This is a genomic window from Lactobacillus kullabergensis (assembly GCF_000967195.1).
Taxonomy (GTDB): domain Bacteria; phylum Bacillota; class Bacilli; order Lactobacillales; family Lactobacillaceae; genus Lactobacillus; species Lactobacillus kullabergensis.
This window is the reverse complement of record NZ_KQ033870.1, coordinates 1-107658: the sequence shown is the minus strand read 5'-3', so window position 1 is coordinate 107658 and position 107658 is coordinate 1. Positions and strand designations below refer to the sequence as shown.

The window sequence follows — 107658 nt, the reverse complement described above, 5'->3', positions numbered from 1 at the left end:
CCTTTTGCAAGTCTTTTTTATCATTTTTTCTGTTAAAACCAAAAAGCCTTAACTATCTGGCACTTTTAAGAAAAAGTAAAACCTCTTAATATTTCATTCGCATTACCCTTGGTATTCTTTTGTGAGAGTTTTAAATGGTTAAAAGCACCACTTTTCAATGTCATAATAAAACAAAGTATTTTCAGACGAATTACAAACGTTATCTAAATTTAATCTTTTCGTATTCCCCAAATTAATTTTAAAGTCTTATAATACTACTATATTTTAAGGAGAAAAGAATTATTTTGAAGCATAAATTTATTACAATTGTGGCTTCCCTAGTTATTGCTGCCTCACCTTTAGTTACTGCAACCAGTCAGGTTAGTGCAGCAACTGCCACTAATAATAAGCAGACTGAAATGTACAATTTTGTTAGAGATACTTTTAAAAAGCACAATGTTCGTGGCATAGTCACAGTAGTACAAAACGGGGTTCCACAAACAATCAGCTACGGTTATGCCTGGTATGGCAAAAGAATTGGTAATGGCAGCAGCAAAATTGTTTATCCCACCGCTTCACTGCAAAAAGTAATTACTGGTGCAATGATAGTTCAACTAATTAATGAAACCAAGGGCACCAAAGACGAATTTACTCAATACACCAAAATATCTCGCTGGTACCCTAACCTCAAGAATGCCGATAATATTACTGTAGGAAATCTGCTGACCCATACTTCTGGAATTATGGCTACTAAAACAGAAATAGACAGAGGCTATAATTATTCAGAAGACAATGCTATTAACTGGGTGGTTAATAATATCAATGCCTCAGCATCTGACATAATAGGTAATTATCACTACAATAATAGTAACTATATTTTACTCACCGGTATCATTAGGCAAGTTACAGGCAAGTCTTACGAAGATAACTTGCAAACCCGCATTATTGATAAGCTAAATTTGAAAAATACTTATCTTTACCAAAACATCCCTAAGAAAATGACTGATCCAATTTCATACTATTCAAATGGGAGTAAGAACTATCAAAAAGCAACTTATCTCAAAAAAAGCTTGGTTTCACAAATTCCTGGTGCTGGCAATCTTTTTACTACCACAGCAGAATATTACAAGATTCAGGTGGGCTTAACAGACGGCACAGTTTTAAATAAAGATGATTTCTATTATTTGACTCACCTAAAAAGCAAAGTAGTTAACTATTCAGGTGGAATGTACCTATACAATAATGATAATATTAGAAACGCCTATGGCAGCTTTAAGGGACAGCATTTTGGCACCTGGGTGCAGCTAACTGCTGATAATCAAAATGGAATTGTTATGTTTTTAAATCAAACTAACGATAATGAAAATGATCAAAAAGATGTAGGATACGAAATCCTGAAACGTATCAAACCTAATACTTTTGTAGAGCGCTAGGTTTTTATCAAAAAATTAGCTAAAGTGATTTCCTACTTACATATCAAAAGGACTAATAAATCAGCATTTATCAACGTGATTTGTTGGTCCTTTGTTTTGTAATAATCCTTTTAATATTTAAAAATATTACTTTCTTTGCTAACTCAAAAAGTCTAAGAAGTTCAACTCTTAGACTTTTTCTTATTCATCAAATAGTAGCTCATACATTTTTGTACTCAATGGCTTTTCTAGCAGCAAGTTCATCCCTACCGCAGCTTTTTTCTTTGGCCCCAGTAATTCTTCCTTGACCGTATCCTTTTGAATATCTACCTGTCCTAAATAGTAAAATTGCTTGCCAATCGCATCGCTCTTCTTAACAAAAAGCAACAGCTTCATCTGCGGAGTATTAAGCAGTCTCTGAACTTCATCTGATTCTAGATGACGGGGCGATCTCGTATACCAGCGCAAACAGCGACCGTCTTCTAGCGTATTATGGTACAAAGCATTGCGCTTTTTAGTCGAATCTTTTTGATAAGTAATAAAAATAGGCGTTTCGTTTTCGTCTACACGATAGCCATACATAGGTGCGGAAACATCTTTGGGCCAGTTTAACAACCGACAAACATCTTTACGATCATATTGCTGGTAAAGGGTAAATTGTTTGTGATTGTCATAGTCTTGATTAAGTGCCAAACCCGTTTTAATCACATCTCTAAATAATTTCCTAAAAGTTTCATTTTGGTTAAGAGATTGTGCCAATATTGGTGCTAATGAATAATCAAACAAATCAATTTTGACTATAAGAGGTTGACCGCCATACTGGTCTTTTTTCGTTGTCTTGCCTTGTTTGATGTCAAAAAAGTTCAAAGAAAGAATATCTTCTACTGAAGTCAGGACCTTTTCATTAACGTAAGCACCATAATCATGCAAGACTTGCTCAAATTCTTCTTGACTAACCTGGTCTTTTTCTAAAAGCAGCTGCAATAGTATTAGTTCATGTGGTCTTTTCCCATTTAATAATTCCTTGGTAACAAAAGACAAAACGCCATCTTCATAATCACTTAGCTTCACAGGTTCACCCATTTTAATCAAGAAGTCGCCATAATGTTTAAGACTATGGTTATTCGCAAAAACCATAGGTGAGGTTGAACCATAACGATAAAAATCAAATAACAGAGGCGGACGTCCTATTTTTTGCGCTAGTTCTTGATAAGACTCACGTAATTCTTTGATGCTGTCCAATTTAATCTTATCAAGTGAAGCCAAAATTTGGGCAGAAGCAATTTGACTGAAGTTAATTGTTGAAACATCAATAAAGCTGGGAAGCATGCTTTCCTCGCGAGCCTTATCTTGCGAACGACTATCATCTTGATTTAAAGCAATCGGAATTAAATAATTATTTTTGTAGTTACCAATAAAGTCAATGACAGTCACATAATCTTTACCAGGATATTTACGCAAACCGCGTCCCAACTGCTGGATAAACACAATGCTGGACTGCGTATTGCGCAACATAATAATCTGATTTAAAGCTGGAATATCAATACCTTCATTAAAAAGATCAACGGTAATAATGTAATCAATTTTACCCTGTTCCAGCTGGTTGACAACTTGCAGTCTTCTTTTTTCACTATCTTCATTAGTTAAAGCAACTGCTGGATGCTTACGTTCTGAAAAAGCCTGCGCTAATTTACGCGCTTCTTCTTGGCGACTGCAAAAAACCAGCCCTTTGGCTTGTGAACCGCAGTAGCCATAGTAATCCAACTGTTTTAAAACATAATCAACACGCTCTGGCGCAAGCAGTCTGCGCAAGTTAGTAGTTTCGTCAATCGTTGCACCATCTACTTCATAGTCCTCAACGCCAACATAATGAAAAGGTGCAAGCATCTTTTCTTCCAGTGCTTCACGCAAACGGATCTCATAGGCTAAATTATAATCAAATAAGCGGTAAACATCCTGATCATCCATTCTTTCCGGCGTAGCAGTCATCCCCAGCCAAAATTGTGGCTTAAACTTGGCAAAAATACGCTGATAACTTGGTGCAGCCGCCCGATGAGCCTCATCAATCAAAATATAATCGAAAGTTGTCGTCTTCAAGCTTGCAAGTACATCTGGCTGACTTAAAGTTTGCACGGTCGCAAAAATATATTTGCGTTCAAGCTGGTGCTTATGTCCGGTTAACAGACCGTAATCAGATGACTTGCCACCAATCACTTGGTGAAAACTTTTTAAGGCTTTTTTGGCAATTTGCTCGCGGTGGACAACATAAAGAAACTTCTGGGGTTTAAAATCTTTGACTGCAAATGCTCCCAAATATGTTTTGCCTGTCCCTGTCGCCGAAACTACCAGGCCACGTTTTTGCCCGCTATCAATTAGTCCCTTTAATTCATGCAAAGCCTCTTCTTGCATCTTATTTGGCACAATTTCAGCTTTTTCATTTAACTGAAACTGAGATTGCGACTGTGGTTTTACCCAATTTTGTTCATATTCTGCTATCCAACTTTCAGATAAGGGCATACTGTTTCTTTTTAATTCATGTAACTGCTGGGCAATCTGCACAGTTAATGTAGCATTATTCTTTGAGCTAATCTTCAAAGCCCACTCACAGTTGCTGAGCAAAGCTACCCGGGTAAAATTAGCGCTGCCGATAACTAAAGTCTGCCAATCTTCGTGTTCAAAAAGATAGCCTTTAGCATGAAAACCGTTTTTAGAGGTGATTTTAACGCTTAAATTGGGAATTTTTAACAATTCACGGAAAACTTTAGGGTTGTTAAATCCTAAGTAGTCACCTGTAATTAAAGTACCCGTAATATTTCTTTTAGCCAAATCAGCCATGACTACTTTAAACGGAACAAGCATATCTTGAGTAATAAAAGCCACTGCCCAGGTAAAACTTTGGCAGCTAAGAAGCTCTTGACGCAGCGTCAGCCAGATATTCTCCTGTTTGTTATTTTGCAACAGTTTTGGTCCTAATAATTCATGTCCTGGATAGCTGGGATCATACAAACCGTTAAGAATGGCATCCTGCAAAGGCTCATTCATTCAACATCACCTCAAAGTTATTTTACACAAAAGAAAAAGAAACCCAACCCTTTGGATCTCTTTTTATTACTATTTATAAATCTATTTCCAATAAAATTGGGCAGTGATCGGCGCGCTCCCCAGTATCCATCATCTCGGAACGCTTGACCTTATCAGCAATTCTATTGCTTGTCAGCCAATAATCAATTCTCCAGCCTGAATTATTAGCCTTAGCAGTCCTTACACGTTGAGCCCACCAAGAATAAACTCCCTCAACGTTGCCATTTATTTTTCTAAAGGTATCGGTGAAGCCGGCCTTAAGCATTTTAGTAAAATCTGCTCGCTCTTCATCTGTAAAACCGGCAGAATGATGGTTTGTATCCGGATGTTTCAGGTCAATTTCATGGTGGGCACAATTATAATCTCCACTAGCTAATACCGGTTTTTCCTGATCCAACTTTTGCAAATACGCGATATATTTTTCATCCCATACTTGCCGTTCACTCAAGCGCTTTAGACCATTACCTGAGTTTGGCGTATAAACTTGGGTCACAAAATACTCAGGAAACTCCAAAGTAATAATTCTGCCTTCATGATCCATTGGCTCTGGTGCACCAATCACAGGATAAGTTACTTTAGGCTTAAGTTCTTTTTTGTATAAAAACATAGTACCAGCATAACCTTTACGGGCCGGTTCTTCTGATGAGCGCCATACTATATTATATTCTGGACACTCTTGAGCTAATATTGCCAAATGTTTTTTGGTAGGTCCTGTCGAGCGCAACTTTGTTTCTTGAATTGCGACAATATCTGCATTTTGAGCATGTATTTTTTCTAAAACCTGGCGTGTTGCCACTGCACGCGAGGAAGTTCCGGTTAAAGCTGCATTTAGTGAGTCGATATTCCACGAAATTAAGATCATTTTCTTCTCCTTATTATTCATTTTCTTCATTATATAGTTTTTTCACTGGGACTCAAAACTTCTATTATTTTTTTCAGTATTATTTTTTTAGCGGTATTAGGTATTCTTATTAAATTTGCTGTTATATTTTTCACTACCTCAGTAAAAAATAATTGTAATTTTTTTGTTTTGCTATAATCCCTTTTGCAGCATAAATGTAAGCGATTACTGATATAGCAGTATTTTTTAAAAAATAATTTTTTCACATTTTTATATTTTTCAATCACGTTAAGCAAGTGTATAATAGCACAAGAGACAACAATAATAATCTTTGGAGGTTAGATTTTATGACTAAAATTTATGCTTACGCCATTCGTAAAGATGAAGAACCTTATGTTCATGAATGGAAAGAGGCTCACAAGGATGTTGATGTTGATTTCACTGATCAACTTCTCACCCCTGAAACGGCTGAATTAGCTAAAGGTGCTGATGGTGTTGTAACTTACCAGCAACTGGATTACAAGGCTGATACTATTGAAGCCTTAGACAAATTAGGCATTCACAACTGGTCCATTCGTAACGTCGGTATTGACAATATTGACTTAAAAAAGGCTAAGGAATTAGGCTTTAAGATCACTAATGTTCCGGTATATTCACCAGATGCCATTGCCGAGCACGCTGCTATCCAAGCTGCTAGAGTTTTGCGTCAAGACAAGGTTATGGACGAAAAAGTTGCTAAGCATGATCTGCGCTGGGCACCTACAATTGGCCGTGAAGTGCGTGACCAAACTGTTGGTGTTGTAGGTACTGGCCATATTGGTCAAGTATTCATGAGAATCATGGAAGGCTTTGGCGCTAAGGTTATTGCCTACGATATCTTCAAGAACCCAGAATTAGAAAAGAAGGGTTACTACGTTGATGACTTAGATGAACTTTACGCTAAGTCTGACGTTATTTCACTTCATGTTCCTGATACTCCAGAAAATGTTCATATGATTAACGATGATTCGATCAAGAAGATGAAGGATGGCGTCGTTATTGTCAACGTTTCCCGTGGACCACTAGTTGACACAGATGCAGTTGCTCGTGGTCTTGACTCAGGTAAAGTCTTTGGCTTCGTGATGGACACTTATGAAAATGAAGTTGGTATTTTCAATAGCGACTTCAGTAATAAGGACTTTCCTGACAAGCGTTTAGCTGACTTGATTGCACGGCCAAATGTTTTGGTAACCCCACACACAGCCTTTTACACTACCCATGCTGTGCGTAACATGGTTATCAAGGCTTTTGACAACAACTTGAAGCTAATTAAGGGTGAAAAAGCTGATACTCCAGTTGATTTGGACAAAGAGTTTTAATCTCTAAACTTATTTTCCCTTCTTAAATACACTTTATTGTCAAAAAAGACATCAGATAAAATTATCTGGTGTCTTTTTAATTGATTATTTTAATTAGCAGAAACGTTTACCGCCTGAATTAGCGCGTTTCTAAAGCCTTCCTCTTCCAGTTTAGTTACGCCCCTAATTGTCGAACCGCCTGGCGTAGTAACTTCATCTTTTAGCTCCTCGGGCAATTTTTTACTAGCGAGTGCCAACTTACTGGTACCTAAAAGCATCTGGTTAATTATCTGGTATGATTCAGCTCGGTTAACTCCATTCTGTACTGCGGCATCACTGAGAGCTTCAACCATTAAATCAACGTACGCAGGCGTGCAACCAGCTACAGTACCATAAATGCCCAGCAAATTTTCAGGTACAACGTAAACTGCTCCCATTTGGGTAAAAATGTTTTTCACAGTAGTAATTACTGCCGGCTTTTCATCAGGTATAAAGCTGGCAACTGTAATACCTGCACCGATTTGTACCGGTGTATTGGGCACTATTTTGGCAAAAGAAGTTTCTGCTGGCAGCTTTTGATTAATTTGAATCAGATCGCCACCGCCAGTTGACAGAATAATGCCGTGATATTTTTGCCCTAAATTTTTGATGATTGTTTCAGTGGCAGATCCGCCTACTGCTACTATAACTGCTTGACAAGCATTAAAGTCCTCATAATTATTAATCAAACTTAAATGAAATTCAGCTGCCATTTTTTGGGCAGTGTGGTGGTGTCCACCATTAAAGACATAAAGGTCCTCACTGGGATTTTGAGCATTTAACAAGCCCTTAATAATTGCAGAACCAATCTTACCAGCTCCAATAAATCCAATTTTCATCAACAATCACCTTTTAAAAATCTGTTTGATCTGGATCATTTGCTACTTGGGCTGCTCCATGCAAACCATCAAGTTTTGCCATATCAGCCGCAGTAATAGTAAAGTCAAAGACCTGCAAATTAGCTTCAAGGCGCTCGCGATGAACTGATTTTGGTAGTGGAACAAAACCATGTTGCAATGACCAGCGTAATAAAACTTGTGCCGGACTTTTATCATAATGTTGCGCAATAGAAACTACCGTATCATTGGCAAACAAACCACCTCTACCCAGTGGCGAATATGCCTCGCTTAGAATACCAAGTTCTTTATTATAAGCCGTTACGTCTTCTTCCATATCACTAGGGTTGAGATAAATTTGATTAACAGCAGGACGGATCTTAGCGGTTTTTAGAAGCTCATCCAGATGTTTACGTCTAAAGTTGGAAACGCCAATTGCGCGAATTTTTCCTGCTTGAACTGCCTCTTCCATTGCCTGCCAACTTTCCGCATTCAATTCAGCCCAGTGTTCACGCACCGGGGCCGGATTAGGCCAATGGATTAAGTACAAATCAAGATAATCCAAATCCAGTTTAGTTAAACTTTCATCAATTGCTGCTTTAGTTTTCTGGTAACCGTGATGATCATTCCACAACTTAGTCGTCACAAATAAGTCACGCCTGTTCACTCCACTTTGTTTAATGCCCCGGCCAATGCTTTCCTCATTGCCGTAGGCAGCAGCAGTATCAATTAAGCGATAACCGAGACTCAGCGCATCCTCAACGGTTTTTTGAGCAACTTCACCATCAGGAGTTTGCCAAGTTCCCAGTCCGATAACTGGGATTTTGACGCCATTATTTAATTCATAAGTGTCATTTAAAGATTGAATTTTGCTAGTCATAATTTTTCACCTCTCACCACTATTATACCGAACTGAGCTATACTTCTACAGCAAAAAATAGCAATTATTGCGGCTGTTTTTGAAAGTCACTTTTTAGTAAAGTTACAAATTGCGGATAAGTAGTTACTTCATACAGCGGATGCAGATTCATCTTATTCTTGCGCCTGCGATGGTTATACCAAATACTGTCAAAACCATAGTTTTCTGCTCCTAATATGTCTGACTGCAGTCCGTCACCAAAAAAGACAGTATCTGCTGGACCAATATTAGTATGAGCAAAAAAGTAATCAAAAATACGGGTATCAGGCTTAGAAAAACCAGCTTCTTCAGATGTCACAATTAAGGAAAAATAATCCTTAATCCCCGCTAATTCCAAGCGATGCCTTTGCATGAAGGTCTCACCGTTGCTTAAAACCGTTAAGCAATAATTTTGTTTACGGGCATACCGCAAAGTATCAACAACTCCCGGCAGCAACTTGTACGACTCACCAAAATAAGAACGATATTCATTCATTATTGCTAAGCCATCAACTGCAATACCCAAATTTTCTTTAATAAAATTGGTAAAAGCCATTCTACTCAGCTGCTCATAATTGATCTTGCCTTGTTCCAGCTTACGCCACAGTCCTTGATTATATGCATGGTAATCACGTTGCATCTCATCAGTCAACTGCCAGTGATGTGCTTTAAAGAGACTATGCAAAGCAAAACTTTCCGTGGCAGCAAAGTCAATCAAAGTATCATCAACATCAAAAATTATTTGTTTATAACGCAAGCAATTTCTTCCTCTCCAAATATTCCTAAGAATATAATGCGTATTCACTAAAAATAGTGTGGAGATTCATTATAACAATATTTCACTGATAAAGGACATAATTAACTATTTTTAAATTTTGCTTACATTGCTACTGCTATTTCACAAAATAAGATATAATATCCTTTAATTTAAGCAAAAGGGGTGATTGGGCATGTTTACATTATTAGTGATTTTGTTTCTCATTTGGCTTTTGGTCAAAATGGGAATTGGGATTGTCAAAATCCTATTTTTCCTTTTAGCTTGTGCTCTTGCTTTCTTTTTCTTAATTCACTTATTCATTCCTGCAATTATTTTTCTGGGCTTAATCTTCCTTTTCTTCGTAGCAGTCAGGCATTAGTTTTACTTTAAAAAAATTAAAGATATATTCAAGCATAATAAGTATTAGATTCAACTTATTGTGCTTTTTTCTTGCTTTGAATTCTATATATTTTTTTATTAGTCCCAATAACCTACTCGGACATCAAGTTAAGACTTTTGTTCGTGTTTGGATGCAATCTTTGCTCTAGAAAATACAAGATATTGTGGTATAGTTCTAATTGTAGCCATAGATGATGTGTCTGTGGAACAATTTATCAATTTTAAGGAGTAACTTTGAACATGAAAAATACGAGCATAACCTTAGATCAGGGTTACATTGATCAAGTGAAACAAAATGTCACTCCCCATTGGGGAGAGCTTGGCTGGGTTACTTATAAAAGGACCTATGCCAGATGGCTTCCTGAAAAAAATCGTTCCGAAAATTGGGACGAAACGGTTAAACGCGTAATCGAGGGCAACATTAATTTGGATCCCCGTCTCAAAGATTCTCCTGCAACAGAAGTAGTTGATGAACTAACAAACGAGGCTAAGGATTTATTTAAACTGGTTTACGGTTTAGGTGCAACACCTTCTGGAAGAAACCTGTGGGTTTCTGGTACAGACTACCAAAAGCGCAATGGTGACTCTCTGAATAATTGCTGGTTCATTGCTATTCGGCCGCAAAAATATGGTGACAGTCATATAGTGCCAGATTATTTAGGCCAAGAACAAGAAGCCGTTTCAATGCCCTTTTCATTTCTTTTTGACCAATTAATGAAAGGCGGCGGCGTTGGCTTTTCTGTTGTGAAAGACAATATTAAAAAGATTCCTGCAGTTGATACTAAAATCGACTTGGCAGTCGTGATTGACAAAAAGAGTGCTTCATACGCAGATTCAGTTAAGTTGGGTGCGACTGACAAAGCTGAATGGGCTAAGCAAAATGAAGATAAGTCAGATTATATTTATTACAACTTGCCTGATACCCGCGAGGGCTGGATTTTAGCAAACGCTCGTCTAATTGATATGCACTTTAATCAAACCAATTCTGAAAATAAGACCAAACTGGTACTCGATATCAGCAGAATTCGTCCTTACGGAGCTAAAATTCACGGTTTTGGCGGCACTGCTTCTGGACCAATGCCATTGGTGGAAATGCTTTTTGATATTAACAACATCATTAATAACCGTGTTAACAGCAACTTAACCTCTGTTGATTGTACTGATATCTGCAATTTGATTGGTAAAACTGTTGTTGCCGGCAATGTCAGAAGGTCAGCAGAGCTCGCTTTAGGTACGAATACTGACCAAGACTTTATCACGATGAAACAAGATAAAGATAAACTCTACCACCACCGCTGGGCCTCAAATAACAGTGTAGCTATTGACTCTAACTTTAATGAATACGAACCAATCGCAAACGGTATCAGGGAAAACGGTGAACCCGGAATAGTTAACCTTGACTTATCTCGTAATTATGGCCGGATTATTGACGGCTATCAAAAAGATATTGATGGTGACGTTGAAGGTACTAACCCTTGCGGAGAAATTTCCTTGGGTAATGGTGAACCATGCAACCTGTTTGAAGTATTTCCATATATTGCAGAACAAGAAAATTGGGATCTGAAAGACGTTTTCAGATTAGCAACTCGTTTCGCTAAGCGGGTAACCTTCAGTGACTATGACTGGGAAATTTCCCGTAACATCATTTATAAGAACCGGAGAATTGGTGTTTCCATGTCAGGTATCCAAGACTGGCTGTTAAATGACTTGGGTCACCGCGTTGTTACCGGCTTTGAAGACAGTATTGATGAAGAAACTGGTGCAAAAATCAAGAAACCAATTTACGATCCTCAAGGAATTAAAATGGTTACTGAAGCTTACCAAGCCGTCATCGATGCTGATAAAGAATACAGTAAGACTTTGAATTGTAATGAATCAATCAAGCACACAACTGTTAAGCCTTCAGGTACTGTTGCCAAACTGGCTGGAGCTTCTGAGGGAATGCACTTCCACTATGCCGGTTACCTCATTCAAAGAATCAGATTCCAAGCTTCTGATCCGCTGCTCAAAGCACTTGACGCTTGCGGTTACTATTCAGAACCAGATATATACTCACCAAACACGACTTGTGTTGAATTTCCATTACGTGCTGCTCACGCTGATAGTAAAAACTTCGCTTCAGCTGGCACAGTTTCAATTGAAGAACAGTTTGCAACGCAAGCATTCCTGCAAACTTACTGGTCAGATAATGCAGTTAGTTGTACTGTTACTTTCCAAAGCGATGAAGGTGACAAGATTACTTCACTCTTTAAGCAATACCGTCATGTAATTAAGTCAACTTCACTGTTGCCATACTATGGCGGCTCACTCAAGCAAGCGCCAAAAGAGCCGATCGATAAAGAAAAATACGAAGAAAGAAAAGCCCAGATTACCGATGATGTCGCTCAAGTCTTTGCTGAGCAAAATGATGATCAAAAAGACTTGGAGTTAGTTGACCAAACTGACTGTGAATCCGGTGCATGTCCTGTTAAATAATTTAAGTAGGCGAATTTATAATTATGAAAAAAAGCAAGCTGCCAATAATTGCTAGTGTTGCAACCATTTTTGCCTTTACTTTATCCGGTTGCCAGAACAATCAGACCCAGCAAAAACCTAAAGCAAATAATAATATTTCTGTTAGCTATGTTTTAGCTACGAAAAAAGATACAGAAAAAAAGACAGTTAAAGTACCTAAAAAGTCTACTGTTATGACTGGTCTAAAAAAGGCCTGGAAAGTAGAAAGCAATAAAGGGTTCATTACTGCAATTGATGGTAAAAAGCAAAATGCCAAAAAGAAAATATACTGGACTTACACCGTTAACGGAAAATACGCTACCAAAGGTGCTAACCAGCAAAAAGTCGCAAGTAACGATAAAGTAAAATTCACTTTAGCAAAAATGAAATAAAAAAGTCCGTGCAAGCGACTAAGTACGAAATATTTTAGTGCTTGCACAAAAAATTTATAGATTGGGAGTTTTTATATGAAAAAAAGCAAATTATCTGTTTTAACCGGAATTGCCACTATTTTTACCTTTACGTTTGCAGGTCTTGAAACAACCCAAAACGTCCAACAAGTTGATGCCAGCAGCAAGATTAAAGTCACTTATACTCTGAAAGTACACAACAAGACTTACAAAAAGAAGACTGTTAAATTGCCGAAGCACTCAACAGTAATGCGCGGTTTAAAGAAATGCTGGAAAGTAAAGAGTACGAATGGTTTTATTACTTCTATTGCTGGTAAGAGCCAAAAACCAAGTAAAAAAATCTATTGGACCTACAGAATTAATGGTAAGTTCGCCCAAAAAGGCGCAGCAATCCAAAAATTGGCAAACAAAGACAAGGTTAAATTTACTTTAGCAAAAACTAGCTTCTAAAGTTTGCTATGGTACGTAATTCAACCAAGAAATTAGCATTATTAGCCATTTTAACTGCCATGTGCGTGGCACTAAGAATTTTTAAGATTATACCTGTACCTAATGTCCAGCCAGTGACTGATATCTTAATGATTGTGACTTTAAATATTGGTTTTGGTTTTGGCTTTGCCTTAGCTCTTTTAACCATGGTCGTCTCCAACATTTACTTAGGCTTTGGCATCTGGACTGTATCACAGGTTTTAGCTTACGGCGGTTGCGTTTTAACCGTTGCTTTGCTAGGTAAATTTACACCGCTTAAAAAGCACTTTACTTTACAATTAATTCTCGCCGTTTTTCTTGGCTGGGAATATGGCTGCTTTGTCGACTTCGGTATGTCTATTTTTGGTGGTTTTAACGCCTTTTTAGCATATTGGGCCGGCAGTCTAGTCTTTGACACTTATCATGCAATTGGTGATTTAGTATTTTATCCCATTTTATACAAACCACTAAACATTGCTCTAGATCATTATAAACGGAGGCTGTTATGACAATTAAAATTTATACCAAGGTCGGCGATCAAGGTTTCACTAAACAGGTTACCGGTAAAATGGTTCCTAAATATGATTTGCAAATTGTCGCCGTTGGTGATATTGATGAGCTTGATTCATATCTCGGAGTTGTAATTGCCAACTTGTCTGCCAAATGTCAAAAATTGCATGATCCTTTACAAGATCTGCAACGTGACCTATATGAGCTTGAAAGTGACATTGTTGTCAAAAGGCATGAAGAAATTACGACAGAAAAAGTAGAAAATCTGGAAAAACAAATTGATGACCTCAATAAACAAATTCCTAAAACAACCCATTTCATTCTACCTGGCGGTTCGGTTACTGCAACTCATTTACATTATGCACGTACAGTTGCCAGACGAGCAGAACGGTCAATGGCTAAGTTGAACGCTGAGGAGCAAAAACTTGCTCCTGCTTGTTTAAAATATATCAATCGCCTGTCAGATTATCTTTTTATCTTAGCGCGCTACGCCAACGTCTTAGATGGTGTGCCAGAGGTCAAAAGTAAAATCAAATAATTTTACTCATATTAAAAAAGCGGAGTAGTTTCAAATTAAGAAACTACTCCGTTTTTAGTTTATTTAAAATTAATACTTTACTGCCACCACAGTTTGATCAATCCCTGTGTACCCAGGTCGCCTAAATGCTTTTCATCAACCAAAGTCTCATATAACTTTTTAGCTTCTTCAGTAGCAGGTAATTCAATTTTCATTTCTTTAGCTGTCTCTAAAGCAATGCGTAAATCTTTCAAAAAATGTTTACTGAAAAAGCCTGGGGTATAGTCACCTTTTAAAACTCTCGGACCGTAATTACTTAGACTCCAGTTAGCAGCACTACCCGCACCGACGGTTTTGAGAACTGCTTCTAGGTCAAGGCCGGCTTTTTTAGCATAAACAAGCATTTCTGTCATACCAGTCATCGTCCCTGCAATCATAATTTGGTTTGCCATTTTGGTATTCTGACCCGCACCAGCTGGTCCAAAAAAGTGAACTTGCTTGCCGAAATCCTTAAAAACAGGTTCCAAGTTTTGATAAGCAGATTCATCTCCACCTACCATGATGGTTAAAGTGCCATTTTTAGCGCCCAGGTCACCACCGGAAACAGGAGCATCCAGTACTTTAGCGCCCTGCTTTTCACCTGCAGCAAATATTTTTTGTGCTAAAGCTGGTTTTGAAGTTGTCATATCAACCAGGTTTTTACCTTTGACATCCGCCTGCAAAATGCCGTTATCGCCGAAATAAACCTGTTCAACATCTTTTGGAAAACCTACAATTGTAAAAATCGTGTCTGCATGTTCAACAACAGCTTTAGGATTCTCACACCAAGTGGCACCCTGAGCAACTAAATTATCCGTCTTGCTTTTTGTCCGGTTATAAACCCATAACTGATGATCAGCCTTTAACAAATTAAGACAAATTGCATTGCCCATTACGCCAGTGCCAATAAAACCTATTTTCATCATCAACATCTCCCTTATAAAAACGTTTTCTTGACAACTTAATCATACCACTAACTTATCTTTAATAAGTTAGTTTTTATTTATTTAGATTTTCACTAATAAATATTTTGGCATGGGTACCATATTCTGGCATCCCCAGCAATATAAAATTTTTAACTGACCATTTGCACTTAGATAAATATTCTGACTTATGCTTAACTAGTACATTTTTAAATAAAAAATTTTAGTTTGCTATTTGACTTAACCTTAACATTAAGTACTACAATTTTGATAATTATAAAATTTTATGTTGCAGGTATGTTGCAGGTGAGATCAATTCACACAATTGCTGGCTCACTATCATAGTAAAATATTTTATAATTATTAATAAAGATTGAATAAATTAGTGCAGGAGGCACTTTAAATGAACAAACACGAAGATTTTTTACTAAACCACATTGCCGGACCCAAAGATTTGAAAAAATTAAGTATTTCCGAAATGGAACAGTTAGCCCAGGAAATCAGAACATTAATCTTAGAAAAAGATGCAGTTGAAGGAGGGCATCTAGGTCCCGACTTAGGAATTGTAGAGGCCACAATTGCCTACCATTATGTCTTTAATGCTCCCGAAGACAAAATTATTTGGGACGTTTCGCACCAAACATATCCCCATAAAATGTTAACAGGACGGGCACAGGCCTGGCTTGATCCCGACCACTATGAAGACGTTACTCCATATTCTAATCCGGACGAAAGTCCTTATGATTATTACTCAATCGGTCACACTTCAACTTCTATTGCCCTAGCCACAGGCATGGCTAAGGCGCGTGACTTAATGGGCAAACATGAAAACATCATGGCTTTGATCGGTGACGGTTCCATGACTGGCGGACTCGCCTTTGAAGGTTTAAACAATGCCGCAATTGAAAAACATAACTTGGTAGTTGTAGTTAATGATAATCAATGGTCAATTGATGAAAATATTGGCGGCTTAGTGATTGCTCTAAAGAAATTACGTGATTCAAACGGTCAGACAGCAGAAAATCCCTTTACAGCTATGGGCTTTGATTACCGCTATGTTGCAGACGGTAATAACCTTGCTGATATGATTGCCGCTTTTAAGGCAGTTAAAGACGTTGACCACCCAATTTTATTACACATTAATACGCTTAAAGGCAAGGGCTATGAGCCTGCAATCAATGATGAAGAAGCTCACCACTGGGTATCACCGTTTAATTTACAAAATGATCAACCACTTGCTCCAGAAAGTCAGGAACCTACCCCTAATTCAGTGGCGCTTGACGTGATTAAAGATGAGATTAAAGCAGGAAAGAATGTCATGGCGATAGATGCGGCTATTCCGGGTGTCTTTGACCTGGAAGCGTTCAAAAAAGAATTTCCCGATCATTACACGGACGTGGGCATTGCTGAACAAGAGTCAGTTGCTTTTGCTACTGGTTTTGCTAAAGAAGGTGGTATTCCAGTTCTAATGGAAAATTCTACTTTCCTACAACGTGCTTTTGACCAACTTTCTCACGATACGGCTGCCAATGACCTGCCTGTCGTAATGTTAGTTGCGGGAGGACGAATTTCTAATCAATCTAAGACACACTTGGGCATCTTTGACCAAGTAATGATTTCTAATTTACCTAATTGGATTTACTTAGCTCCTACTACGCTAGAAGAAGAAAAAGCAATGATTAAGTGGGCAATTAGCCAAAGAAAACACCCCGTTGCTATTAAAATGCCGGCTAATGTGCCAGACTCAGACGAACAAATAGTAGCGACTGATTATTCAGAAATTAAGTATCAAGTTAAACCAGGTAAAGATGTGGCAGTTTTGGCACTAGGAGATTTTTATCAATTAGGTAAAGACGTGGCAACTAAATTAGGAGCTACCCTAGTTAATCCACTCTCTGCCAATATTTTGGACAAACAAGCACTGAACCAGTTAGCAGCTAATCACCTGTTAATTGTTACTCTTGAAGATAACTCTCTAGATGGTGGTTTTGGTCAAAAAGTGGCATCCTACCTTGGTAAAACCAAAGTTAAAGTACTTAATTACGGTCAAAACCGCGTTTATACTGACCAAACTCCAGTTAAAGAAATTTACCAGCAAAATCATTTAACTATTGAGCAAATTGTGGCGGATGTGCAACAGAATTTATAAACTGCAAACTATGGCTACAGTAGGGGCTGATTAATAATGACCAGAAAGCGTAAGGCCATTCTTTTTAGTATATTAATAATAGTCATACTGCTATCAAGCATTTACTTTTTAAAAAATAATTACCAAAAAGAAAATGGTGCCAGCATTCGCATCGATACGCCAACACTTTTTGTACATGGCTGGGGCAGCAGTTACCACGCTGAAGAAAGCATGGTCGCTTATGCCCAAAAACAGCATGCTACTAATTCTGTTATTCGTGCCGATGTTAGCTCTAATGGTAAAGTCACCTTAATAGGGACAATAAAAAAGCGGGCCAAAAACCCGGTAGTTGAAGTCAACCTCCAAAATAATAAGAGCATTTTTGCTGGAACAAATAATCAAATTGCTGCCATGAACAAAAGCAGCAATTATATTAAAGACGTAATTAATGCACTGCAAAAAAGGTATCGTTTTAATTGCATCAATTTAGTAGGACATTCAATGGGTAATTTACAAATTGCCTATTACTTGCGCAATAATGCCACTAATTCGCACATGCCTAACCTAAATAAACAGGTTTCAATTGCCGGCCATTATAACGGTTATATTGGAGAACAAGGGGCACCAAATAAAACTGTCTTAAATCGCGCTGGCAAACCGCAAAAAATGAGTGCAGGTTACCGCGAACTTCTAAGTTTGAGAAAAAAATTTCCTCAAAATACTGACGTCTTGAATATCTATGGTGATATGGGGTCTGGCAGTGATGGTGACGTTACCGTTAACTCTGCCCGTTCTTACCGTTACTTAGTCAGTAAACGCGCCCGTTCATATCAGGAAAAAGAAATTAGAGGTTCTCGCGCTCAACACAGTAAACTACACGAAAATACTAAGGTTGACCGTTTATTAGTTAACTTTCTCTGGTAATTAGCTTATTGTATTTTACCTTGGTCGTATAAACTAATCTTATTTTTCAAACGAACAATAGTAGCCTGAATGTTCTGATCTTGCTTTTCTAACCTATGCAATTCTTTGACTAAAATTTGCCGTCTGGGTTTCTTAGTATCACTGCCCTGCTGCATCAATTTAGTATATTCCAGCAAATCATTAACTGGAATTTTAACTTGACGCATGCACTTAATAAAACTAATCCAGGTAAGATCTTTTTCCTCATAGTTTCTAACTCCGTGCTCTTTTTTGACTTCAGGTATCAGACCCATTTTTTCATAATACCTGAGTGTTACAGGGGTTAATTCTACCTTTTCTGCTACTTCTGATATTTTCATTATTGTTCCTCTTTCTGATAGACCTAAACTTAGATCTAAGTTTAAGCATTAGCTAAAAAAATATTGAGTTAAACACAGCGATTGTTCTTGCTTGTTTTATCTAATATTGATTGAAAAGTAACCTATAGTTAATAGTTATAGACGCTTTTTATCTTTCGATTTTACCGATTAGTTAAAATTTTAGTCATACTACTTTTTTATGTAAAATACTTTTTAAACATGATCTAGTATAACTTGTTTGCATTAAAGGGACTTTTTAGAGGCAAAAACAATTTAGCAAGGAGAAGATAATATGGAACTAAGAGTTTTAAATTACTTTGTAGCCGTGGCCCAAGAAGGCAATATGACCCGTGCTGCCAGAAAGCTGCTTATCTCCCAGCCAGCTTTATCAAGGCAAATTGCTGAACTGGAAGCTGAACTTGGCATTAAATTGTTTAGCCGTAAGTCGCGGCATTTAGCTTTAACTCCAGCAGGTCATTATTTACTTGAACAGGCACAGGAAATTTTAGATTTAACTGCTAAAACGAAAAGAAACTTGACAAAAGCTTCTTTTATTAGTGGCGATTTAACCATCGCTGCGGGAGAAAGCCTCGGGATGCAGCGGGTCATGAATGTGGTCAGCGCAATTATTAAAGAGCATCCTTCTGTTAAAATTCACTTATTAAGTGGGGACTACAGTTATGCCGAACGCAAGTTAGACAACGGGACGGTTGACTTTGCAGTCATTATCGGGAACATTCCTTTAGCTAATTACGCCTCTTTAACTTTACCCGAAAGAGATACTTGGGGAATTTTAATGCCTGCTAATGATCCTTTAGCGCAAAAAGCAGTGATCAAACCAAGAGATTTACAAGGACGCTCTTTATTAAATTCACAGCAAGCGCAAAAAATGCACCTTTTTCAAAACTGGCTAGGAAATTATTATGATTCAGTCAATTTTATTGGCAGTTATAATTTAAACTTCAATGGCACTTTGATGGTTAAGAATCATGCCGCATTAATGCTTACTTTAGATAAATTAGCTGATACTTCGAAAAATTCGGGCATTACGTTTAGAAAATTGCAGCCAGAGCTGCAGCAAGCTATCAGGGTAGTTTGGAAACACGGTGTTAATTTATCACCAGTCGCAGAATTATTTTTAAAATTATTGCAGGAATCAATTTTTGAAAAATAAAATTTTATGCGAAAAACTGATTACAGTTAATCAATAAAAAGTATTATACAATGGCCTAATCAACATAGGACAATTATGACTCAAATTGACGAGAAAATTGATGTTTTAGATTGGATTTATTGATTTATATACATATCGCTGGGATTATCAGACCCTATTTGAAGAAGTGATGGAGCTCTCTGCATGATTTAGTCGAGGCAGTAAAAGTTAATTATGTGTATCGCTGTTTCAGCAATGCTTGCCTGATAATTAGGAAAAGTAGTCAAAAATATTACAGAAAAAACATTATAGGAAATTGATTTAGAACCATTTAGCAGCACTAGTTACACTTCACCTGTTATAGACTCTCATACTCCAAAAGATCATCACCTCACTCATCAATTAAAAAAGAAAATTATTTTTGATGAAATTTCGAGGTTTTATTATTACACTAAATCACTTACACAAAAGCTGAAATAATAATATACAGTAAGTCAAACAAAAGGATTATTCCTACAGAATTTTAGGAATAATCCTAGTTTTAAATTTATATAATTAGTCATAATTTTCCATTCCGAAATATAATTCTATTTTGAATTATATTTCAGTGGATAACGATTTTTTCGTTGAAGATAATTCATTAATTTTATCTGAAACAGAGCAAAAGTATTTATACTTTTTTTGATAATGCTTAATAAATTTAAGTTTTGGTTTTACTTTTTGCTCATTATTTTCATGTATACAAATCTCTTCATGCAATGCTAATAATCCAATAATTGCTGCTCCCGTTACAGCTTCAATAGAATTTTTAAATCTAATTACTGTGGTATTAAAAACATTCGCCACTATATTTGCCCAAACATCACTTTTTGAGCCACCGCCTAATAGAATTAAATTATCTAATTTTTGTTCCTTATTATTATATATTAAATACAAAGATTTTAATGTAAATATCACTCCTTCTAATACTGCCAAATTCAAGTCAAATCTATTATCATTTATACTTAAATTGTAAAACGTACCGGTAAGATTAGGATTTTTATATAAGTACTTTTCTCCTGAAAGATAAGGCAAAAACAAGATTTCGTTATTTATGATTTTTTCACTAGAAAATTTTTGCTCATTATTATAATTGGTTGCTTGTAAAACATCATTTACCCACCAGTCAAATGATCTTCCGCCTGTTGAAAGAGATGTTTGCGCTAAAATATATTTTTTATCTAAGTACCTAAATAGAATATTTTTACCAGATAAAGAAAGATGCTTATTTTCCGTTAAGACTACTCCAGAAGTTCCTAAAGACAAAACCAGTTTTGTTTTTTCAAAATACTTAGTAGCAAGTACAGTAGCAGCATTATCTCCAGTTCCGGTAAAAACTGGTATTGTTTCTTTAATAGACAATTGTTGACAGATATTGCCTTTTAAAAGTCCAACTTGTTCAGTGGATTTTTGAATATTAGGTAATATTCCAATATCTATCCCAAAGTACTCACATATTTTTTTTGACCATTTGCCTTTTTCTAAATCCATTAAACAAGATACAGAAGCATCACAAAAGTCTGTAGCAATTTTATCAGTCAGAAATGTGTTTATATAATCCTTGCACATACAAATCTTTTTTAAACGTTTAAAATTATTTGGTTCATTTTCTTTAAGCCATATTAAGTTAGCTAGTGGACTTCCTGTTGAAATAATATTTGCATTATACTTAAAGTCCAGTTTTTTCCCCAAAGCAACTTTTAAATCAGTAATAATATTTTTTGTTCTTTTATCATTCCACATTATTGCTTTTCGTATTGGTGCATTTTTTTCATTTAAAAATACGAGTGTATGCATCTGCGCTGTGGGGCAAATTCCTTTGATACTTTTAGAAAATGGCATTTTGAAAATTTTTAAAAGTTCAGTACATATAATATCAGTCCATACGGCAGGATTAATTTCTGTCCAGTCTTTATTCAAAGTATCATATTTATATTTAACGGCATTAGAATAATAATTTTTAAGTTCTCTATCAACTACAGAAAATTTTATAGAAGATGTTCCTATGTCAATCCCTAACAATAGTTTTTGATTATCGATGTTGCTCACCTCCTGACCAAAATAATTACTAAATATTTATCCAATAATTAGTTAAAAACTGGTTTTCGATCAGCTATCGAAAACCAGAAAATTAATTTTAGTCAATATTATCCATAATATCTTCTACAGTCTTTGCCACACTATTTATCCCTCTTTGAGATAAAGTTTTTAAATCAAAAGCATTATGATCATTTTCATATGCTTTACCAAACGTTGAAATGAATTTTTTCCTTATATCCGCACCGTAATTCACCTTGATTAGATTATATTCTTTTGCATGCCTTACATCGTCAAAAGGTATACCTGAACCACCATGTAGTACTAATGGTACTTTTGATATTCGTGAAATCTCTTTTAATAAAGGAAAATCTATATTTGGCTTTTCTTTTAATCCATGGACATTCCCAATGGAAACTGCTAAAAGATCACACTGAGTTTTAGACACAAACTCAGCGACATCATCTGGATTTGTTTTACCCTCATTTTCACTCAATGCTTGTGCTTCTTCTTTACCACGAATTGCCCCTAGTTCTGCCTCAACTGGTATATTAAAATAATGGCAGTATTCACTAATCCGCTGAACTTCTGAAATATTTTCAGATAAGGGCAGCTGTGACATATCTATCATCACAGAAGTAAACCCTGCATCAATACAATTCTTTACGTCCTCGAAAGATTTGCCATGATCCAAGTGCAAAGAAATAGGGACATCAACATCCAACTTTTCCATTGCAAAATCAACCATTTCCTTAATAATTTTAGGATTCGAAAGCTCTAAGTTATTTGATGAGATCTGAACATATCCTCCTTTTCCGGTTGATTGAAGGCCTTTTACTATGCCATATGTCATCTCAAAATTAGTAGTATTAAATGCAGGTAATACTATTTTCTTATCTTGTGCATATTTCATTAACGTGTAACCATTAACTATTTTCAATGAGGTATCCTCCTTATTATTTACTTTAATCCGTTAAAAAGATCTTTAAGCAATTCTTCTTTATTGCAATCTTTTGCAAGAACACTTGAAACTCCGGTACCATCAGCGCCCAATTTTATAATTCTGGACACATCAGAACCACAAGTTATTCCTGCTCCTTCCATAATTAGAATATTAGGATTTACTTTCTTTATTTCTTTCATAGTTTCATGTACATATTTGTCGTCACTAGTTTGGCCAGTTCCAATCAATTGATTAGGCTCACATAATATGATGTCAGGATTAGCGTGAGCAATTACTCTGGCTTCTTCAGCAGTATCAACACAAACAATAGAAACAATTTCCAAGTCCCTAGCTTTATTTATAGCGGCAATTATTTCTTTAAAAGTTAATTGTGCTTCCATATGATTAATAAAAGTTGCTTGAACGCCTATTTCCTTTAACGATTCTAAAAGAGGCCTTCCCATACCTTTCCCTAGACCTAATCCATCGGCACTTTGAGAAGTGACTATTACATTTTTGGTGTTATTAATTATATTTAGCAGTTCTGTTGGTGGAGCAGCAAAGAAGATAGTTGATTCAATTTTTTCTGCAAGCTTATCAGTAATCCGCGCTAAGTCCAGTAAATCCTGCCCAATGAGATATGATTTAGGGCTTACTGAAAAAAATGGTGTTTTTATTTTGGGTTTCAAGTCAAATCCTTCCTTCTTTTTTTCAAATAGTTAATTCATTTGTTCTTCGATTTTTTGACTACATGTCTTTAGTGCATTGAAAAAAATATCATTTTTATTCTTTTCAACATCATGAATATTTCTTCCAATTAAATCTAAACGCTTTTTAAAAGGGGCTAAATTAGTAAATCCATATAAATACTCACACTCAACAATTTTTCCATCTGCATTTGTAACCACAATTAACATGACTTTTCTTAATTTATTGACTTTTTCGACAGCAATAGCCATGAATCCTTCTGTTTTTTGAAACTTTTTTTTAATTAACGAGATTCTTTTATTAACTTTTTTAAAATATATTAAAGAAGAAAGTGAATTTACAAACCAAAGAATAATGAAAAAAAGTAATGTGATTAATGGATTATTCATAACTTAACTCCTTATCATTCACTTATAGTCCGAAAGAAAATACGTATCCGATTAATACTGCCAAAGGACCTGTTAGAAGTTTGCTGAATAAAAATGCAGGTACTCCAGCTTCAATTGTTTTAGAATCTGCTTCCATTAAAGTAAGACCAACAGGTACAAAGTCAGCTCCGACCTGTGCATTCACAGCGTATAGTGCAGGAAGCGCAAAGCTTGGTGGAATAGCACCTTTTGCAATCTCATTTCCTACTAATACACTCATTACTTGAGCCAAAATAGCTCCAGGAACAATTAAAGGTGACAGAAATGGAATACTGCAAATCAACGCTAGTAATAATAATCCCCATAAATTTCCAGCCAGAGGAGTTAAAACATTAGCAATTATTTTGGCAAAGCCGGTATAGTTGATGATTCCTATTAGCAAAGAAACAAACAGCATAAAGGGAATAATGTTCTTTATTAAGTTATCCACTGTTTCTCTTGCCGCAGAATATATTACGTTGATTGCGTTACCCACGCCCACGCCAATTTTATTAACAGCTTCCATTACTGGATTTTGTTTTTTCTTTCCTAATTCTGAACTTTCAAATTTTTTCCTGGCTTCTTTAGTAATGCTTTTTTCTGGGGCTGCCTTTTCTTTATTTTCGGCTATATTCTTGTCACTATTCTCAGCGGTACTATCTTCTGAAGTAGATTCAATATTATCAACTTTTACTCCAGAAACAAAAATATCTTCTTTGATATATTGTGCTAAAGGACCTGAAGGTCCACCTCGTTTAACATTAATTGTGGGAATACCTAATTTTGGATAAGTACCGCAACGAGCAACCCCAGCACAATCAATTACTACACAGAAAGCAACAGATGTGTCAACAGGGTTCGTAAACTGATCTATGACTTCGGCATCAGTCATTTCACCAATTTTTTCAGCAACGGGATGAATGCCACCAGTAGTAACGCTTAGAACATATTTCTTTTCCCCGTGTGGAGAAAGCACTAATGGGCCGCCCCATCCGCCTTCACCATGCGATACTTTGACAGATTTATTCATTAAAATAACCTCCTAACTATAAATGTTTAGCTATGCTTGTCGCCTATGTTTGAGAAAAATTGTTAATTTTTCTGTTACGATTCCTCTTACAAGAATTATTACAAATGCGCTTAGCAAGTATCTAACAGCTAAATCGCTTTTATTCGCAACTTTGCCAAAACCTGCTGATATACCGAGCCAAACGAAGAGCTCTGAAGAATTAGCATGTGGAAATAAACCAGTGATTGGGTGTAACATTGAAACTGTGGCATCATAAAAGCCAGGCTTATAATCTTCTTCCAAAAACTTTCCTACTGTATAACACATGGGATTGGCAAAGAAAAAACAAGCTAAAAATGGCAGTATTGTGTAGCGCATAATTGTAAATTTGGTGAGCTTTTTCATAAAGTTCATGACACGTTGCTCACCAACAAATTGAATAACTGCGTTTACTGCTAAAATCATAACTGCAACTAAGGGAATAACACCTGTAATAAAGCTAACAAATTGGTCTGCAGCAGCTTGGAATAAACCTGTGAAGTGCTCTGCAAAAGATGACAAATAATTCATATACAATCTCCTTTCTATATATAATTTCTATCTAGTTTGAGCAGAACGTTTATATATGTTAATATACGTCTATAGACGGCCATCTACAAGATGTATGATATAATGAAACGCTTTCAGTTGTCAACAGCATTTTTTAATTTGTTTATTTAAACCATAAAAGAAAAACATTCTTTTATTTTCTTAGGTTAAAGTAAATCATCTTTTAATGATTTTATTTTTGCCGAAAAATACTGGCTTAATTCTATTAAAAAATACTGGTAATTTGTATATAATAAAAGGAGAACGAATATGAAAACTTTTTCGACTAAAATAATTGATATTGGTACCGAAGCACCAGATATGTTTAAGGCTGGTTTTTTTATTCTTTTTGGAGAAGAAGTGCCTGCTGAATTAAAGGACTATTGCTACATTATAAAAATTAATCCTATTGCCAGTGAAATAGTTCCTGGTAAAACTTTGGTTTTAGGTCATCAAAAAACTATCATTACATCAGTTGGAGTCGATGCTGCAGCAAATTTAAAAAATTTAGGACATGTCACTATTAAGTTTGATGGCTCTACCACAGCGGAATTACCTGGTACAATATATGTTAAAAAGATTAATGATTTTCATTTGTCTATAGGAGATAGCATAGAAATCATTTAATTAAAGGAGTTTATTATGTTAGAACGAGATTCGCCAACACCACTATATGAACAAGTTGAAGCGCTTATTAAGAAGAATATTCTCAATAAAACTTGGCCCAAAGGCAAAAAAATTCCTACTGAAACAGAACTTATGAAAAAGTTTGGTGTTAGTAGAGGAACTTTAAAACGTGCAATTTCTAATTTGCAAAAAAATGGTTATCTTGTTCAAAGGCAAGGATTGGGAACTTTCGTTCAAGCTGATATTGAAATTCCTTTGGAAAGAGGACTATACTCTTTTGCTGAGTACTTTCAAGCCCACCACATTGACTATTCTAATAAAATTTTATCAGCCAAAATACCGAAAAAAACAAGCAAAGATATAGCCGATAAGTTGGGAATTACTATTACTGATAAGTATCTCTGTTTACGTAGACTGCGTGAGGTTGAGGGAGAAAATATTATGCTGATTGAAAATAATATTAATATAGCCAATGCTCCCCATATTGAAACAGCGGATTTTTCTAAAGAAAGTCTGTTCTCTATAATTGAACGATATTCAAAAGAAACAGTCGAATACAGTGAAACCAAGTATTCTGCTGTAGGGGCGAATTCTGAAGTCTCAAGTTATTTCAACATTAAAAAAGGTGCTCCAATACTCTACCAAGAGCAGCTAGTCCACTTAAGTAACAATAGCATTATTGAGTTTGCTAGAGTATGGATAAAATCTAATCATTTTACACTAAAAACTATACTTCATAGGAAATAAAATAGTTTTTCAATATGTATATTGCTAGAGTTTAATAATTAGTTTAAGTATCAGGTTACTGAATTGCCTGATACTTTTTTAATATCTTTGAATGAATACAGTCTGTCTCAGTTCTCTTCCACAAAAAAAGATAGAGACGCAAAGAATCTCTATCTACTTATGCTAAATAATAAATTTATTATTCCAGTCACAGAATAGGAATATCATATTTTTAACTGCCGGTACTTTGGTATTTTTGTAAAAATACCCGCCATAACTGATAAATTATGACAAAAAAGAATACACAGGCGCCAGGAATTAATAGCAACCATATCCACCCATGTTTAACTGCAATTTTTTCTTGTGGAATTGAAGCAACCCAGCCGATTGGCAAGATAAAAGTCATAATTATCCTTAAAACCGACGAATAGATCGCTAACGGATATTTACTCATGTCAAAAAAGTCAAATGTTGTTTCTGCCAAGTTGGCTAAACCATTAGAAAGTAGTGCAACTATATTACCTAATACGGCCAATCCCAAAAAGATGAGCGAAGTAAAAAGTGAGATAAAAATAAACATGACCGTGATATACCACGGATTATGCAACTGCATATCCACAATTATCAACAACAAAAGCGCAACAATTAAATCGCCCCACGCATCTTCATCGACTCGTTCATTAACAAGCTGAAATAAAGGATTGACGGGTTTAATTAAGATTGTATCTAAGCGCCCGTCATGAATATAATCAGAAATGTTGAGTGCATTGATAAAAAAGCAGCGAAAAATAGCAAAAGCTAAAGTTGCCAAGGCATAAGTTAAAAGCAGCTGTGCAAAACTATAGCCTTTAATGCGGGGCACAATATTAAAAATAAATCTTAAAGCGAGGATATTAAGCAAGTTTTGAATGATCATCCCTGCTAGCGCAAAATAAAAGTCCAGGTCATAAACAGCAAGTGATTTTAAATTTACTTTTAAATAAGTGGCTAACAATTTTAAATATCTCATTATTACCCTCCTTGAATCACAGTTGAAACAACGGAGCGCTTAAACAAGAATTTAAAAAGCACGTTGAACAGGATAATGTAGAAAAGCTGGATCAAAACTACTTGAATAAATAAACTCCACGATGGCTTTTGTGCCAGCATTCCTACTGCACCAAATGAATACTGAAATGGTAAAAAAGATGCCAGCTTTTTAATTATTGCAGGATAAAAATTGGCAGGAAACATGTTGCCGGCTAATACCAGCAGTATTGCTTCTTTAAAAGTGGAGATGCCCCAAATACTATAGGTATAAAAAGAAAATGTTCCTAGGAGTAGCTCCAGTTCAAAATACAATAAATACGCCAAAGTGGTTGTTACTAAGACCATGAAAATTGTGCTCACTGCAATTTGAAAATGCAGAATCCATAAACAAACTAATAAATCCACTGTACCAATCACTGTAAATTTTACAACTGAATAGCCAATGCTTTCCCACAGTAGCTGCGTTGCAAATGCTACAGGTTTTAACAGGTCAAGTGCAATATCACCAGAACGAACTTTATCATTCACATCGTAGCTGGTTTTAGGAAAAAGCACGGTCAAAAGCTGCATTAATACCAAATAACTAATTGTTTGTTTAAATTCACCGTTTGGCTTGCCAGTTAGAACAGCTTGCCACAAAAAATACTGTACGGTAAGCGAAATTAAAGATGAAAACAGCCAGAAAATCAAAGCATATTTTGAAGCTAGACCTTTTTTTATTCCTATTTTAATGAGCATTAGCCTATATTTCATTGCTGCACCTCCTGCTGTTTGAGGTGCGCCAATAAATATGCCAATTTATTGCTCTTAACTTCAATATTGGCAACTGGGATGCGGGCAGTAATTGTACTTAACACTTCTTTCAGATTTTCTTGCTTAATGCCTGCAATCTGGTATGAACCGTTTTTAAGCTGCATCATGTTGGGCCATTGCTTAATTAAATCAGCACTTAATTTATCTGCACTGGTAAACGTGACCGTTGTGGGCACATCTAATTCTGCTAGTTGTAGACTACTTTGATCTAATACCAACTGACCTTTATTCAAAATTAAAATGCGTGAGCATACTTTGGCTACTTCATCGAGATCGTGCGAAGTGAAAATGATCGTTTTGTCAGTTAATTGTTGTAAAAATTGCGTGATGCTATTTTTAGTCAGAACGTCAAGTCCAATTGTGGGTTCATCTAAAATAAGCAGTTCAGGATCGTGAATAAGAGCTGCAATAAATTCAGCCTTCATCCTTTGACCCAAACTAAGGGTACGCACCGGTTGCGTTAAAAACTCGGTAGCCTGCAACATCCGCGCTAACTTTGTTACCCGTTTGGTAAAAATATCCTCCGGTACTTGATATATTTCACGGTTGAGTTTGAAGGTGTCTATTGCGGGCAAGTCCCAGCGTAATTGGCTTCTTTGCCCGAATACTACTCCTATTTTAGCCGCATTTTTTTGTCTGTTATTAAGCGGATCTCTACCAAAAGTCTTGATACTGCCGCCATCAGGCTGCAAAATACCTAAAATCATTTTGATCAAAGTCGACTTACCGGAACCATTTAACCCCACTAAGCCAACATGATCTCCTTGATGAATCTCTAGAGAAACATTTTTTACTGCGTCAAAAATGCGATATTCTTTGTGAAACAGCTTAGCTGCTTTCACCTTACGATACCGTTTCGCCAGGTTCTTGGTTTCAATTATCATTAATTATTCCCCAATACTTAATTCAGAGTGCAGATTTCTTCCCCAATATAGAAACCAACACTCACCTTGAACCGGCGTTTCCAAATCATAGCGCCATTATAGCGCTTAATTCTTATTTTTCCAAACTCTTGCAGTTACTTTGAAAATAAAGCCAAGATAAAAATGGCCACAATTACCAAGATATCTGCAAATTTCATCTTTTCTTTAAGGAAAATATCGCCAAAGATGACGCTGTACAAAGAGGTCATATTTAAAAAGATCCAGGCAATGCTTGAGTTGGGTGAAGACGTTGCCAAAGTATAAGTTACTTGCGCTAAAAGAGTCAAAACCGCCCGAGAACCATAAATTAGATAAACCTTACCTTTGAGATTTTCAGCGCTGATCTTGAGAGTCCTGTTTTTATAAATAAAAGTAATTAAGGTAATTAAACAACGCACATAAATTGTCATGATAGTAAAAAAGACCAGATCAATCGGTTTGATAAGGCCTTTGGTTAATAACGGCGAAAGTGCAGCTTGAATAATCAATAAGGGCGCAATTACGGCAAAAGTCGTCAACAGGTTTTTCAAATTTAAATTATTGTGGCGCTGCTCGAAAACAATATAAATAACCACGATTACAGTGGAAATAATAGAAACTAAATATGAAGATTTGCTAAAGTAACCCATAGTCAGCAAAATGGCCCAAGGAATAAAAAGATCGGTTACCTTGCTCAAAAGCACAGACTGCATAATTGAAACTTTTTTGAACACATAACTGTAGCCATAAGCGACGACCTGAGCCAAAAAAGCATATAAAAGGACTTTAATAAGATAGTTATTGGTTATCCTAGGACTGGGAAAACTGTGCAGGACGTAAATTAGAAAGAAAGTTACTAAAACCGAACTACAAATATTATTTAAAAAGTTCACATCGATTGAACTTTGTTTCCGATACCCCATTTGATAACGGTCAATAACTGATATTATTCCCCTGGAAAATGAAGAAATAGTGGCAAAAATAATCAACCAAATATTACTGATAATCATGGTTCCTCCGAATGACAAATTTTGTTTAAAACTATTACTAATATTTTGGTCTTTGCAGCCACAATTAAAAAGTCAGAGAAATAGTTATTACCAGTAACTAGACATTGTTCAGTTACTAAAATCCAGCCATTGGACATACAAAGTTTAAATGTATTCAAATGATGTTCACTTAAGACTAATCATAAAAAACACATTATTTGGTTTGAATAGTATTTTATTATACACCAAGTTTAAAATTCAAAAAAGACTAGGATTTTTCCGTCCTAGTCTTTTTTAGATCACTTATGCTTTACTATATGCCAGCCCTCGTTTTAATCTCTGCCAAAAGCTGGTATCTTCAGTTTGCAAAATTACGCCTTGATAGATTTTACTAATATATACTGTCATGCCAATAATACTTACTATTAAAATCGCCAGCGACAGAATAACTTCCATATTACCCACATGACCGTTAATTATACGAATTGGCATCATAAATGAGGAAAAGAATGGCACATAGGATAATACTTGCGGCAGAATTTGTTCGGGGTTGGAAATAAAGGCAAGCGACAGGAAAAAGGCAATAAGGGAAATCATCGTAGTGCCTTGAGCGGCTTTTGAAGAATCTTCTGGCTTAGCCACTAAAGCTCCTGAAAAGGCTGCTAATATTGTATAAATAATTACACCAAGAATAAGGAAAATGAGATTGACATTTACCAAATTACCCAGAATTTTATTTATTACTACCTGGTTGTCATGCATAAATGAAGCCGTAATTTTTGCATGTAAAGCCCAGCGGTAAGTTGCCCAGCCGCCAACAATATAGATTAAAAGTTGCGTAATAATTACACCAAAAATACCCAGTATTTTGCCTAAGAAATATTTTGCCGCAGTTGTACTGGAGAAAATGATTTCCATAATCTTCGTACCCTTTTCAGAAGCTATTTCTTGAGCTGTAATGCTACTGTAGGAAAGCAAAACCATGTAAACGACCATAATCACTATAATTAATGACACCATTTTAGCCAGTTTATCGCCCAGCTGCTTTTTCTGGAGGATCTCACTATACTGCGGTTGCTGTTGTAAGGCCTTAAGCTGATGTGGTGCTAATTGCGCCTTTTGCAAATTCAGTTGACTCTGCAAGACTTGTAAATAGCTTTTTACTTTGGGCTTTAGTTCATCATCAATAGATGATATTCCATGATAAATGGCCTTAACCTGGTTTTTTTGCGTTTCAAATACCAAGTAGCCATCAACTTTTTCTTTTTTGACAGCCTTTTTAGCAGATTCAGCGGTTTTAATTTTAGAATCAACATATTTACCATTGTTTTTAATAAAGTTTTGGCGAACTTGCTCATTGGAACTGATAACTGCAATCTGGCTGTCTGGATCAGAACTAGCACCGATAGCTCCTCCTAAAGCACTACATCCAATTATGAAAAACGGTCCCAAAATCAAAAGCAGAAAAGACCAAGATTTAACTTGATGCCAATAAGTTTGCAGCGTTACGGTCCATAATTTATTCATGTTGTTCACCAGCTTCCATTCTAAATATTTCGTCAAGCGTTGGTGGTTGTTGCCGGAACTCTTCAACATATTCGCCATTTGTCAATGCGTCAAAAACTTCCGGACCGCTGTTTTCATCATCAATTCGTAAAAGATATTGACCATGCGCTTTCTTTTCCACTTTTTTAACGTGAGGGAGCTGCTGCAATTCTGCAAGCGACTTAGTAGTTTTGCAGTAAATTTCTGTTTTACCAAATGAGTCACGAACAGCGTCAACTGTACCACTTAAAACAACTTGTCCCTTTTTCAACATGATCAAGCTATCGCAGATTTCTTCAACGTTTGACATATCGTGACTGGAAAAGATAATTGCTGCATTATTCTTTTTAGCATCTAAAACTGCGTTTTTAAGCAAATCTGCATTTACCGGATCCAAACCACTAAAGGGCTCATCCAAAATAATTAACTGAGGCTGATGAATTAAAGTACAAATTAACTGCACTTTCTGCTGATTACCCTTCGAAAGTGTTTTTATTTTGTCACTTTTCTTACCCTGCACATCAAAGCGTTTCAGCCAGTCATCAATTTGCGGTTTTATCTCTTTTGCGGGCCGGCTTTTTAGCTCCGCCAAATAAACAATTTGCTGCTCAATAGTCATTTTGGGTAGTAAACTGCGTTCTTCCGGCAAATAGCCTATCGTATCAAAAGTTTTTTCAGTAATAGGCTGATCTTTCCAGGTGATTTTTCCGTTGTAATGAAGAAAATTTAAAATACTGTGAAAAGTGGTGGTTTTCCCTGCACCATTTTGACCAATCAAACCCATGATTTCACCAGGCTGAATGGTAAAGTTAACGTCTTTAAGAGCCTGAAATTCACCAAAACGCTTACTTAAATGCTCTACTTTTAGCATAGCTCCCTCCTTTATTCTAGTAATAACATAAGTTGATTTTAATATATGCATTCATGTAAAAGCAATACTTTTTTAATTTAATCAGACTTAAGGCAATAATATTTACACTACTACTTTCATTCATTTTTTATTGGGTTTTAGTCCAAAGTAAAAGACTAATAAATTATGTTAACGAAGCATTAATTTATTAGCCTTTTAAAGTTTATGATCAAATATTTTTAGTGGAAGTTTGTAATTGCCTGTGCAATAGGTACTGAGCCATTGGCAATATCAAATTCCTTTTGGTGTAATTTTCCCGTTAAAATAATGTTAGCAACTGTTCGGGCCACATCTTGACGAGTAATTGTCATATCTGCAATAGAATCAGTAAAATGATTTGCCACTTTGATCTTTCCCGTTCCCTTTTGATTAGTCAGTGCTACTGGCCGCAAAATTGTATAGTCGAGTGAACTGTGCAATAACCACTGATCAGCATAATATTTTGCCGCATAGTAATAATTTTGCGGTCCTGCTGCTGGTGTATTATCCGACCAAAAGCTGCGATCGTCAGATTTAATTGCACTAATCATGATAAAACGGTGAACGCCAGTTTCTTTTGCCGCATTAATTGCTTTGACCGCTCCATCAAGGTCAATCATCATCGTTGCATCAGCACCGGTTTTACCACCTGATCCGGCCGCAAACACTACTGTATCGACCGTCTGCATGGCTTTTGCCAATTGCCCTTGCGGTCCTGCTAGATCAATAAATGCGGTAGTAATTCCCTTTTCTTGATAGGCTTTTTCCTGCTCATGGGAACGCAAACCGGCAATGACCTGGCAAGTCGTACTTTCTTGTAAGCATTTTACCAATAATTGCCCAATCTGTCCGTGAGCACCAATTATCAGAACTTTCATTTTCAATCACTCCAACTTTGATAGTCTCATTATATATTTTAGCCGGAAAAAATTATTTAAACACAAAAACTGATACGACTTAAAAAAATCGTATCAGTTATGCTTTTACTATTTATCTTCGTTAAACAAAAATGTACCACGAGTATCAATTACTTTACGATACCAGTAAAAAGAATCTTTAGGAATTAATTGACCTGAACCATTGCCATAGTCATCGTAATCTACAAATATAAATCCATATCGCTTACTCATTTCTGCTGTTCCAGCACTAATAATGTCAAAAGGTGCCCAAGAGCAGTAAGCAAATATTTCTGCACCATCATTAATTGCTTTCAACAAGGCAATTAAATGTTCATTAGTATAATCTATTCGATAAGAATCATGCACTTTTTTATCTTTCGTCAAAACGTCATTATAACCAAAGCCATTTTCACCAATCATCATTGGCAAATGATATCTATCCCAATAAGCTGAAATATGTTCATATAATCCATTAGGGTTAATACCCCATCCCCACTCGTTGGCTTTAATATATGGATTCTTTTCAACTTCTGCAGGTTCCATTGAGTCTTTAGTTGCATCAACTGTATTTGTATAATAATAACTAACACAGAGAAAGTCAGCAGTATTATCTTTAATTACTTCCAAGTCTCCTTCTTTTATCTGAAGATCAATATTATTATCTTTAAAATAATTTAAAATAAACTGCGGATATTCTCCGCGAATTGGCACATCACCAAAGTAATACTGCAAGCGATTTCTCTTGAACGCCAATAAACTGTCTTGCGGTGAAGGAGTCATCGGATCCACCAATGAATCTGCTAGCATTACACCCATTTTCAAGCTATTATCAAGCTCATGTGCATATTTAGTTACCATAGCCGAAGCTACAAATTCATGGTGAACTGCTTGATATTTAGCTTCTTGATAATTATCAACCTTGTCCATCAATATTCCTAATGAAGCAAACGCTTCAAAATGAATCAGATTAATTTGGTTAATGACTATCCAGTGCTTTACTTGCTTATGATACCTATCAAGTATAACTTTGCTATAATTTACAAACAATTTGATTAATTTACGGTTATACCAGCCTCCATATTTTTGTACTAAATTCAACGGCAATTCATAATGATTAATTGTAACAATTGGCTCAATACCCTTTTTCAGCATGTAATCAAACAAATTATCATAGAATTGGAGCCCTTTTTCGTTTGGACTATCTTCATCCCCATTAGGGAAGATTCTTGTCCATGCAATCGAAAGGCGTAAAGTCTGACAATGCATTTTGGCTAGTTCATCAATATATTCTTGATAGCGTTCATAAAAATGAACTCCTTGCCGTTTAGGATAATAGTAATCACCCTCAATATATTTCTTTAAGGTTTCTGAATCCATATCATTAAAATGTAAGTCTGTTTTTGGGACATTCGGTAAATAAGGCTGTATGTCAGCGGTACTCAGTCCCTTACCATCCTGTTCGAAAGCTCCTTCCGCTTGATTAGCAGCTATTGCTCCACCAAACTTAAATGAGTCTGGAAAAGTTTTATTCATTACTATCTTCCTTTCGTGATAAAAATATTTGTAATAATTCAATTAACTTCTCATCACAATTAATCTCACTTGAAATAGTCATTAATGTATCTTGGGCATGTGCAAATAATGGGGAGTATTTGTAATCTACGCCGCTAGCTTCACTTTGAATAATATGTGTTTGTGAATTATGTGCCTCCGTTATTTCCTTGTGTGCTAATTCCATATTTTTACTTGCCTTTGTAAAATCAGCCTTTTTCGCACATTCAAAAGCTTCGTCTGCATAATTTCTGGCATTACCAGCAGACATAATTATCTTCATTGATACTGAAATTAATTCTTGAGATTTATCTTCCATTCTTCCACCTAACTTTCTTGATGGCTTTCTTCCTCTACCAATTGGTGATCATAAACCTTAAAAAATGGATACCAGGTTGCTAAATAAACTATAAACAAAACAACATACCAAATTACAGCTCTAAGATCTTCTGTAATTATCACTGATGAAAAAGGTGCAGGTATTTGCCCAATCTGAATCATTTTAGAAGGAATATTTAGCCAATGCAATCTCATTACAATCCAAATAATTATTGGTCCAGTAATAGCATTAATCCATGTTGGTATCATTAATATTGGCGTCATGACGACAGGGGTCGAGAACATAATTGGTTCATTAATGTTAAAAATTGAGGGAATAATACAGATTCTGCCAATAGATTTTAAACGAGTTGACTTAGCAAACAGCATCAATACATTTAAGGCTAATGTAGCACCTAATCCCCCCATAGTGATTAAAGCACTAGTATACATTACTTCACTAGTAGATATATTTGTCGCTGGCTTTCCTGCAGCAACAGCGGCTATATTAGCAGTAATCCCAGCCATAAATATTGGTGTTGAAACAGCATTAAATGACCATGCAGAAATTCCCAAAGTATACAAGAATGTTGGTATTAAGCTTAATAATAAAAATCCTGGTAACGTTTGACCAAAGCTCTGCAAGGGACTGAATATTAAATTAATCAACTTAAAAGGATCAATATAATAAACAAAAACAATAACACTAAATAATATGACATTCATCAAAATTGGAATAATAGTATTGATCCACCCCACTACAAAGTCAGGTACACTTGAATTTTCTAATAAATGTAACTTACTCCACAAATGGAATATTAAAGCAACGATTAGACCCGTTAACATACCTACAAATAGGCCTGTTGCACCAAAGCGACTAAATTCAACACTAAAAATGCCCTTAGAGGTAATTTTAGGACTGATTGCAATTAAGAAGACAGTTATAGCTGTTAATCCAGCCGTTTGTAAATATTGTGGATGATTTAGTTTTTCCATCGCTTCACTGGCAATTAGATATGAAATTAATATACCTAACATACCAAAAGTAAAATTAGAAATATTACTTAAATCTGGTAAGGCAGGAATATAAGAACGAAAAACGTTATAAAGAAAAATCAAAGATCCCGCTAAGATAAAAGGAATAATTTTTTGCATTGAATCTGCAATGGTTGCAACCCAAGGCTTATTTACAAATTTTTTCATTGAAGGGGCAGCTTTGTTAGAAAGCCAGTCAATAATATTGTTCATAATTGATAATTTCTCCTATTTCTTAAACAACGTTTTCTGAATAAATTCAATTAAGCCTCGTCCATCAATCATTCCGTAAATTTTTTCAGGAATGACTTCTACTGGAACTTGGTACGGTTGGGCTTCTTTTCTAAAAGTTTCTAACTTTTGAGAATAATGCGGCCCAATCAGCAATCCATCAATAGAAGATAAAAATGATGAAACTTCTGTTTCACTTCGTGCTTCTATCTGATAATTTATACCTAATTTCTTAGCTGCTTTACGTGCACTGGTAGCTAAAAAGCCACTGGACATTCCCATACCACAGACCAATAAAATTCTTTTTGACTCGGACATGTAAATTTCTCCTCTATAAGTAATATGATTATCCAACAAGTTTTATTATCATAGTACTTAAATATTTTTTCTTCTTATTTTTTTCCAGCAAAGAGGAAATTACTAATTTCCTAAGTCACAGAAAAAATAGAGTTGACATGATAATTTTTTAATATAAGAATATAAGTTATTGGAGTTTAAAATCAGTTAAGGGAGGTTAAACATGCAGGATAAGTTAAGCGATCTTATTAAAGTTCTTTTAGATTCAGAATCTGCGGTTACCAGTAAAGATTTGGCAAATGAATTACAGGTTTCAGATCGCACAATAAGAAACTATATTCAAGAAATCAATGGCTTAAATGATAATAATATTATTTCCGCCAATGGTTCCGGCTATTATATTTCTGATAGATTAGCTATTACAGAGCTGTTACGCGTTAGTTTGAAAGTTGGATCACATATACCACAAAATAATGAAGAAAGATTTACTTATATAGTTCAAAAATTACTGCGAAATAATTCTTTGGACACATTTAACCTGGCAAATGAACTTTACATTTCATACTCTACATTGAAAAGATCACTTAATTATATTAATAAAAGATTAGATCAGTGGAATGTTAAAATTATCTCTGCTCATGATCAACTATATTTGTCTGGAAAAGAAAGCAATAAAAGGAAACTGTTCAGCTACTTAATCTATCGAGAAAATACTGGAAATCTATTAAATAGCAACTATTTAGAAAAATATTTTGGTAAAGAAACCTCTTCTAAGTTACAATCAATGGTCGATAAAGTGATCAAAAAGTATGAATTACAAGTTAATGAGTTTTCATACAATAATTTGTTATTACACTTATTGGTTCTTATCTCAAGATTGTCTATGGGCAAAACTATTAATCATTCCGTTGCTACTGACAACGCTGAAATTGGGCCATATACTATTGAATTAGCAAAAGCAATTAAAAAGAGCTTCTCAACCGATCTGACCTCTCCAGAAATTAGAGAAATTGATATTTTATTTAAAACCAATACAAATTTGTATTCAAAAATTCAGAGTAAAAATATTTCCAATAAAACTTTAATGAAAAATATTAATATAATTACCAAAAAGGTAAAAAACATGTATTTAGTTGATCTTAGTTCTATTAAATTTGTTCAACCTTTTGCGATTTATTTATATAATCTACTTTATCGTTTAAGACATAATTTTGTTCACTATAATCCTATAAAAACAAATATCAGCAATAATTTCCCTTTAATTTATGACATTGCAACTTATGTTGCATTCTTAATTGATAAACTTTGGGAAGTCAAAGTTCCTGAAGATGAAATCAGTTTTATTGCTCTTCCTATTGGTGCAGAAATTGAACGTCAAAAGCATAATCCGGAAAAGTTAAGGACTGTACTCATAGTTCCCAGCTATTTGATGTTCAGAGAACAAATACATGATTTTTTTAGGCGTAATTTTACCAAGGATATTACAATTGTGAAGGAAACTGATAAGATTGATAATAAAGATGATTTTGAATCTTATGATCTCATTTTCTTTATCATGCTCCCAGACATTAAAAGTAACATAAACCCCAAGTGCGTCTTTCTTAGTCCATTTGATCTAAATAAACAAAAATTAAAAATTCAAACTGCTATTGATAAAGCTACCTTAAACAGAAAAAAAGAAATGTTTAAGTCTAAAGCTTTATCTTTTTTTTCAAAAGATTTGTTTTGGAATGTCAGCGAAAAAATGGCAAAAGAAGAATTAATCAAAAAAATATATCATAAAATGAAATTGTTGGGCATCGTCAATAAAACATTTTATGATGAAATCCTGCAAAGAGAATCAATGGGCCCTACGGCATTCAATAATGTAGCTATAATTCATCCCATGAATTATGATTCTTTTCAAACTAAGGTAGCAGTTGTTTTATCTAAAGGAGGAATAAAATGGGATAACAAAATTGTAAATATGGTTTTCATGATTTCAATCTCAAAACAGTACAAGGATGATTTTCGCAATATATATGAAAATTTAATAGATTTTCTTTCTAATAAGAATACGTTCGCCCAAGTTCTTAATGCCCAAAGTATTGATGAGTTTTACAAAGATCTATTATTATAAAATATAAAATCAATCAAAAAAGTGCTCCTGATAATTAGATTATATGTCTAACTATTTAGGAGCACTTTAATTATGGAAATTTAGTTACTTTTAAAGTCTTTAATTATAAATCAGCTAAATTCTTCTTCTTGGGTGCATCTTTAGGACTATCAGCATCGTTTTCCTTATAACCAAAGAAGTAGGTCAAAGCAAAAGCAGCAACAATAGTCACAATGGAAGCAATCCAGAAGTTCAGCAGGTTATTTGGATTGCCTTGTCCGGCCTTAGGAACAAAGGATGGAAAGCCAATCAGGCTGCCAGTAAAGCCATACATATCAACTTTAAGCAGACCGTTGACCAGACCACCAATGGCAGCACCAAGACTTGAAGTCATAAATACACGACCGTACTTTAAGTTAACACCGTACATTGCCGGCTCAGTAATACCGACAGCGGCGGAAATAGCTGCACTAAGGGAGAGGCCCTTTAGGTCAGGATTGTGCTTAGTCTTAAACCAAACTGCAAGAGCGCCGGCACCTTGTGCAATCATCGTTACTGAAACAATACCGTTTAAAATACTATGTCCCGTTGCAGCAATATCATTGGCAATAATTGGCACTACTGCCCAGTGCAGTCCGAAGATAACGAGTATCTGGTAAAGACCACCGATGATTAAGCCGGAAAGTGCAGTGTTGACAGTTAAGAGCCATTGCAATACTTTGGCAATTCCCGTAGAAATAAACGAAATTACGGGCCCTACAATAATTAAGACTGTCATCCCTACCAAAAAGATTTCTACTAGTGGAGTAAAAATTTGTCTTAATGTAACTGGCATCCATTTTTTAATCCACGGTTCAATTTTAGCAGCCATCCAAGCCGCAAAAATCATTGGGAAAATTGAATAAGTATATTGTGGAATATGAATTGGAATACCGAAGAAGTTGGCATTAATACCAACGCCAGCTAAGTAGTAACTGAATTTGCCGCTGGCATAAATTTTTACTAAATCAGGGTAAATCAGAAAACCGCCAATAATAGAAACAACTACTGGATTAGAGCCTAATCTTTGAGCAGCAGTAAAGCCAACAATTAAAGGCAAGAAGTAAAACGATGCATCCCCCATCGCATTAATAATAGTGTAAGTTGGAGAAGCCGTAGACATGTGGCAAAAGTTAGTCAAGATGTTAAGAATACCTTTTAACATACCACTGGCGGCCAGCAAACCAATTACAGGCATCATAGAGCCGGTAATTACGCCTATTAACTGGAAGAAGCCATTTTTAATCTTGCCACCAAGAGATTGGTCAGCCTCTGGAACTGGAGCAGCTGGTGTAGTCTCCCCTTGTCCGGCATATTCAGGCCCGAGCAGCTTAATTAGTTCATCATAAACATCTTCTACTGTTTGACCAATAACTATTTGGTATTGGTTATTAGCACGAGTAACGTCTATTACTCCTTTAATGTTGTTAACTTCATCATCATTCGGAATACTATTATCGTTTAAAGTAAACCGCAGACGAGTAAAACAGTGCATAACGTTTTTAACATTATCAGCGCCACCAACAGCCTTAACAATTTCACGCGCTGTAGTTTGGTATTTATTTTCTTTTTTGTTAGCTGCAACTGGTGCTGCTTTAGCTTGTTTCAATGTGATAGTGGCTGCAATTTCACCAGCAGCTTTAGTGCCCAGAGCAAGATCGATACCAGCTAAAACATCAGCGGTATTAGTAATTGCCAAGATGACGGTATCATCTTTTTGAGCATCTTTAATCGCTTGCAGATCCATTGTCCCCAATTGCTGGCCTGCTTTTACCTCAGATCCCGCTGCTACTTGCCAGTCAAATGGTTTGCCATCAAGTTCAACGGTATCTATACCCAGGTGAATCATCAATTCCACACCCTCTGCTGTTTGCAAGCCGAGTGCGTGTTTAGTTTCAGCAACCATTACCACCTTACCCGTTACTGGTGAAACTATTTCTCCTGCGCTGGGTTTAACGGCAAAACCTTCACCTAGCTTCTTCTGAGAAAAAACCGGATCATTAACATTCTCCAGGTTAATGACCTCACCGGCAACAGGTGCCAGTATTTTAATCGTACTACTCATATTTAGCCTCCAGAAAATTACAACATAAAAGGTCAGTCACATATACTGATAACGCTTTCCTTAAAATTATAGTTCTTGTATAGACAGGTGTCAATAAATTGCTTATTATGTTGTTGTATTAAATATTTTTTTATTTTTTATTGGTCTAGACAGGTAAAAAATAAACGTAAGGTGGTATGATTACTGTTAAAAGGTGGATAACTAATAATGAGAGCTAAATATTTACAAATAGCAGCGGATCTAACAAATAAAATAAAGCACAAACAATATGTTGTCGGTGATTTTTTACCGAGTGAGCCTGCTCTGTCGGAGCTTTATAACGTTTCACGTGAAACAATTAGAAAAGCTTTAAACGAACTCTTAGATGCCGGTATAATTCAAAAAATAAAAGGAAAGGGCTCAGTAGTTATTAACGCAGCTCGAATTGCCTTTCCGATTTCTAATATCGAATCTTTTGATGAACTGAACAAGCAAAAGCAAATGAATGCTGCAACTAAAATATTGGAATTAAAAGATGCACAGATGCCTTTTATAATCCGTAAGCATTTATCCTTAACAGAAACTGCCGCAACCTATGTAGCCCGTTTAAGATCAATCAATCATGAGCCAATAGTGGTTGACGAAGATTATATTTTAAAAAAATATGTACCTGACATATCACTTGAACAGGCTAAAAGTTCCTTATACCACTATTTTGAACATGATTTAGGAATTGAAATCGATTATGCAAGTAAAACTATTACCGTAGAACCGGCAAGTAAAGATGTAATGGAGCAGTTGCATCTTACCGATACTAACTTAGTGGTAGTAGTCCGTAGTTTAACTTATTTAAAGGATACTTCTTTTTTTCAGTACACTATTTCTCAACACCGACCTGATAAATTCAAATTTGTAGACTTTGCACATAGAAAAGCTAAAAATGGAGGACTTATATTATGAGTTTGGCAGATAAAGTGATTTATCAAATTTATCCTAAATCTTTTTACGACAGTGACGGTGATGGTATCGGGGACTTAAGGGGAATTATCGCAAAAATCCCTTACTTAAAGAAACTAAATATCGATATGATCTGGTTTAATCCGTTTTTTGTATCTCCTCAAAACGATAATGGCTATGACATCGCAAATTATTACAAAATTGATCCATTATTTGGTACAATGGCCGATTTCGAAGAGTTAGTCGCAACGCTGGCTCAAAATCACATTGGTGTAATGCTCGATATGGTGTTAAATCATTGTTCCACTGATCACATTTGGTTCAAAAAAGCTTTGGCCGGAGACGAATACTATCAAAGATTTTTCTACATCAGAGAGCCTAAAGCAGATGGCAGCTTACCTAACAATTGGACATCTAAGTTTGGCGGACCAGCCTGGGCCCCATTTGGCAAGACCGGCAAGTATTACCTTCATTTATATGACAAAACTCAAGCTGATCTCGACTGGCATAATCCTGCAGTGAGAAAAGAATTATTTAAGGTTGTTAATTTTTGGCGTGACAAAGGAGTTAAAGGTTTTCGCTTTGACGTGATTAATGTTATTGGTAAAGACGAAAAACTCACTGATGCGCCTAAAAATACTGCCAGCAAATTAATGTATACAGATCAGCCGATAGTGCATCAATACCTAAAAGAATTAAATCAAAAAACGTTTGGTCAGGAGCCAGATGCGATTACTGTGGGAGAAATGTCCTCAACAACTGTTGCCAATTCCGTTGCTTACACTAGAAAAGATAATCACGAATTATCAATGGTTTTCACATTTCATCATCTAAAAGTTGATTATCAAAATGGTCAGAAATGGACCAAAATACCTTTTGACTTTTCCTCTTTAAAAAGTGCTCTTAATAAATGGCAGATTGGAATGAGTCAAGGTGGTGGCTGGAATGCTCTGTTTTGGAATAATCATGATCAGCCATGGGCGCTGAGTCGTTTTGGCGATCCTATTCATTTTCGGGAAAAATCAGCTGAAATGCTGGCTACCGCAATGCACTTATTACGCGGTACCCCTTATATTTATCAGGGCGAAGAAATTGGCATGATCAATCCTAATTACCAAAAAATCACGGATTATGTCGATGTCGAAACACTCAATGCTTATGATGAACTTAAAAAGGAGGGCTTAAGTGACGCCAAAGCTCTGGCAATTATTCAGGCAAAGTCGCGCGATAATAGCAGAACGCCAATGCATTGGGATAACACAGTTAACGCAGGCTTTACTACTGGAACTCCGTGGCTAAAGCCAAAAGATCAAGAACAAATTAACGTTGCGGCTGAACTTGATCATGGGGAAATTTTCCCATATTATCAAAAGCTGATTTACTTAAGAAAACATTACCCCATTATTGCTAAGGGAAGCTACGAACCCATTGACTTGGACCACCCACAAGTTTTTGCTTATTGCAGACTTTACCAAGGACAAACCTTACTAGTAATTAACAATTTTTATGGACAAAAAGTGATGTACGGTTTACCCACTTCTTATAAAGGGCAAAAAGCACAAACTCTAATTAGCAACTACGATAAAAATTTACAAGAAGTGCCTAAAACTTTAGCTTTACAACCATATGAAGCACTGGCTTTATTAATATAGTTTAATGCAAAAAAAGACTGACCTGTCAGCCTTTCTTTTTATATTTTCTGTACTAGTTAAAGTCAAATTCGAAATCTTGAATAAACTTGATAAACTGATAAACAACTCTTTTTTCATTATTTTTCTGCGTAATGGCTACTAAATCGACTTGTGGCTCCCAATCAAGCGGAACATAAACAGAATATTCATTCAAATGAGGATAAAGGCAATACAGTCCGAAAGCAATGCCCTGTTCAGCTTTAATTAAAATATTAAGAGCAGATAAGTCATTAACATATGTAATATGCATTTGATTATTTATATGCATTACTTTATTTTGTAAATTAATTAGATCCTCTGCTGCCCAGTTGTTATCAAGAAAAAGCATTTTTTCATTTTGAAAGTCCTCTAATTCAAGTTTATTCTTCTGACATAAAGGATTTTTTTTAGGAACAATTGCTTTAAATGATTCAGTCTCGATATGGTAACTTTTTATATTATTCAAATCTGCTGCATCCCGTCCCGTAGTGATAATAACATCTATTTCTCCCGATAAGACTTGTTGCTTCAATTCGTTGTGATTCAAACTAATAATTGAAAACTTAGCTTGGGGATACATTTGCTGAAAATTTTTAATCCAGATTGGAATGTACATATCATTAAAAGGTGTATATGAGTAGCCTATTATTATTTTATAATTATCAGCCAAGTCTTTCTTTTGGATATCTTGTACAGCTGAATAATAGTTATTAATTATAGGCCTGATTTTTTTGTAAAAGGCTTTGCCGTCTTGAGTAACATTTACATAACGTTTATTACGATTAAATAGTTTTACACCAATTTCATTTTCAATTGCTTTAATATCATGAGAAACCGTCGGTTGAGTCACATGAAGTGCTTTTGCTGTTCTAGTATAATTGCGAGTTTCAACTAAATTAATAAAAGTTTCTAATTTTTTTATATCCATTTTTTCTTATAAATAATTTCTATTATTAATAACTGATATTGATTTCACTTATAAGTATAAATAAAATATACTAATTCCGAAAGCGATAACAATAAAATTTAATATTTTAGAGGTAAAACTATGAGTCAATATAGCGCAGAAGAAAAAGGCTTTCACGGCATAATTAAAGCTGTGATTGACGTTGATGAAAATGAAAACAAAATTAAGCAGATTTGGGCTGAAAATGTTACGCCGAATACTGTAGGTGCAGCGGGAATTCAAAATTGGTTGGAAAAAGCCAACAAAGAAAACTCTGTTGAAGTTGATGCCATTTCAGGTGCCTCAATTTCAACTGGTGCTTTAAGAAAGGCTGCTATCAAGGCTGCTAATGAAGCAGGAATAAAGACAAAAACTAATGTAGATGCTGTATCAGGCGCCTCGCAACCTGATTCTCACACAAAAGAAAACGGTATTCCCGAGATTGCAAATTATCCGTTACTTAAAGAAACAGTTACCGATTATGATGTAGACGAATATGACGGTGAATATGATTTAATTGTTGTTGGCTCTGGTGGTGCCGGTTTAGCCGCTGCTGCTACTGCCGCAGAAAATCACGCTTCTGTGATGGTAATTGAAAAACAAGGCATTGCTGGCGGTACAACTAACTATTCCGGAGGCGTCATTCAAGCAGCAGGTACGAAATTACAAAAAGAAACTACTAAATATCAAAATGATTCTCCTGAAAATCATGAGCAAGAATATTTAAAAGCAGGTGAAGGTCGTGTTTACCAAGACTTAGTACATGATTTTACCCAAAACTCTCCGAAAAATATTGAGTGGCTGGCCAATATGGGCATTAAATGGACGAATGTCTATGGCCACTCTGAGATTCCTTATGCTAAAGACCATTTTGCGGATCGAATTCATGTTTATGAAAATGGCGGTGCCAGTGGCAACGGTATTATTTTAACCCAACATCTCCTCAAATATGCTTTAAAACAAGGAGCAGAAATTACTTATAATACTGCTGTAATAGGATTAATTACGGCTGGAGACGGCACTGAGCGCAAGGTGATCGGTGTTGTTAGTGAAGGAAGAGACCATCAGCTTAAATATCTAAAAGCAAGACGCGGCGTCATTTTAGCAACAGCCTCGATTGACCAAAATGTAGCATTAGCTAAGGACTTGAGTCCTCAACATTATGAAGACGTTAAAGCTCATCATTGCTGGTCTGTCTTAACAGATCAAGGTGACGGCATTGTGATGGGCATGGCAATTGGCGCAGCCGTTACCGGCTTTGGCGGAACAATTGATTTTGATGCCAGAACTGGCAATGGTACTGATGACCGTGTTCCTACAATCCCTTCAATTTTTGTTAATGGCAATGGCTTAAGATTTGTTAACGAAGATGCAACTTATGCTTATGAATTCCGGGCAATTTTCAACGAGGAAAAGCAACTAGACAAACCAACTTATCAGATTTTTGGTGCAGATTCTATTAATGAAAAAACTAGTCCATGGAACCCAGAATCATTAGAGAGCGACGTCAAAAGCGGTTTAGTAGTCAAAGCCGATTCACTCGAAGAATTAGCAGACAAAATTAATGTTCCTAAAGCAAACCTGGTTAACAGCGTTAATACTTGGAATAAAAATACCGCTAATGGCGCAGATCCCGAATACAACAGAACAAATGGTGTAAGACCATTTTCCGGACCTTACTACGCATACCGCAACACGCCAGGCAATTTAGGCGCTTTAGGTGGACTAAAGATTAATAAGAAATGCAACGTACTTGATGTTTATAATCAACCTATTACGGGTTTGTACGCAGCAGGACTCAATGCTGGCGGCTGGCTTGGTTCATACTACCCTGGTTCTGGGACAGCCATCGGTGGCATCGTTCATCAAGGCCGGCGTGCAGCAAAGTCAGTTTTAGGTTTAGAATAAAGGATTTTAAAAAATGCTAACAACACAAATTAACAATTTTAAATGGCAAGCTGATTTCGATGTTATAGTTATTGGTTTTGGAGGAGCAGGCGCTACTGCCGCAAGGTTTGCTGCTGACAATAATTGCAAAGTACTTTTAACAGATGTTGCACCAGTTGGCCACGAAGGTGGTAATACTCGTTATTGTGGACAAATGATTGCAGGTACAAAAAGCAAATCTTCTTATCAAAAATACTATTCCAAAATGACAGCACCCTTTGATCTTAATCAAAAAATCATAGATACTTTTGTTGATGGCGTAGCTGATATGCCTAATTACTTAAAAAAATACCTTCATGTTGAACCTTTCAGCTTTTTAGCACATCCAGACAGACCAGCAGTTCAATCGGTCAAAGGAGATTTCCCTGATTATCCTGACTATCCGGGAGCTTCCGACTATGACTTATACACTGTACATGATGGGCAGCAAATTGAAGACGGAGTTTTGTGGAAAGTTCTCAGAAATGAGGTCATGAAACGCCTTGATCATATTACCATTTGGTATGAATCTCCGGCTATTTACTTAGTGCAAGACTCAACCGGCAAAGTCATAGGAGCAGTAATCAACAGACATGGACAAGAAGTATACGTCCACGCCAAAAAAGGTGTTGTTTTCACAGCCGGCGGCTTTGAAAACGATCCTGAACGAATTCAGGATTACCTAGGCGTTCCTAAAATGGTGCCAATGGGTACTCTATATAATAAGGGGGATTCTATCAATTTAAGTATTGAAGCTGGTGCCGATCAGTGGCATACCAGTGTTTACAATGGCGGTGGCTTATATCACGGTTTGACTTATGCAGTTGCAAATGGCCAGCGCGGCATTTTATCATACACTTGGCCTGAACTATACACAGGCAGCATTTTTGTTGTAGGTAATGATGGCACACGTTACTTTGCAGAAGACCAGCATTCTAAAGCCGGCTATTTGTTTATTCATGGCTTTGGCAGACACCCATATCTGACTACACAATCTTGGATTATTTTTGACCAAAAGCAAAAAGCCAAATTGGAACAAATACAGGATAGTGCATTACAATCTGCTTTAAATAAAGCAATTGCAGCCTCCTCTGCTAGTGAACTTGCCGCAAAACTTAATTTTGATTCAACCATTTTTACTAACACAGTTAAGGACTTTAACGAACTTGCTAAATTAGGCAAGGATTATTCATTTAGCAGAAATGGCCAAACAATGACCCCACTTGCTGATGGACAAATATACGCAATTAAGTTGCAACCTGCAGCTTTAAACACTCAGGGTGGTCCACGCAGAAACGAAAAGGCTGAAGTTTTAAAGCCAGATGGTTCGGCAATCAAGGGCTTATATAGTGCTGGCGAAGCCGGTAGTATAACCACTAATCAATATCAAGCTGGTCAAGATGTTGCAGAGTTGTTGATATTTGGCAAAATTGCTGGAGAAAATGTCGCCCAAGAACCAGTAGAAAAAGCGGATAGTGTTGCTCCACTCGACCCTAAAATTCTAGCTAGTGATGAACAAACAGAAAATTACCAACTTGGTGCCAATCAGTTTCTGGGTAAAAGTGATCAAGGCATGGGAAATGAATTCGTAGTCAAAGTAACCATGGATAAAAATAACCAAAATATCCAAGATATCAATGTAATCAAACAAAGTGAAACTAAGGAAATTGGTCAAAAAATCATTAAACCTTTGCTTCACAACATTATTGAATCTAATTCAACCAATGTTGATGCGGTTTCTGGTGCTTCGCTGACTTCGAAAGCTGTTAAAAGCGCTGTAAATGATGCATTAACAAAAATCAAATAATATAATTTCTTTATAAATTCTAAAAATCAAAATAACCACTTTTACTTCAATTAAAAGTAAAGTGGTTATTTTGATATTAGCTAGCAAGCATAAGCACTTTACAACTACGGCCATTACCCTCTTTAAATGATTGTATGAAGTTTATTCATCTAGTAATTTAAATAGTCTGCTTCTAAGCTTACTTGTTTGGACTGACCATGAATAATGTCTTTGATATTTTTCTCTGCATAATCAAAGCGTGAATGATCGAAAAATTCATAGCCATTTTTTTGAAAATTACCAGGGTGATATTTACCTACCAAATTTCCATAATTTCTTTAACTTCCTCTGGGTCTGGGTTAAGAACTCCATCTGATACGCTTTCAACATCTTTTTTAATTGGGTCCTAACCTTCTAGATGACTAGCCACAATAACTCCTCTTAGCTCAAAATACATAGCTTTATCAGACACATAAACGCCCTGAATAATTTGTTTTTCATTGTTAATATCAAGTTTATATTCTTTGGACTGTAACATATTTAATAGATCGCCAGCTCTTTAATTTAAATAGATTGCAAAAGCATTAAGCACTCTTGCTGACTAGTTTTCAGATGATTTAGCTACATTAATATCCCCAAATTTATCCTTCAATTGCTGACATACATTATTTGTTTTTTTAATTTTCTTCATTTAGCCAGTAAATTCGACCATCATCCGTTCTCTTTAAAAGATGATTTTCAATTAAATCTCGCCTTCTGGTAACATAATCAGCCACATAACGCATTAAAATTAAATTTACTTCCTGCTCAGAATATTTTTTTGCTGGTTCAAATTTAGTTGCCAAATATTGTAAAATCAACAGCCGGTTTTTAGCCTTACCAGGCCAAACTTTAACAACTCCATCATTATCAATATAACGCATTAATAATTCTTTATTCTCCATTTTTTCCATTCAAATTAATTATTCTATCAAACAACGACTTTTCAGTTTCAGAAATTTTATGAGCAACTTCAATTACTGCCAAATTAGGCTTTTTTAATAACGTTTTATGAATTGCAAGTGACAGTTCCGGATCGAGGGCACTAGTAGCTTCATCAGCGAGCAATACTGGCCGTTCAGAGAGAAAAGCACGTGCAATTTCAATTCTTTGGATTTGTCCTCCGGATAAATTTGCCCCCTTTTCACCAACCTGATAATCCCAGCCTTTTTCATCCACGAGTTCAGTTAGTCCCGCCGATTCAACTGCTTTAGCCAAACTTTCTGGAGAAGCCTTCCGCCCCAGTAAAATATTAAACTTAATTGTATCATCAAAGATAAACGGCTTTTGGTTAACGTAACTGAAATTATCGTGAGCTTTGGTCCAGTTGCCAGTGACATCTTCACCATCAATATAAACATGACCTTCACTAGGTTTAATTTTACCTAACATTAAATTTAACAACGTAGTCTTTCCCCAACCACTAGGTGCCATGAGCAAGATTTTTTCATTAGGTGCTACGGTAAGATTAAGATGAGTGAAAATCTCTCTGCCACCTTGACTGTATGTTGCATCTTCAACTTTCAAACCAGTAAATTGACCAGTTTTCGCACTTTTAGTACTGTCAGCTGAAAAAGACAGAGCCTGCTCTACTTTATCCCACATCGGCTTAGTAGACTTGATTGCATTCAATTGTTCAAAAATATTAACTATCGGGTTAATAAATTCATTAGACAGTTGCACTATCATAATTAAAGTACCAACACCAATTTGACCTTGCAGCATTAAGATGGCACCTACTAGAAACGGCAGTATAAAGCTAAAAATATCTGCAAAAGCCATAATGACCTCTCCTGCTGCAGCTTGTGTGAAGTTTAAGTTCTTTAATGCTTCTTCCATTCTTTTGGCACTATTAACCACTTTACTAATAGTCGAACTTTGGGCATCGTATAAGCCCACAGTCTGCGCTCCGTTTAACCCGTCATTCACACTCTGAGTGTATGCGATGTTATTTGTCTCCCAAACTTTTGCTTTTGCTTGAATTGTTTTGGTAAAAGCCCTTTGCACTAGTCCAGGAATTAAAGTAGTTACCATAAAAATTAAAGTTAAAATCCAGGAATTGATTAAACCAACTACTACTGATAGCAAAAAAGATACTAATTCTGCAATGATCATTAATTCATTTGTAGTCTTAGACGTCTCAATCTGTTTAAGATCGTTCGTCATCAGACTTAAACCATCCTTTTGTGAGTCACTGCGTTGTTCAATCAGGTAGCTCATCGTTTTGTCTTTAAGATAAACATTGACATCCTGAATAATAGCGTACTTGATATAACGGTACACAAAATTAGACAACATAATAATTAAGATTGTTGCGGCACCAATGCCAGCAATTCTAATTAAATTGCCGCTATCGCCTTGACGATATTGCGCTGCATTTAACATGATCTTAGTGACATATGCAATTACCACATTGCCAAATGCCATTACTATTGCTAAAAGTGTGTAGGCAACGAGTTTCCATTTAGGTGCAAATTTTAATGAAGATTGCATTTTTCTACTCCTTCTTTATTATTAAAATGGTTAAGATATTTTTTAAAACATATTAAAGCATGAATTATTTTTCTGGCTTTTTTTTCTCATATATGAGAAAAAAGTGCATAATATCTTAAAAAGGACAAAATAGCATGCAGTCAGGAATTGAATTTAAACAATTAAGGAAAAAACAGCATATTACGCTTAAAGAAGCAGCTAAAGGCATTTGTTCCATTCAAATGCTTTCTCGCTGGGAAAATGATCAGGGCCATATGGATTTTAACCGGGTGTTAAAACTGTGCGAAAGAATTAGTTTATCGGCAACTGAATATATTGCGCTTGCTAAACTCGACCCGCAGGATCATATTGCGCTTATTTTAGAAGAATCTTGGAATAACCACGACAAAAACTATTTGAAAAAACTGGCTCAAGCGGCATTAAATAAATACGAGTCAAGTCAAGATCCTTTTGACCTCGATTATGCAGCAATAGCCTACAGTTTGTATTATAAAACTTCACAACACAACATCTTTCCTATAGCCCAGCAAAACGAATTAAACCATCAGTTAAGTAAAATAACTGTTTGGGGCCATGAATTTCTTTCACTGTTTGCCAATGTTATACCTATTATTAGTCCTAGAATTATTTACCAAATCTCTGTTCAGGTTATCAGCAATATTTCTTTTATTAAAAAGGCAGGAGAAGGTACATTTCATTTTGGTATAGCAGCTCTATTTGAAGCTGTAATTGGTTTAATTACAAATAGTCAGTTTAAATTTGCAGATAAACTGCTAACACGAATAAACCAGATTGACTTACCAGATAACGAAATGTTGTTAATTGTTGGGCGCAAATTTTTAAATGCAATTCTTACATTTCACAATACTGCCAATGATGAAGCAGCTGTCTCAATCATTCATTTTTTAACTAATATGGACATGCAAACTACGGCTGCTTATTTTCTGCAAATATTAAATCAGGTTAAAGCTTTAAACTAATCATAAAATTTATTAAATAAGTCTTCGATATCAATTCTTTCAACTGCGTATTGAATATCAGCTCTAACTAAGCTGGCTATAAGTTGCGTCAGCTTATCCTGCTCAATTTTTTCTAGAGGAACTAATATCAGGTTATTAGGCAAAGTTTCGTAATCATAATTAGCTAGCAACTTAGTCGTTTCAGGGGTAGACTGCATCTTTAAATACCGTTTATTTTGCTTTTTATTGTCTAGATCTTCAATAATGTGTCCTTTACCCATAAACAAGACCCTGTCAGCATATTGCTGCAAGTTAGACAAAAGGTGTGAAGCCATAATGATTAACTTGTTTTCATCCTTTAGTTTAAGAAGCATCTGTGAAATTAAAGCTACGTTCTGTGGATCAAGTCCATTCATTACTTCATCTAACAACATTACAGGAGAATCAGCTGCTACTACCATTGCAAAACAAAGTCGCTGTTTCATCCCTAAAGAATAAGTCTGTACTTTCTTATCCACGTAATTTTCCATTTGCAAGTCAGTAATTATTTGCTCAACGGGCTTTTCAGAATTGTGCCAAAGATCAGCGTATAAATTAAGATGATCCCGTCCAGTCATAAAGGGAAACAGGTCGCTTTGTTCAGGAAACGAGCAGATTTCCTGGTGTAATTTAATCGTGTCTTTTTGTGTTTGATAACGTGTATTTTCATATTCAACAAACCCTTTTTGCGGCGTCAGATTATGCAAAATAACGTTGATCAAGGTCGACTTACCAGTACCATTAGGCGCTACGAGACCAACGATCTCGCCCTGCTTAAATTCCAAGTTAACATCGTCTAAAACAACGTTTTTTCCAAATGCCAATGTGACATCTTTTATTTTTAACATTTTAATCACCTCGTCTAACTAAAGGGATGCTTTTAATTTGCGTGAACAAAAACAGTAAAATTTCAATGACAAGTGCCAGACAAATGAGTGGCCCTAAGCCAGCAGTAAAGCCCCATCCGGGTGCATCCATCAAATAAGCCAAGTTGCCGGTAATACTGTCACCGATAGAAAAGTAAGTCATAGGCCATTTTTCCAAAAACGGGTAAACAAAGCCCATGCCCAACGAGAAGTAAAGCATCTTCGCACTGATAGCAAACAGACTGCTAAGCATGCCGGCAACATATTCGTTACGCAAAACGATTGACAGCAGAATTGTTAACCTGATAAAGATAAACGAAATAATGATTGCAAAAATGATAAACTGCAAATAATACATACCTAGTGTTTCAGTCCTAAAGGTTGCTTTGAAGTTTATTTTGCCTAAATAATCAACAGTATTTAGTCTTAATGATCCCAAACCATATCTAGGTGTTATACAAAGAAGAGCAATTATCCCAGCTACTACAAAGTCAAGCAAAACCCCTACTTCAACAACTCCAGTTTTCAACCATAAAATAGTGCGTTTACTTAAAGGAATATTTTCCAAGACCGTATAATATTTCCTGTCATTAGTCACAATGTCCGCAGCAAAGAAACAAACTATCACTACCATTATTAAGACTGCCCAGCCAGAAAGTGAGTTTTGAATTACTTGTAATGTTGTGCGCTCTTCCAAAATGTTTTTATTCAGCCCTGTTTGCTTATCCTTTTTACCGGCTAGAAGTGCGTTATACAAGTGATACGTCCGTTGATAGCCAAAATGACCATCCTGCTTAAAATTATCATTTTGATTATACGCAGCTGGATACAAAAAGTTTTGGTTACCTTCCACAAAGATTAACTCGTCAATATATTGATAACGAGCACTGGCGTATTTAGCATAAGCATCCCAGTCTTTTTTCTTTATAGCGCGCAATATTTTTTTATCATAAGATAAGACCTGTGGGTAAGTACTGACAGCGTCCACTGCCCCTTTGCTAGGAATAGAATAATAACCTGGCTTCTTGGAATAAGCAATCTCTTGCATAGCCACTTTCAGAAAGGCTGTATCATCAATATATTCCTTTTTAATAGGCTTGGCATCGACTTGTTCAATTACCTGACGGTTAGGCACACTGACCAGACTAAAATATAAAGACATAATCACAGTAGCAATAAACAATCCAATATTTTTGGGATTAACCAAAAAAGCCTTCAACTGAAAGAGGAAATAACGCCATTTCATCGTGCAATACCTCCTTTATTAACCAAGTGTCTGAACCAGATGATCAAAATAAATGACCAAACTAATAGGATACAGCCGCTGGTGACTATGTTTAGCCCTGCAAATCCTGTTTTACTTGCCACAGTACCATTAAGCACATCATTAACATTTAAATATGCAGATGGCAGCCAAGCAATAAATTTAAGCATTTTGGCAGGCAAATACGTTAATACATATAGAGCAATACCAATAAAGGTAGTGAGATATACATTTTTTGTTATCTGGTTAAGAAGTAAAGTTAAACTGGTCACAAATACTACCAATACTGCGGTATAAAGTAAAAAGAGCAAACAATCCAACCAGACTGGGATTGCTATTATTTTATTAAAGTAAAAAACGTTAGGGTAATTTAAACTGCGAAAGCCATTTCGTAAGCCGGCAAAAAGATATGCACCAACTAGTCCAATAAGTAAAGGACCCAAGGCTAAAGCCAAATTGATCATGGTTTTGCCTTTAACCTCATCTTCTACACGATAAGGGATATTGCGCAAAACCGTATCATGATCCAACTTAACCATCCACACATCATTAGAAATAAGCAAAATATAAAAGAAAATAAAAATAGCCACAAAATTGAGAATATAGATTAAATAAGTTGCTGATGCCTTTGAATTCATAACTGCAGGTATATGATGACGATAAAGATATTTATAGGTAACTAATCTTTGATGCAATTGATACTTGGGTGGAACATTCAATGTGCTGGCTCCCAGATAATTATTGCGGTAGCCGTCTAACATGGTTTGAAATAACGTGATCGATCCGTCTAAATAAGTTTGGGGATCACTTAAAACTTCCCCATTTTGCAAACTGAAAATACAACCTTCTTGGGCATTTAAATTGTCATAAGTCTCTTTATATTCTTGTTTGCGTAATAAACTGCTGTCAAAATAACTGATATTAACCTCAAGAGAATCATAGTATGAGCGCCACTGACGGTAGTTATCTCCCAAGTTTTGAGCTTCAACCACTAGTACAAAGAGAACCATGAATAAAACCAAAGCGCCCATTAACAGAATATTTTTCTTTGATTTGCGTGCAATAGTAAAATTTGCCTTAAAATAAGTTCTCTTCATGGAAATGCCTACCTGATTTACTAAAAATGAAAAGTAATTAACAATGATTTTATCATATTTTATTTAGCTCTATTATAGCTAAAAGCAAAGCTAGTTTCTTAAGTACCATTTATAATCATGAATTTATAATAAACTCAGCACAATTGCATATATGATAATTAGGATTGAGAAAACAGGTGAATTTAGCCTTTAATTTTTATCATAAATAAAAAAACCGATAAATCATCGTTTAAAGCGTAATTTATTGGTTTTTGTCTTTTTACAACTATTTATTTAAGCGTCAGCAAATAATTATACCCATCATCAAAAGCTATATTGTTTGCCAGGCGGTTTCCCGTATTACTGTAACCAGTAAATTTAAAGGCTAAATATTTTGCCTGACTGACTAAGGTTTTATCTATCTGCCATTTGATTGGTAAAATTTGCAAAGACTGCAAATGAGCAATATCAGTTACGTCCTTAGCAGCCACTACATTTTTAGATTCATCCAGTAATACCAGTTCTGCGTTATTAATTAAAACTGGAGCAGCCAGGCCATAATTAGTTAGATTAACTTGATAGTCAATATTCTGCCCATCTGCTTGATAGCTAATATCTTTAACTGCTAAGCGGTAACCCAGATAATCCCTAATATATTCATACCAAGAACGACTTATTTCATTATCATTAGTATCTTTAAACCATGATTTTTGATATGGTAATTTATATTGGTCTAAAAGTGCAGGCGTTACTAGTTGCCGTTTCCAAGCACTCAAAGAATAGTCTTTGCCATCTTCTTTGTAATTATGAGCTATACTCAATGAAGTAAAATGATGAACTGCAAGACGGTGAGCAATCAGTGGTGCAGAAATTAACTGACCGTTATTGTCTGATGCATTGGCAGAACCCCAAATCATTTCACCGTCAACCGGTACAGTCTGAGATTGTTCTGCCATCGCCTTCCATTCAGCAGAATTAGGATCTGCACCTGCAGTATTCCACACATGAGGGCGACCAATCAAGTAATCATCATGAAATCCAACTCTTTGCCAGTCAGAACTCTGGGGATCAACATTTCGTGACTTGATATTGTAATATCTGACTTGGATAAATAAATCTTTAGGAGTATTGGCTAATAATGCCTGCAGAATTGCTTTTTCATTCATACGGCTACGGGCTCCGCTGTCCCATTCTCCCCAAGCTCCAATAAATCCAGCTTGTAAATTAGCTATTTGATCACGATGCTGAGCAATCCAGGGAGCTAGTTGCTTAATATGTGCAACCACTTGCTCAGTTGTAGGTTCCTGAGATTTAGGATGAGCATCATCCCAAATATAGGCAAAACGTAATACAGCCTGTAAATGGTTTTGCTTCAACTTTTGGAAATATTGATCCATATTATTAAAGGCAGTTTGATCTAGTGGCTTATCTTTATAATCAGTCAGATAAAAGTATACTTGTGTAAGTCGCGGATTATCATCAGCAAATGTAGCTATCGCATTTTGCATTTGCGCTATTCCTGTTTTATCCGCATTACCCCATAGTCCCATGCCGGTTTTAACATTTAAATTTAACTCTAAGCGAAAGCCACGATCGCTATTGTTAGCCATTTCTTGATTTTGCTGCTCTGTTAGAGGCTTTTCGTCATATTCAGAAATAGTTGCAGCCTTAACTGAACACAAATTTTGCTGATTTTGAAATAAAAGTAACCCTAAAAATGCAGTTATTAAAGTTAGCTTTTTAAATATTTTTTTCATGAGTTATTCCCCAGTTACAATTTAAACCAATTAATACCATCTACCCACTGACAAACATTGGCAAGACGTGCTGTGCTGTTATTAGTAGCCTGCAGCCTAACTCCGACTTTATCAGGTTGATTATGTTTTATTAATGGGATAACCGTATTTATTTCTCGGTTAGTTTGTAAAGCACTTTTTTCAACGAAAGCCTTACCAATAATATTCTGCTGTTGATCTACAGCAAATAACTCTATTTGTTTCAAAGCCAGAGGAGCGGCGAAGCCGGTATTCTTCAGTGTGAGATAAACGGCAGCATTTAAAGCGGAGTTATAACTAATTTGTTTAACTTCTAAACGGTAGCCTAAATAATCTCGCAAATATTCAAAATAATTACGTTCAATTGTCTGATTCTTTTGATCCAAAAACCATGATTTTTGATACGGCCAATGCTTTTTATCTAATAAATCAGGCGTAACAGGAACATGCTTCCAATATTCAAATGAGCCCATTTGAGGAAATTTAAGCCCCTCTGGTTTGCCAGTTCTTTTTAATTCATTTTCTAAGGTCACATTATAATATGAATTAGTTTTTATCTCATGGTAATTATGCGCAATACTTAAGGTAGTAAAATGATTTTCAACCATTCTTTGTGTGGTCAATTCAGGATCTACGTATTTTGTTTTTAAATACATAGGATTGGCAAATAGCCAGATACTTTCGCCATCAACGATTGTCGTTTTTGAATCTCTTATTAATTGTTGATACTCATTCGAATCATGATTTTTACCCGCTGTATTCCACTCATGTCCAATACCAATTAAAAAGTCATCGTGAAAACCAATTCGTTGTTCATTCTCTTTTTCAGCAACATCTATATTACGATTTTTTATATTTAAATAACGTACTTGTACAGTTAGATCTTGAGGAGAATTTAACAGCAAACTATGTAAAATTGCTGATTCATCAGTTGTCTCACGAGCATGGGCAGACCATTCTCCCCAAGGTCCAATAATGCCTGCCTGTAAGGCATGAATTTGCTTGCGATGTTCGTGGAGCCAGCCAGATAACTGTTCCAAGTGCTGCTCTACTCTCTGCACACTAGGAGCCTGTCTATAAGGCCTTTTATCTTCAGAAACATAAGCAAAACGAAGCAATGCTTTTAAATTTAATTTAGCCAGTTCCTCAAAAAATGCACTCATATGGTTAAAAGCTTGTGCATCCAGTGGATCATGCTGGTAACCTGTTAAGTAAAAATAAACCTGCACTATTCGTGGCTGATCGTCTGTATACAGTGATGCTTCTCTTTTTAACGCAGCAATAGCATCTTCATCCGCATATTCATATATGCTCTTACCCGTTTTTACATCCAAATAAACTTCAAAGCGAAAACCACGATCAGGGTTTGTGAGTAAAATCTTCGTTTGATCTCCACTTAACTGCTTAGGATAATAATTTTCCATTTTTTCCTCCCAAACTAATTACCAGTACTTTCTCGCAAAATTAGTTTAACTTCTAATAACGTTGTAGCGGCGCGCGTCTTTTTTTCTATTATGTCTTCTCTAATTAAATGGACAGCAGTTATACCTAGGTCTTTTTCCGGAACAGAAACTGATGACAATCTGGGAATATAATATTGCGCCATTTGAATATTATCGAACCCAATAATATGGTAATCGGCAGGAGCATGAAAACCTTTTGTATGCAATTCCTGCATTATTCCAATTGCCAATTGATCATTTCCAGCTAAAATTCCTTTGGGTAAAGTAGGTGATTGTGCAATTTCTTTACCCGCCTGGACGCCATCTTCAATGCTCCAACCCGGAGTAAGAATTGAACATTCATCTTGATCATGCAGTTTCATCCACTCCCGATAGCAATTTAAACGAACCTCACCTTTTGCTTGAGTTTTTTCTCCTTGCAAATTAGTCATATAACGGGGACCACCAACATATACAATATTGGTTTGAGCAAATTTTTCTAGTTGTGTTAAAGCTTCTTTTACTCCGGCAGTTAAATTAGCATTAACCAGCTTGACGGAATTATTTTTATATCTTGCTTCAATAATGACGATATTAGAGTTTAATTTTTTTAGTTCGCTAATGGCTGATTCGGACAAGCCGCCGATAACAATCACGCCGTCCCAATAATACAGTCCATCCCAAAATGAATTATCTAAAGATTTATTCAAATAGTAGATCGAACTTAACGTCATTTTCTCTTTTTTAAGTTCTTCAATAATCCCCTGCTTTACTTGCTGATAATACGTATATTCTGCTACTTGGTCTAAATTCATAGTTGTCAGCACGCCAATGACGGGACTCTTTTTACTTTTATTTTTTGTATGATAATTTAACTTTTTAGTAGCTGCCAAAACTTTTAAACGCGTTTGATCAGTTACACTTAGGGAAGCGTCATTATTTAAGATTCGTGAAACTGTACCAGCCGAAACACCTGCTAACTGAGCTACCTGTCTGATATTAGCCATTTTATTTTCTCATCTTTCATATTTGGTTATTATAACAGGTGCTATTAAAATTCGTTTTAAAAATATAAACTTTAGAACCTGATAATCTAAACACAATCTGCTATTACAGCATTTTTGCAATTATGCTATCAAATATTTTTTGTAAATCAAAGAAAATACGGTTGTATCATTATTGTCAATACATCCGCGTTTTCTCAATTTACCCGCTTAATTTTGCAACAGGCTTTTTTCAGCAGATAATCTGATTATTTTTAAATTTCTATGTTTTATGCAACAACTTTTAAATTGAATAAAATAATAGCCAATATTAGAACAAACCAAGTTGCTCTAGTAGAGTTCATATGTTTACGATCAAGCAGCCAATAAATAAAGGCAACTAGTAAAACTGGCAGAAGCGATGGCATAATCTGATTAAAAATATCCTGCAGCTTCATCGAAACTTTTCCAGCTCTAAAGATAAACGGGATTTTTAAAGTAATAACAGTTGGAATCAAAGCTCCTACAACCGTCACTCCTAGCAGGGTTGCTGAATCAGTCAATGCGTTAAGCTTAGAGCTCATTGAAGTAACCAGGTTGACCCCTTGTTTATAGGCAAATGGCATCCAAGTATAAGCCCAAATGTAGATAACGCCTAATGCAACCATCCATAAAATAGCACCAAACGGGTTGCCTTTAAGAGCCATGTATGATGCAATCGCACCAAAAATAGTGGATTGAACGGTACCTAATAAGGTGTCACCTACAGCAGCAAATGGTCCCATAAGTCCAGTTTTAATACCTCTTACACCATCAACTGAATCAATTCCCTCTTTTTCTTCCAGAGCAATGTCGACACCTTGGATAATGGAGCCCATATGCGGACTGGTATTAAAGTACTCAGACTGCACACGCATCATTTTCTTCATATCTTCAGGCTTATCACCATATAACTTACGTAAAATTGGCATTTGTGAACCAACATAGCCTGGAGCCATCATAGTTTCGTAGTTCCAGCTTAGTGCGGAGGTAAAAATCCAGCGTAAGTTAGCGCTACGAATATCTTTTTTAGTTAACTTATGACTCTGTGTTGTCGTAGTTTTTTCAGTAGTATTATTCTTCATCACCGGTAATTACTCCTTTATCATCAACACCCATTTCAGCAGCTTTTTCTGTATCTAAGCCATTGCTACCGCTACCAGACTGGTTTTTGTCATGAATGATAGAATTATAATGATTAATGGCAAAGCCGACTCCGACAAGTGCAACACCAAGCATCGGTACGTTTAAATAAGCAGCGGCTACAAAGCCAAAAATCATGTATGCACCAAATTTCTTAATAGGCAAGTAATGCATTAAGATAGCAATACCAACTGCTGGTAACATAGTTCCGGCAGATTTTAATCCACCCATTAGCCACTGTGGCATATAGTTCAGTACATTTTTGACAAATGCTTCACCAAAAATCAACACTAACAGTACAGGAACCGACCTTGAAAGCCCCCACGGAATAGCCCCATAAAGACTATTTCGTACAACAGCTTTATCATCGTTACGATCGATTGCCTTATCTATTCTGTGTGCAAAATAGGTATTAGCAAAACGAGCCAAAATATCAAGTTGCACCATCAATAGACCCACTGGAATAGCAACACCAATACCATAGTTAATGCCTTTTCCTGAAATATGCGCAATTGCAGTACCTATGATTGCTCCGGTGGCATAATCAGGAATCGAAGCACCACCAAAGGTACCGACACCTAATATCATTAACTGCAATGTTGCTCCTACGGCCAAACCTAATTTCATATCACCAACAATTAGTCCTGCAATTAATCCAGCGTTAACTGGGTTACCAAAACCAATACCAACTGTGATAATTTCATTGATTTGGAAGAAAGCAAACAAAGACAGCAAAATTATTTGAACTACACTCAATGAATTCATTATTATTTCTCCATCCGTTTATTTAATTCAGACATAAAGTCTTCTCTAGGATCGTTTGGCACCATCTGGTGATAAAGCTTTACTCCCCGAGCATCAAGTTCCTTAAAAGCCTTTATTTCTTCGTCATTAACTCCCACGCTCTTGAACAATTGCAGTCTGCCTTCACCACTTGGCAAGTTACCAACATTAACTTCTTTAATTGGTACACCTGCGTCGACCATCTTAACCAGAGCCTCTGGTTCACGAGTAATAATAAATATTTTTTGGTCAGCATAGCGTCCTTGAACAATATTGTTACTTGCACGATCTGGTGGCAAAATACTTAAAGCTGCTTGAGTGGGACGAGCTAATTTTAAAGCTGTTTTTTCCAAGTCATCCTTAGATACTTTATCGCCAACTACCATTAAGCGTTCTGCACCTAATTGCCCAGTCCATACACGAGCCACTTGACCATGAATCAAACGGCTATCAACTCTCACATTAACTAACTGCACAATTCATTACCTCCTTCTTGTTATCGCTTACATTTACTTACACCAAAATTATAGTTTATATATTTTGTTTTGTAAACATAATTTTTTTTAGTAAACAAGATTGACATTAACCTGTTTTATTAATAAGCTAATCTTAAACATCTATTATTAAAGAAAGTGTAACGGTATGATTACAGTTCAACGATCAAAAAGTAATATTTCAATGGGCAAACCCACAACTGTAATAGTTAACGGTTTAAGAGTAGGAGGTATTGCGGCTGGCTATGCTTTAAAATTAAATTTAAAAAAAGGGGACACGCTGCAACTAACTCAAGGCCTATTAAATCGCTCAGCCAAAATGATTATTAATAATACTGACGCTCATTATAAAGTTATTCCGAATCCAAAATCAGCAGGCTTAATAGCTGTTATGATTGCTGCTTTATTATTAATTCCGCCTATGATTAAAAGCTATGTCCCTTTTTCACAAAATGTTTCAGCAATTATTATCTTTTTAATCTTTTTGTTTATTGAATTAATTTTTAATTTCCGGAGTGGTCTGATTATTGAGGAAATTAAATAAAGATGCTGCCAAAAAGTTCAGTTAATGATTTTATATACATACAAAAAAGCTTACTTTTTGTAAAAAGAAGTAAGCTTTTTATTTACCATAATATTTTTTATATGAAACCATATCCTAAACATAATCATTAAAGTCAATTACGGCATCATAACGTTTTAATTCTGCCGGTTCATAGTGGTGAATAACCTCAATGAAAGTGAAGTTAGACGCAAACAAGTAGTCATGAATTGCCTGAGAAGTTGCCTTGTCCAATGATGCATTGACTTCGTCCAGTAATAAAATTGGTCGTTTGGCTAAGATAGCCCTTGCCAGTTCAATTCGTGCTAATTGTCCACCGGATAATTGGTCCGCATTATCACCTAATTGATAGTCAAAACCTTTTTCTTTAACCAGCTGTCCCAGTTCTAAATGATCACAAACTGCTGTTACTTCTTCTAAGGGGATGTCTGCACCCAAAGTAAGATTAAACCACAATGAGTCGGCAAAGATGACCGCGCTTTGGCTTGAATATGCAAACAAATTAGTAAAAGTACCAGGTTTAACGGCCTTTTGATTAAGCAATTCTTCTTGTGCCTGACCATAATCGCCATACATTAAATATTGGAGCATGGTGGATTTACCAGAGCCAGAAGGTCCAATTACCGCAACCTTTTGTCCTTTTGCAACTGCAAAATTAATTTGACTAGCTAATTCTTTATCCTGCCGTTTTAAAGTCAGATTTTTCACTTCTAATTGCTTAAAGTCATCAGTAGCAACACCGTTTTGCGGCTTTTGCTCACCTTTAGCAATAAATTGATTGATCTTGTTAACGATACCCTTAGTGGTAGATAAATTGTTTCGTTCATTTAAAATTTGCAGGATAGGATTAACAAAAGAATTAGAAAGCTGAGTGATGGCAAATAATGCTCCTAATGTTATTTGACCATTGACTACCAATAATGTCCCAAAAGCAAATGGTAGTAAAAATGCACTGGCAATCGCGATAATATTAAGGTAGGTATTAGTATTATTATTCAGCACATTCATTTTGGCCAGTTTTTCTTCCAGGCGTTCAACGGCACTCTTATTTTGCTTAACAGCATTGTCTTGCTCGCCGTATAAATTAAAAGTACTGGTGCCAGCTAAAATGTTTTTGGTTTGGCTGACATACTTGTCGTTAGCCTTAGTCCAATCACCTGAAGCCTTTTGAATTGGTTTTTGAAAAAAGTTGGACACGATTGTAGGGATTGCTGAGCCCACGAAATAAATCAAGGTAACAAACCAATTTAAATATAAAGCATAACCCAGCGCCAAAATAACGGTATAAGTATAGATCAGAATTTCAATTTCAGCTTCATAACGGTTAGTTTCTAATAACTTAAAGTCGTTAGTTAAAAAACCTAAATTAGCACTATCTTCTTCTTTATTTAGCAGCATCCCCTTTAACACTTTAGTTCTCAACTTAGTGTTAATCTGCTTAACTGCATCGGTTTTTAAGTAATTAAATAGTAAGCCTGAAATTAAGATTAAAGTCAGCGCTACTATAATCTGCGTCACTAAAGAAGGTAAGACTGAAAATTGTCTCTTAGTTGCCATATTAATCAAATTGCTAAGCATATAAGCAGCAAAGATATTTAAAGTACTGTATATCAAACCGAAAACATTTAGCCAAAAGAATTTTAAATGTGAATAGTTATGGTAAATCATTATTTTTCTCCCTCAGTTTTGTTAATAATTTTCTCATTCATTAAAGATGATAAATTAATTAAACTTGAGAAGAGCCGTGATTACAATACTATTTGACTAAGAGGTCACTATTAGGAAAGCAAGTGGGACAAATTTTGTACTAAAATACAGGGTTAACTTAACGTGTTAGTTAAGATTCTTTCTTTACTTAATCATTCATTTTAAAATTTCATACCAATTTTTTTGATAGAGTCAAAAATCGTTATAGCTTTTCATATTGGTCTAAGATTTTGTTAGCACAGTTATCGTCCAGACCCGTAATTTCTTTAATTGCAGTAAGAACTCCTTTTGTTTTTATCATCTCCTGCATTTCTTGAGACTTAGGATCATCCTCATCATTATATTTAAGTCCTAAGGCAACTGCCTTAATCAAGCACTCATTGTCCAAACCATATTTTTCACTCAATCTAATCGGTCCGCAAAGGCGGTCATTAATAGAAAGTTTACGTAGCGGATCATAAGCAACCCTCTTAATAGGATCTGGCACTTCTTGCTTAAGAGAGGGTAATTTGGTCAAATGATCATATTCAGCAGTAGTTAAGTTAAATTCTTTCTGACATACATTGTATATTTCTTCATTGATACATTTAATAAACTCTTGAATTTCATGATCCGATTGGGCTTCAGGAATTGTTTTATAGTTCTTATACCAACCGAAAAATGCAGTAGCTGCATGGGGACCATTAATCCCATAAATTTTTACCTCTTTAAGAGTTGGAACATTTTCAATTGGTTCCATCCAATCAACTTTAGATAAGTCTACATGCAAAGGCTTTTCAATGAGCAGAGATGCAACAGCCATGCTGTTAAGTTTTAAAGCATAATTAGAATCGGCACTAGTCGATCTACGAATAATCGCATCATGAATAAAAATATGTGTCTCTAACCAACTATTTAAATCTGGATCTACATTCTCACTCAAGAACTTTTTAATTTTACTTACTAAATAAATTTTATTAGTCAACAAAATAATATCTAGTTTCTTGTCTGGTTTTTCCTCCATCATTTTTTTAAAATCAATTATTAAGTATTTGAACACATCTTTTAAGTCTTCTGGATACACTGGTATCATAACTAAATCGCTAGCAAGAAAACTATCAATTTCATCATGTGCATCAGAAGTTAAAATTTGTTGATAGTTCTTAACTACTCTTGTATAAACCTTATCTGAAGTAGAAATATCAACTTGATAAGATCCTTCTGCTAATTTCTTAATCACTTTTGGATCTTTATCCAAAAAAGTTACGTTCCATTTTGCTTTTTCAAAAGCTTCACCGATAAAACCTTTTCCTAGCTTTCCGGCTCCAATAATCAGAACATTATTCATTATTATTCCTTTCTATTTACTTTCACTAATTTCAATTGAATTTTTACTATCATTGACTATCTTTTTTAAGTCAACATCTTCATTTTCACTACATAAAAGTTGCATACACAACGTAAGCACAATAGGTAAATTTACCCCAGTTATTATCTGATACTGTATATTTTTATAATTAAGTAGTTGAATTAAAACTTGATTGTAAGGCGTGCCATATTTTAAATCGAATAGAAAACAAATTTTTTTATTTTTATTTTTATTTAGGTATAATTTAATTCTTTGATTAAAGTCCTCTAATCCTTGATTATCTAATCCAAGGTAGCTAAGAAAGTCCATTTTTCCAACAATCATATTACAAGCTTCATATAATCCCTTTGCTAAACTTCCGTGCGATAATATCAAGACTTTCACGAATTTCCTCCGTTACTTTTACTTTACATGACATAGTAGATACAATATTTGCCTTTTTAAACTACTCCGATAAATGAAAGAGCAAAAATAGCAATAATATATATAATTATCATTTTTAATGTGCTAATTTTCTTTTTCTTCATCAAATACCAAGTCCCGATCACTAGAAGTAATGGTACTAACTTAGGGAAAACGCCATTTAACAAATTTTCAACTTTAATTCGATCATTGCCACTAGGAATAGTTAATTTTAACGGTAGATTAACGTAGCTGGCAGCAACTCCTCCCATAATAATAGTGCCAAACAAAATTAGAGTATCTTTGATTTTATTAGCCTTTTCACCTATTAAAACGTTGATACCATTAACGCCTAATTCATATCCTTTTTTAAATAAGAAACGCATAATTATTGTTACTACAAGTGGGTATGCAATCATATAAAATAATGCACCAAATGGACTATTGTTTTTGCTAAAAGAAATTGCAATAGATAAAAGCAACGGGATTATTAACCCTGGATTCATCGCGTCACCGATACCTGCCATGGGACCCATTAGACTGATTTTAGTTGTCTCAATAACCTCATTGTCAACATTATGATTTATTGCTTTTTGCTCTTCCATTGCTGTTACAATGCCTGGAATAACAAAGCCAAAGACTGTTTCTGTATTATAAAAAGTAGCATGTCTTTTCATCCCATCAATTTGACCAGCCTTGTTATAGTACTTTTTAAACAGAGGAATTAAAGACCAAGGAAATTGCATTCCAATTAGTTTTTCCCATGAAACTGCAGCCGGAGTGGAACATGCAAAGCGCCACCATATGCGATTAAGTTCTTTTTTAGTCAGTCTTTCTGTGGTTTTAGACTTAATTTCTGGCTTAATATTTTCTTCTTCCATTACAGAACCTCCTCTTCAAAATCATCTTCATTATTGTTACTTTTCTCTTCTGAACTATTCTGGCTCGCCATGTAATAGAGGAATGCTAAGACGCCACCAAAAATTGTTAATCCTAGAATATTTAATTTCATAAAAACGATGCCAACAAAGCCTACTAAGAAAAATAGAATATAGGAGTTTTTACGTACACTTTGTATTAACAATGTAGCAATACCAACAGCTGGGAGAACACTTCCTAATATCAGTAAGCCATTCTGAACAAACGCTGGTAGTATTTTTAAAAATTCATTAACATATTTAGCTCCGAAATAAGCAGCCATGAAACTGAGACTACCACGTGTGATAAATTTTGTTAGTTGTGGATAAAGCCAGATATAACGATTAAGTTTCTTATAATCAGCGTTATCAATAGCATCATCCTGTCCTTTATGGAAAAAAGAATCCAAAGTCAAGTTTAATTGATAAACAAAAGTTCCTAAAACACCGATAGTAGCTGCTAATGCAACCGCTGATCCACTGTTCATATGATTAGCAATTGCAATAGCCATAGCTGGATATGAAACAAAAGCTAGGTCAATAGGAATTGATCCTCCCGGTGTAACTAAAGCTAAATAAACTAGTTGTACTGCTACTCCTAAGCTGATGCCAGTAGAAATATCTCCTAAAATAATGCCGCAAATAAAGCCACCGATTAAGGGTCTGCCCAAAACATACCAGCCAAATTGGGAACTATATAAAGGAAATTCATTACTACTAATTACACAAAAGAAAGCAATAAGCAAGCTTTGCAATATTGTCATGATTTCGCCTCCTGAGCCTTTTCTTTAACATCCTTCCAACTAATTGTTCTTCTTGCACCGCCCATTGGAATGATTGAAAAGCGATAACCATTATTATCTAAGTAATCAAATACATCAATCTCTTCATTATTTAAAGCAAAGCCATCAACAATGTAATGTGCATCACTTTTTTTACTAGCAGTGCCAACACTAATTTCATCTGTGATCTGGTAACCATGGTCAAATAAGTCCTTAACAGTTTTAACATTTTTAAAGATGATAATATATTTCTTCTGAGATAACTGGGCTTCAGAAAGTTTCTTTGTAGCCTGATCAACTGAAAAGCAAAATACTTTAATTGTATCCGGTACTACTTGCTTATAAATCCGAAAAAGTGGCTTGTTTTGGACAATATTATTGTCAACAATGATAATGCCATCACATGGATACTGCGGTAGTAGTTTGATCATGGTTTGTCCATGAATAATTCGATCATCAATACGATATAAACTAATCATTAATATATCCCTTCTATCTTTTATTACTTTTACAATTTCTAACTTATTTTTCTACTCCTTTCCAAACTTAAAATAGTTATTCTTTTTCAATCACACTAAATATAACATTGAAATTTTTTAAAAAAATTTTACTTTTAGATCAAATTAGCCTAAAAAAAAAGAGAAATTTTTGTCTCTCTTTTATCTGATAATTAAGGTAAAGAGTCCAAATTTTTTGAATCATTTTGCATGTTAAAATAAGGGAAATTTGAGCAAGTTATAGCAAGGAAAAAATAACAATGATTAACCAAAGACAAGTAAAAATTTTAGAATTCTATTTAGTCCATCAAAATACTTTTGTATCTGCAAAAAGTTTATCGGTTAAATTAGATGTTAGTCCTCAAACTATTAAGAATGACATCAGGGACTTAAATAATTTAAGTCATCAAGTGAGGCTTTTTAAGGTTATTTCTGCCCCAAATAAAGGTACTAAGATTACAGTTTTTAATAGTCAAAAATTAAATTTAAAAATCAAGGAGTGGGAGCAACATCTTGAAATAAATAATAAGGAGCAACGTAGCAATTTGATAATTAATTACCTGCTGAGCAGTTACGGTTATGTTACTAAAAGTCAATTAATGAGAAAGTTTTATATTAGGGAAACAACTTTATATAAACAAACAAAAGACATTGAAAAAGTTTTATCAAAGTTTAACTTGACTCTGAAATATAAAACAAACTGTGGTTATCTTATTAACGGTAGTGAATTAAATAAGCGAAACTATTTATCACACTTAGGAGTTGACTATAAAAATAAAAAGCATAAGTTCGAGCCTGAAGAAACAACAAAAATCTATAATATTGCTGCAGACATTTTCTTTAATCATAAATATCACATTAACGAAGAAATCCTGCAAAATATTACGGCTCACATTTATATTGCATTACAAAGAATTAAACATAACCATTTTATTGAGGAATCAATCAATTCCAATTTAATTAAGACAGAAGAGTACCAAATTTCAAAAGAAATTCTGATAAAAGTTTTTAAAAATTGCCGTATTAATCAGAAGCATTTCACTAATGAGACTTTGCTATTAACTCAAATTATTTTAGGAAAGCTTAACTACATCAATGACGAGGCATTACATGAAAAGATGAATAATTTTTTAAATACAGCCTTTGATGACATTTATGCTAAATTTGCGATCAACTTGGATGCAGTAGATAATTTAAGAGTACTTTTGATTCTACATTTAATCCCTTTGTTTTACCGTGTGCAGTCTGGAACCCAATTACCCAATCCTCTTGAAAATAAAATACATTCATCCTTCCCACAGGCTTATGACATTGCACTATATTTTTCTCAGCTTTTAGAAAAAGAATGCCACTTAAAAATTTCAAAAAATGAATTATCATTTTTGGTTCTTTATTTTAATTATGGGATTGAAAACTATCTTTCATCTGAATCAGGTAAAAAAATTCTGATTATTACTTCTTTACGTAAGTCAGAAACTATTCTACTAAAGCATAAAATTTTGAATTGGTTCCCTAAACAAATTGCTGAAATCCGTTTTGCATATCCCACTGAATATAACGAAAAAATATTAGTTGAAGAATATGATGCCATCTTTTCAACTGAAAATAATATTATTAACAATCAAGGTGAGATTACCTATATTAATCTTTTTCCTTCAGAAAATGATTACAAAAAAATAAAGCTTGCTTTAAATGGTTTTGACAATATTCACAGCATTCTAGAAAAGTTTGATCCCTCATGTTTTTATTACGGTGAAATAAAGACTAAAAAAGAAGCTTTAGATTTAGCTATTGAAAATGCAACAAGTCACTATCATCTTACCGGTGACTTTGCAAAATCTGTTAAAAATCGTGAGACATTAAATAGCACTTATTTTGGTAACAAAATTGCCATTCCACATACTGCCGAACCTGTTAGTAATGATACATTTGTCTCCGTGGTTGCTTTAAAAAATGAAATTAAATGGGACTCCTATAATACAATAAACTTAATTTTGTTAGTTTCAATTGCTAAAAATAACCCTAAAGAATTTCAGTTTTGGTATTATATTTCCTCCTTAATTCAAAATCCGGAATTACTAAAAGATTTTAGGAGAAAGCCAACATTTATATCTTTTAAAACAGCCATAAAAAAAGCATTAAAAAATAAATTTATTTAAGCTATATTAATAAGGTTTACAGCCAAGAACATATATTTCATATATAATTACTTGATCTTATAGTTCAACAAACTAAAGAAAACACGATATCATGATCGATATCGTGTTTTGCTTTTAGGATTATATTTTTCTATTTCTTTTAATTTCCACACTTTTAATTATACATTTTACTAATTTCTAAGTTCATTAGTAATACCTATAATCATTTCAATTAATAATAATAAGTTCCATAAGACGCTTAAAGTAGCAGCAATGGTTGTCAATATTATGACCGGTGTCGTAAAGCCTTGAGCTTCATACATGAACGCTGCGCTAGTTATAAAGACCAGGCTCAGAATATAAATTAACCAGTTAGCTATTTTATACATTTGGTGATCAGTTTTTACTGCAATAAACTCATCACGCTCGTCTTCAACATCTTTATCTGTGCCCACAGTTTTGGCTTTATAATAAAGATAAAAAGCAAAACTAATAGCAAAAACTGCATAAATAATATTTTTCGGTATATCGGTTTGCCTGCGGTGCTGCAGAACCTCTAAACTGATCAGCACTAACTCAAGAAGTGCTAAAAATGTAAAAAAGCATGCTGCGAAATAATATTTGATCTTTCTTTTCTTATTCTTCTTCATTTTCTATATATTCCTGTAAACAAAATAAGGTTTCAATATCGGTCCTAAAAACTTGCGCTAGTTTATACGCCAAGATGAGTGAGGGCTTGTATTTACCATTTTCTACTGAGATAATCGTTCGTTCAGTGACACCCACTTTGAAAGCAAGCTCACGTTGCGTTAAGTGCAGCTTTTTTCTATTTTCCTTTACTAAATTTTTGATAATCTCACCTTCTTAGCAATGTGAAGTATGCTTCATGTAGTTAGCTTCATATTATATTGTAGTAAAAGAAAAAATCAAGCAAAAACTTGGTTTTTATTCATGATTATTTTTACTAATTAAAAAATTACTTATTAACTTGGTTTAATGGCTTATGATCCCGTAAATATGAAATGAGATTTTGTGAAGCCTCAGCAGCAATATTCGTGCGGGCAGACAGTGTTCCTGAACCTGCATGAGGTGACAAAATCACATTATCTAGTTCACATAAAGCTTGTGGCACTTCTGGTTCAGTTTCATATACGTCTAAACCTGCTCCGGCAATGTCACCGTTTTGCAACGCGGCAATTAAATCATTTTGTTTAATCAGCTTACCTCGAGCAACATTGATAATATAAGCTGTCTTTTTCATTTGCTTAAATACTTGAGCATCGAAAACGCCTGTTGTAGAAGGAGTTGCCGGAGCATGCAGGGTAATCACATCTGCTGTTTTAACAAGGGTAGCAAAATCTACATAATGAACATTCTTTTTTGCTTCTTCTTGAGAACTTAGCTGATGTCTGTTATGGTAGATGACTTTCATGCCAAAGACTTGGGCATACTTGGCTACTTCAGAACCGATACGCCCCATACCGTAAATACCAAGCGTTTTCCCCTGAAGGCCCGTTCCCATATTTTCCGGTTTAGAAACATCAACCCATTTGTCAGTGCGAATAGTTTTATCATAAAAATGCAAACGTCTCATAGTTGCTAGAATTAGGGCAAAAGTCATTTCAGCGGTGGGAATAAGAACGCTTTTAGGACAATTGGCAACAACAATTCCTTTTTGCTTTGCATAGTCAATGTCAATTTTGTCATAGCCAACGCCACTAGCAGAAATAATTTTCAAGTTAGTGCCGGCATCAATTAATTCACGGTCAGCCTGTGTCCCCATGAGTATCAGACCTTCATATTCAGATAGGTGTGCTAAAACCCAGGCTCTACCTTCTTTTTCTGGTTTACGGGTCACAGCAAAGTTTTTTCTTAACTCCGTTAAACCAGCTTCTGGCATTCTCCCTGTTACCAAAACTTTTATGTTACTCATATTCTAACCCTCCCTTAGTTTGTAAGCTTTTTTCTCTAGATTGATCATTATCTAAAAAGCTTTAAATTGAATTTTCACGTTAATGTTAATTATACTTTAGTATTTTTCTTTCATCAAAAAAGCCTGACAGTATTTAATTCTTGTCAGGTAATTTTTCTGATTTGTTTTCTGTTATATTTATTACTTGCAGTGGCACTTTTTTAGAAATGTGTGCAAGATTTTTAAAAAGACTATTAGTAACTACATATATAATTTGACCTTATTTAATGATGCCATAATCTTTTTTAATTTTATTTATCTTGCGTTAACTTAAGAATTGCACTGACGGCTGATGCTGCAATAGCTGCTACAATCAACCAGCCAAGGGCATTTCGCGGTCTGTTATAGGTAATAATCGGTCCCATACTCCACAACTGATTTTTAGCGATGGCTACTGCAAAAATACCAATCACGACAAGCCACAAAACAATTGCTAACACCATAGTTAGTCTTTGAATATTTTTCATTATTATTTTCTCCCGCATAAAAAATTATTTTGACTATTTTTCTAGCATCACGTACTGGACTTATATCTGTTTTAGCACAAAGCAGGAGTTAATTTTCTTAAAAAATACTTAATTTATAGTATATAAATTTTTGCTTGTTTGCCTAAATCTATATTCAACTTACTAACAGAATGATCCATTGCGCACATAAATGAGCTGGTCAAAGCTAAAAAATATCAGTACTATTTTTTATTATTAATGGGCAGTATATAATGGGCAGTAGTAGTAATAATTGGGAGGTAAAAATGAAATTTAAGAAAAAAATCATTACATTATTAGCACTAATTAGTGTGGTTGCCGGTTTTGGTATAGCGCATAATTCTGTAAGTACTGTGCAAGCAAAAACCAATACAACCACTTTTCCCAAAAAGATGCGTGGAACCTGGTACGCTTATTTCAATAAGAAGAAAATCTTGAAAAAGACTTTTACTAAAAATAAGGAAATCACTTACGATACAAAAGGCAAACACATACGCTACTTACACAAACAACCTAAGGTTTTTCCTGAATCTAGTAAAAAGAATAAAAACTGGATTTATCGTTCTGAAACCACAAAAGTTAAAGGTCATACGTGGTACGGCATAAACAGGATAACCATGCAACCAGACTCAACAGGCGAATACTACAGTGTAGCCAAGTTAAAAGGAAATTCGGTTTTGGGATATGCTATCGCACATGGAGACACTTTTGAAAGTGAAGACGTTCATTGGTATCGCAGCCCCAAATTAGCTAAAAAGTTCAAGAAAACTCACTATAAAGACTTTGACTTTAAAATCGTCTATAATTTAGATTAATGATTTAAAACTACTAACAAAAAGCAGTTAGAAGTAATTCCTGTGTTATTATTTCTAACTGTTTTATTATGCTTGATATAAAATTTATTGTCCTGTAGTGTTTAGCGCCCGCGATAATCGTTCAAGCAAATATACAACTGGAACCTGAGTAGTTAAATTAATAGTTTGACCGATAATTTTAAATTCTAGATGATAAGCAAAGTTTAAATCCGACAAATGCGCAATCGTATTATCTTCATTATTAGTAATACTGACAATTGTTGCACCTAATTGCCGAAAATTTTTTACCTGATCAATAGTCGGCTGACCCTCACCACTTACTGAGAGCACAATAACAGTTTTACCATGAAATAAATCCCGGCTTAGCTCTACTGGATAATAGGGATCGCCAATTGCAAAAGCATTTCGCCCATTATTAACAAACTGCCGGGCACCATATTCACACAAGTCACCAGAGGATCCTATTCCAAAAAAGATAAAATCTTTTGTCTTGCTGGCAATTTTTTTAAAATCAGCAATCTTTTGGTCATAATCGGTTAAAAAATCTTGCGAAAAATAATATTGTGCTTGATAAGTAATATCATCAACTACTTTATTTCTGTTCAACTCTTCTTTAATTTCATTTTGTAAATCGTAGTAATGTTTGTAGCCTAAAGCTTTTAAGCTTCGTACTACAGAAGCAGGTGAAACGGACAGAATACCAGCAAGCTCACGTAAAGTAATATCTTTTACTTTCCTTTTATTAGCTACAATATAATTGTATATTTGCAATTGTGTTGCTGTCAGTTTCTGCTTTGTATGCATTTTTATACCTCAATTTAGATTTTTAATTTAAGCCTTTGCCTGCTCCATTTCTTTTTCAGCTTTTAGTTTAGCATTATCCATACTCTTAAAGAAGCCATAATATATCAATGTATCCATTACGATGTTAAACAATTGCATCACTCCGCCGGAAATATGTCCCGTGGAAAGAATTCCGGATAAAATTGGCGGTGTTGTCCAAGGTGGATATATTCCAATCGTTTTAGCTACCCAGCCCATTTTCATTGCAGTGTAAGTTGCAATGATATTGGCCATTGGTGCTAAGATAAACGGAATAATGATACGGTAATTTAATACAATAGGTGTACCAAAGACCACCGGCTCGTTAATGTTAAAAATAGCTGGACCGATTGAAATTTTCCCCAATGCCTTCATTTCCTGGTCTTTAGCAACAAAAACCATTAAAATAACAAAACCGAGTGTAGCACCACAACCACCTATTCGGACAAAATTATCAAAAAAAGTTTTGGTAATAATATTAGGAAGAGGCTTGTTGGCCTTAAAAGCCGTGTAGTTTACGCTTAATGCAGCATATAATACTGGATCAATAACACCAGAAATTGCGTTAGCACCATGAATACCAAAGAACCATAGTATACATACTACTAATTCAATTACGATCGCACCGCCTAAAGTATTGGTAACTTTACTCATTGGTGCTTGTAAGAAGAAAGTAATCACATTTGGGATGCTCTTCATTGGAGTAGCTTCAACTCCAAGTCTGATTAACCAAACTACAAATAATGAGATTGCTCCCGGAAATAGTGCAGCAAATGAATTGCTTACGGCTGGCGGGACAGAATCTGGCATTTTAAAGACCAAATTTTTATGCATCAACCAAACATACAAGTCAGTAACAAATAACCCAACTAGCAATGCGGTAAATAACCCTGATGAATCAAATTGATTCAGAGGGATTAGCAATCCGCCATCTTTTCCAACTTGCATTGGAATTGTTAAGATAAAAGCTCCTATCGCTACAATCATTGCTGAAAATGGATCAATATTTTTATAGCTTCTGGCCAAACTGTATGAAATACCGGCTACAGCCACTAACCCCATAATATGAAATGACGCATTGGTAATATACTGTACTACATTAGACCAATTTGGACCAAAAATACTGGCCATAAAGTCTAAATAGCCTTTAACGGGAAATTGACCAATAATCATAAAAATTGAACCAATAATGATCATTGGTACAGCAGCTGTCATCCCATCACGCAATGCTACCATGTGTCTGGCACTAGATATTTTGTTAAAAAAAGGAATCAATTTTTCGTTAAGAAAATTATTTTCTTTTTTCTCAGACATTTTCCTCACTCCTACTACTAGTTTAAAAGCAATTATGCAATCGCTTACATATAAATATAATCATTTTGTTTCAAAAAGTCAACTTTTTTATGAAACATGTTTCAAAAAGGCTCTAAAAACTTAATAATTATGGCTCGCAAAAAATTATAGAGTTTAAATGAATGATATTTATATTTTCCTATTTTCACTATTAAGCATGCTTGAGATTTTAATTTTTTCTAATTCGTTTTTGGCGGCATTATTTCCTATGAACTGCAGCTGTAGCCACCGGCTGTTTAACAACTTTTCAAGACAAAAAAATCTGTTTTTTACATTGCTTAAGGCTCTTCCGCTTTCTACAACAATTTCTTGCACGCGACTAATTCATTCACGTTATAGTGTTGGATATAAAAAAGAGGACTTGTAAACAAGACCTCTTCTCTGAATTTTAAGCAGCCTCTTTTAAGGCGGTTAGCTCAGTTATATTTTAAGCAAAAGACTGATACTACAACTCAATAAATGCATTGAGCCCCAAATTAGGACACTTATTATTTGTTTTTTCTTAAACTATTCTTCTACTCCTCGTTTAAACGAATCAAAAATCAACTGATCTTTAATTATCCCTCGATCTGGAGTTAAATCCCATGGTGATCCAGGTCGATGAGTCTTCTTACTTAATCGAGCAGCATTGTAATTAATGTAATCCTCATTAACCTTATCTAATAAATCGACAATCTCACTATCTTTAGAAACCAGGTTATAGTCATCCATGGCCTCTTTGTCTGGTTTATCAATATCTAAAACACGCTTACCATTAAACTTTTTATGTACTTCAGTTATTACTGGACCATATTGTAAATGAATAATAGGAGAAGAAAACAGTCTACTTCTAGTTTTAGCTAAAAATCTACCATATGCAAAATAGAGAAGCTTATTGACTTTCATTTGCGTTAATGGATCAATATTCAAATCATTATCCCACTCAAAATAATTTTCAACTCGAAACCAATTGGCTAACTGCACAGCAGTGAACTTAGGCTGCTCAGGTTGTGATTCCACAACACTATCACTATGGTTCAAATAGGAATTAACTTTTGCTATCAATTCATCAGAATATTTATTCTTCTCATCAGAAATATATTGTTCAAGTACATTATCGCTTTTTATGAGAGCTTTTAACAACCTATTATTAGCCTTTGTTGGAAATGCACCCGCTTCGTAAAGAGCAATCGTATTTGGACTTAATCCGGTTAATTCTGCTAAATTACGTTGTGTTAATCCAACTTTAGCTCGATATTGTTTTATTTCTTTTGGTGACAATAGACCCATTTCGTCACGATATTTTTGACGGGCAATTTCGGCAGCTTGATCATCTAATGCCTTATCTGGAATCAGTTCATTGGTTTTACTGTCAAAAAGAGCTGGTGCTGTTACTGTATACTTATGTCCAGCAATAGTATAAATAGTAGTGAAATCCTTTTGGTAAGCCATATAAACCCCTCCTTTAATAATCAAGATGGAAACTAATAAATACTACTTTTTGATTGTCTTCAGTAAATACGAATTTAATGTAGTAAGTTTGGCCATCGCTTGTTTTAAATACCCAGACAAATTGTAATGGATTACTTCTATTCGGTTCATGTTTGACAAAATCACTGATCGACAACTGTTTAACTATTTCTTTCGCCAAAGTTACTGAAACTGGCATTGCCATTTTGTCTCTTCTTTGAACCATTTGAAAATGATCATGCTTCACCAAGAATTTTAGCCTCGCTAATGCCTCAGCAACTTCCATTACAAACCTCCAAATATCATTTCTACATTATTATAGCATCTACTACTAATCAGTAGCAACTAGCAAATATTATACTTTGTAGTTCTATACAGGTTCGAAAAAAAGAGGAGATAGAGACAACGTTGCCCTATCTCTTCTACGACTCTATAATTTATCCTGTTGGCGACCTCAACTTCAACTTTAAGTATAAAAAAGCAGATAAAAATATTGTCATACTTCTATCTGCTTCCTATTTAGGATGTTTGGCAAAGAGCCAAAATTTAATTAAATTCTGCACCGATAACTTGTTTATTACACTGCTTTAGTCATTGGCAATATAGCGACTTGCCTTTCCTTTGCCTACTAAATCTATTTTTCTTTCTTTGCGCAACTTGGCTAAAGCATGCTTAATGGTACTTTCACCATATTGAGGCACTAAATTCATTAGTTCCTGTCTAGATAGCGGTTTTAAACTATTAGTAATTTTACTCAATAGCAATGATTCCGGATCCCTTTCCGTATCACCAGTGATGTCAATTCTTGAATCTAATTCACGATAAGCTTGCAATACGATACTCAAAAAGTAGTCAACGTATGGTCCATAATCGTTTTCATTATTAATCCATCCTTTTCCTGAACTTTCTAACAAAGTCTGGTAATATTGCGCCTTGGTTTTTTCAATTAAACGTTCCAAACTAATATACTTACCAACTCCGAAGCCTAATTGTTGTAATTCAAGTAACATTAACAAGCGTGACATTCTGCCATTGCCATCTCTAAATGGGTGAATTGATACAAAGTCCAACATAAATGCTGCCGCCAATATTAATGGCGGAAGAGAATTATCACAAATTGCATCATTATAAGTTTCACATAAACTTTGGACTAATTTGGGTGTCATCCAAGCTGGTGGTGGAGTAAAGCGAGTTTCTTTATGACCATCTGCAAAGGTAGTAATAATTTCATTATCAATATCCTTAAATTGACCTCCCCAACTGCTTTCAGTGAAATCAAATAATTGCTTATGCAATGCCAATATATTATTGGGCGTAATCTTGATATATTTATAATTATCATGAATTACTGCTAAAACATCACGATAGCCAGAGATCTCTTCTTCACTCCGATTTTTCGGAGTCGTTTTTTGATCCATTAATTTCTTAAGCCGTGCATCACTTGTTGCAATTCCTTCAATTCGATTTGATGAGTCTGTACTCTCAATCTTTGCTACCATCAATAACTTATCCATTGTGTCTTTCGACTTTAAGGAGATATGATTCGTTTTACCTTTGAACTCATAGATCAGATTGAGTTTTTCAATCATCTTCGTGGTTACTTTCAAACCATTTAAAGTTTGATAATCAAAAACTTTCAAAATATTATGTCTCCTTTATAAGCTAGTTTCTTCCTATATATTTTATACCAAGTATCAGTGTATTTAAAAGTTTATCAGTGCAAAATTTAATTATTTTGCACCGTAAATTTGTTTTTACACCGAAAAATATTTATTACTACACAAAAAAAGGGTTATAAATACCGTTATATCAGCCATAGTGCCTACCTAAAAGTTTTTGCATGGAACACAGCTAAAAATGTGTTCCGTATTGTGTGCATAATTATCTTTAATAAACAAAAAATAACCTTAACTTACCAACAGAAAATATTGATATATCAAGGTTATTTTACTAATTTTACTCTTCTGAATGCTGACTAGAAGTTCTTAGTTTGATCTAGTTTCTTCCTATTATGTCAACGTTTGTTAGCCTTTTACTTACTTTGAATGTGCTTTTAATAAACACATTTTGAAAATTTTATCCTATTAATAGTTGTGTCATTTGTTTATCTATGTCAGGGTTAACACCAACATATGTATTCATAAACATCTGTAAGGAGTGTCCCATTTTTTCAGCTGCCCATGGATATGACATCCCTGGAGTATTAGCTAATTTCGTACATATGGTATGAACGTTTATCACCTGCGTGAATATCTAATTTTTTACAAATTTCTCTCAGCATATCATTCATGCTTTTTTGCTTAATCGGCTGATTGCCTGAGATACTCTTATAGTTATGCAAATTAATAAAGATTAAATCTTGTGAATTGTCTAATTCATGCTCTTTAATAAAACTTGCTTGTTTATCTTGGTAACGCTTGAGTAAAAGAACTATATGTTCAGGTAAAGGTAATAAGGTTCTATAAGCTCCCCTAGGTCTAGCCTTTAGGCTACCATTGAAATCATTAAGATAATCTGACCAACTATCGTTAATTTTTAAATTCCACACATTATTCTCAAAAACAATATTACTAAACTTAATTGCTTGAAGTTCACCAATACGCATCCCTGTGTAACTTTCAATCAATATTGCTAACTTACTTCCCCAATTCATCACGGAACTATGTTCCAAATCATCTTGAATAAGCTCTCGAATTTTCCTTAATTGATCATCTGTAAAAATGTACCAATCTTTGGAGATTGAAAATTCGCTTTTACGGAAAAAAACTTTTAACGGTGCTTCAGGTACTGGATTTTCACTGATTCCTTTAATCGAATTAAAGAAGTTTCTCATGTGAACTAATCGTTTAGCTATTGTAGAAGATTTGCTAACTGTTACCTTATGCTTAGATACGTAATCATCTGCATAACGTGAAACTAAAGCTGTAGTAATATTTTTGATTTTTGCTTTACCAAAATATTTTTTAAAAGCATTCGCTGAATCTTGCCAGTTCTTCAAAGTTACTGGACTAACTGAATTAGCTCTTTGATTAACATACCGTTGAAACGAATCTGCAAAGACTGCATCAGCTTCACCTAAATGAATGTTAGCTTTGTACTCATTCCACATAGCTTTTTCTATAGCTTTAGCTTCTTTACGTGTATCAGCATATTCAACAGGAATTGTGACACGTTTACCAGTAATTGGATCAACTGGTTGAATTCTAACTCGATACTTTCCTTCTTGAGGTCCCTTCTTAATTTTTAAAATTGACATTTGTTTCTCCTAATTAAAAAGGAGTACTAATGTGATACTCCTTAATTATATGCTGGTTAGCAGTGCTTTTTCAAACTGAATTTATTGATATAATCAAGTCACGATTGCACTTCATCCACCAAATAATACTTCCTACCACCAGCATAATTACGGTGTGTTGGGCACTTTCTTAACTTGTTCTGTCGAGCAATTTCTTGATTACTCTTGATTACACGCCAAAGTGTTGTTTCACTTAACCCAAGCGCTTTTGCGAGTGCTCTACGATTAAGTAGATTTTGTCTCTCCTCTGCTTTCATCAGATAACCACCCCTTTACATTTTTCACGCCATGTTTTTCAAATTCTAACCTACTAATCTCATTTAAAGTATCTTTGAGATCAAATAAATCCTTTGTCTGTTTGATTTCTTCTATCTGTTTTCTAACTAACTGTGATGGATAATAATGACCTGGTTTTTCACTATTATTAATGTAAAAATAAATATAGTTTAGAAATAAATCTAACTGCTCTTTTCCTAACGCCTCTTTGATTTCATATAACGTGCCAACTGCTCCACGATAGAGGAAAGTAAGTAATTTGTTGTAAATGAAAGAATCACCATCTACCTTTATACCTTGTCCTTCTCCTTGAAAATCTGGTTCTTGAGTAATATCAGCGATTTCTTGCCAAAAAGGTGTTAATTGATATTCATCTTTTTTCTTAGTCATTATTAACCACTAACTTCCAGTGCTTATTCACATAATTCACTAGATACGGTCCTATATTATCTGTTGTTAAAGTCGATACAATTGCACCTATCTGATGACATTCACGATTTTTAAACTCACCTTCTACTCGAACCCAATCATCACAACTATTAGCCAAAGTGTGAAACATACCTTGTTTAGATAGTTGTTCTGTTTTTTTGTCATAAATTCGTAGATAGGAATCTGAAAATCTACTCCCCACATATATTGTGTTTACTACATCACTGGTTCCGATATGTTGAATACGATTAGAGTTAATCTTTTGATTCCTAGGATTGATAAACACGTATTTTCCATTTTTCAGATTTTGATAGATGGTATTAACCGAATATCCTTTATTGATTAGATCAATTGCTACATCAATTCTTGTTGTATGTCCATGATAGCGTTGATAGATAGCTGTAATTATTTTTCGCCAATTCACCTCTATACTATTTAGTTGACATAAAGATTCATATAATAACTTTCCAGAAGAAGTAAAATCGATCATTACCCCCATATCAATCCGATTAGGGTTATACATGATGGATATTAATCCACCTTGTTCATTAGAACCCCATAGAATAGAATTTGTATATCCATTTTTACCAGTTAGTTTTTTTACAGGGTTATTGAATATTAATCTAAACTTGAAATATCGATTAATAGCTTTAATAATACTAGGCTCATCTGTATCTTTTAATTTGTCTTCTACTATAGGTACTGTGAAGCGTATCTGGTCAATCTTTACGTTTTTTAATGCTTTCATATCATAATAACCGTCACTACACCCGTATTACCCGTATTACTACAGCGGGTGTGAGCTGTGCGCTCCGCTAAAAATCGTTCCACTTGGTCGGCTATCGCCGGCCATTTTTGCAGCTCACTTGCGCAAATTTGACTATTATTTCCATGGCCAATAACTCTCTTTAGCAAAATTATTAAACTTATTTCTTTCATCTAATTTCTTTACTACTAAAGGTACATCAACATTACTCATATCAGGAGCTACAAATGGTTGTGGGATCATAGTATCAAAATGATCATCATACATTAGACCGTGACCCGGTATATTTTCAATAACAGGAATTTCGTCTAAATTACAACCTGGAAATGCAAGGTTTAGACTAACTCGATCTAAATTCTGCATCCCAATTCGCGTTGAAAATTCTGAAGATATGTTTCGTTCCAACACATCAGCCGTTAATCTCTGACTTGCTAAGATAAGATATATTCCTCCCATTTGACGAGCTTTAAAGATAATCTGTTTTAAATACTTGATAATTTCATTAGCCGTTGCTTTATCTGCTTCAGTTAATGTAGCTGAAAATTCGTCAAAAATCACGACAATCGGTCTAAGATTGTAATCAACCCAATCCCATCCCCAATGCGATTGATGAGTTTCATAGCTTTTATCCATAAAATCTGTAAGAATTCTAAGTATCTTTGCCGTTTGACCTGGAGTTGATACAACCCTTGATGAACCTAATATTGTATTTAATGAATAAAAATCAGATTTCTTATTATCAATAAAAAAACTTAATGCTCCTACTTTCATTAGTTGTAAAGCCATCAATGAAGTTAACACAGACTTTCCAGAACCTGGTTTACCTACGATTAAGGAGCCTGTTGAGCCCCTTATATTTAATTCAACATTATCAATCACAAAAGAAGTCCTCATTGTTTAGAACCTTACCTTTAATTTTTCTTTTTCGAATTATGTATAGCTTATTTAAACCATGTTTAGGAGTTATTTCATATCCTTTTATTTCCTGTTGTAAAATAGGAAGAAGATCAACAGTAGCATTAGGACAGCTGTTAGGTTCAAAAGACAAGGTATACTCACCGTTTTTAAATGAATCCAAATAGAACGTAGGGGCTACTTCTATTTTATTGTAACCAAAGATCATCCTATATAATGGTTTGGCTTCTTTAAGCATGCCTGCTGTCTGCATAGTATTAATTACTGGTGTAATAATCCACCCATAGTCTTTATTGCGTTTTATTAAATACAATAAAAATGTAAATTCTGGAAAAATAGCAACTATTGTAGCCACCAAAAAATTAGCTTCATTATTGAAAGTTAATGCAATCCAGATCAGAAAAACAATAAACTTCCAGAATAGAGTTACTGATCCATATGTCCATGGACTAATACCTAACGGATACCTACCATCGATCGTGACTAGGTGACTACTCATAATTCATCGCATCCTTTATGTTAACGTTTAAGCGATCTACACCAGTTGCATTAAGAGTTTCTCCTCCCATGTATGCGTAATGTGCCACATTCTCAAAACGTAGGATAATTGGTTTAGACTGTTGCATCATTACGAGGTCTATTTCCTCTTGCTTAACAATTGGCTTGGAATCCTTAACCTTAATCTGAATGAGTTCCCTAAAGGCTTTAGCTTTTCTAGAAATAATTCTTACAGTATAAATAGTAGCTGTGTGAACCTCACCTGTACCACGATCAACACTATTTTGCTTTTCAATCCCAACTAGAAGAAAGCTAGATCCAATAATATCTCTAAGTCCTTGATCTAATCTACTCTGAATGGGAGAAGTTTTAGAAACATGAACTTTAGCAAATGTACTTGGAACATAATTAGTATCGTTCGATAAATCTTTACCATCTCTTACATTAATCTTCGTCTTTAAATCTTGTACCATTTCGGTTTCCTCCATTAATTAATATGAACTAAATATAATCAGGTGTATTTCACTTGATACATATAAGATTAAATTGAAATACTTGTTTTGTTAGTAACTAAGAAAAACCACCAAATAAATGGTGGTTTTTTGCTGAATTATTGAAATTTTATACCTTTTAATAGTTATTTTTTACTGATTAATTTAAAAATTATTTTTATTTTTTGGTCATTTTGAAAAAACAACAAATTTTAATTCGTAACTGTCAAAATAATTACTAAGATCTTATGAATTATCATCATGACAGGTACCTGTCTTTTGTCACCATAGCAAAGGACAATAATGAAACTAAAAATAAATTTTTTAAATAATCTCTCCTACTCGATTGTTATTAATGATTTGGAAAAAATTAGTAATAATTACTCTGAAAACATTAAACAAGCTTACCCATCTTATCCATTACTGTATAAGACATTGGCAAGTAAAGAGCAATTACTAAATTTAGCTAATGGAAAGAAAAATTTAAGCAATGTTGACAAAAAGTTATTATTACCAATATTGCATTTAGATGAAGCAAAACTAAATAATAATTACCTAATTGATCAATACCAAACCAAGCAATACATTCGATTACAAGCAATTTCCGAATTAACAAGATTTATGAAAACCAATAAAGGCTATACACACATCATAGATCAAATAAATAAAGGTGATGATGGTTTAGATTTTTTAGACTATGCCAAAAAATCTAAACAAGTAACCTATATCAGAGATTCAAAATTAATAATCATGATATTAACTCAATTTACAAATAATCATAACATTGCTTTTAGACCTAACGAATGGGATGCTTCATCTATCAGTGAAATATTAAGGAACGAAATTAATATTGCATTTAATTATTTCTCGATTCAAGATTCAGAAATTATAAAGCATAATGCAATAAATTATTCAAATACTACAGCAGAACAATTAAGACTAATTCTTAATAATACTCACTGGTATGAAGAAAAACTTCTTATCTCATTGACAAGTACATTTGAACAGTTTAGCTCTTTAATAAAACCTTTATAAGCATTTTCTGTCGAATATTTCGATAGATTTACGACTTATCCATCAAAAAATATTTTTTGATAAAAATTATAGTAAAAGAGCATTGATAATTTAGTACTTAAACACAAGTATTTGTTATCAATGCTTTTTTTACTTTATTCGATTATTTCCAACTTAGGAAGCTCATTTACTAAATCAACCGTTTGAACAGAAACGTTAATAATTCTCAATAACAAGTTAAAGATATACTTAGGATCATCACTAAAGTCATTAGGATCATCGATAATACCTGACTTATCATCCGTTTTAACTTGATACTGATCCATTATCCATTCAATTGCAGAACGACCATTTACCACATACTCATACGCCTTTTCAGGAATATTCTTAATAGTTATATCATCGTTAAAAATAATAGTTGAACGATCATTAACTTTTTTAGCAAACTTCATCTTCCTTACTTTATAATCAGCCTCACCGTGAAAAGTAATATCACATTTATCATAAATCGGAACCAACTCATAATTTAGATGTAGGTTCATTAATTTTTTACCTATTTCAATATATCTTTTCTTTTCTGTAATTAATGGTATTTGTGGAAGTCTTTTTTTCAAGTTTCCTCGATATAATTTTCGATATTCTTTTGACTCCAACAATGCATACACATAGTAAATAAAGTTTTTTGATGTCAATCCATATTTCTGACATAAAGCAATATTAAAGTTCGTAGTCTCTAATAATCCATCACTGTTATTTTGAATAAAGAAAGTTTGTGCACCTGCATCCATCATGTTTTGATCAATTACATATTTAGAAACCAAAATAGAAAAAGATCGCCTATTACTCTTTCCTGGGAGTATAAGCATGGATTGACCACTATATTCATCCCAATTCCCATGTCTAGCAATCCAATCATTATCTAAGTACAAATATTTTAAAGTAAATGGTCGATATAATGCTTTAATTATTTTTTCTTTGTGATAAGAAAGTGCTTTTCTGTTTTTATACTTCTTTCTTAATTCTGAACTCCAACTAATTTTTTGCGTATCTTCAGTAGCAACATATTTTGGATTTCTTTCTTTCTTTTTTACTTCAAGATTATAATTTTCAATAGTTTTGCGCATATTTCGTTGAAGATCGTGTTCTGAAAAATTATATACCCATTTATCACGCTTAGAGTTGATTCCTAACTGCTTAGTGTAAAAGAATCCGTCTTGAACAGAGTTATCATTATAAATATATGGCGATTTTTTATCATCATAGGTTTGATTTATCCATTCATTATTCTTATTAGGAATTATTTTTTCCAAATGAAAATTACAAATATTCATTTTCTCTCTTAATAGTGAAAGTTTATTTTTTCTTGATAATCCTTCACCTATCGATCCATATTTTAATACATGATTATCGCTACCGTCCTTAATAAGGATAATAATTGCTACTCCAGTTAAAATATTAAATATATTCTGTCCTTCAGATTTTAAATCTAATTTTGTTTTACCACGTAAAGCCCCCTTTAAATCTAATATTAGAATTTTATCAAATTCTTTATATAGCCCATATCTAAAACCATCTAAACTTTTTCCATCAATATATGAGTTACTTGTAATAAAGCCAATAATGCCTTTATCTCCGACTCTATTGCTCGCCCATTTAATTGCTTTTATATATGAATCATAAACAGCATGGGATGCTACTGCATTACTTGTATTCACGTAATCTTTTTCTATTGACTTTTCTAATTTAGGATATTTTATATTTGAGTTCTTATCGTTTTCATTTTTTTGACGTCCAGAATAAGGTGGATTACTTATTATCGCAGTAATTGGTACTTCTTGTTGTTTCTTTAAACGTTTATTATTAGCACCAAACATATCATCATCTAATGTGTTTTCCCGCTCAGTACTTTCAAAAGTATCAGTTAAAACAATGCCCTCAAAAGGTTTATAACCTCTATCTGGTCCGTTAATTTCATCGAATACTGCTTCAATATTAATTGCAGCAATATAATAACTTAAAAGTACAATTTCATTTGCATGTAGTTCTTGTGTGTACTTACGTAAAATATCATCGTAAGTAATTTTTCCTTCATCCATTTGTTCTTTTAAATAATACAAGGTTCTGGTAATGAATGTCCCAGTACCTGTAAATGGATCAAGAATATGAACATTTTTACTTGCTAGTGACTTACCAAAATATTTATTTAATGCCCAATCAACAGAATGAATAATAAAGTCAACTACTTCTACAGGAGTAAAGACAATTCCCATAGAATCAGTAACTTTAGGGAAAGCAGTCTTAAAGAAACTATTATATAGCTGAATAATAAACTTTTGCTTACCTTGAATATTATCAATACCAGAAGCACGCAATTTTACAGAATCATAGAATGGTTTTAATGATTCCTGTTCTTTATCAAGGCCAAAGACTTTAAAAGCAGAAATAATATCATTCATTGATTTAGAAACAGCATTATTTCTAACAAAGTCATATTCGCCAAATAAAGCATCAAACACTGGCTCAGTAATTAAGTGCTGCGCAAGCATTTCAACAGCTTGTTCTTGATCAATTGAGTCATTGATATTATATTTCAATGATTTAATAAACTTGTTGAAAGCTAATTTTGCTCCTTGGTTACTCTTTATTAGATCATTAATTCGTCTAATATACATTTTTGCAATATCTGCAACATCTTTAGACCAATCTTCTAGGTATCTTCTATCACCAACACGTTGAACAATTTTGCCATAAAATGCATTCTGCATTTCTTGATACTGTAAAGGAAATTCCAATTGTTCTGAAATCTCTTCTCTTTTATGAGTATCTTCATCAACTGTATCATCTGGGCTAGAATCAACACCAATAATATTAATACGTCCTGACTTTTTCTTATTCAAATCAAGAGTATTAACTTCTGCATCAAATCTTTCATCAGTTGAACGAAGAGCATTAAGAACCTGCCAAACTTGCTTATACTTTTTGTCATTATCTAAAGCAATATTAGCATCTAATCCATCAGCGACAACAATTGGTAAAATAATATAACCATAAAGTTTATCTTCTGATTTACGCATAATTCTACCAACAGCCTGGACAATATCTACTTGAGACTTTTTAGGACTAAAGAAGATAATTGCATCAAGATTTGGCACATCAATTCCTTCAGTTAAGAAGCGAACATTAGATAGTACCCGAGCATGATTTTCTTCAATATCATCACTACCAAGCCAATCAATTTGGGAATTCTTTTCCATAGAGTTAAGACCACCATCAACATGGTGGACATCTACATGAAAACTATCTTCTGCTATATTGGCATCATCATCTGAATCTAAATAATCATTAACTACTTGATTAAATTCATCTGCAATAATCTTTGAATGCTTGATAGTATCACTAAATGCAATAGCTCTCTTCATTGGTGCTCCCGTGATTTCGCCAGTAATTCCATCACGTTTAACCATTGCATTCCAAACACCAATAATTTTACCAATATCATCTACTTTCAATTGATTATCAGCAGACATTATTTTCTGCATATCTTTGTTAATATAGCTCTCGCTAATTGCCAAAACAGATACTTTATAATCAGTCAAAATACCTTTAGAAACGGCATCTCCAAAGCCTAAACGATAAATTTCTTCACCATAAATATCCTTATCATCCATTGAAGAAACAACGATACTTTTTTCTTTAGCTTTTTTCTTAGCATTTTGATCATAAATTTTTGGAGTAGCTGTTTGATACAAACGTAATTTACTTTTTACATTATTATTTGAATGTACTTCGGTAAATATACTATCTTCATTTAATGCTTGTGCACCTGTAGTTCTATGTGCTTCATCAGCAACAATTAAATCAAATTCTGGATACCCTGCTTCTTGTGCTTTCTTAATAACATCAATAGATTGATAAGTTGAAAAAACAACCCTCATATCATTATTTAATTTATGTGCTTCAGAAAATTTATAATTATTAACTAAAGATTCAACATTTGTTGTAGGCTCAAAGCCTATATCTTGTGCACCTAAATTATCATCGTCTTTTTGTTTCTTTTTATTAGCCTTAGTATCTGAAACAACAGAAAATGAAGTCATATGAATATCATCAGAAACATTATCATTCCAAGAAAATAAAGTTTGTGACAATAATTGAATACTTGGCACTAAATATAAGACGTTAAATTCTTGTTTGTGTTGATCATTCATTAAAGCTTCGGCAATCTTTAAACTAGTAAAGGTTTTTCCAGTTCCTGGAGCCATGATCAGTTTTCCTCTACTATTTGTTTTAAAGTATTTTACTGCTCTTGCTATTGCTTCATTTTGATAATCTCTTGGTTGATTTTTCTTTTTGGTGGAAAGATTCTTATTCTCTTTTGAAAAAGAAAATTTTTGCCATTGGAAGTGTGCATTTCTTAATTGACTTAATCCAATAGTAGTAAATGGTTTTGTCTGTTTAGCAAATGTTTCTTCAACATTCTTATTTAATTCATCTGTGGATGAAACTAGCATCCCAGAATCATAATAATTCTTACCAGCCTCCGCAATAAATGAATCAATTTCTTTTTTATCAACTTTACCTTTATAAAACTTGGCTTGAACAGCTGTTAGCTTATCATCATAGCCTTTGGCTACAATATCTACACCTGTATCTTTTTTAGAGATGTTATATTCTGCTGGTACTTCATTTAACATCCAAACATTTTGAAATTTTTGTTTATAGGCTGGTTCATTTTCTAGATAGGCAACCACCATTTTTTCAAATGCCGTACCTCTATCTCGTTGATTATCAATATTATTATCAATTTGTTCTACTAATTCATCAAAGCTAGCCATATCATATTTCCTCTTAAATTTTCTAAATACAATAATTTAATTATATACTAGAAATTTTGAAATTTTAAGCACAAAAAAAGGGTCAAAAACCCTCTGTATCGCCATATTTAGTACTCCGTGTGTTTCTGAAAAAACAAGAATCAAAATGCTAAAATCTCAATTAACTATTTTTGAAGAAAAAAGTTTCCATACTTTGACTCTTTTGGTTTTATAAATTTGATTCAGGTATTTCTTTTAAATTCCATTTTTTAATTAAAGGCTGAATTTTTGAACTCCAAACTTGTTTAGTTACATCATAGTTAACATCCATAACTCTAAGAGAATCTAATTTACATACTTGCTTCCAAGATAACTTGTAATATTTATATTCATTTTTAGGACTTCCATCTAATAGAGACTTATCCCACCATTCATATTTTGAATATGGATCTTTCCAATCCGTCTTACTATCGATAATTACCCAAAACTTACCATATGAAGTGTAATATCCACTAGCAAGTCCTTTTTATTAACTATCCAATCATATGAAGCAACATGATGAATTTTGATAACCGTCCCTGCCCTTAACTTCTTCTTTCTGATAAGATAATTTTTATATCTAGGTATAGTCCCTTGTATTTCATAAATATAACGACTTCTAGTTAAAACAACAGTTCTAGGTTTCTTAGCCCACCAAGTAAAACTATGTGCTGAAACCCTCTTTCCACTATAGAAGGGTATTAACAGAATACTTACAATGATGGTTAAAGTTATAATTATTGACTTCCTATATTTCGACATACTTAATATTCCTCCATAATTACTATTTTGATAACTTTATTATCTAAAAAGGCAATAATTTAATTATATACTAGAAATTTCAACATTTTAAACACACAAAAAAAGGGCTAAAAAGCCCTCTGTATCAACATATTTAGTACTCCGTGTGTTCACCAAAACACACTTTTAAGCACACAAAAATTTTCTGTGTGTTTGAAATGTGTTTATTCCAATATATTTCCTATCATTTCAAAGAATTTCATTCTAGTTCAAAGTAATAAAAAAGCCTTTCAATTCAAGCTTTGTAAGCTTTTCTGAAAGACTTAAACGTTCTTATTAATGCTGACTAGAGGATTCGAACCTCCGACCTCATCATTACTAATGACGTGCTCTGCCAACTGAGCTAAGTCAGCATTGTCATATCTCGACAACGATATTAATTAAAACATATTCTAAAAGTTTACGCAAGCATTTTTTGACTTTTTCCCAGTTTTTGTTATAACTGTCATTTGGCGTGCTTTTTTAAGAGTATAATATAAGAATAGATTTAGAAATGGAGTGGATGTAATGGCAAATTTAGCATCGATTAACGCAGAACTCCCATGGCTATTAAGAATTGTAGTAGCTTCTTTGTGCGGAGCGTTGATCGGTTATGAACGTGCGATTCAAAGAAAAAGTGCCGGAGTGCGGACACATATTGTAGTTGCCTTTTCTTCCGCGCTATTTATGATAGTTTCAAAGTATGGTTTTGGCGATTTATTAAAAATGTCAGACGTTGCTTTGGACCCTTCCAGAATTGCTGCGCAAATAGTTTCAGGTATTTCATTTATTGGCGCCGGAACGATTTTAATTAAAAAGCAACAGATTTCTGGTTTGACAACTGCTGCTGGTATCTGGGCAACAGCTGCTATCGGGATGGCAATTGGTTCTGGTTTATACTTTATTGGCATATTAGCAACTGCCTTGCTCTTTGTTATCCAGATGATGTTTCACGATGATACCATAATTGATAAAATCATCATGCATATCAGGTTTAATATCCAGATAGAAGCCGTTAATAAGCCTGATATCCTGCACATAATTGAACAGGAGCTTGAGACAAATCATGTTGAAAATGTTTCCGTAAAAATACTTTTTGTCAGCGATGAAAGAATCATCTTTTTTGTAGATGGTATTATTAACAATAATATTGATGAAAACGATATCATTATGGCTCTGCGCAAGTATCCTGACATCAAGCGCATCAGTTATGCCAGTATAGATAAATAAAGCAAGTTACTTTTTAAGCAATAGTTAATTCTATTGTTTTTTTTGCATAATTTTTATCTTAACTGAGCAAACTCACTACAATATTGATATAAACTTTTTTGTGAAAGGAGAATTTATATGGCTGGACCACTTGATTATTTACGCTGGCGTGGTGACTTAAGCTTCTCAGAAAAACCATTCAACAGTGTAGATGCTTCGCTATTGTCATCCATAGCTTATTTGCCAGCTGATAGTTCTGCCACTGGTCATACTTTAGGAGAAGTAGCTGAAAAACTGTATAAGCTGCCTTCTTTTCAACATCAAATGTATGCCGAAACAGCAACTGAAGTCATGTTATTACCAGAAAGTCCTAGAATTGGCAACATTAAAATTTTGGATTGGACTGACAGGCTGGAAAAGGAGCCTCACCCGTTACAATTTACTGCTGTCACCTTTTTTATTGATTCAAACACCATAGCTATTGCTTTTCGGGGAACCGACGGCACCATGATCGGTCTAAATGAAGATATGGGCATGAATTATTTACCGGAAATTTATGGTCAAGAAGTGGCCGCTAAATATCTTACTGAAATTGCACATAAGTTTAGTGAACAGCAAATTTACCTCTTAGGTCATTCAAAAGGAGGCAATTTTGCTCAATTTGCTTTAAGTGCAGTTAGCCCTGAAATACAAAAACGGGTAATAAAAGCGATTAGTTTTGACGGGCCGGGCTTTTTCCATAAAGTGTACACAAGTCCCGGCTTCACTGCTTCTATGCCTAAAATGAAAACCTACATCCCTCAAGGCTCAATCTTTGGTGCAATGCTGGATCATCCTGAACAAGTACTGGTTGTTAAAAGTACTGTGCCTATGCGCAACCAACATGATCCGCGCCGCTGGTCAGTAGGGCGCGACAGTTTTACCCTGGCTGACGGGTTATCGTCAGGCAGTCGTGTTATCAGACATGCTCTTATTAATTTTAATAATTCAATCCCTGATCAAGAAAGAAGCGATGCTTTTTCTGATCTTTTCGAGGCATTTGAAAATTACGATATTGATGAATTACACCAGCTAACCAGTAATAAAATAGTAGGAACTTATCGCTTTGGCCGCGCCTTTTTATCCTTGGAATCCGAAGAAAGAAAATTGCTGACGCAGGTACTAAGCAACATCTGGAATTCATATAAAAAGAATATGACTCTGCCTTTGATGAACAGCAACTATGAACTTTATCCTAAAAGTAATGATTCTAATAAAGCTCCAGTCTTTTATGAATTTTACGATCCGGAACGTCCCAATATCAAGTTGCCAAAAAGCATCCAGCGTAAATTACGGTAAATTGTTTCATGTGTAACCCAAAAAAGAGGCTGGAAAACATTTAGTTTTCCAGCCTCTTTTTTTGTTAATTAAACAATTATTTTTTCATTTTATCCTTAACGTCATCAACTTTGTCTTTGACGTTTTCAGTAGCTTCTTGAGCTTTGTCTTTGACATCACCGGCAGCTTGTTGAACTTTGCCTTTGACTTCTTTAGCTTTACCAGCTACCTTGTCTTTAAAACCTTTATCAGCCATTTTAATCGGTCCTTTCCCAAAAAATTAGCGAAATTTTGCTATTCACACCTTAATAGTACAATTTAGTAGAAATATTGTCATTAAAAACGCCTTATTTTTTGTTAAAATATAGTATAAATCAAAAAGTCACAGTGTTTTCCTTTAAAACACCGTGGCTTTTATTAATTTCTATTCGTTAGGCTGATCATGACTATAATCGAGGTTCGAAAAGCGATTATAGGGTTTAGAAAACATTAATTTCACTGTGCCCCTGCTACCAGAACGGTTCTTTTCAATGATAACTTCCACTTCACCGTTATCATCTTCAGCTGATACCTCTTTATTTTCTTCGCCCTCTTCTTCATCACGGTAATAATCATCACGATAAAGAAAGGAGACAATATCGGCATCCTGCTCAATTGAACCTGACTCACGAATATCGGACAAAACTGGTCTTTTATCCTGTCTCTGTTCAACTGAACGCGATAATTGCGATAAGGCAATAACCGGCACATGAAGTTCTTTAGCCAGTTTCTTCAATTGCCGTGAAATAGCGGAAACCTCCTGCTGGCGTGATTCACTGTGCGGACCTTCAATCAACTGCAAGTAGTCAATGACAATTAAGCCTAAATTGCCTTTTTCTTTAGCTAAGCGGCGAGATTGAGCCCTGATTTCACTCATCTTAATACCTGGAGTGTCATCAATATAAATATTAGCTGTTGCTAAAGAACCGGATGCCGCAACCAGCTTAGGCCACTCATCTTCGTCCAGTTGGCCAGTCCGCAAGTGCTGCGAATTAATTAATCCTTCTGAAGCCAGCATTCTTTGCACTAACTGTTCTCCACTCATTTCCAAGGAAAACATTGCCACAGTTTTATCAGTATGCAAACCAACATACTGGGCAACATTAAGCGCAAAGGAAGTCTTTCCCACTCCGGGACGAGCAGCCACAATTACCAGTTCATCATCATGAAAACCCGTAGTCATTTTATCCAGCTCGACAAAACCAGTAGGCAAACCGGTAACCATATTGCCATCTTCAGGAATATTGTTAATTTCATCAATCGTGGAATTAACAATATCCTTGATACTGCGAAAGCCATTCGCATTATTTTCCGATGAGACATTCATAATCTCGCTTTCGGCGTTATCTAAAATATCAGTAACATCATCGGAGTCTTGCATTGCATTCGTAATAATTTTTTGACTGGCAGAAATAAGCCGCCGCAATAATGCTTTGCGGTGTACAATTTTAGCATAATAAGTGACATGAGCAGCCGTCGGAGTCGCCATGGCCAGCTCAGAAACATAAGCAATGCCGCCAATATCATCAAGCTGATTTTTCTTAGTCAGTTCATCCTGCAGCGTTAACGGATCAATTGCATCCTCACGGTCAGATAAATCAAGCATAGCCTGGAAAACCAACTGATTTGCTCTCTTATAAAAATCATCCGGCTGAACCTCAGCACTGGCATCAGCTATTGCAGCAGGATCTATAAAAATTGCGCCCAGAACCGCTTTTTCAGCTTCATCGTCATGCGGTATCTGCTGTGAGACAATATTATCCATTAATCACGCCCACTTTTTTCAGAATTCAACTAAAGGCTAATCCTGTTCAGTAACATGGACGCGGATTTTTCCTTCTACGCCCTTAAATAACTTAACTGGTACATTCGTGTAGCCCAACGATTTAATTGGTTCAGGCAGGTTTAATTTGCGTTTATCAATCTTAATACCAAATTGCTTTTCTAAGCCCTCGACAATTTTTTTACCAGAAATCGAGCCAAATAATCTAGAATCTGAACCGGCCTTAGACTTAAAGTTAACTACTGTTTCATCCTTATCTAGTTCGGTCTTAATTTTTTCAGCTTCAGCTTTTTCAGCTTCATAAGTCGCTTTTTCGTTAGCAGCAACTCTTTCCAAAGTATGCATATTTGCTTTAGTAGCAGCTTTGGCTAATCCCCTCTTAAATAAAAAGTTTTGGGCATAACCATCAGGAACATTTTTAACTTCACCGCGTTTGCCCCGGCCTTTAACATCTTTAGTAAAAATAACTTTCATTGTGCTCTCCTTTTATTCATTTTCTTGTTCATAAGTATCCACCGCATCCATCAATTTGGCAAGTGCCTCTTTAACAGATATCCCTTTAATTTGGGTAGCTGCATTAGACAAATGGCCACCGCCGCCAAGTTTCTCCATAATTACCTGGACATTAATATCACCCATTGAACGGGCAGATATACCAATTGTATCCTTATTCCGCCTGGTGATTGCAAAGCTGGCTTCGACATTTTCTAAATCAAGAGCCGTATCTGCTGCTTGAGCCGTGATAATAGGATCAATTTCCTTGTCATCTGGACCGCATAAAACAGCCATTTTGGGCTTGATCATCTTTAAGCTGCTGACCAAACGAGCACGTTCCAGAAAACTGTCAATATCTTCCTTCAGCAGTTCACTGACACCCATTGTGCTTGCACCAATCGAACGCAAGTAACTGGCAGCATCAAACGTCCGAGTACCAGTACGCAAAGAGAATTCTTTGGAATCAACCGTAATTCCTGCCAGCATTGCCGTAGCATCAAGGTCAGTTAACACGCGCTTGCCGGAATTTGGTTGCTGATATTCCACCATCTCAGTCACCAGTTCACAGGCCGATGAGGCATAAGGTTCAACATACGTCAGCATTGGATTTTCAGGAAATTCTTCACCGCGACGGTGATGATCAATGACAATAATTCTATCTCTTAACCGATCATATAATTCTTTCGCATAAGTAATAGAGTATTTCGAGTGGTCAACCATAACCAACATAGACTTGTCAGTCACTGCTTCCAAGGCATCCCCAGGAGCAATAAAAATATCATTATCTCCCTTTACCTTTTCCATTTTAGCAACTAAACGGCTGACATCATAATTGGTTTTATTAACATCTAAGACAAAATTTGCCTTCACATGGTGCAGACGAGCGATTTTAACAACGCCAATGCCACTGCCGATTGAGTCCATGTCAGGGCTGGCATGGCCAACTACAAAAACGCGGTCTGCCTCTTTGAACAGCTCACTAATCGCCTGAGAAACCATTCTGGCTCTAACTCTGGTTCTTTTCTCCATCGGATTCGATTTACCACCAAAGAAACGAGCAGCCTTGCCTGGTTGACTGAGAACAACTTGATCGCCGCCCCTGCCTAACGCGAGGTCGAGGTTTGACTGCGCTTGATCAGCTAACTCGGTAATTAAGCTGCTGCCAAAAGCAATACCAATTGATAAAGTTAAAGGCGTATTATTACGACTGGTTTCCAAACGCATTTTATCCAAAACAGAAAACTTATCTTTTTCCATTTTAGCCAAATCTTGCATGTGCAGTAACAACAAAAAGTGATCTTCATCAATGCGCTTAAGATAGGCATTAAAATTTTTAGCATAATCACTTAAAGTATTCTGAACATATGCACTAGTAGTCGTTAGCTCCTGGTCATGCATTGTTTCGCTTAATTCATCGTAATTATCAATAAAAATCTGGCCAATAGCCAATAATTCGTTGTTGTATCTTTCTTCGATTTTGGCATAACGCGTAATATCAAGTAAATAAACAACACCGAGATTGTCCTGGATAACCATCTCAAATTGATGACCATCCCAATTTACTACATGATTCTCAGCTGTTTTGGCCTTCAATGATTCATCAATCAATTTATCTAATTCAGGATCAACAGAAGCAATTGTATGTCCAATCAAATCTTCATTTTTTAAATAAAGCTGCAGGTAAGGATTGGCCCACTGAATTTGCCGATCCTTATCATAAAGTAAAATGCCGAGTGGCATTTTAATCATTGCCTCTTGCTCGCTGCGCTTAATCCGGTAAGACAAACTAACAGCAAAATTGTTTGCATTAACAGCTAAGATATACGCACCATAACCGACGCATGCCACAGTTAATATAAAGATCAAAACCATGGCCAAGCCAAATAAAGGGTTCATGATCATTGCCACGATACTACCCAAAAGCGATAACGCTAAAATAATAATGACTGAGGCCGTCAGCCTAGAATCTTTAATAAAAGCAGGAAATTCAAGCTTACGTAAAAAATCTTTCATGTAAGGTCCTTCCTAAAATAATGTATAATACATCATTATTATTATACATTGTATTCTCTGGATAAGAAACTAGGCAATATTCAGGTTTTAACTATCCTCTTACCTGCAAAAATTACACTCTTTATACTGTTGCTATGATATTTCATTTTAAATCTTACGAAGCAAAAAGCACCAAGCCATTATCAGCTTGATGCTTTTATCTTTTTCACTTTACAACCAATATTAGTGCAAAGCTATTTTTTATTTAGTTACTAGTCTTCAGTAACAAATGGCAACAAGCCCATAATGCGAGCTCTTTCAATTGCCTTAGCTACCTTACGTTGATTCTTAGCGCTGGTGCCAGTGACACGACGTGGTAAGATTTTACCTCTTTCAGAGATAAAACGTTTCAACAAATCAACGTCCTTGTAGTCAACGTAATCAATATGGTTGGCAGCAATGTAGTCAACCTTACGACGACGATGAGCGCCGCCGCTTCTTCTTTGTTGAGCCATATCCTAGGTCCTTTCTGTTAATTTAGAATGGTAAATCATCATCAGAAATATCAATGGTATCACCTGAACCTGCAAATGGATCCTGAGTATCATCTGGTCCATTATTAGCGGAGTTATTCTGGTTAGATGCTCCCATGTTAGGGGTATTATTAGTATTCTGATTACCAAAATTGCCATTATTATTTGGTGTATAACCACCATTTTGACCACGGGCTTCACGATCTTTACGTGATTCAAGCAATGCAAAGTTGTCAACGACAACTTCTGTTACATATACTCTTTGCCCATCTTTATTATCGTAACTTCTGGTTTGAATTCGGCCATCAATACCAACAAGTGAACCTTTAGACGTAAAATTACAGAAATTTTCCGCAGCTTTGCGCCAAATGACACAACTGATAAAATCTGCACCTCTCTCGCCTTGTGCGTTTGTATATTGACGATCTACAGCAAGAGTAAACGTAGCAACCGAGATTCCGCTCCCAGTAGTACGCAATTCAGGATCACGTGTTAAACGGCCAACAAGTACAACTCGATTAATCATACTTTAGGTCCTTCCTTTCCTAAATCACGAAAACGATAAAGTTTTTGTTATTAATTATCCAACTTTAACGGTCATTGAACGTAAAACAGCAGTATCAATCTTGGACAAACGGTCAAATTCGTTAACTGCGTCAGCGTTATCAGCAGTGAAAGTCATAACGTGATATAATCCCTCACGATATTTATTAATTTCATATGCGAAATGACGCTTTTCCCAGTCTTTTGACTCAACCATCGTACCACCGTTATCGGTAATAACCTTATCATAGTTTTCAACTAATGCCTTTTTTGATTCTTCATCAATGTCAGGCTTGATAATATAAGTTATTTCGTACTTAGTAGTTGTCATACTAGTGCACCTCCTTCTGGACTAAATGGTTCTTGCTAAAAATCAAGAACAAGGAGTAATTTTATTACTCGCAATCTCTAATTCTAGCACATAAACAAAAAATTACCAAACTATCTTCACGTGATCCAATAAGAAATTTTTATTTCTTACTAGTAAGTACGTAAAATAATCTGATAATTTTTAAAAGTTTTGATTTAGTAATTAATCTTGCTCTTCATCAGTTTCTTCTGAAGCTGCTACTTCCTGGTCTTCTTCAGCAGGAACAATTGCAAGACTTGCAACTTTATTGTTGTCATTAACTTTAATCAAGCGTACACCAAGAGTGCTACGACCTGTTTGAGAGACGTCATTTGTCTTGAAGCGAATCATGATGCCATCATCAGTGATAACCATAATATCCTGACTGCCATCGATCACAGTCACTCCTGAAAGTGGACCATTTTTCTCGGTAATATTTGCGGTTTTAATACCTTTACCGCCACGACCCTTTGTTGGATATTCAGAAGCCGCTGTTCTCTTGCCATAGCCTTTTTCAGAAATGACCAAGACTTCATCACTATTCTTAACGACCCCAGAACCAACAACATAATCATTTTCACGCAAATTAATTCCGCGAACACCGGCAGCAGTTCGACCCATAGATCTAACAGTTTTTTCATTAAAGCGTACTGCATAACCTAAGTGAGTGCCGATTAAAATATCCTGCTTGCCATCTGTAGCCAAAACATTATTTAACTCGTCGCCATCGCGCAATGTCAATGCAATTAGGCCGCTGTTGCGAATATTGCCGAATTCACTGACATTTGTACGTTTGACCGTTCCCATCTTCGTAATAAAAAACAGATACTGGTCATCGGCATCTTCAGGAATATTGACAATCGTCTGGATCTTCTCGCCCTTTTCCAGTTGTAACAAGTTGACTATTGGCAATCCTTTGGCAGTACGGCCAAATTCTGGAATTTCATAGGCTTTCTTAGAATAAACTTTGCCCTTGTTGGTAAAAAACAGCAACGTATCATGCGTGCTTGAGTAAATTAGGTTGGCAATGAAGTCGCCATCTTTAACGCCCATGCCTTTAATACCTTTGCCGCCACGATTTTGGGTCTTAAATTCAGTAATTGGCATCCGCTTAATGTAGCCGCTATGGGTTAAAGTTAATAAAACATCTTGTTTTTCAATTAAATCTTCATCTTCAATTGAAACAACTTCACTGGCGCCAATTTTAGTCCGGCGAGCATCGCCAAAGCGCTTTTGAATATCCAGCAGTTCATTATAAATGATCTCATTAATTCGCTCTGGTTTTGCCAAAATATCTTTATAATCAGCAATCTTGGCTTGTAGTTCTTTGTATTCAGCCTCAACCTTGTCACGTTCCAGTCCGGTTAACCGTACCAGTCTCATGTCTAAAATAGCTTGTGACTGCTTGTCATCAAGACCAAAACGACTGATTAAAGCAGCTTTTGCAATATCACTTGATTGACTCTGACGAATTATATGGACAATTTCGTCAATATGATCAAGAGCAATCTGCAGACCTTCAAGAATATGAGCCCGGGCTTCAGCCTTTTCCAACTCAAACTTAGTTCTGCGAGTAACAACATCTTCTTGGTGTTCCAAGTAATATTGCAACATTTGCTTGAGGCTGAGAAAGTGCGGTGCACCATCGACGATTGCTACCATATTCATGCCAAAATTAGCCTGCATTTGGGTCAGCTTAAACAAGTTATTCAAAACCACACTGGCACTGGCATCACGGCGAATATCAATAGTAATTCTCATCCCCGTTTGATCTGATTCATCCCGCACACCGGTAATGCCATCAATTGTCTTCGCACGCGCTAAATCAGCAATTTTCTTAACCAGTTCTGCTTTATTGACCAAGTATGGTATTTCAGTGACAGCTATTCTTTCACGGCCACTTTTTTCAGTTTCGATATTAGTATTAGCACGAACAACGATATTGCCACGACCAGTTTCATAGGCGCGATAAATGCCGCCGCGACCCATGATAGTACCACCTGTAGGAAAATCTGGACCCGGGATTGCCTTCATTAGTTCTTTAGTAGTGACATCAGGATTTTTCATTAGCATGTGCAGTCCCTTAATCACTTCTGATAAATTGTGCGGCGGAATGTTGGTAGTCATACCAACCGCAATACCACTAGTACCGTTAACTAATAAGTTTGGTATTCTAGCCGGCAGAACTACTGGTTCATTTTCAGAATCATCATAATTACGTTGCCAATTAACAGTATTTTTATTGATGTCGCGCAGCATTTCAACTGCAATTTTGCTCATGCGCGCCTCAGTATAACGCATTGCGGCCGGCTCATCACCATCAACTGAACCAAAGTTGCCATGACCATCGACAAGCATATAGCGGTAGCTGAAATCTTGTGCCATATGAGCCATCGCTAAATAAATTGAGGAATCACCGTGAGGATGAAACTTACCCATAACTTCCCCAACGATTCTGGCTGATTTTTTGTATGGTTTATCTGGTGTAACTCCTAGTTCACTCATGCCATATAGAATCCGGCGTTGAACCGGCTTCAAGCCATCGCGTACATCGGGTAAAGCCCTTGCCACAATAACGGACATGGCATAATCCAGGAATGAACTATTCATTACGCTGGTCAAATCAACGTTTCTTATTCTGTGATCCTGACCTTGATTGTCGTTATCCATTTAAACCTCCTATGCATCCAAGTTTTCAACGTATTTAGCGTTAGTTTCAATAAAATTGCGCCGCGGTCCTACTTCATTGCCCATTAGCAATTCAAACACCTCATCGGCATTTTTAGCATATTCTGGGCTGACACGATCGAGTCTTCTATTTTCAGGATTCATGGTTGTATCCCACAGTTGTTCCGGATCCATTTCACCTAGTCCCTTATAACGCTGTACCAGTGGCTTAGGACTCGGTTGTAAACTACCCAGATAATCATGCAATTCTTCGTCGGTATCTAAATATCTGACAACTTTGCCTTGACGCACTTGGTATAGAGGCGGACGTGCAATATAAACATAGCCCTTTTCAATCATCGGACGCATATAGTTGTAAAAGAGGGTCAAGAGCAAGGTCCGAATATGGGCCCCATCGACGTCGGCATCTGTCATAATGATTAACTTATGATAACGAGCCTTAGAAACATCAAAGTCTGCACCAAAACCGGTACCTAAAGCTGTAAAAAGTGACCGAATTTCTTGGTTAGCCAAAATACGATCCATTGAAGCTTTTTCAACGTTCAGAATTTTACCTCTAATTGGCAAAATTGCCTGAGTTAATCTTGAACGTCCTTGTTTAGCTGAACCACCAGCAGAATTACCCTCAACTATGAATAATTCAGAAATGCTGGGGTCATTACTTGTGTTGTCAGCTAACTTACCAGGCAGATTGGCAATTTCCAGTCCTGATTTTTTACGTGTAACCTCACGAGCGCGTTTAGCAGCTGTCCGAGCACGTTCAGCTAACTGGGCCTTTTCAACAATTTTGCGACCAACCTGCGGATTTTCCATTAAGAAACGGTTGAAGGTTTCCGAAAACGCGTGATCAACAGCTGTTCGAGCGTCTGAATTTCCTAATTTAGTCTTGGTCTGACCTTCAAATTGGGGGTTAGGGTGTTTAACAGAAACTACAGCGGTCATTCCTTCACGAATATCCTCTCCGGAAAGATTATCATCACTATCCTTTAATAGCTTAGTCTTATGAGCATAATCATTAACTACCCTAGTTAAAGCTGTCTTAAACCCAGCCTCATGCATTCCACCTTCATAAGTATGGATGTTGTTGGCAAAGGTCATTAACGTTGTTTTATAGCCTTTTGTATATTGCAAAGATACTTCAACGTTAATATCGTTGTCGTTACCTTCGACATAGATTGGCTCATCGAATAGCACTTCTGTATCACGGTTTAAGAATGACACATATTCCTGAATACCACCTTCATAGTGGTAAACATCGGTTTCTGCGCTATCTTTTCTTTTGTCAGTAAAGGTTAACTTCAACCCTTTGTTTAAAAAAGCCAATTCACGAATGCGATTTTTGAGAATTTTATCATCAAAAGAAGTGGTTTCAGTAAAAATATCTGGATCTGGGAAAAAGTGTACTATAGTACCATGTTCAGATAAGGGCACGCTTCCAATCATTTTCATTTCATCAACTACGCGACCACGACTGAAGTCAATAAAATACTTTTTCCCGTCACGCATAGTTGTAACGTCAAGTTTAGTTGACAATGCATTGACAACAGAAGCACCAACCCCGTGCAAACCGCCAGATACTTTGTAGCCGCCACCACCAAATTTACCGCCTGCATGCAAGACAGTAAAAACAGTTTCAAGAGCTGGCCGCCCAGTTTTCTTTTCAATATCTACCGGAATACCACGTCCATCATCCTGAACAGTGACACTGCCATCTTCATTAATAGTAACTTCAATCTTACTGGCAAAACCGGCTAGACTTTCATCGATACCATTATCAATTATTTCCCACACTAAATGGTGTAATCCCTGAGAACTGGTTGAGCCAATATACATTCCTGGACGTTTACGAACTGCTTCAAGTCCGCCTAAGACTTGAATCTGACTGGCATTATATTTATCGGCTTCTTTTTCGTATTGCTTAATTTGATTAAGATTTTCTTTGTTATTATCTGCCATGCAATTTCCCCTCTTCTAAATAAATTTGTCCAGATTTTATGCGGTATATTTTCGGCTTTTTAATTATTTCCCAGGAAATACCCTCAAGATCTGTTGTTGTAATAAATGTTTGCGTTTTGCCGTGGATGTAGTTAAGTAGAGCACTTTGACGGTTATGATCAAGCTCACTCATTACATCATCGAGTAGTAATAATGGATACTCGTCAGTTATCTGGTGCACAAGTTGTATTTCTGCTAGTTTGATGCTAAGTGCTATAGTTCTTTGTTGTCCTTGGGAACCATACAAATGTGCATTTTTTCCATCAAGCTCAAATTCAATGTCATCCCTGTGAGGTCCACTCAATGTCGTACCTTTGAGAATTTCAACCTTTTTATTTTTCTGAAAATTATTTAATACTTTATGGTAAACTTCTTCGACACTGTCTTTTGCAGAAATTTCCTTTACTGATGGTCGATAAGTTACCTCCAATTTCTCTGCGCTGGTACTAATATGCGCGTATGCGTCTCTAGCATATTGGTCTAGGTAGTTTAAAAATTGAAAACGGCGAACAATTACTTCTGCAGCCACACCTGCCAGCTGATCTGATAAGACTTCTAAAAACATAGTGTCACGGGCTTCGCCTTTGGCTAACTGCTTTAAATAATTGTTTTTTTGCTGCAAAACCTGCTTATACTTGCCCGCAAAATAGAGATATTCTGCACTAATTTGACCAAACTCTTGATCCATAAAGCGTCGTCTTAAATTAGGAGCACCCTTAATCAGGTCTAAATCTTCCGGAGAAAATAAAATAGCGTTCAATTGTCCCACATACTTGGATAATTTCGCTTGTTCGACTCGATTTACCCAAACTTTTTTGCCCTTGGTAGTAATTAGAACCCGTAAGGACAAATCAACTTGACTTTTATAAATGTGCCCGGAAACATTGGCATAATCTTTACCAAAAGCAATTAGTTCTTTGTCATTACTTGTCCGGTGAGACCGTGTTAAAGCCAAAAAATAAATTGCTTCAAGCAGATTAGTTTTGCCTTGAGCATTTTGTCCTATAAAAATATTGACATTAGGATCAAAATCAACCTCAAATTGTTGTAAATTGCGGTAATTTTGGGCAATAAAATGCTTGAGATACATTAAAGCTACCGCAATTCGTAAGTTTTTTGATTAACTTCAAGCTTATCGCCAGGACGTAACTTCTTACCCCGTCGATTTTCCTTTATTCCGTTTAATAAAACAGGATTATCCTGCAAATACCACTTAGCCTGACCACCAGAAGAAATGATACTTTCTTTTTTTAAAAATTGACCCAGAGTAATATATTCACTCGTTAACTTTATTTCTTTGATCATAACCACCTTCGCCACTTTAAATACCTATAATAAGTATATTCGTTTCACAAACAAAAAACAACTAAAAGCCCATATAAAGCCATATAAACGGATTTTTCCAAAATAAACAATTCATAGTGATCGACATTAAAAATAAACCAGCAAGCTTTTTCGGTTGATTACAAAAATTTGACTACAAAAAAAGTCATCAAATGATGACTTTTTATCTTTCGTAGTTTTGACAATGATTAAAATGTTCTAACTGGTGTAATTAATTGAACAAAATCAATATCAGTTTTATCTGGATTGACAGTAAATGGACGCAGTGGTTGCGTGAAATCCATAATGACAGAATCTGTTACTGAAGCTTTTAGTGCGTCTCGCAGGTAATCCGGGTTGAACGAAATCTTTAGATTGTTACCATCTAGTTTCTTAAAACTAACGTCTTCTTCCACATTACCAATTTCTGCTGACTCACCGGACAATTTTGCACTTTGTTTTTCGGTATCTAGCGTTAAATCGACCACATTATTGCGTCCCGCATGTGTCAACAGACTTGCCCGGTCTAATGCACTCGAAAGTTCCATTAAATCAAATTCTACAGTTGTTGTACTGTCAGTCGGAATTAAGCGCTCAGTATCAGGATAACTACCTTCAAGTAAGCGTGAATAAAACAGAATATTGCCAATCTCAAAAAGTACTTGATTTTCACCAGGACAAACTTTAATTTCCGGATCGGTTTCACCAATAATTCGTGCTAATTCAAGTAAACTTTTTCCAGGTATAATCAGATCCGTTTTAGCTTGCGGTCCATTTTCTAAAGTCAATACTCGACTAGATAATCTGTGTGAGTCTGTCGCTACAGCATGGATTTTGTCTGGACTAAAAGTAAAGTGTACTCCGGTTAACACTAAACGGCTTTCCTGTGTCGCAACTGCAAATTGGGTTTCGTTGATTATTTCACGAAAAGTTTTCCCCGAAATAACAAAAGAGGACTCGTCTGGAATTTCCGGTAATCTTGGATAGTTATTGGCATCTAAACCATTGATAGTAAATTCACTGTTTTCAGAAATAATTTGTGTTTGAAAACTTTCTTTAACTTCTAATGAAAATTCCTTTCCTGGCAATCGTCTGATAATTTCACTGAAAAAACGAGCTGGTAAAACGATTGAACCGGTTGATGCAACTGTTAAGTCTTCACTTACCGGTATTTTAATCTCAATTGAAATATCAGTGTCACTGCCTGTTAGAAGTAATTCATCTTCAGTCAGATTAATTTTAATTCCACTAAGAATAGGAATAGTTGCTCTTGAAGAAATTGCGTGCATTACGTTGTTTAAATTGTCTAAGAAAAGATTTCTGTTTACTGTAAATTTCATTTGGTGCCTCCTGTTATTTTGTCTGTTTCCTTTATATTAATTATATATTTAATTAGTAGTATTAGTAGGTCCTGTGATTTCTGTTGAAAAGTTACACAGTTCTTAAAATAACGTAATTATTACGGTTAAGAAGATGTGAACAAGTTCGTTACTTATCCACAATTAATAACTTTTAGTGATCAAGCATTTGTTTTAAATCAAATACTGCAGTTTTGATATCAGCATTTGTTTTAATTTCCCGACTGATTTTTTCGTAAGCATGCATCACTGTTGTATGATCTTTGCCACCGAATTCCTGTCCGATTTTGGGAAGACTGGAATCTGTCAATTCGCGTGATAAATACATTGCAATTTGTCTGGGAACAACGATCTGTCTAACGCGCTTTTTTCCTTTCAATTCATAGGTTGAAGTCTGGAAATAGTTAGCAACAACTTCTTGAATTTTAGAAATTTGCAGTCCCTGATTCTTTTGAACTAGTTTGAGATCTGCCAAGGCTTCTCTAGCCAAATTAACATTGATATCTTCATGTTCAATTGTGGCATGTGCCTGAACTTTTACCAGAGCCCCTTCAAGTTCACGAATATTAGTATCAACTTGGGAAGCTATATAGTCGAGTGTATTATCATCTATTATTAGATTCTCAGCCTCTGCTTTTTTACGTAAAATCGCGATGCGCGTTTCCAAATCAGGTGGGGTAATTTCGACTTGCAAACCCCAGGTAAAACGAGATACCAGTCTTTCTGATAGGTCAGGAATTTCAGTAGGAAGGCGATCACTCGTCATGACTATTTGCTTTTGATCATTGTAGAGAGTCTCAAAAGTATGGAAAAATTCTTCTTGAATACCCTCTTTTTTAGCGAAAAACTGAATATCATCTACAAGCAACAAATCGCAAGTGCGATATTTTGCACGAAATTGATCTTGAGTTTTGTTTTTGATTGAGTTTATAAAATCATTAACAAAAGTTTCGCTTTGAATATAAACGACTTTGGCATTGGGACGCTCTGCCAGCATTTGATGTCCGATAGCTTGCATCAAGTGCGTCTTTCCAAGCCCTACGCCACCAAAAATAAAAAGAGGGTTGTAAAAACTGCCCGGACTGTCAGCAACTGCCAAGGCTGCACCTGCAGCCAATTTATTGCCTTCACCCTGAACAAAATTGTCGAACGTGTACTTTTCGTTAAGCTTAAGATTACGGACAAATGCATTTTCCATTTGAGGTCGTGCACTTTCTGACATTGAGTCTGTTTTTGGCTTAGGTGTTACAAGGCGCTCAGTACTGTTGTCACCTTCAATTTGAAAAACCGGCATGACTTCAATATTGGCATAGCCGTAGGCAGATTGAATCAGTTGTGAGGCCAAATTTTTTTCCCAATACCCCTTGGTTACGGGATTTTGCACGGCAATTTTTAGTTCATGAGTTTCCTTATTATAGGAAATTGGTCTTGTATTTTTAAACCATGCGTTATAAGCAACTTCATTAAAATGTTCACGCATCTCGCTATTAAAATGATGCCAAAATTTATTAATGTCAAACAA

At 35.2% G+C, this 107658-nt stretch carries 98 protein-coding genes and 1 tRNA gene; 25 read left to right on the top strand and 74 right to left on the bottom strand.

Going from position 1 to position 107658, the window contains the following annotated elements; genetic code table 11:
• The first annotated feature begins 284 nt into the window (after positions 1-284).
• Positions 285-1412, top strand: a complete 1128-nt coding sequence (locus JF76_RS00495; RefSeq protein ID WP_045927334.1) for a serine hydrolase domain-containing protein — start codon at positions 285-287, stop codon at positions 1410-1412.
• A 180-nt stretch (positions 1413-1592) separates the two neighbouring features.
• Here JF76_RS00495 and JF76_RS00490 read toward each other — a convergent pair whose 3' ends face one another.
• Positions 1593-4433 (bottom strand): DEAD/DEAH box helicase, encoded by a 2841-nt coding sequence (locus JF76_RS00490; RefSeq protein ID WP_045927333.1) that lies wholly within the window; start codon positions 4431-4433, stop codon positions 1593-1595.
• 73 nt (positions 4434-4506) lie between these two features.
• A complete protein-coding gene (locus JF76_RS00485; RefSeq protein ID WP_045927332.1) occupies positions 4507-5334 on the bottom strand; it encodes an exodeoxyribonuclease III in 828 nt (275 codons plus the stop codon).
• A gap of 326 nt (positions 5335-5660) precedes the next feature.
• On the opposite strand from JF76_RS00485, the gene JF76_RS00480 reads away from it, so the two are divergent.
• Positions 5661-6671, top strand: coding sequence for a D-2-hydroxyacid dehydrogenase (locus JF76_RS00480; protein WP_045927331.1), 1011 nt, complete (start codon positions 5661-5663; stop codon positions 6669-6671).
• 89 nt (positions 6672-6760) lie between these two features.
• Here JF76_RS00480 and proC read toward each other — a convergent pair whose 3' ends face one another.
• The 3 genes from proC to JF76_RS00465 all read right to left on the bottom strand — a co-directional run bounded on the left by proC (position 6761) and on the right by JF76_RS00465 (position 9180).
• Positions 6761-7528: a pyrroline-5-carboxylate reductase gene (proC, locus tag JF76_RS00475; RefSeq protein WP_045927330.1), complete on the bottom strand. Its 768-nt coding sequence runs from the start codon at positions 7526-7528 to the stop codon at positions 6761-6763.
• Between the two features lie 13 nt (positions 7529-7541).
• Positions 7542-8405 (bottom strand): aldo/keto reductase, encoded by an 864-nt coding sequence (locus JF76_RS00470; RefSeq protein WP_045927329.1) that lies wholly within the window; start codon positions 8403-8405, stop codon positions 7542-7544.
• Positions 8406-8469: 64 nt separating this feature from the next.
• Positions 8470-9180 (bottom strand): YjjG family noncanonical pyrimidine nucleotidase, encoded by a 711-nt coding sequence (locus JF76_RS00465; RefSeq protein WP_045927328.1) that lies wholly within the window; start codon positions 9178-9180, stop codon positions 8470-8472.
• 193 nt (positions 9181-9373) lie between these two features.
• On the opposite strand from JF76_RS00465, the gene JF76_RS00460 reads away from it, so the two are divergent.
• The 6 genes from JF76_RS00460 to JF76_RS00435 all read left to right on the top strand — a co-directional run bounded on the left by JF76_RS00460 (position 9374) and on the right by JF76_RS00435 (position 13998).
• Complete coding sequence (locus tag JF76_RS00460) at positions 9374-9559, top strand: hypothetical protein (protein WP_045927327.1); 186 nt, start codon at positions 9374-9376, stop codon at positions 9557-9559.
• A 260-nt stretch (positions 9560-9819) separates the two neighbouring features.
• A complete protein-coding gene (gene nrdJ / locus JF76_RS00455) occupies positions 9820-12054 on the top strand; it encodes a ribonucleoside-triphosphate reductase, adenosylcobalamin-dependent (protein WP_045927326.1) in 2235 nt (744 codons plus the stop codon).
• A 23-nt stretch (positions 12055-12077) separates the two neighbouring features.
• The gene (locus JF76_RS00450; protein ID WP_045927325.1) at positions 12078-12464 is read left to right on the top strand and encodes a DUF4430 domain-containing protein; all 387 of its coding nucleotides are present in this window, start codon (positions 12078-12080) and stop codon (positions 12462-12464) included.
• Between the two features lie 75 nt (positions 12465-12539).
• Positions 12540-12932, top strand: coding sequence for a DUF4430 domain-containing protein (locus JF76_RS00445; RefSeq protein WP_045927324.1), 393 nt, complete (start codon positions 12540-12542; stop codon positions 12930-12932).
• A gap of 8 nt (positions 12933-12940) precedes the next feature.
• Positions 12941-13459: an ECF transporter S component gene (locus tag JF76_RS00440; protein WP_045927323.1), complete on the top strand. Its 519-nt coding sequence runs from the start codon at positions 12941-12943 to the stop codon at positions 13457-13459.
• Entirely contained in the window at positions 13456-13998 is a 543-nt protein-coding gene (locus JF76_RS00435; RefSeq protein ID WP_034978714.1) for a cob(I)yrinic acid a,c-diamide adenosyltransferase, read from the top strand. Before JF76_RS00440 ends, JF76_RS00435 begins: the two co-directional genes overlap by 4 nt.
• 77 nt (positions 13999-14075) lie before the next feature.
• Here the strand turns inward: JF76_RS00435 and JF76_RS00430 are convergent, their stop codons facing one another.
• Positions 14076-14939 carry an NAD(P)-dependent oxidoreductase gene (locus JF76_RS00430; protein WP_045927322.1) on the bottom strand — a complete coding sequence of 288 codons (864 nt, stop codon included), beginning with the start codon at positions 14937-14939 and terminating at the stop codon, positions 14076-14078.
• Between the two features lie 403 nt (positions 14940-15342).
• Here JF76_RS00430 and JF76_RS00425 point away from each other — a divergent pair, with 403 nt between their 5' ends.
• Entirely contained in the window at positions 15343-17088 is a 1746-nt protein-coding gene (locus JF76_RS00425) for a 1-deoxy-D-xylulose-5-phosphate synthase (protein WP_045927321.1), read from the top strand.
• Positions 17089-17124: 36 nt separating this feature from the next.
• Positions 17125-17991, top strand: a complete 867-nt coding sequence (locus JF76_RS00420; RefSeq protein WP_045927320.1) for an alpha/beta hydrolase — start codon at positions 17125-17127, stop codon at positions 17989-17991.
• Positions 17992-17996: 5 nt separating this feature from the next.
• On the opposite strand, the gene JF76_RS00415 is transcribed toward JF76_RS00420, so the two are convergent.
• A complete protein-coding gene (locus JF76_RS00415) occupies positions 17997-18350 on the bottom strand; it encodes a MerR family transcriptional regulator (protein ID WP_045927319.1) in 354 nt (117 codons plus the stop codon).
• A 292-nt stretch (positions 18351-18642) separates the two neighbouring features.
• On the opposite strand from JF76_RS00415, the gene JF76_RS00410 reads away from it, so the two are divergent.
• Positions 18643-19524, top strand: a complete 882-nt coding sequence (locus JF76_RS00410) for a LysR family transcriptional regulator (RefSeq protein ID WP_045927318.1) — start codon at positions 18643-18645, stop codon at positions 19522-19524.
• Between the two features lie 576 nt (positions 19525-20100).
• On the opposite strand, the gene JF76_RS00405 is transcribed toward JF76_RS00410, so the two are convergent.
• From JF76_RS00405 to srlA, 6 genes are all read right to left on the bottom strand, one after another.
• Positions 20101-21591 (bottom strand): xylulokinase, encoded by a 1491-nt coding sequence (locus JF76_RS00405; protein ID WP_084600310.1) that lies wholly within the window; start codon positions 21589-21591, stop codon positions 20101-20103.
• Between the two features lie 88 nt (positions 21592-21679).
• Positions 21680-22519 (bottom strand): class II aldolase, encoded by an 840-nt coding sequence (locus tag JF76_RS00400; RefSeq protein WP_045927317.1) that lies wholly within the window; start codon positions 22517-22519, stop codon positions 21680-21682.
• A 20-nt stretch (positions 22520-22539) separates the two neighbouring features.
• Positions 22540-23211 carry a triose-phosphate isomerase gene (locus tag JF76_RS00395; protein WP_045927316.1) on the bottom strand — a complete coding sequence of 224 codons (672 nt, stop codon included), beginning with the start codon at positions 23209-23211 and terminating at the stop codon, positions 22540-22542.
• 30 nt (positions 23212-23241) lie between these two features.
• Positions 23242-23619, bottom strand: a complete 378-nt coding sequence (locus JF76_RS00390; RefSeq protein ID WP_045927315.1) for a transcriptional regulator GutM — start codon at positions 23617-23619, stop codon at positions 23242-23244.
• Between the two features lie 22 nt (positions 23620-23641).
• Positions 23642-24667: a PTS glucitol/sorbitol transporter subunit IIB gene (srlE, locus tag JF76_RS00385; RefSeq protein WP_045927314.1), complete on the bottom strand. Its 1026-nt coding sequence runs from the start codon at positions 24665-24667 to the stop codon at positions 23642-23644.
• 30 nt (positions 24668-24697) lie between these two features.
• Positions 24698-25216 (bottom strand): PTS glucitol/sorbitol transporter subunit IIC, encoded by a 519-nt coding sequence (srlA, locus tag JF76_RS00380; protein ID WP_045927313.1) that lies wholly within the window; start codon positions 25214-25216, stop codon positions 24698-24700.
• Positions 25217-25504: 288 nt separating this feature from the next.
• Here srlA and JF76_RS00375 point away from each other — a divergent pair, with 288 nt between their 5' ends.
• Both JF76_RS00375 and JF76_RS00370 read left to right on the top strand, forming a co-directional pair.
• Positions 25505-25861: a PTS glucitol/sorbitol transporter subunit IIA gene (locus tag JF76_RS00375; protein ID WP_045927312.1), complete on the top strand. Its 357-nt coding sequence runs from the start codon at positions 25505-25507 to the stop codon at positions 25859-25861.
• A 15-nt stretch (positions 25862-25876) separates the two neighbouring features.
• Positions 25877-26608 (top strand): GntR family transcriptional regulator, encoded by a 732-nt coding sequence (locus JF76_RS00370; protein WP_052697029.1) that lies wholly within the window; start codon positions 25877-25879, stop codon positions 26606-26608.
• A 211-nt stretch (positions 26609-26819) separates the two neighbouring features.
• Here the strand turns inward: JF76_RS00370 and JF76_RS00365 are convergent, their stop codons facing one another.
• The 11 genes from JF76_RS00365 to JF76_RS00315 all read right to left on the bottom strand — a co-directional run bounded on the left by JF76_RS00365 (position 26820) and on the right by JF76_RS00315 (position 37106).
• Positions 26820-27599, bottom strand: coding sequence for an ABC-2 family transporter protein (locus tag JF76_RS00365; protein WP_045927310.1), 780 nt, complete (start codon positions 27597-27599; stop codon positions 26820-26822).
• A complete protein-coding gene (locus tag JF76_RS00360; protein ID WP_045927309.1) occupies positions 27599-28369 on the bottom strand; it encodes an ABC transporter permease in 771 nt (256 codons plus the stop codon). Before JF76_RS00360 ends, JF76_RS00365 begins: the two co-directional genes overlap by 1 nt.
• Positions 28366-29313, bottom strand: coding sequence for an ABC transporter ATP-binding protein (locus tag JF76_RS00355; RefSeq protein ID WP_045927308.1), 948 nt, complete (start codon positions 29311-29313; stop codon positions 28366-28368). Before JF76_RS00355 ends, JF76_RS00360 begins: the two co-directional genes overlap by 4 nt.
• Before the next feature lie 134 nt (positions 29314-29447).
• On the bottom strand, positions 29448-30341 hold the full coding sequence (locus JF76_RS00350) for an EamA family transporter (protein ID WP_045927307.1): 894 nt from the start codon (positions 30339-30341) through the stop codon (positions 29448-29450).
• 282 nt (positions 30342-30623) lie between these two features.
• Complete coding sequence (locus tag JF76_RS00345; RefSeq protein WP_045927306.1) at positions 30624-31847, bottom strand: ABC transporter permease; 1224 nt, start codon at positions 31845-31847, stop codon at positions 30624-30626.
• Positions 31840-32736, bottom strand: a complete 897-nt coding sequence (locus JF76_RS00340) for an ABC transporter ATP-binding protein (RefSeq protein WP_045927305.1) — start codon at positions 32734-32736, stop codon at positions 31840-31842. The genes JF76_RS00345 and JF76_RS00340 overlap by 8 nt, the downstream gene beginning before the upstream one ends.
• 218 nt (positions 32737-32954) lie before the next feature.
• Entirely contained in the window at positions 32955-33632 is a 678-nt protein-coding gene (locus JF76_RS00335) for an NAD(P)H-binding protein (RefSeq protein WP_045927304.1), read from the bottom strand.
• 108 nt (positions 33633-33740) lie between these two features.
• Positions 33741-35186, bottom strand: a complete 1446-nt coding sequence (locus JF76_RS00330; RefSeq protein WP_045927303.1) for a glycoside hydrolase family 1 protein — start codon at positions 35184-35186, stop codon at positions 33741-33743.
• Positions 35179-35523 carry a PTS sugar transporter subunit IIA gene (locus JF76_RS00325; protein ID WP_045927302.1) on the bottom strand — a complete coding sequence of 115 codons (345 nt, stop codon included), beginning with the start codon at positions 35521-35523 and terminating at the stop codon, positions 35179-35181. Before JF76_RS00325 ends, JF76_RS00330 begins: the two co-directional genes overlap by 8 nt.
• 8 nt (positions 35524-35531) lie before the next feature.
• Positions 35532-36770 carry a PTS sugar transporter subunit IIC gene (locus tag JF76_RS00320; RefSeq protein ID WP_045927301.1) on the bottom strand — a complete coding sequence of 413 codons (1239 nt, stop codon included), beginning with the start codon at positions 36768-36770 and terminating at the stop codon, positions 35532-35534.
• A gap of 15 nt (positions 36771-36785) precedes the next feature.
• On the bottom strand, positions 36786-37106 hold the full coding sequence (locus JF76_RS00315) for a PTS sugar transporter subunit IIB (protein ID WP_045927300.1): 321 nt from the start codon (positions 37104-37106) through the stop codon (positions 36786-36788).
• Positions 37107-37308: 202 nt separating this feature from the next.
• Between JF76_RS00315 and JF76_RS00310 the strand changes: the two genes are divergently transcribed.
• Positions 37309-39204: a BglG family transcription antiterminator gene (locus JF76_RS00310; RefSeq protein ID WP_045927299.1), complete on the top strand. Its 1896-nt coding sequence runs from the start codon at positions 37309-37311 to the stop codon at positions 39202-39204.
• A 103-nt stretch (positions 39205-39307) separates the two neighbouring features.
• Here JF76_RS00310 and JF76_RS00305 read toward each other — a convergent pair whose 3' ends face one another.
• A complete protein-coding gene (locus JF76_RS00305; RefSeq protein ID WP_045927298.1) occupies positions 39308-41287 on the bottom strand; it encodes a PTS sugar transporter subunit IIABC in 1980 nt (659 codons plus the stop codon).
• A 207-nt stretch (positions 41288-41494) separates the two neighbouring features.
• Between JF76_RS00305 and treR the strand changes: the two genes are divergently transcribed.
• Both treR and treC read left to right on the top strand, forming a co-directional pair.
• On the top strand, positions 41495-42226 hold the full coding sequence (gene treR, locus JF76_RS00300; RefSeq protein ID WP_045927297.1) for a trehalose operon repressor: 732 nt from the start codon (positions 41495-41497) through the stop codon (positions 42224-42226).
• Positions 42223-43875 (top strand): alpha,alpha-phosphotrehalase, encoded by a 1653-nt coding sequence (gene treC / locus JF76_RS00295; RefSeq protein WP_045927296.1) that lies wholly within the window; start codon positions 42223-42225, stop codon positions 43873-43875. Before treR ends, treC begins: the two co-directional genes overlap by 4 nt.
• A 52-nt stretch (positions 43876-43927) precedes the next feature.
• Here the strand turns inward: treC and JF76_RS00290 are convergent, their stop codons facing one another.
• Positions 43928-44821: a LysR family transcriptional regulator gene (locus JF76_RS00290; RefSeq protein ID WP_045927295.1), complete on the bottom strand. Its 894-nt coding sequence runs from the start codon at positions 44819-44821 to the stop codon at positions 43928-43930.
• Positions 44822-44941: 120 nt separating this feature from the next.
• Here JF76_RS00290 and JF76_RS00285 point away from each other — a divergent pair, with 120 nt between their 5' ends.
• On the top strand, positions 44942-46747 hold the full coding sequence (locus JF76_RS00285) for an FAD-dependent oxidoreductase (RefSeq protein WP_052697028.1): 1806 nt from the start codon (positions 44942-44944) through the stop codon (positions 46745-46747).
• Between the two features lie 13 nt (positions 46748-46760).
• Positions 46761-48572: an FAD-binding protein gene (locus JF76_RS00280; RefSeq protein WP_045927294.1), complete on the top strand. Its 1812-nt coding sequence runs from the start codon at positions 46761-46763 to the stop codon at positions 48570-48572.
• Between the two features lie 656 nt (positions 48573-49228).
• Here JF76_RS00280 and JF76_RS00275 read toward each other — a convergent pair.
• Together JF76_RS00275 and JF76_RS00270 are read right to left on the bottom strand one after the other, a co-directional pair.
• Positions 49229-49495, bottom strand: a complete 267-nt coding sequence (locus tag JF76_RS00275; RefSeq protein WP_167594930.1) for a DUF2087 domain-containing protein — start codon at positions 49493-49495, stop codon at positions 49229-49231.
• Positions 49485-51083, bottom strand: coding sequence for an ABC transporter ATP-binding protein (locus tag JF76_RS00270; RefSeq protein ID WP_045927292.1), 1599 nt, complete (start codon positions 51081-51083; stop codon positions 49485-49487). The genes JF76_RS00275 and JF76_RS00270 overlap by 11 nt, the downstream gene beginning before the upstream one ends.
• 134 nt (positions 51084-51217) lie before the next feature.
• Between JF76_RS00270 and JF76_RS00265 the strand changes: the two genes are divergently transcribed.
• The gene (locus JF76_RS00265) at positions 51218-52063 is read left to right on the top strand and encodes a helix-turn-helix domain-containing protein (RefSeq protein WP_045927291.1); all 846 of its coding nucleotides are present in this window, start codon (positions 51218-51220) and stop codon (positions 52061-52063) included.
• Here the strand turns inward: JF76_RS00265 and JF76_RS00260 are convergent.
• From JF76_RS00260 to JF76_RS00220, 9 genes are all read right to left on the bottom strand, one after another.
• Positions 52060-52929 carry an ABC transporter ATP-binding protein gene (locus JF76_RS00260; protein ID WP_045927290.1) on the bottom strand — a complete coding sequence of 290 codons (870 nt, stop codon included), beginning with the start codon at positions 52927-52929 and terminating at the stop codon, positions 52060-52062. The genes JF76_RS00265 and JF76_RS00260 overlap by 4 nt on opposite strands.
• Before the next feature lies 1 nt (position 52930).
• Positions 52931-54193: a tellurium resistance protein TerC gene (locus tag JF76_RS00255; RefSeq protein ID WP_045927289.1), complete on the bottom strand. Its 1263-nt coding sequence runs from the start codon at positions 54191-54193 to the stop codon at positions 52931-52933.
• Complete coding sequence (locus JF76_RS00250) at positions 54190-55308, bottom strand: hypothetical protein (RefSeq protein WP_045927288.1); 1119 nt, start codon at positions 55306-55308, stop codon at positions 54190-54192. The genes JF76_RS00255 and JF76_RS00250 overlap by 4 nt, the downstream gene beginning before the upstream one ends.
• A 269-nt stretch (positions 55309-55577) precedes the next feature.
• Positions 55578-57044: a DUF4874 domain-containing protein gene (locus tag JF76_RS00245; protein ID WP_052697027.1), complete on the bottom strand. Its 1467-nt coding sequence runs from the start codon at positions 57042-57044 to the stop codon at positions 55578-55580.
• 14 nt (positions 57045-57058) lie between these two features.
• Positions 57059-58486 carry a DUF4874 domain-containing protein gene (locus tag JF76_RS00240; RefSeq protein WP_052697026.1) on the bottom strand — a complete coding sequence of 476 codons (1428 nt, stop codon included), beginning with the start codon at positions 58484-58486 and terminating at the stop codon, positions 57059-57061.
• Positions 58487-58500: 14 nt separating this feature from the next.
• A complete protein-coding gene (locus tag JF76_RS00235) occupies positions 58501-59511 on the bottom strand; it encodes a substrate-binding domain-containing protein (protein ID WP_045927287.1) in 1011 nt (336 codons plus the stop codon).
• A 266-nt stretch (positions 59512-59777) separates the two neighbouring features.
• Complete coding sequence (locus tag JF76_RS00230; protein WP_045927286.1) at positions 59778-60611, bottom strand: PTS system mannose/fructose/sorbose family transporter subunit IID; 834 nt, start codon at positions 60609-60611, stop codon at positions 59778-59780.
• Complete coding sequence (locus JF76_RS00225) at positions 60601-61434, bottom strand: PTS mannose/fructose/sorbose/N-acetylgalactosamine transporter subunit IIC (protein ID WP_045927285.1); 834 nt, start codon at positions 61432-61434, stop codon at positions 60601-60603. The genes JF76_RS00230 and JF76_RS00225 overlap by 11 nt, the downstream gene beginning before the upstream one ends.
• A 2-nt stretch (positions 61435-61436) precedes the next feature.
• Positions 61437-61928: a PTS sugar transporter subunit IIB gene (locus tag JF76_RS00220; RefSeq protein ID WP_045927284.1), complete on the bottom strand. Its 492-nt coding sequence runs from the start codon at positions 61926-61928 to the stop codon at positions 61437-61439.
• A 166-nt stretch (positions 61929-62094) separates the two neighbouring features.
• Here JF76_RS00220 and JF76_RS00215 point away from each other — a divergent pair, with 166 nt between their 5' ends.
• Positions 62095-62490 (top strand): hypothetical protein, encoded by a 396-nt coding sequence (locus tag JF76_RS00215; protein WP_045927283.1) that lies wholly within the window; start codon positions 62095-62097, stop codon positions 62488-62490.
• 114 nt (positions 62491-62604) lie between these two features.
• Here the strand turns inward: JF76_RS00215 and JF76_RS00210 are convergent, their stop codons facing one another.
• The 6 genes from JF76_RS00210 to JF76_RS00185 form a co-directional block, all read right to left on the bottom strand.
• Positions 62605-64176 carry an ATP-binding cassette domain-containing protein gene (locus JF76_RS00210; RefSeq protein ID WP_045927282.1) on the bottom strand — a complete coding sequence of 524 codons (1572 nt, stop codon included), beginning with the start codon at positions 64174-64176 and terminating at the stop codon, positions 62605-62607.
• A 241-nt stretch (positions 64177-64417) separates the two neighbouring features.
• On the bottom strand, positions 64418-65542 hold the full coding sequence (locus JF76_RS00205) for a mannitol dehydrogenase family protein (protein ID WP_045927281.1): 1125 nt from the start codon (positions 65540-65542) through the stop codon (positions 64418-64420).
• Positions 65543-65554: 12 nt separating this feature from the next.
• On the bottom strand, positions 65555-65947 hold the full coding sequence (locus JF76_RS00200; RefSeq protein ID WP_045927280.1) for a PTS sugar transporter subunit IIA domain-containing protein: 393 nt from the start codon (positions 65945-65947) through the stop codon (positions 65555-65557).
• 56 nt (positions 65948-66003) lie between these two features.
• On the bottom strand, positions 66004-66846 hold the full coding sequence (locus JF76_RS00195) for a PTS system mannose/fructose/sorbose family transporter subunit IID (protein WP_045927279.1): 843 nt from the start codon (positions 66844-66846) through the stop codon (positions 66004-66006).
• Positions 66846-67646: a PTS mannose/fructose/sorbose/N-acetylgalactosamine transporter subunit IIC gene (locus JF76_RS00190; RefSeq protein WP_045927278.1), complete on the bottom strand. Its 801-nt coding sequence runs from the start codon at positions 67644-67646 to the stop codon at positions 66846-66848. Before JF76_RS00190 ends, JF76_RS00195 begins: the two co-directional genes overlap by 1 nt.
• Positions 67643-68143 carry a PTS sugar transporter subunit IIB gene (locus JF76_RS00185; RefSeq protein WP_045927277.1) on the bottom strand — a complete coding sequence of 167 codons (501 nt, stop codon included), beginning with the start codon at positions 68141-68143 and terminating at the stop codon, positions 67643-67645. Before JF76_RS00185 ends, JF76_RS00190 begins: the two co-directional genes overlap by 4 nt.
• A 278-nt stretch (positions 68144-68421) precedes the next feature.
• On the opposite strand from JF76_RS00185, the gene JF76_RS00180 reads away from it, so the two are divergent.
• On the top strand, positions 68422-70320 hold the full coding sequence (locus JF76_RS00180; protein ID WP_045927276.1) for a BglG family transcription antiterminator: 1899 nt from the start codon (positions 68422-68424) through the stop codon (positions 70318-70320).
• 170 nt (positions 70321-70490) lie between these two features.
• Here the strand turns inward: JF76_RS00180 and JF76_RS00175 are convergent, their stop codons facing one another.
• The 4 genes from JF76_RS00175 to JF76_RS00160 all read right to left on the bottom strand — a co-directional run bounded on the left by JF76_RS00175 (position 70491) and on the right by JF76_RS00160 (position 72738).
• A complete protein-coding gene (locus tag JF76_RS00175) occupies positions 70491-70949 on the bottom strand; it encodes a hypothetical protein (RefSeq protein ID WP_045927275.1) in 459 nt (152 codons plus the stop codon).
• Positions 70936-71151 carry a helix-turn-helix transcriptional regulator gene (locus JF76_RS10045; RefSeq protein ID WP_045927274.1) on the bottom strand — a complete coding sequence of 72 codons (216 nt, stop codon included), beginning with the start codon at positions 71149-71151 and terminating at the stop codon, positions 70936-70938. The genes JF76_RS00175 and JF76_RS10045 overlap by 14 nt, the downstream gene beginning before the upstream one ends.
• A 124-nt stretch (positions 71152-71275) precedes the next feature.
• Positions 71276-72232 (bottom strand): NAD(P)-dependent oxidoreductase, encoded by a 957-nt coding sequence (locus JF76_RS00165; RefSeq protein ID WP_045927273.1) that lies wholly within the window; start codon positions 72230-72232, stop codon positions 71276-71278.
• A gap of 290 nt (positions 72233-72522) precedes the next feature.
• Positions 72523-72738 carry a hypothetical protein gene (locus tag JF76_RS00160; RefSeq protein WP_045927272.1) on the bottom strand — a complete coding sequence of 72 codons (216 nt, stop codon included), beginning with the start codon at positions 72736-72738 and terminating at the stop codon, positions 72523-72525.
• A gap of 284 nt (positions 72739-73022) precedes the next feature.
• Here JF76_RS00160 and JF76_RS00155 point away from each other — a divergent pair, with 284 nt between their 5' ends.
• Positions 73023-73571 carry a hypothetical protein gene (locus JF76_RS00155; RefSeq protein ID WP_045927271.1) on the top strand — a complete coding sequence of 183 codons (549 nt, stop codon included), beginning with the start codon at positions 73023-73025 and terminating at the stop codon, positions 73569-73571.
• 84 nt (positions 73572-73655) lie between these two features.
• Here the strand turns inward: JF76_RS00155 and JF76_RS00150 are convergent, their stop codons facing one another.
• The 11 genes from JF76_RS00150 to JF76_RS00095 form a co-directional block, all read right to left on the bottom strand.
• Positions 73656-74375, bottom strand: a complete 720-nt coding sequence (locus JF76_RS00150) for a MurR/RpiR family transcriptional regulator (protein WP_045927270.1) — start codon at positions 74373-74375, stop codon at positions 73656-73658.
• 27 nt (positions 74376-74402) lie between these two features.
• On the bottom strand, positions 74403-75707 hold the full coding sequence (celB, locus tag JF76_RS00145; protein WP_034978658.1) for a PTS cellobiose transporter subunit IIC: 1305 nt from the start codon (positions 75705-75707) through the stop codon (positions 74403-74405).
• Positions 75708-76253: 546 nt separating this feature from the next.
• Positions 76254-77177 (bottom strand): type II toxin-antitoxin system antitoxin SocA domain-containing protein, encoded by a 924-nt coding sequence (locus JF76_RS00140; protein WP_045927269.1) that lies wholly within the window; start codon positions 77175-77177, stop codon positions 76254-76256.
• A 13-nt stretch (positions 77178-77190) separates the two neighbouring features.
• Positions 77191-77481 carry a type II toxin-antitoxin system MqsR family toxin gene (locus JF76_RS00135; protein ID WP_045927268.1) on the bottom strand — a complete coding sequence of 97 codons (291 nt, stop codon included), beginning with the start codon at positions 77479-77481 and terminating at the stop codon, positions 77191-77193.
• A 301-nt stretch (positions 77482-77782) separates the two neighbouring features.
• Positions 77783-78835, bottom strand: coding sequence for a Fic family protein (locus JF76_RS00130; RefSeq protein ID WP_244267913.1), 1053 nt, complete (start codon positions 78833-78835; stop codon positions 77783-77785).
• Between the two features lie 563 nt (positions 78836-79398).
• Entirely contained in the window at positions 79399-80451 is a 1053-nt protein-coding gene (locus JF76_RS00125; RefSeq protein WP_341853131.1) for a tyrosine-type recombinase/integrase, read from the bottom strand.
• Positions 80452-80715: 264 nt separating this feature from the next.
• Positions 80716-81156 (bottom strand): hypothetical protein, encoded by a 441-nt coding sequence (locus tag JF76_RS00115; RefSeq protein WP_045927266.1) that lies wholly within the window; start codon positions 81154-81156, stop codon positions 80716-80718.
• Positions 81149-81943 (bottom strand): replication initiation factor domain-containing protein, encoded by a 795-nt coding sequence (locus JF76_RS00110; protein ID WP_045927265.1) that lies wholly within the window; start codon positions 81941-81943, stop codon positions 81149-81151. Before JF76_RS00110 ends, JF76_RS00115 begins: the two co-directional genes overlap by 8 nt.
• Before the next feature lie 135 nt (positions 81944-82078).
• Complete coding sequence (locus JF76_RS09865) at positions 82079-82840, bottom strand: ATP-binding protein (RefSeq protein WP_052697025.1); 762 nt, start codon at positions 82838-82840, stop codon at positions 82079-82081.
• Complete coding sequence (locus tag JF76_RS00100; RefSeq protein WP_045927264.1) at positions 82833-83375, bottom strand: hypothetical protein; 543 nt, start codon at positions 83373-83375, stop codon at positions 82833-82835. Before JF76_RS00100 ends, JF76_RS09865 begins: the two co-directional genes overlap by 8 nt.
• Positions 83368-83847 carry a hypothetical protein gene (locus JF76_RS00095; RefSeq protein WP_045927263.1) on the bottom strand — a complete coding sequence of 160 codons (480 nt, stop codon included), beginning with the start codon at positions 83845-83847 and terminating at the stop codon, positions 83368-83370. The genes JF76_RS00100 and JF76_RS00095 overlap by 8 nt, the downstream gene beginning before the upstream one ends.
• 321 nt (positions 83848-84168) lie before the next feature.
• Here JF76_RS00095 and JF76_RS00090 point away from each other — a divergent pair, with 321 nt between their 5' ends.
• Positions 84169-84900 (top strand): hypothetical protein, encoded by a 732-nt coding sequence (locus JF76_RS00090; RefSeq protein WP_045927262.1) that lies wholly within the window; start codon positions 84169-84171, stop codon positions 84898-84900.
• A gap of 134 nt (positions 84901-85034) precedes the next feature.
• Here the strand turns inward: JF76_RS00090 and JF76_RS00085 are convergent, their stop codons facing one another.
• From JF76_RS00085 to JF76_RS00075, 3 genes are all read right to left on the bottom strand, one after another.
• On the bottom strand, positions 85035-89714 hold the full coding sequence (locus tag JF76_RS00085) for a type ISP restriction/modification enzyme (protein WP_045927261.1): 4680 nt from the start codon (positions 89712-89714) through the stop codon (positions 85035-85037).
• A gap of 456 nt (positions 89715-90170) precedes the next feature.
• A complete protein-coding gene (locus tag JF76_RS00080; protein ID WP_045927260.1) occupies positions 90171-90494 on the bottom strand; it encodes a hypothetical protein in 324 nt (107 codons plus the stop codon).
• 319 nt (positions 90495-90813) lie between these two features.
• A tRNA-Thr gene (locus JF76_RS00075) sits at positions 90814-90886 on the bottom strand.
• Between the two features lie 154 nt (positions 90887-91040).
• Between JF76_RS00075 and JF76_RS00070 the strand changes: the two genes are divergently transcribed.
• Both JF76_RS00070 and JF76_RS00065 read left to right on the top strand, forming a co-directional pair.
• Positions 91041-91742, top strand: a complete 702-nt coding sequence (locus JF76_RS00070; RefSeq protein ID WP_045927259.1) for an MgtC/SapB family protein — start codon at positions 91041-91043, stop codon at positions 91740-91742.
• Between the two features lie 117 nt (positions 91743-91859).
• Entirely contained in the window at positions 91860-93059 is a 1200-nt protein-coding gene (locus JF76_RS00065) for a DUF2974 domain-containing protein (RefSeq protein ID WP_045927258.1), read from the top strand.
• A 76-nt stretch (positions 93060-93135) separates the two neighbouring features.
• Here JF76_RS00065 and JF76_RS10170 read toward each other — a convergent pair whose 3' ends face one another.
• The 13 genes from JF76_RS10170 to dnaA all read right to left on the bottom strand — a co-directional run.
• Positions 93136-93294 carry a CsbD family protein gene (locus JF76_RS10170; RefSeq protein ID WP_109585634.1) on the bottom strand — a complete coding sequence of 53 codons (159 nt, stop codon included), beginning with the start codon at positions 93292-93294 and terminating at the stop codon, positions 93136-93138.
• A 168-nt stretch (positions 93295-93462) separates the two neighbouring features.
• Positions 93463-94842, bottom strand: coding sequence for a replicative DNA helicase (dnaB, locus tag JF76_RS00060; RefSeq protein WP_045927257.1), 1380 nt, complete (start codon positions 94840-94842; stop codon positions 93463-93465).
• Positions 94843-94878: 36 nt separating this feature from the next.
• Complete coding sequence (gene rplI, locus JF76_RS00055) at positions 94879-95334, bottom strand: 50S ribosomal protein L9 (protein WP_034978644.1); 456 nt, start codon at positions 95332-95334, stop codon at positions 94879-94881.
• Positions 95335-95346: 12 nt separating this feature from the next.
• Positions 95347-97368 carry a DHH family phosphoesterase gene (locus tag JF76_RS00050; protein ID WP_045927256.1) on the bottom strand — a complete coding sequence of 674 codons (2022 nt, stop codon included), beginning with the start codon at positions 97366-97368 and terminating at the stop codon, positions 95347-95349.
• Positions 97369-97619: 251 nt separating this feature from the next.
• Positions 97620-97862, bottom strand: a complete 243-nt coding sequence (rpsR, locus tag JF76_RS00045; RefSeq protein ID WP_034978630.1) for a 30S ribosomal protein S18 — start codon at positions 97860-97862, stop codon at positions 97620-97622.
• A 22-nt stretch (positions 97863-97884) separates the two neighbouring features.
• A complete protein-coding gene (gene ssb, locus JF76_RS00040; RefSeq protein ID WP_045927255.1) occupies positions 97885-98406 on the bottom strand; it encodes a single-stranded DNA-binding protein in 522 nt (173 codons plus the stop codon).
• A 54-nt stretch (positions 98407-98460) separates the two neighbouring features.
• Positions 98461-98754, bottom strand: coding sequence for a 30S ribosomal protein S6 (rpsF, locus tag JF76_RS00035; RefSeq protein WP_034978626.1), 294 nt, complete (start codon positions 98752-98754; stop codon positions 98461-98463).
• A gap of 201 nt (positions 98755-98955) precedes the next feature.
• Positions 98956-101442 carry a DNA gyrase subunit A gene (gyrA, locus tag JF76_RS00030; protein ID WP_045927254.1) on the bottom strand — a complete coding sequence of 829 codons (2487 nt, stop codon included), beginning with the start codon at positions 101440-101442 and terminating at the stop codon, positions 98956-98958.
• 9 nt (positions 101443-101451) lie between these two features.
• Positions 101452-103416: a DNA topoisomerase (ATP-hydrolyzing) subunit B gene (gene gyrB / locus JF76_RS00025; protein ID WP_045927253.1), complete on the bottom strand. Its 1965-nt coding sequence runs from the start codon at positions 103414-103416 to the stop codon at positions 101452-101454.
• Positions 103406-104545, bottom strand: coding sequence for a DNA replication/repair protein RecF (recF, locus tag JF76_RS00020; RefSeq protein ID WP_045927252.1), 1140 nt, complete (start codon positions 104543-104545; stop codon positions 103406-103408). Before recF ends, gyrB begins: the two co-directional genes overlap by 11 nt.
• Before the next feature lie 5 nt (positions 104546-104550).
• Positions 104551-104760, bottom strand: a complete 210-nt coding sequence (gene yaaA, locus JF76_RS00015) for a S4 domain-containing protein YaaA (RefSeq protein ID WP_045927251.1) — start codon at positions 104758-104760, stop codon at positions 104551-104553.
• Between the two features lie 227 nt (positions 104761-104987).
• Positions 104988-106118 carry a DNA polymerase III subunit beta gene (gene dnaN, locus JF76_RS00010; protein ID WP_045927250.1) on the bottom strand — a complete coding sequence of 377 codons (1131 nt, stop codon included), beginning with the start codon at positions 106116-106118 and terminating at the stop codon, positions 104988-104990.
• Between the two features lie 172 nt (positions 106119-106290).
• The coding region (gene dnaA / locus JF76_RS00005) for a chromosomal replication initiator protein DnaA (RefSeq protein WP_052697024.1) at positions 106291-107658 on the bottom strand (1368 nt) is incomplete at its 5' end.

Excerpts from the sequence above, each read along its gene's own strand:
- rplI (WP_034978644.1), bottom strand. The coding sequence starts at position 95,334 with ATGAAAGTTATTTTTACTAAAGATGTTAAAGGCCGGGGCAAACGCGGT.
- yaaA (WP_045927251.1), bottom strand. The coding sequence starts at position 104,760 with ATGATCAAAGAAATAAAGTTAACGAGTGAATATATTACTCTGGGTCAA.
- JF76_RS00360 (WP_045927309.1), bottom strand. The coding sequence starts at position 28,369 with ATGAAATATAGGCTAATGCTCATTAAAATAGGAATAAAAAAAGGTCTA.
- JF76_RS00210 (WP_045927282.1), bottom strand. The coding sequence starts at position 64,176 with ATGATTTACCATAACTATTCACATTTAAAATTCTTTTGGCTAAATGTT.
- treR (WP_045927297.1), top strand. The coding sequence starts at position 41,495 with ATGAGAGCTAAATATTTACAAATAGCAGCGGATCTAACAAATAAAATA.
- JF76_RS00175 (WP_045927275.1), bottom strand. The coding sequence starts at position 70,949 with ATGAAGAAGAATAAGAAAAGAAAGATCAAATATTATTTCGCAGCATGC.
- JF76_RS00310 (WP_045927299.1), top strand. The coding sequence starts at position 37,309 with ATGCAGGATAAGTTAAGCGATCTTATTAAAGTTCTTTTAGATTCAGAA.
- celB (WP_034978658.1), bottom strand. The coding sequence starts at position 75,707 with ATGTCTGAGAAAAAAGAAAATAATTTTCTTAACGAAAAATTGATTCCT.
- JF76_RS00150 (WP_045927270.1), bottom strand. The coding sequence starts at position 74,375 with ATGCATACAAAGCAGAAACTGACAGCAACACAATTGCAAATATACAAT.
- JF76_RS00440 (WP_045927323.1), top strand. The coding sequence starts at position 12,941 with ATGGTACGTAATTCAACCAAGAAATTAGCATTATTAGCCATTTTAACT.
- ssb (WP_045927255.1), bottom strand. The coding sequence starts at position 98,406 with ATGATTAATCGAGTTGTACTTGTTGGCCGTTTAACACGTGATCCTGAA.
- JF76_RS00430 (WP_045927322.1), bottom strand. The coding sequence starts at position 14,939 with ATGAAAATAGGTTTTATTGGCACTGGCGTAATGGGCAATGCAATTTGT.
- JF76_RS00340 (WP_045927305.1), bottom strand. The coding sequence starts at position 32,736 with ATGCTAAAAGTAGAGCATTTAAGTAAGCGTTTTGGTGAATTTCAGGCT.
- JF76_RS00190 (WP_045927278.1), bottom strand. The coding sequence starts at position 67,646 with ATGACAATATTGCAAAGCTTGCTTATTGCTTTCTTTTGTGTAATTAGT.
- JF76_RS00205 (WP_045927281.1), bottom strand. The coding sequence starts at position 65,542 with ATGAATAATGTTCTGATTATTGGAGCCGGAAAGCTAGGAAAAGGTTTT.
- srlE (WP_045927314.1), bottom strand. The coding sequence starts at position 24,667 with ATGAATAAATCTGTCAAAGTATCGCATGGTGAAGGCGGATGGGGCGGC.
- JF76_RS00335 (WP_045927304.1), bottom strand. The coding sequence starts at position 33,632 with ATGAAAGTTCTGATAATTGGTGCTCACGGACAGATTGGGCAATTATTG.
- JF76_RS00240 (WP_052697026.1), bottom strand. The coding sequence starts at position 58,486 with ATGGAAAATTATTATCCTAAGCAGTTAAGTGGAGATCAAACGAAGATT.
- JF76_RS00445 (WP_045927324.1), top strand. The coding sequence starts at position 12,540 with ATGAAAAAAAGCAAATTATCTGTTTTAACCGGAATTGCCACTATTTTT.
- dnaB (WP_045927257.1), bottom strand. The coding sequence starts at position 94,842 with ATGGATAATATTGTCTCACAGCAGATACCGCATGACGATGAAGCTGAA.
- JF76_RS00485 (WP_045927332.1), bottom strand. The coding sequence starts at position 5,334 with ATGATCTTAATTTCGTGGAATATCGACTCACTAAATGCAGCTTTAACC.
- JF76_RS00260 (WP_045927290.1), bottom strand. The coding sequence starts at position 52,929 with ATGTTAAAAATAAAAGATGTCACATTGGCATTTGGAAAAAACGTTGTT.
- JF76_RS00070 (WP_045927259.1), top strand. The coding sequence starts at position 91,041 with ATGGCAAATTTAGCATCGATTAACGCAGAACTCCCATGGCTATTAAGA.
- treC (WP_045927296.1), top strand. The coding sequence starts at position 42,223 with ATGAGTTTGGCAGATAAAGTGATTTATCAAATTTATCCTAAATCTTTT.
- JF76_RS00290 (WP_045927295.1), bottom strand. The coding sequence starts at position 44,821 with ATGGATATAAAAAAATTAGAAACTTTTATTAATTTAGTTGAAACTCGC.
- JF76_RS00135 (WP_045927268.1), bottom strand. The coding sequence starts at position 77,481 with ATGGAAGTTGCTGAGGCATTAGCGAGGCTAAAATTCTTGGTGAAGCAT.
- JF76_RS00435 (WP_034978714.1), top strand. The coding sequence starts at position 13,456 with ATGACAATTAAAATTTATACCAAGGTCGGCGATCAAGGTTTCACTAAA.
- JF76_RS00330 (WP_045927303.1), bottom strand. The coding sequence starts at position 35,186 with ATGAATAAAACTTTTCCAGACTCATTTAAGTTTGGTGGAGCAATAGCT.
- JF76_RS00355 (WP_045927308.1), bottom strand. The coding sequence starts at position 29,313 with ATGATAATTGAAACCAAGAACCTGGCGAAACGGTATCGTAAGGTGAAA.
- rpsF (WP_034978626.1), bottom strand. The coding sequence starts at position 98,754 with ATGACAACTACTAAGTACGAAATAACTTATATTATCAAGCCTGACATT.
- JF76_RS00065 (WP_045927258.1), top strand. The coding sequence starts at position 91,860 with ATGGCTGGACCACTTGATTATTTACGCTGGCGTGGTGACTTAAGCTTC.
- JF76_RS00490 (WP_045927333.1), bottom strand. The coding sequence starts at position 4,433 with ATGAATGAGCCTTTGCAGGATGCCATTCTTAACGGTTTGTATGATCCC.
- JF76_RS00470 (WP_045927329.1), bottom strand. The coding sequence starts at position 8,405 with ATGACTAGCAAAATTCAATCTTTAAATGACACTTATGAATTAAATAAT.
- JF76_RS00345 (WP_045927306.1), bottom strand. The coding sequence starts at position 31,847 with ATGAATAAATTATGGACCGTAACGCTGCAAACTTATTGGCATCAAGTT.
- JF76_RS00140 (WP_045927269.1), bottom strand. The coding sequence starts at position 77,177 with ATGGCTTACCAAAAGGATTTCACTACTATTTATACTATTGCTGGACAT.
- JF76_RS00415 (WP_045927319.1), bottom strand. The coding sequence starts at position 18,350 with ATGAAAATATCAGAAGTAGCAGAAAAGGTAGAATTAACCCCTGTAACA.
- gyrB (WP_045927253.1), bottom strand. The coding sequence starts at position 103,416 with ATGGCAGATAATAACAAAGAAAATCTTAATCAAATTAAGCAATACGAA.
- JF76_RS00195 (WP_045927279.1), bottom strand. The coding sequence starts at position 66,846 with ATGGAAGAAGAAAATATTAAGCCAGAAATTAAGTCTAAAACCACAGAA.
- JF76_RS00265 (WP_045927291.1), top strand. The coding sequence starts at position 51,218 with ATGCAGTCAGGAATTGAATTTAAACAATTAAGGAAAAAACAGCATATT.
- gyrA (WP_045927254.1), bottom strand. The coding sequence starts at position 101,442 with ATGGATAACGACAATCAAGGTCAGGATCACAGAATAAGAAACGTTGAT.
- JF76_RS00050 (WP_045927256.1), bottom strand. The coding sequence starts at position 97,368 with ATGAAAGATTTTTTACGTAAGCTTGAATTTCCTGCTTTTATTAAAGAT.
- JF76_RS00255 (WP_045927289.1), bottom strand. The coding sequence starts at position 54,193 with ATGAAATGGCGTTATTTCCTCTTTCAGTTGAAGGCTTTTTTGGTTAAT.
- JF76_RS00350 (WP_045927307.1), bottom strand. The coding sequence starts at position 30,341 with ATGATTATCAGTAATATTTGGTTGATTATTTTTGCCACTATTTCTTCA.
- JF76_RS00115 (WP_045927266.1), bottom strand. The coding sequence starts at position 81,156 with ATGACTAAGAAAAAAGATGAATATCAATTAACACCTTTTTGGCAAGAA.
- rpsR (WP_034978630.1), bottom strand. The coding sequence starts at position 97,862 with ATGGCTCAACAAAGAAGAAGCGGCGGCGCTCATCGTCGTCGTAAGGTT.
- JF76_RS00375 (WP_045927312.1), top strand. The coding sequence starts at position 25,505 with ATGAAAACTTTTTCGACTAAAATAATTGATATTGGTACCGAAGCACCA.
- JF76_RS00480 (WP_045927331.1), top strand. The coding sequence starts at position 5,661 with ATGACTAAAATTTATGCTTACGCCATTCGTAAAGATGAAGAACCTTAT.
- JF76_RS00250 (WP_045927288.1), bottom strand. The coding sequence starts at position 55,308 with ATGAAGAGAACTTATTTTAAGGCAAATTTTACTATTGCACGCAAATCA.
- JF76_RS00230 (WP_045927286.1), bottom strand. The coding sequence starts at position 60,611 with ATGAAGAATAATACTACTGAAAAAACTACGACAACACAGAGTCATAAG.
- JF76_RS00270 (WP_045927292.1), bottom strand. The coding sequence starts at position 51,083 with ATGCAATCTTCATTAAAATTTGCACCTAAATGGAAACTCGTTGCCTAC.
- JF76_RS00100 (WP_045927264.1), bottom strand. The coding sequence starts at position 83,375 with ATGAGTAGTCACCTAGTCACGATCGATGGTAGGTATCCGTTAGGTATT.
- nrdJ (WP_045927326.1), top strand. The coding sequence starts at position 9,820 with ATGAAAAATACGAGCATAACCTTAGATCAGGGTTACATTGATCAAGTG.
- JF76_RS00235 (WP_045927287.1), bottom strand. The coding sequence starts at position 59,511 with ATGGCTAATATCAGACAGGTAGCTCAGTTAGCAGGTGTTTCGGCTGGT.
- JF76_RS00225 (WP_045927285.1), bottom strand. The coding sequence starts at position 61,434 with ATGAATTCATTGAGTGTAGTTCAAATAATTTTGCTGTCTTTGTTTGCT.
- JF76_RS00085 (WP_045927261.1), bottom strand. The coding sequence starts at position 89,714 with ATGGCTAGCTTTGATGAATTAGTAGAACAAATTGATAATAATATTGAT.
- JF76_RS00410 (WP_045927318.1), top strand. The coding sequence starts at position 18,643 with ATGGAACTAAGAGTTTTAAATTACTTTGTAGCCGTGGCCCAAGAAGGC.
- JF76_RS00425 (WP_045927321.1), top strand. The coding sequence starts at position 15,343 with ATGAACAAACACGAAGATTTTTTACTAAACCACATTGCCGGACCCAAA.
- JF76_RS00160 (WP_045927272.1), bottom strand. The coding sequence starts at position 72,738 with ATGAAAAATATTCAAAGACTAACTATGGTGTTAGCAATTGTTTTGTGG.
- JF76_RS00095 (WP_045927263.1), bottom strand. The coding sequence starts at position 83,847 with ATGGTACAAGATTTAAAGACGAAGATTAATGTAAGAGATGGTAAAGAT.
- JF76_RS00165 (WP_045927273.1), bottom strand. The coding sequence starts at position 72,232 with ATGAGTAACATAAAAGTTTTGGTAACAGGGAGAATGCCAGAAGCTGGT.
- JF76_RS00090 (WP_045927262.1), top strand. The coding sequence starts at position 84,169 with ATGAAACTAAAAATAAATTTTTTAAATAATCTCTCCTACTCGATTGTT.
- srlA (WP_045927313.1), bottom strand. The coding sequence starts at position 25,216 with ATGAATTATTTGTCATCTTTTGCAGAGCACTTCACAGGTTTATTCCAA.
- JF76_RS00180 (WP_045927276.1), top strand. The coding sequence starts at position 68,422 with ATGATTAACCAAAGACAAGTAAAAATTTTAGAATTCTATTTAGTCCAT.
- JF76_RS00390 (WP_045927315.1), bottom strand. The coding sequence starts at position 23,619 with ATGAATAATCCATTAATCACATTACTTTTTTTCATTATTCTTTGGTTT.
- proC (WP_045927330.1), bottom strand. The coding sequence starts at position 7,528 with ATGAAAATTGGATTTATTGGAGCTGGTAAGATTGGTTCTGCAATTATT.
- JF76_RS00215 (WP_045927283.1), top strand. The coding sequence starts at position 62,095 with ATGATTACAGTTCAACGATCAAAAAGTAATATTTCAATGGGCAAACCC.
- JF76_RS00125 (WP_341853131.1), bottom strand. The coding sequence starts at position 80,451 with ATGTCAATTTTAAAAATTAAGAAGGGACCTCAAGAAGGAAAGTATCGA.
- JF76_RS00420 (WP_045927320.1), top strand. The coding sequence starts at position 17,125 with ATGACCAGAAAGCGTAAGGCCATTCTTTTTAGTATATTAATAATAGTC.
- JF76_RS00155 (WP_045927271.1), top strand. The coding sequence starts at position 73,023 with ATGAAATTTAAGAAAAAAATCATTACATTATTAGCACTAATTAGTGTG.
- JF76_RS00110 (WP_045927265.1), bottom strand. The coding sequence starts at position 81,943 with ATGAAAGCATTAAAAAACGTAAAGATTGACCAGATACGCTTCACAGTA.
- JF76_RS00325 (WP_045927302.1), bottom strand. The coding sequence starts at position 35,523 with ATGGAAGATAAATCTCAAGAATTAATTTCAGTATCAATGAAGATAATT.
- JF76_RS00285 (WP_052697028.1), top strand. The coding sequence starts at position 44,942 with ATGAGTCAATATAGCGCAGAAGAAAAAGGCTTTCACGGCATAATTAAA.
- JF76_RS00280 (WP_045927294.1), top strand. The coding sequence starts at position 46,761 with ATGCTAACAACACAAATTAACAATTTTAAATGGCAAGCTGATTTCGAT.
- JF76_RS00320 (WP_045927301.1), bottom strand. The coding sequence starts at position 36,770 with ATGAACAATATTATTGACTGGCTTTCTAACAAAGCTGCCCCTTCAATG.
- dnaN (WP_045927250.1), bottom strand. The coding sequence starts at position 106,118 with ATGAAATTTACAGTAAACAGAAATCTTTTCTTAGACAATTTAAACAAC.
- JF76_RS10170 (WP_109585634.1), bottom strand. The coding sequence starts at position 93,294 with ATGGCTGATAAAGGTTTTAAAGACAAGGTAGCTGGTAAAGCTAAAGAA.
- JF76_RS00315 (WP_045927300.1), bottom strand. The coding sequence starts at position 37,106 with ATGTCCGAGTCAAAAAGAATTTTATTGGTCTGTGGTATGGGAATGTCC.
- recF (WP_045927252.1), bottom strand. The coding sequence starts at position 104,545 with ATGTATCTCAAGCATTTTATTGCCCAAAATTACCGCAATTTACAACAA.
- JF76_RS00185 (WP_045927277.1), bottom strand. The coding sequence starts at position 68,143 with ATGATTAGTTTATATCGTATTGATGATCGAATTATTCATGGACAAACC.
- JF76_RS00305 (WP_045927298.1), bottom strand. The coding sequence starts at position 41,287 with ATGAGTAGTACGATTAAAATACTGGCACCTGTTGCCGGTGAGGTCATT.
- JF76_RS00460 (WP_045927327.1), top strand. The coding sequence starts at position 9,374 with ATGTTTACATTATTAGTGATTTTGTTTCTCATTTGGCTTTTGGTCAAA.
- JF76_RS00370 (WP_052697029.1), top strand. The coding sequence starts at position 25,877 with ATGTTAGAACGAGATTCGCCAACACCACTATATGAACAAGTTGAAGCG.
- JF76_RS00450 (WP_045927325.1), top strand. The coding sequence starts at position 12,078 with ATGAAAAAAAGCAAGCTGCCAATAATTGCTAGTGTTGCAACCATTTTT.
- JF76_RS00275 (WP_167594930.1), bottom strand. The coding sequence starts at position 49,495 with ATGGAGAATAAAGAATTATTAATGCGTTATATTGATAATGATGGAGTT.
- JF76_RS00080 (WP_045927260.1), bottom strand. The coding sequence starts at position 90,494 with ATGTCGAAATATAGGAAGTCAATAATTATAACTTTAACCATCATTGTA.
- JF76_RS00245 (WP_052697027.1), bottom strand. The coding sequence starts at position 57,044 with ATGAAAAAAATATTTAAAAAGCTAACTTTAATAACTGCATTTTTAGGG.